Genomic DNA, 115,343 nt, shown 5'->3' with positions numbered 1-115,343 from the left:
GACCAACACTAATAAATGTAGTTTTTGCTGCTTTTAATTGTTCATATAAATTACCTTCATTTTTTAAATCTAAGGCACTGGTAGCTTCATCTAAAATTGTAAAGCTAGGTTGAGTAACTAACAGTCTGGCAAATGCTAGACGTTGTTGTTCTCCTAATGAGAGGATATTTTCCCAAGGAACTTCTTTATCAAAACCATCTATCCGACTTAATAAATTTTGGAGATTAACTTGTTTTAAAACTTCCTCAATTTGGCGATCGCTGATCTTGCGGTCTATGCTGGGATAGGTTAATTGTTCCCGTAAAGTTCCCAAAATGATATAAGGACGTTGGGGTAAAAATAAGACTTCTTCTAAAGGAGGCCGGACTATAAGACCAGTTCCTGAATTCCATAAACCAGCAATCGCTCGTAACAGAGAACTTTTTCCGCGACCACTCGGACCAACAATTAATAACCCTTCTCCTGGTTGTACAGATAATGACAAATTTTCGACAATTAGCTGTTCATAGTTAGGAGTTTGTAAAGTCACATTTTCAAAAGCCAAACGCTTTTCTTCGATTGTATTAATTCTACTTAAATTTTCCGACTGTTCATTGACTTTATCTAAAGCATTAGCCAATGCTACTACACGTTCAATATAACTCGAATAACGTCCTGAAGTGGCAAATTCTCTGATTAACGTCGCTAAAGCAACGGAAAACAAATTACAAGCCATACTAGCTTGACTAATTTCACCAAAATCTATTTGACCTTGAATTTGTAAAGGTGCAAATACTAGAAATGGGAAGATTTGCAATACAGCTTGATATGCTCTATTAAATAAATCCTGGGTTCGTTCCCAATTAATTTTGCTTTTAGTATTTTGAATAATTTTATTAAATCGCTTTTGAATAATATTTAACTCTTGTTCTTCTCCCTGGAAAAAAGCAATAGATTCAGCATGATTGCGAATATGAGTTAAACTATAACTATAGTCTGCTGTAGATTTTAATTCTTCTTGCTGAATATTATTCAACTCTCGACCTAAATAACCAGCCACTAAATTACCTAATATAGTGTAAATAATGACAGCAATTGCTACCCATTTAGCCATACTCCAAAGAATGATCAAAAACGTAATCATTTCTAGAATTTTTTCTAAAAAAGTAGAGAGAAAATTCAGAGAATTTGTAGTTAGTGGTTCTATTTCTTGAGCTATTTGTTGATCTGGATTCTCAATATCGGATTTAAAATTTATTTTATAGTAAGCACGATTACTTAAATATTTAGAGACTATATAGTTGTTTAACCATTCATACCAGTCTAAAGCAATTTGTTTTCTGACATATTTAGAAAGTCCAAGAAAAATGGTAGTTAAGAGTAGAGAACCTACAAACAACCAGAGAATATCAAAAAATTTCTGTAAATCTTTTTCTTGAGTAAGAGTATCAAGTAAATTGCGGGTGATAAAACTATCTACAGCACTGACTCCCACAAGTCCTATGACTAGGATGATAAAGATAAATAGCATTACCCAAGAGCGAAGTACATCTGAAAATGCCCTAGTATTTGCTTCAGTAGGATACCAGTAGGGGCCCGTGATAGCTTTGAGACTTTGCCAAAGTTGATTATTAGATGAAGACTTTTCTTTTTTTGATTTTGGATCTTGAACAGTAGTAGCTTGCATTTGTTGAAAAAATGTTGATAATTTTTGTACTGATAAACTGTCAAAGTTGAATACCCAGGATTAAAAAGTTGAACGATGATTCACCCATAGTTTAACTCTGAGGCTGTAAATATTTTAAATTTCGATCTGTGGATTTCCACAGCAACTACTCAAAGATACCATCTTTCCAGAATTCTAAAACTTCGTTAGCTGTAAAATATCGCTCTTGTTCAGTTGCTAGTGATTTGATAATAGTCCGCATTTTCTCGTACTTGGTTCTGGGTTGAGGATTGTGTAATTGCTTTTCAAAGAGATATTGAAAGTTACTAACTCCACTCCATTTACCAAAGACGATATTTATATCGTTATGAGGGAATATAGCGTAACTCTGAGGATCACGAAACAAAGAATTAACATGAATACCTGATTGATGACTTTGTGCTGTTTGAGAATAAGGAGGTGCGGGACGAACTCCTAATTTTTCAATATAATTTGTCACATCAGCAAGAGCATCATAATTTATTCCTTCAACTTCAATACCAAAACGGATTTTTAAACCATTTAAAACCTGCTCAATAGCAACATTTCCCGCTCTTTCCCCAATTCCACAAAAAGTTCCTGATACTAAATTTGCTCCGGCTATGAGAGACTGGAGAGTATTTTCCAATGCCAATCCCATATCATTGTGATAATGTAACCCAAACTCTACTCCTGTAGTAGATTGAAGCAAATCATTAATCCAGATATAACTCTTTTCTGGATTTAGAATCCCCACAGTATCACATAGTAGAAAATGTTCAATATAAGGACTAAATGAACGAATACATTCTACTAAAAAATCAAAATCTGCTCTAGAAGCATCTTCAGCGGCAAAACCAACTTTTAATCCAGCGACTTTTGTTGCATAATGCAAATTTTCCACAATCAAATTAATAGCATCTTGACGAACTTTATTAATGATCTGCGGTGGAATATCATCATCAATGGTTTTACCTTCATATTCACTCATCAAGCGGACTTGAGGATTTCGCAAAAACAGCAAACGATCAGAAACAGCATGGAAGAGAACAATCCGCTTAACTCCGCATTCCTTAGCGTGATCAATGTAATTTTTGCCCATCATTGTATCAGCAGTAACTATACTATCCAATCCTGCTGATACTAAGGATTTGACTAACTCTGCTTCTTGTTCACACACACAAGGCATGATACACAATTCATGGACACCGGTTTGAGCAATTAAATGAGCTAATTTGTGTTTAGTTGGATAGGAGAAAAAAAGGCCTACTTGTTGTTCTCCATCCCGTAGAGTTGTATCAGAAATTTTAATTGGTAGAGTTTGCATTGTTTGATCCCATTTGCAGGTTTAAAGAAAGTTCAAAAAAATCAAAATTCAAGATTCAAGATTCAAGATTTTAAATTCAAGTGCGGAATGTAGGTTTTAATAGATTAAGAAATCATCATCATTAATTGTGTGGATAAAATTTTGATATTTGGTTCATAAAGCATTCGTCCGTGGTTTCCTGGTACTGATATCACCTGGATCGGTTTTTGAGTATAGGCTTGCCATCCCCAATCCGGTAAATCATAATTGGAAATAGCTCGGAGTTCTTGTAAAACAATTTCATGATTTTCCTCAGCACGAAATAACACTATTGGCGCAGAAATTTGATACTTAGGTTGATAATTGGCGTAATTTTGGGTTAAATTTTTCATGACTTGCATATTAATTTTCAGCAAAGAAAGACTAGAATGTTCTGGTAAAACTTGATGTTTATATAAAAATTCAGCGGCTAAATCCCAACGAGATTGATCATCAATTTGAGCAGCTAAATCAGCATATTTTAAACCTAAATTAACACCTTTTAAGGCTTCAATTCTTTGGAGTAATTGCCAAATCCAATCAATTTCTTGCCTATCAATTAAATATTGTGGATGAGAAACTAAACCAGCATCTAAAATAGCAAGTAAACCGACTTTTTCCCCTTGCTGTTCTAATTGGTAAGCCATTTCCAAAGCAACCGCACAACCGGAAGAATATCCGACAAGTATGTATGGACTCTTCGTTTGCTGTTGATGTAATACTTCAATTAATTGACTGGCATGATTTTCTACTGAATTGGGAATTGCACTCATTCCATCTCTTCCAGGAGTTTCTAAGCTATAAACTGGATGTTCTCCTAAATTAAAAGCTAAGTCTTGAAAATAGAAACCATGTGCATTTGCACCAGGAAGACAAAATATAGGGGTTGCATTTCCTTGGGGTTGAAGTGTTAGTAAATCAGGATGAGAATTTTCAGATATAGTAGATTCATTATTATTAATTTGTTCTGCTAATTGAGAAATAGTAGGATTTTGAAATAAACTACCCAAAGAAAGTTTTTTGCTAAACTCCTGTTGAATCAGATTAATTAATTTTACCGCTAATAAAGAATGACCACCTAAATCAAAGAAATTATCATAAATTCCTATTCTTTCCTGTTCTAGAACCGCAGACCATAATTGCGCTAATTTTTGTTCTATTTCGTTACCTGGTGCTGTATATAAACTTGCCAATCTAATATTAGGAGTCGGTAAATTTTTCCGATCAATTTTCCCATTTGGTGTTAAAGGTAACTGTTTTAAGAGAATAATTTGCGCCGGAATCATGTAATCTGGTAAGCGAGATTTGAGATAATTTTTGAGGTTATTTTTAAAGTCTGTAGATAAATTATGATTATTTCCTATTACATAAGCAATTAAACTCTGATTGTTATCAGTTTTATGTAAAGTAACAATTACTTCTTGAACTAAATGATGTTGCAATAAAACTGCTTCAATTTCTCCTATTTCAATCCTAAAACCTCTTAATTTTATCAGATCGTCAATACGTCCTAAATATTCTAAATTACCCTCATGATTCCATTTTGCTAAATCACCAGTTTTATAAATTCTCTCAGTTTTACCAAATAATTCAACTGTAATAAATTTCTCTGCTGTAATTTCAGGACGATTGAGATAACCTCTAGCTAAACCTGCACCAGCAATACATAATTCTCCTGGTATTCCTGGGGGTAAAAGTTGATTATTGGCATCTAAAATATAGATATGAGTATTGGAAATTGGTTTACCAATGGCAGGTTTTTTATCATTAGGTTGACAAAGGTATAATGCAGCAATAACTGTAGATTCTGTTGGTCCATAGCAGTTATATAAACTTTGTTCTGTTCCCCATTTGCTAACTAATTCATTACTACAAACTTCACCACCTACAGTAATACACTTTAAATCAGGAAAACTGACCTTTGGTAAAACAGATAAAGCTGAAGGAGATAAAAAACTATGGGTAATTTTATGTGTAGTTAAAAACTCAACTAAACTGTGACCTGGTAATAAAGTTTCTTTAGTTCCTAAATATAAACAAGCACCAGAAACTAAAGCCGTACTAATTTCACCAATAGATAAATCAAAACTAAAAGAACCAAACTGAAGTAAACGACTGTGATTTTGTATTTTAAATGTTTCAGTCCAAGCTAAAGCTAAATTAACAATTGCTTGATGCTCAATCATTACCCCTTTAGGTTTTCCTGTCGAACCAGAAGTATAAATAACATAAGCTAAATTATTAAGTTTAACTTGATTTTTCCTTGTTTCCCTTTGCGTCTTTGCGTCTTTGCGTGAGCTATCATCCAAACAAAAAACCTCAATAGAATTATCTAATAACGGTAATTTATCTAATAAAAAACTTTGAGTTAATAATACCGATATCCCCGAATCTGCTAACATAAAATTAATCCGTTCTTGGGGATAATTAGGGTCAATTGGTACATAAGCAGCACCAGCTTTAAGAATACCAAGGACACCAATAATCATTTCTAAAGAACGTTCAACAGAAATACCAATTAATGTATCTGCTTGAATTTGATAATTATCAATTAAATAATTAGCTAATTGATTTGATTTTTCATTTAATTGTTGATAAGTTAAACTTTGGGATTCAAAAACTACAGCTAAATTATTAGGATGTTTTTCTACTTGTTGTGCAAATAAATCAACTAAAGTTTTGTTTTGAGGATATTCGGTTTGAGTTTGATTCCAGCGTTGTAACTGTAATAGTTGAGTTGCTGTCATCAAAGGAAAAGTATAAATTGGTTGATTAGAATTATCAAGAATTCCTTGGAGTAGAACTGCAAATTGTTCAGCTATATTTTGAATTGTCACCCTGGCAAATAAGTCTGTGGCATATTCCCAAGAACAGGTTAATTGGTTATTTTCTTCCATTACCAAGAGTGATAAATCAAACTTGGATATTGCACCCTTAACTCCCAATATTTCCATCTTTAATCCTGGTAAATTTACCTCTGGACTTTCGTTATTTTCCAGTGCAAACATGACCTGAAATAAAGGGTTATAACTCATACTCCTTTCTGGTTGTAACTTTTCTACCAAAACTTCAAAAGGAATATCTTGATGGGCATAAGCATCTAAACAAGTTTGACGAGTTTGTTGTAATAAATCAATAAAACTTTGTTGCCAATTGATTTGATTTCGCATTACCAAAGTATTAACAAAAAAGCCAATTAATCCTTCAGTTTGAGCATGGGTGCGGTTAGCAATGGGAGAACCAATACACAAATCATTTTGACGACTATAACGAGCCAGTAAAATACTTAAAGTTGCCAACAAAGTCATATAGAGACTGACACCTTGTTGTTGACTAAAAGTTTTTACAGATGTGCTTAATTCTGATGAGAGAGAAAATGTATAGCGATCGCCATGATAACTTTGTTCTGCGGGACGAGGATAATCTGTAGGTAATTCTAATAAAGGAGGAGCATCATTAAGTTGATTTTGCCAATAATTAATTTGTCGGTCTAAAACTTCTCCTTGTAACCAGTTACGCTGCCAAGCTGCATAGTCACTATATTGAATAGGTAAAGGAGGCAAATTTGGGGTTTGACCTTGGTTAAAAGCGGTGTAAGCTTGCCATAATTCCCGCATAAAAACACCCATTGACCAACCATCACTGATAATGTGGTGCATATTCATCAGTAATGTAAATTGGCGATCGCTAATTTGCAATAATTTGGCTGTAAACAATGGGCCAGTATTTAAATCAAATAATTCTTGTCCATGAGTATCAATTAAATTTTGAATATTGATTTGAATATGAACATTTTTGATATTTAAAACTTCAATTTCTGTTAACTTATAAATAGCAATTTTGGGATCCCCATCAACTGTAGGAAAATACATCCTCAAACATTCATGACGATTTAATAAATAGGCAAAACTAGAATGTAGAGCATCAATATTTAAGTCTCCATCTAATTGTAAAGCCATCGGCATATTATAAGTAGTTGATGCTCCCTGGAGTTGTGATAATATCCACAGCCGTTGTTGAGCAAAAGAAAGTGGTTTAGGAGCATCAGCACTTAAAACCGGAATTTCTTCTGTAGTAAGAGCTTGAGTTTTAGCAGTTTTTAAAAAAGCCAGAATCTCTGCTTTATTGTTTTGAAGTTCCTGTTTTAGTTCAGCAGACAGAGCGTTTTTGCTAGTACGAATTCGTAATTTATCATCTTCTGCCCAAATGCGACAACCTAGATTTTGTAAACGCTGTATTAAAGAAATTACTTGTTGATTTTGAGTCATAAGCTGTTGTGCATTTAATTTGTATAAGTCTGGCGGGCAAGATGCCCACCCCACAGGATTTAACCATTTTAGGATTATCCAATTTAGGTGCGTAACAGCTTAGTCATAGTTCAATTTCCTCCTCATCTGAACTTAAAGGTTCTATTTCTGATGTATTGGAATTAACCCAAATACAACTATCTATATAATTCGCCAATTCACTGAGAATTGGAAACTCAAATACTTGACGAAGTGGGATATCTATTTTGAATTGATCACGGATACGATAACATAATTGGGTTGCTAATAAAGAATGTCCTCCCAAATTAAAAAAGTTATCTGTTCGAGATATAATTTCATATTTGAGCAGTTTTATCCAAAGTTGAGCTAGTGATTTTTCTGTTTCCGTGACAGGTAATTCAATATTTTTTATATCAACAATTTGATCTGGTGCAGGTAAAGCTTGACGATCTATTTTTCCATTTGGTGTCAGTGGTAGTTTTTCTATCACCATAAAATGGCTAGGAATCATATAATCAGGTAGAGTTTTACCTATAAAATCTCGCCATTCTGTTAACAAAGCTGGATCAACTTGATTAGTACGATATTGTAATGGTTGATTAGCGTAATCTTGCCAAGGTTTAAATCGCCAATTTTCCCTTTGATTAAATCTGGGTATTTGCTTTCTTCCAGGAATATTCCTTTGGAAAATCACATCATAATTAGCCAAATTTAGTGAACTATATTGAATAAACACTTTATAGGGTAAATCTCCCATTAAGGTGCAGAATGTTTCTGGTTCTATTCCTAATTCAAGTTGAAAAATTGCTGTTTTTAAATCTGCAATAGTTCCATCGCTTTGAGAAATTTTATCTAACAGCGCCATTTCCAAACTTAACCGCGCATTGGGAATATTTTTAATGTTTAATAAATCCGGTTTTTGAGTAGTTAAAATTTCCTCAATGGTTTCTAGATTTAACTGTTGTTCTTGCCAGTTTAAACATTCAGGTTCTATAAAATTAGCTTCTGCTTGATCTAAATATAAGACCACATCATAACGAAAACGACTCATTTCTGTATGATTGTTACCCCGTTTCAGTTGAATTTCTACATGAGTGATACGTGGAAACTTTTGTTGGATAGCGAAAAAGAAATCAGGATCAATGAGTAGTTCTTCTTCGGTGCGAATGCTTGTTTGAACGTTTTGGCGTAATTCCTGAATTGATAATTCATCAGCAGAGCGATAAAATTCAGAAGCTGTATGAAAAGCCTCTAATAAATGCAAATTTCGCACATCACCAAGAAATATTTTTCCTTGATGACTGACTGTTTTAATTGTCCCTTCTATTACCTCTATTAAGTAATCTAAAGATGGGAAATATTGAATTACAGAATTGATAATTACCAAATCATAAACATTGGTTTCAATATCTGTAAACTGGTTAGCTGCGCCAACTTTTAAACTAACTTTATTTTTGAGAGCTTGTGGTTCTAGATATTGTTCAATGTACTGTAATGCTTCCGGTGAAAAATCTGTACCTAAATAATGTTGACAATGGGGAGCAACCTTAAACAATAACATTCCTGAACCACAACCAATTTCCCAAACTTTTTTGGGTGTAAGTTCCAGAATTTTAGCAATTGTTGTATCCCGCCATTCTTGCATTGCTGTCGGAGAAATAGGTTCTCCGGTGTAGCTATCATTCCAACCAACTATATTTAAAGTTGGATCATCGGTGGGATTTGTTTGCTGAGAATAGTTAGTATTAAAAAGGTCTGACCACAATTCTACCAATTCATTTGAGTTTGTATTTTCTTCTTTGGTAGTAGGGACAATATAAGCTACTAAACGTTGATCAAAATCACTATCTTTGCTAACAACAACAACCGCTTCCTGAATTTTTGGATGTTTGAGTAGTGATGCTTCAATTTCACTTAATTCAATTCTAAAACCACGCAGTTTAACTTGATGATCAATACGTCCTAGATATTCCAAATCACCATCATGATTCCATTTTGCTAAATCACCAGTTTTATAAATTCTCTCAGTTTTACCAAATAATTCAATATCAATAAATTTCTCTGCCGTAATTTCAGGACGATTGAGATAACCTCTAGCTAAACCTGCACCAGCAATACATAATTCTCCTGGTATTCCTGGAGGTAAAAGTTGATTATTAGCATCTAAAATGTAGATATGAAGATTAGATATTGGTTTACCAATGGGTGGTTTTTTATCATTAGGTTGACAAAGAAATATACTTGCACAAACTGTAGATTCTGTTGGTCCATAGGCATTAAAAAAATGCCTTCCCTTTGCCCACTGATTTACTAATTCTGTTGGACAAGTTTCACCAGCAGTAACTAAAACTTGCAAATCAGGTAAATTTGCTGGGGGTAATAGAGATAAAACCGAGGGAGGTAAGGTAAGGTGTGAAATTTTGTGTTCAGTTAAAAAGTTAATTAAATCTTGACTGGGTAACAAGGTTTCCTTTTGTGCTAGATATAAACAAGCACCAGCCACAAGAGTAGTAGCAATTTCCCAAATTGAGGCATCAAAACTAAAAGAAGCAAACTGAAGTAAACGGCTTTGATGTTGAATTTGCAGGACTTGATTAACTGCCAAAGTTAAATTTACTATTCCTCTATGCTCAATCATTACTCCTTTAGGTTTTCCTGTCGAACCAGAAGTATAAATAACATAAGCTAAATTATTAGGTTTAATTTCATTTTTCCTGATTTCCGTTTGCTTCTTCCTTTGCGTCTTTGCGTCTTGGCGTGAGCTATCATCCAAACAAAAAACTTCAATAGAATTATCTAAATCATTTAATGGTAATTTATCTAATAAAAAACTTTGAGTTAATAATACCGATATCCCCGCATCTTCCAACATAAACTTAATCCGTTCTTGGGGATAATTGGGGTCAATTGGCACATAAGCACCACCAGCTTTAAGAATACCAAGAACACCAATAATCATTTCTAAAGAACGTTCAACGGAAATACCAATTAATGTATCTGGTTGAATTTGATAATTCTCTATTAAATAATCAGCTAATTGATTGGATTTTTCATTTAATTGTTGATAAGTTAAACTTTGGGATTCAAAAACCACAGCTAAATTATTAGTTTTTTGTGTGACTTGTTGTGCAAATAAATCTACCAGTGTTTGATTTTGAAGGTAATTGTTATAGGTTTGATTCCAAGTTTGTAGTTGTTTTATTTCCGTGGTAGTAATTAGAGGTAGTTGATAAATTAGCTGTTGGGGATTTTGAATAATTGCTGTGAGCAAAACTTCAAAATGTGCCGCCATACGTTTAATTGTTGAGTCTGCAAATAAATCCGTGGCGTATTCCCACATACAATATAATTGTTCATTTTTTTCAAAGAGATACAATGTTAAATCAAACTTGGCGAAGGGATAATTTTGTTCTAATTGTTGAATTTCCAAACCTGTTAAACTCACATTTTTCCCTGCTCCTTCCATGTTTTGCACAACTATCATTACTTGACATAAAGGGTTATAGCTTAAACTACGTTCTGGTTGCAGTTTTTCCACTAAATACTCAAAGGGAATATCCTGATGAGCATAAGCATCTAAACAAGTTTGGCGAGTTTGTTGGAGTAAATCAATAAATGTTTTTTCTGACTGAATTTTGCTTCTTAATACTAAGGTATTGACAAAAAAACCAATTAACTTTTCTGTGTAACTATGGGTGCGGTTAGCAATACCAGAACCAACACACAAATCCTCTTGACGACTGTAACGCGAGAGTAAAATGCTAAAAGCCGTAAACAAGGTCATAAACAAACTGACACCCTGTTCTTGACTCAGGTGTTTAAGTTGCTGAGTTAGTTCTTGACTCAAAAAATATTCTTCCCTTTTACCTTGGTAACTTTGTTGCGCTGGACGGGGATAATCTGTAGGTAATTCCAGCAAGCGGGGTGCATCACCTAACTGTTTTTGCCAGTAATCTTCGTGGGTTTTGAGGATTTCACCTTGTAACCAATTACGCTGCCAGTCCGCAAAATCACTGTATTGAATCGGTAACGGTGCTAAATTGGGAGTAGCTCCCGCAGCATAAGCAGCATAAGCCTGTTCCCATTCTCGTTTAAACACACCCATTGACCAACCATCACTAATAATGTGGTGCATATTCATCAACAGGATATTTTTAGTTTGACTAAGTTGCAGTAATTTAGCTCTAAACAAACAATCAATATTTAAATCAAAGGGTGTTTGAGCATGAATATCAGCTAACTTTTGTACAGTTTCTGCTTGAGTTTGAGGATCAAATTTTTGCAAATCTACAATTTCTAATACTTCTATTTCTTCTATATTTCTCACAACTACTTGGGGTTCTCCCTCCAAAGCTGGGAAATAAGTACGTAAACTACTATGACGTTGTAATAAATAAGTTAAACTTTGCTTTAAAACCTCTACATTGAGATTTCCATCCAGATGAAATGCCACTGGCATATTATAAGTAGATGAAGTTCCTTGACCTTCCAATTGAGCTAAAAACCATAATCTTGACTGAGCAAAAGATAATGCTTTAGGTTCATTTTCTGGCTGTGGTAAAAGAGGTAGTAAATTCACACTTTGAGTAGCTTTTTCAATTTCTCGCGCTAACTCAGATAAAATACTTTGTTCAAATACTTTACGAACAGGTAAATCTACACTCAAACTATCACGAATTCGCGTTACTAATTGAGTTGCTAAAAGAGAATTTCCACCTAATTCAAAGAAGTTATCAGAACGACCAACAGATTTTATTTTTAATAACCCTTGCCATAAACTAGCTAGTATTTCTTCTGTGGGAGTAACGGGTATTTCCAAATTATCAGCAATATCTATATTTGGTGTTGGTAATGCTCGCCGATCTAGTTTACCATTAGCAGTTAGCGGTAATGTTTCCAAAACCATAATTTGGCTAGGAATCATATAATTTGGTAGGCGATTTTTCAGATATTCCTTAACTTCAGTTGCTAAATTAGCAGATTTTTCTAATTCTGTAATATAAGCTAATAATTTAGAATTACCATTATTTGTAGATAACACTACAACAGCTTCTTTAACTAAATGATGTTGTAATAAAAGTGATTCAATTTCTCCTATTTCAATTCTAAAACCTCTTAATTTTATCAGATCGTCAATACGTCCTAAATATTCTAAATTGCCATCATAATTCCATTTTGCTAAATCACCAGTTTTATAAATTCTCTCAGTTTTACCAAATAATTCAATATCAATAAATTTCTCTGCTGTAATTTGAGGACGGTTTAAATAACCCCTAGCTAAACCTGCACCAGCAATACATAATTCTCCTGGTATTCCTGGAGGTAAAAGTTGATTATTGGCATCTAAAATATAGATATGAGTATTGGAAATTGGTTTACCAATGGCAGGTTTTTTATCATTAGGTTGACAAAGGTATAATGCAGCAATCACAGTAGATTCTGTGGGACCATAGCAGTTATAAAAATTTCTTCCTTTTCCCCATTGACTAACTAATTCATCACTACAAACTTCACCACCTACAGTAATACACTTTAAATCAGGAAAACTGACCTTTGGTAAAACAGATAAAGCTGAAGGAGATAAAAAACTATGGGTAATTTTGTGTTTAGTTAAAAAATCAACTAAACTGTGACCTGGTAATAAAGTTTCTTTATTTCCTAAATATAAACAAGCACCAGAAACTAAAGCCGTACTAATTTCACCAATAGATAAATCAAAACTAAAAGAACCAAACTGAAGTAAACGACTGTGATTTTGTATTTTAAATGTTTCAGTCCAAGCTAAGGCTAAATTAACAATTGCTTGATGTTCAATCATTACCCCTTTAGGTTTTCCTGTCGAACCAGAAGTATAAATAACATAAGCTAAATTATTAGGTTTAATTTCATTTTTCCTGATTTCACTTTGTGTCTTTCTTTGCGTCTTTGCGTCTTTGCGTGAGCTATCATCTAAACAAAAAACCTCAATAGAATTATCTAATAACGGTAATTTATCTAATAAAAAACTTTGAGTTAATAATACCGATATCCCCGAATCTGCTAACATAAACTTAATTCGTTCTTGGGGATAATTAGGGTCAATTGGTACATAAGCAGCACCAGCTTTAAGAATACCAAGGACACCAATAATCATTTCTAAAGAACGTTCAACAGAAATACCAATTAATGTATCTGCTTGAATTTGATAATTCTCTATTAAATAATTAGCTAATTGATTTGATTTTTCATTTAATTGTTGATAAGTTAAACTTTGGGATTCAAAAACTACAGCTAAATTATTAGGATTTTTGTTAACTTGCTCTGTAAATAAATCAACTAGAGTTTTATTTTGAGGATATTTAGTTTGAGTTTGATTCCAGATTTGTAGTTGCTGAATTTCCTTTTCTATAAGTAAGGATATATTATTAATTTTTTGATTTGGTTGATCAATAATTGTCTTAATCAGAACTTCAAAATGTCCGAGCATTCTTTGGATAGTTTCTTGATCAAATAGATCTGTTGCATATTCCCATTCTCCGATTAAACCTTGGGGAGTTTCTCGAAAAATTAAGGATAAATCAAATAATGTGGTGGTGTTTTCCCACTCAAAACGGGTGAGAGTTAAACCAGGAATTTCTAATTTTTCTTGAGTTCCAGTTTGCAAACCAAAAGCAACTTGAAATAGGGGATGATAAGCAAGCGATCGCTCTAAACCTAATTCATCAACTAATTTTTCAAAGGGTAAATCTTGATGGTCATAAGCATCTAAGGTTACTTGTTTTACCCGTTGTAATAATTCTTTAAAGGTGGGATTTCCTTGTAAGTTGGTACGCAAAGCTAAGGTATTGACAAAAAAGCCAATTAAGGGTTCTATTTCCCGACGGTTTCGATTGGCGATCGCAGAACCAATGACAATATCTTCTTTACCACTATAACGGGACAATAACAGCGCAAATACTGTCAGTAAAGTCATAAACATCGTCGTTCCTGACTCTTGACTTAAATGCTTTAATTTCTGCGTTAAATCCCGATCAATTTGTAAAAATTCACTACGTCCTCTAAAACTTTGAACTGATGGACGTGGATGATCTGTGGGTAATTCTAGCAGGGGGGAAACTTCAGCTAATTGTTGTTGCCAATAATTGATTTGTTTTTGTAGTATATCACCTTGTAAATATTGTCTTTGCCAATGTGCAAAATCAGCATATTGTAAAGATAATTCCGGTAAGGAAGAAGATTTTTCTGCACAAAAATCTGTGTACAAATTGAACAATTCCCGGCGGAAAATATCCATTGACCAACCATCAGCAATTATATGATAGATGACTAAAAATAGTAGCTGAGATTGTTCCGTTAATTGCAACAATTTTACCCTAATTAAGGGCGATTTTGATAAATTAAATGGCTGTTGTAATTCTTCTTTTGCTAACTTTTGAGCTTGATTTAACTGTTCAGATGCTGTTAATTGTTTCCAGTCTAAAACCTGTATTTTCAATTGTGATTGAAGATGAATTATTTGTGTTGGTGATTCATTAATAACAGAAAAGCTAGTCCGTAATATTTCATGACGTTGGATAATTTCTTTAATGGCTTTTTCTAGGGAGTTAATATTTAGATATCCGTCAATTTTCCAGAAGAAAGGGATGTTATAAACGTAGTTATCACCTTCTAGTTGATCAAGAAACCATAGTCTTTGTTGTGCAAAGGATAGGGGTATTGGTTGTTCCCGTGATATTGGTTTTAGTGCTGGTGATTTTTGTTGTTGTTTGAGTTTTTGGAGGACTAATTCCCGTTTTTCTGGGGAGAGGTTTTCCAGACGTTTTAATATATCGCTCATGATGTTTTGTTGAAAATTATTTTTTATCGAACCACAGAGACATAGAGGTTAAGAAATTAATGTTTATGAAAACAATTGTTGTGTTACCTCTTCTTCTGATAATTGATCTACTTCTGCTAAGATTTTGGCTAGTTCATCATTTTCTGTTTGTTCTAGTTGTTGTTCTGTGACTTTTTTGGCAAGTTCGGCAATGGTGGGATTTTCAAATAAATAACGTAAATAAAAATCTAAGTTAAATACTTCTTTTAACCGCGAAATAACTTGTGTCGCTAGTAAAGAATGTCCTCCTAATTCAAAGAAGTTATCGTTAATTCCTATTTGTTTCAAATTCAAAACTTCACTCCAAATAGTCGTTAATTCTTGTTCTATTTGTGTGCGAGGTGCAACAAAATCAATTTCTAAATTTCTTTGGGTATGATCGGGAACAGGTAAGACACGACGATTGATTTTGCCATTAGGAGTTAAAGGTAATGCTTCTAAAATTACGAAAGCATTAGGAATCATGTAATCTGGTAATGTCTGTTTAAGGAAGTTTCTCAAATTGCTAGGCGTTAATGAATTATTATTTGTTACCAAATATGCTACTAATAATTTCTTTCTTGGTTCATCTTCTCTTGCTATCACTACAACTTGTTTAATGTCAGGATGTTGAATTAGAACGGCTTCAATTTCTGATAGTTCAATTCTAAAACCACGAACTTTTACTTGTGTATCAATCCGTCCTATAAATTCCAAGTTTCCATCAGGTAAACGACGAACTAAATCCCCTGTTTTATAAAGTATATCTCCTTGAATAAAAGGATTAGCAATAAATTTTTCACTGGTTAATTTTGGTTGGTTTAAGTACCCTCTAGCAACACTTGCACCACCTACATATAATTCACCGGGAACACCAATCGGAACTCTATGTAAATGAGTATCTAATAAATAAACATTTCTATCTCCAATGGGTTTACCAATAGGAATAGATTTGATATTTTCAGGAATTTGTTTAGGAATGAGATAACAACAGGTAAATACTGTACATTCTGAAGGTCCGTAAGCATGAATTATTTGCGTTTCTGGTAAAATTGCTAATGCACGATGAAGATGATTTACAGAAATAGATTCACCACCAAACATCAATTGTTTAATTTCTGATAAACCCTGTGGTATTTGATCAATTAATAAATTAAATAATGCTGTAGTTAAAAATAGGGTATTAACTTTGTATTTTTGAATAATTTCTACTAAACCTTCTGGTGTGGGTATTCTATCTGGATACAATACACAACTTCCACCATACAGTAAAGGTGGCCATAGTTCTAATGTGAGTGCATCCCAAGAAATTGATGAGTGTTGTAACCAGATTTGTTTTTCATCAAGTTGAATATAATCAACCCCAAACATAAAACCTATGAAACTACGATGGGGAACTTCTGTTCCTTTTGGTGTTCCTGTTGAACCGGAGGTATAAATGATATAAGCTAAATTTTCTGGACTAACTTCATTGGGTAAATTTTCTTCTGGATATTGAGAAATAATTTCCCAATTTTGATCAATATTTACTACAGTTTGATTATTTATTGGTAGTTTATTTTCCAGAGAAGTTTGTGTTAATAATATTGATGTTTGTACATCTTCTAGCATCAAGGCTAATCTTTCACTAGGATAAGCTGGATCTAGGGGAACATAAGCACCACCAGCTTTGAGAATTGCGAGTATTCCTATTACCATTTCCAAGGAACGCTCAATACAAATTCCTACTTTAGTTTCTGGTTTAACTCCTAATGATTTTAAATAATGAGCTAATTGATTAGCACGTTTATTTAATTCTTGATATGTTAACTGTTCTTGTTTATAAATAACTGCTATAGCATCGGGAGTTTTTTCTACTTGTTCAGCAAATAAAACATGAACACATTGATAATTAATAGCTTTTGATGGTTGATGATTTTCTAAAACAATTAATTCTTGTTCTTCTTCTGCACTAAGTAAAGATAATTGCGAAATATTTTGTTGTAAATTCTCGGAGATTTTGGTTAGTAATGTTTGGAAATGTCCAATCATTCTGTTAATTGTCTGTTCATCAAAAATGCTGCTGTTATAAACAATTCTCCCTCCTAGTTTTGAACCAGGATTAATTACTATTGTTAACGGATAATTTGTTCTTTCAAAACAACTCAGATTACTAATTTCTAAGGTTTTTTGATTTTCTTGTTTTTGAGAATCTACGGGATAATTTTCAAATACTAAAATGCTTTCAAATAAGGGCATTCCGGGAAGAATATCGCTCATTTGTTGAATTTCTGCCAGGGAAAAATAACTATATTGTTCTTGTTCTAATGCTTGATTTTGTATTTCTTTAAACCAGGTTAATAATTCTGTTTGATTATCAATTTTTACGCGGTTGGGAATGGTATTAATTAATAATCCCACCATTGAGTCTATTTGTTCAAGTACCGGCGGACGACCAGATACAGTTGCACCAAAGACTACATCCTTTTCTCCACTGTAGCGGGAAATTAATAAACTCCATGCTCCCTGCACTAAATTATTTAAGGTTAAATGATGCTGTCGCGCCGCAGATTGTAATTTTTCTGTTACTTTTGTAGATAGTTGAAACCGTTTTTCCTGATATATTTCTTTGATTCTGTTTCCTGTTCCCTGTTCCCTATTCCCTATCAGGGTAGGAGTTTCAAAATCTTGAAGTGTTTGTTGCCAAAATTCTTGTGCTTTTTTAATATCCTGCTGCTGTAACCATTCAATATATTCTCGATAGGGACGAACTGGTGCAAGTCTTAAATCTTCTCCCTTTTGCTTTGCTTCATACAAAGCTAACACTTCTTTGAGGATAATTTGCATTGACCAACCATCAAAGAGAATATGATGATGACTCCAAATAAATTGATAGGTTTGCTGTGTTAATTGAATGATTGCAAATCGCATTAAGGGAGCTTGATTTAGTGCAAATCCTTTTTGGCGATCGCATACTAAAAATTCCTCTAATTGCTGTTTTTGTTCTTCAGATTTTAAATGTCGCCAATCTATTTTTTCCCAAGGAAGATCCACTTGCTTACTCACCATTTGCAAGGGTTTTTCTATTTCTTCCCAATAAAAGGAACTACGTAAAACTGAATGTCTAGCTACAACCTGTTCCCAAGCTGTTTGGAAAGCCAAAACATTCAATTCCCCAGAGATAACACACAGTAATTGCTCAAAATAAACTTCTGATTCTGGTGCATAAAGGGTATGAAATAACATCCCTTGCTGCATTGGTGAAAGTTCATAAAGGTCTTCGATGTTTTCCATGATTGGTAATTGGTAATTGGTAACTATTTTTTCTTTATTTTGGCTAGGAATTTATCTAGTTGTTTTTGATTTATTTTCGCTGCTGAAAAGTCAGAAGGTGTATAACTTTGAGAGTCTTTTGCTTGACAATGAATAATTAAATTTGTTAATGCTTCCATAAATCCTGAAGCTAACTTTTCAATAGTTTCTCTGTTGTGAATTTTATCACTATAAGCCCAAGTCATTTCTAATTTTCCAGCCCGAATCAAACCACTAATTCCTAATAGGTGACTGCGTTGATTTAATAAACTCTGTTCAGATGTAAATTCTGTAGCTACACCTAAAGCTGAGGATGCTGTTAAAACTTGATCAAATTGTCCCAGGTAATTAAAACTAATTTGTGCTGATGGTAGAGATTGTAATTTTTCGCGGATGGTTTTTTCTTGATGCAAATATCGCAAAATTCCATAACCAATTCCTCGTTTGGGAATCAGCCGCAGTTGTTCTTTAATTGACTTTAAAGCCTCCCCTAGATTGTCATTTTCTTTTAATTCCAAACCCACAGGAAATAATGTTGTAAACCATCCGACAGTACGGGATAAGTCTACATCCTCAAATAAGTCTTCTCTTCCATGTCCTTCTAAATCAATTAATAAAGAATTTTCTCCTGTCCATTTACTAAAACTCTGTATAAGAGCAGTTAATAGTACATCATTAATTTGCGTATTATAGGCAGATGGTACATCTTTTAATAAGGCGTTTGTCTGTTCTGTATTTAAAGTTAATGTCACAGATGCAGTTGTCGAGACAGTATTATTTTTTTGATCCGCAGAATAATCTACTGGCAAGGTTTTAACTGCTATATTCGATTGATTTAACCAGTAATCTAACTCTTTGATCGCCTCTGTTTGAGCATATTCTATCAAGCGATCGCTCCAATATTTCCAGGATGTTGTTTTCGCTGGTAATTTAATCTCTTCACCCCGACACATTTGTTGATAAGCTATCGCTAAATCTTCTAACAAAATCCGCCATGACACACCATCAACGGCTAAATGATGGACAATGAAAAGTAAATAACTGGATTGATTTTTACCAAGTTGAAATAATGCTAATTTGGCAATTTCTCCCTGCGCTAAATCTAAACTAGCTTGCAGTTCGGCATCCTTTGTTTTAATTGCTGTTTGCTGTGCTGCTGCTGTTAGCTGCGATAAATCAAAAATGCTTAATGGAATAGATTTTGGTATTTCTGTATGTATCTGTTGCCAGTTTTCCCCTTCCTGCACAAACTGCAACCTTAAAGCATCATGATGAATTAACAATTGTTGAAAAACTTGTGGCAATAACTCTACTTGCAAATCTGAAGAAACTTCTAATAATGTTGATTGATTAAAATAATCAGGTTGGGGTAATTTCTGCTCAAAAAACCATTTTTGAATCGGTGTTAAACCAACTTTACCAGTTACTAAATCTTGTTCGGCGTTGATTTGGCGAGTCATACCCGCTACAGTTGCTAACTCAGCAATGGTTTGATACTTAAATAACTGTTTAGCGGCAATTTGCACACCCGCTTGATTAGCTTTAGAAATTAACTGAATGCTGAGAATTGAGTCTCCACCCAGTTCAAAAAAGTTATCATGAATGCCAATGTTTTCTATTCTTAAAACTTCTGACCAAATCGTTACTAATTTCTCTTCTATGAGTGTACGAGGTACTGCAAATTTATCTTCAGAACTGCGAGAAAAATCAGGTGTTGGTAAAGCCCGATAATCTACCTTGCGGTTAGCAGTCATTGGTAATGTTGCCAAAACCATAAATGCCGCCGGAATCATATAATGTGGTAGTTTCTGCTTGAGAAAATTTCTTAACTCGTCAGTTTTTGGTGGAGAATTTTCAGGGATAATATAAGCTACAAGTCGCTTTTGTCCGGGAATTTCTTCATAGGCAATCACAACAGCTTGTAATACTTGCGGATGTTGTCTTAATACGGTTTCAATTTCTCCCAACTCAATCCGAAAACCGCGAATTTTGACTTGACTATCAACTCTACCTAAATATTCTAATTTTCCATCTTTTTTAAATCTGACTAAATCCCCTGTTTTATACAAGCAATTGCCATTTTGATCCTGAATAAATTTCTCCGCTGTTAATTCTGGACGTTGCCAATATCCTCTTGCTAATCCTCTCCCCCCAATATGTAATTCTCCAGCAACTCCTATCGGTGCAGGTTGCAAATATTGATCTAAAATATAAACCTGAACATTACTAATTGGTTTACCAATACTAACAGAATTTTCTGTTGTTGTTAATTGTTCTAAGGTAGTTACAACTGTTGCTTCTGTTGGTCCGTAACTATTAAATAATTGCGGTGTTGGGGAAAAATGATCCACGCAACTATGCCAATGTTTGACTTTTTCTATTTGGACTGCTTCACCACCAATAATCACAGTTTTTAAACTTGCTGGTAGTCGAGAATCTTCAGGTTTTAAATCTACTACTAATTGATGCCAATATGCTGTAGGTAAATCTAAAACTGTTAACTGCCATTGTTGACAACACTGCCAAAATTCATCACTAGAATTGAGCATTTCTGCGGTGCGTAAAACTAAGGTTGCACCGACACATAAACAGGGAAAAATTTCTTCAATGGATGTATCAAAACAAACGGATGCAAATTGCAGAATTTTATCTTTTCCACTAATTCCATATTTATCAATAGCGGTGGTAACAAAATTCTGCATTGACTGATGTTCAATCATTACACCTTTGGGTTTACCCGTAGACCCGGAAGTATAGATAATGTAAGCCAGGTGATGAAGTTGAACATCACTAATTGGATTTGTTTTACTGTATGTTGAAATTACTGACCAATCAGTATCTAAACAAATTGCTTTCCCAGTAAAATCTGGTAGTTTGTCTCTAAATCTGCCTTGGATGATTAAAACGCCTAGTTGGGTATCTGCAATGATATCATCTATTCTTTCTTGGGGATAAGCCGGATCAAGGGGAACATAAGCACCACCAGCTTTCAGAATTCCCAGTAAACCAACAATCATTTCTAAGGAACGATCAACGCAGATACCCACCAAGGTTTCTGGTTTGACTCCTAAACTTTCTAAATAGTTAGCAACTTGGTTAGCGCGATCATTCAATTCTCGGTAAGTTAATTTTTGCCCATTCTGTTCTACAGCGATCGCATCCGGTGTTAACTCTACCTGAGTTTCAAACAACTTATGAATACACTGTCTTTGTGTATTTTCCCTGTAAGTTTGATTCCATTCCCCTAGTAATTTTTGTTGAGATGGCGTGAGCAGAGGTATTTGACCAATTTGTTGGTCTGGGTGAGCAATCATCGCCACTAAGACCTGTTGATACTGCTCCAACATGGCTTGGATCGTCTCAGCATCAAACAAATCGCTGTTATATTCCAAAACCAGAGTAATTCCTTTTGCTCCTGTTTTCGCCCCATACTGTACGCTTTGTTCAAACCGTGGAATTACGAGGAAATCAATATCAAACTTTGCCGATTTATTACTTACTGGTTCATGCAAAGTCATGTCCACACCAGGGAAATGCAAGTGTGGTTTAGCGGAATTATGGAAGCTAAACATGACTTGAAACAGTGGATTGTGACTCAAATTGCGAACCGGTCTGATCGCTTCTACAACTTTATCAAATGGTATATCTTCATTAGCGTAAGCTTCTATTGTTACTTGGCGTACACGGTCTAGCAATTCCCGGACTGTAGGATTACCGGAAACATCGGTACGTAAAACCAAATTGTTAACAACCATACCTATGATCTTTTCGATTTGCTGCATCCGCCGATTAGCAACCGCAGACCCGATAAAAATATCATCCTGGCCAATGTATCGGTGCAAGAGAATGATAAACGCTTCCAGCATCGTCATAAATAAGGTTGCACCTTGTTGATGACTGAAAACTCTCAGGGATTCGCACAAATCAACAGGCAATTCCATCCGCAGATGCTCACCATTATAAGTTTGTTCTTGGGGACGGGGGCGATCGTAAGGTAATTCCAACAGAGGCGGAATCCCTGCTAATTTTTGTTGCCAATAGGCTAATTGGGCTTGAGCTTCTGGGGTTTTAGCCCATTCACGCTGCCAAGTAGCAAAGTCAGCAAACTGGAAACTAAGTTCAGGTAAGGGGGAGGGTTTACCAGCAGAGAAGGCTTGATACAGTGTTACCAACTCACTTAAAAAGACATTAAATGACCAACCATCATGGGCAATATGATGTTCAACATGGGTCAGTATATATTCTTGGTCGCTCAACCTAAATAAAACCCACTTGACTATCGGTAGTCGAGTCATATCTAAGTGTGTTTGCACTTCTGCCTGCACCACCTTTTCTGCCTCAATTTCTCGCTCAGATTCAGGAATTGCCCGCAGATCAACTACTTCAAAACTGACTCTTTCATGGGGGTTAATCACCTGATATAACCGACCATTCACATCTTCATAGGTTGTGCGAAAGATTTCATGACGCTTGACAATCTCATCTAAAGAGCGTTCTAAAGCTTCAACATTGAGATTTCCTCTTAATTCCATCGTCGCTTGGAATTGGTAGGCGCTATTTTCTGGTGCTAATTTATAGACAAAGTAAATCCGCTCTTGAGAAAAGGAAACTGGTACAAGTCCTTGATGGGAAATGGCTTGGATGGGGGGACGTTGCCATTCTGATTCTTCCCCGCCTTGGGTAATGAGTTGAGCTACAGCCGCAATGACAGGGTTGGCAAATACTTGATTAAAAGATATATTCACCGAGAAAACTTCCCGCACGCGAGAAAGCATCTGCGTGATAATCAGGGAATGACCACCCAAGCAGAAAAAGTTATCATTGACTCCCACTACATCCAGTCCCAACAACTGAGTCCAAATACCAGCTAACTTTTCCTCAATGGGGTTACGAGGTGCAACAAAGACTTCTGCTAAATCGGGACGAATGCGATCCGGTACGGGTAAATTTTGCCGATCTACCTTACCATTAGGTGTGAGTGGTAAGGATGCCAAAATCACAAAAGCTGCTGGCATCATATAATTAGGCAACTTTTCTACTAGGAACTGTTTTAAGGTGATGTTATTTAATGTTGATTTTTGATGGGGAACAACATAAGCCACCAGTCGTTTATCCCCAGGAATATCTTCCCGGACAATGACCACAGCCTGATATACATCCGGGTGTTGAATTAAACCGGCTTCAATTTCTCCTAATTCAATGCGGAAACCGCGAATCTTAACTTGATGATCAATTCGTCCCAAATATTCAATATTACCGTCTGGTAAATAACGGGCTAAATCCCCAGTTTTATATAATTTTTCATCGTTAAACGGATTAGGAATAAATCTTTCTGACGTAATTTCAGGGCGGTTCAAATAACCTCTAGCTAAACCATCACCACCAATATATAGTTCTCCTGGTGTACCCACGGGAACTGGTTTTAATTCCGAGTTTAATATATAGATTTGTGTGTTGGATATGGGGCGACCAATTGGTAAATTTGTTGCATCTTCTGGTACATTCTCAACTAAATACCAACCAGCAAAGGTTGTACTTTCAGTTGGCCCATAACCATTAATTAATCGTTGCGGCGCACCATGTTCTAGAACTGCTTTCACCGATTTAGCGTTTAAAGCTTCACCGCCAATCACCAAGGTTTGTAAATCTTTAAATGCTTGAGGAACAATATTTGCTAATTGATGAAATAAGGAAGTAGTTAAAAATAAAATACTGATTTTTTGTGCTTGAATATGGGCGGCAAAATCTTGAGGTGAAAGTACAATATTTTGATTAATTCCTATTAAGGTAGATCCGTTAAGCAGAGAACCCCAGATTTCAAATGTCGCTGCATCAAATGAGGTATTGGAAGCTTGAGCTACGATATCACTAGCTGTAAACTCGACATAGTTGGTATTACAAACTAGACGATTTACCGCCCGATGGGGTACAGCAACACCTTTAGGTTGACCTGTAGAACCAGAAGTATAAATAACATAAGCAAGATTTTCTGAGGTGACACTCCTAGGAGGATTTTCTGAACTCTGGCTATTAATTAATTCTGCATCTCTATCTAACAAAATTGTTTTTAATCCGCTGCCAGAAAATTCATTCACAAACTTTTGCTGAGTTAACAAAACTTGTATTTGTGAATCTGAAACCATGAAAGATAGACGTTCTTGAGGATAGTTTGGATCTAGTGGTACATAGGCTGCACCTGCTTTGATTATTCCCAATAATCCAATGATCATTTCTAGGGAACGTTCCACACAAATCCCCACTAAAAATTCTGTTTCTACTCGTAAAGATTGTAAATAATGAGCTACTTTATTAGATTGGTAATTTAATTCTTGATAAGTAATTTTTTGTTCATCAAAGACAACAGCAATATGATCTGGATTCTTTTCTACTTGGGCGGTAAATAATTCATGAATACACAAATTTTTTGGATAATCTGTTTTGGTATCATTCCATTGTATTAATATTTTTTGTAGATCCTGTTCAGTTAAAGCAGAATCAACGTCAACAGAATCATGAGAGTTAATTACTATTTCTTGCATAATTTTTACGGAGTGCTTCTAAATGCTTCTATTTGACAGTAGTCAAAGTTTTATTGAAAATTCATAACACAATTAAACTATTAAAAACAATAATGTCAATGGTAATAAGTAGTCGTGCAAAATAAATTTCATATTTATGAAAAGTGACAGGTGACAGGTGACAGGTGACAGACAAGAGATACAGCGATTTCTATTGTTTTCCCAAATGTGCAATTAATTTTGCCCAGGTACTTAATAGTTATTTGTCGGATTAATGATTCTCATGTTTGAGAAATAATGGCCTGTAAGAGTTAAATTTATAAAAACCAAACTCTAAAGGCCATTTTTATTTTTTACTACAATTTACAGTGGGTAAATTCAATTATTGACCAGTAATTATTACTGACTTGAACTAACAGTCTTGAACTAACAGTGAAATTATTCTACAACTACTGTTGCTTCTTCGTGTTCATCAACGATTTCTACTGTTTTAGGTTTTTCCACTACTTCTGCTTCAGTAGTAGTTTCTGAATTCAGATGATCTGTTAGTTTGATTTTTAGGTCATCGGAAATTGGTAAGTCTTGAATTTCTTTGAGGATTCCTCTCAAAGGTTCGGTTTTTTTCCGTTCTGAATAGATGGCTTTAACAATTGCTTCTAGTCCGAAGCTGGAAACAGCATCTCCGATAATTGTTGTCAGTCCTAGTAAACCTATGCCACCAACAATCCCAAAAGGTCCACCTATTGCGGTGAGTGTAGCAACGACAGCAGCATTACTACCTGCTGATGTCACGGTTAAAATTACGAGAATTACGCCAGGAAGACCAAGTCCACCTAGTTTTTTAGCCAGTTCGTCAAAGTTCATAATTTCTATTCCTCCAATTTTTTGGTTAACACTTTCTCAGTAGTATGGTATGTGATTCTTTGAAGACAAAGAAAACAATTTGCAAGTCTATGGTAATCCTAACTATCAAATCAACCTAAATTTTTAACATTTTCCTCCTGATTAACCTAAATTTGTGTATTATCTTGACTTTTAATCAAGAACGTGGCTGATTTTGCCTTTTATAGCTGAGATCGCCACTGTTCTTGGAGATGCCAGATAGTTTTTGCCTGTTGGATCGCCACTGCGTCCTTTAAAATTACGATTGGTTGCATAAACCCCCGTTTCTTCTTTGTTCAAAACTCCAATTCCTGAATTGATACAAGCTCCACAACCTGATTTGAGAACCTGTGCGCCGGCTTGAGTAAATATATCTAGATAACCTAATGCTTGAGCTTTTTCCCGAATTTCTACGGAAGCTGGGACTATAAATAAATTTACACCATCTGCTATTTGCCGACCCTGTAAAACTGCTGCGGCCTGAGCTAAATCGTATAGTTTTCCCCCTGTGCATGAACCGATAAAGGCTTTGGTGATCGGAGTTGTTTCTAATTCACTAATAGGTACTACCTGGTCTGGTTTAGGAGGACGAGCAATTTGTGGTTCTAGATTGCTGAGGTCAAATTGATAGACTTTTTCATACTCGGCATCTGTATCACCAATAATTTCTGTAAATTCTTGGGTGGTGCGATTATTTACGTAATTTCTGGTGGTTTCATCAGGAACAATTAAACCACAGATTGCTCCACACTCTATGGCCATATTTGCTAGAGTCAAACGCTCGTCAAAGGGAAGTTGTGCGAGTATTGATCCTCTAAATTCCATTACTTTACTGGTTGCACCAGCACAGCCAATTTTTCCCAGAATAAATAAGATAATATCTTTGGCACTGATGTGGGGTGGTAAAGTTCCAGACAGTTCAAATACTAATGTTGGGGGGACACGCATCCACATATCACCCATAGCATAGATATTTGCCATGTCTGTAGTTCCTACTCCGGTAGAAAATGCTCCTAATGCTCCGTAGGTGCAGGTATGGGAATCTGTCCCAGCAATGATCATTCCTGGTCTAACAAATCCTTTTTCTGGGAGTAATACATGACAGATACCGGCGGCTTCCCCTGGTGAAACTATATCAAATAGATGGCATCCTTGGTCTTTAGCAAACTCGACCATCTGTTCATACATGACATTGGCTTTTTGGTCGCTACGGATGTCATTGACTTGAATAAAATGGTCTGCTACTAAAACTACTTTTTGGGCATCCCATAGTTTTGCTTCTAGTCCATAGTGTTGATAAAATATTCGGGCTACGGGACTGGATACGGCATCATGGGATAGTGCTAAATCAACTTTGGCAAATACGACTTCTCCAGGGCGGACATAGGCATTACCGGAGGCTTTGGCGAGGAGTTTTTCCACTAATGTCATCGAGCGTGGAGATGTGACACTGGGGGGAATGGTAATTTTTCCCTGACGACGCATCTGGTTGAAGGGTATGAGTCCACCGACTTTGGCGATCGCCTCAATTACTGGATTATCCTGATTTTCACCCATAATTTCTAAGGGCAATCCTATATTGATACTATTTCGATAAAAAATTTCTGCAAATGATTTAGCTTGCACTTTTTCAATACCAGCAGCTTTGATGGCTATGGGGGCAATTTCTCGACTAGAACCACAACCAAAATTTTCTCCGGCGGCAATAACGTTATATTTTTTTAACTCTCCTACTCCGATCAAATGTTCTAGAGCATATTCTTTTAAAATCTCTGGATCATCGGCTGTGGCTCGCTTGGCAGGAATTATATCATCTGTATTAATATCATCACCTAAATTTAAAATTTTATTGATTTGACTCATGAATTTCTCCTTATTAAAAATGTTAATCTTTGGTAATTTCGGCTAATAAAAGTTTAATTAATGTTTCAGTATTAACTAATTTTTCTACTCCTTGGGGAGACAAATCCGCTGTCCGATATCCTTGGGCTAAAACTCGCTCTTGTGCTGTCGTAATTCTTTGGGCTGCCCCCATTTCTCCCCACTGTTCTAGCATTAAAACACAAGCTCCCAGTGTTCCCAAGGGGTTAGCTATGCCTTGACCGGCAATATCTGGGGCTGTACCATGAATGGCTTCGTATAATCCAAATCCATCGGCATTCAAACTGGCTGATCCTAGTAAACCCAAAGATCCCACTAAAGCTCCACCAATATCACTAAGAATATCCCCAAATAGATTACCTGCCAAAATTACATCAAATCTTTGGGGATTGATTACCATTTGCATAGCTAAGTTATCTACTAACATTGGTTCTACAATCACACCTGGAAATTCTCTGGCTTCTTCTTGGACTAGACGAGTCCAGGGTAAATGAGGTAGGGCGTTTTCTTTATGGGCTATGGTGAGTAATCCCCGCCGCTGTTGAGCTTTTTGCAATGCCTGACGCGCGATTCGCCTAATCTCTTGATCGTAATAGATCATGGTATGGTAGCCATACTCTCCTGTTTCATCCTGAGAACGTCCAGCATGACCAAAATATATCCCACTGACCAATTCTCGAATGATGAGGATATCTAAACCTTGAACTTTTTCTGGTCGGAGGCTGGATTTATGCAACAGGCTATCTATAATCCGAATCGGCCGCAGATTGCAAAAAAAGTCGTAATGTTTTCTTAGTTCTAGCAGGCCGCCCTGAGTAACTGCACCAAATAAAATTCCATCCGCTCCATTGCATAGCTCTATTGTGGCTTGAGGAAAGTAACTACCAAATTTTTCTAAGGCTGTTACACCCAGCCAAGCATAATTTACTTGGATGGTAAATCCTTCCAGTTTGGCTACTTGTTGCAGAATTCTCACAGCAGCTTCTACAACTTCTGGGCCAATTCCTTCACCGGGGATGGCAACTATGCGATAGATTGGGTTGTCTATAGACCTCATATTTTTTAGTCTTGGTTAATTAATTAGGTTTAATCCCTCTGAATTTTATTTTTAGCACCAGACATCAGACATAATTAATAAGATTTTAATTTTTTCCTATAAATAGTCTCATCTTGATTGAAAAAAAGCAACAACATTTAGGATATTTAAGGTCGGAATGCGTGCTAAAAAAGTTTTTTGTGTCCACACTGTGGTTTAATCCCAAGTCTGTGTCAAAATGAGCGAAATTTGAGCATGAAATAACCGCCAAAAAAGGGATATAGTCATACAAATCAGGAAATCTAAGATTCAGAAATTCTGACTTTGGCAGTTTGTAATCTCTGATTTATGGTATGTTATATAATTTGAATCGGCAAAAATTTACTTATTTTTTACGGGTTCTCTGTTTACTTAGCAAAGTTTATTTCATAAAAATTAAGATAATTTTAAGAAATAATTATTTGGACAGTTAAGATATTTAATATCTAGTTCTCTTAATTAAATTGAACAACAGGATTTACTATTTTTGGAAATTAAACTGAACTTTTTGGTCAAATCTTCTGACTTCTGAATTATGATATCTTTAAGTTCAATTTAAAGCTTGATTAAATAATACTTATTATGCTCTGAATGTTTTTATTTTGGGGCATCAACAGATAAGGTTTTTTATCAAGGGCGGCGAGAAACCCACACCTAAAAGGAGTGGGATCAGCTTCATTATTTCGCAAACTCTACTTAAATCAGGACTTTGCCCCGTAGAGGTTTTAGTGGTGTGTGATCGCGGCTAACTAAGAATTCTGGTCTGGGTTTTCCCTTAAAACTTGGTATGTTGTTGATGCTGTTATAGGTAATTATCAGTAGTCTCCGAGGGTAAGGAGAAATATTAGGTGCTGATCCGTGTACTAAATTACTGTGAAAAAATAAGACAGAACCAGCGGGTCCTTTTGGTGCAACTATACCTTTTTTATGAGTGAGCTTGGCTATAGTATTGTTATCCAGGGAGTATTTGAGAGCAGCACTAACATTTGATTCCCAGTTATTTGGTATTTCTGAGGAGTCTTTTTGTCCTAAATGAATCAGGCTCTGTTGATGAGAACCAGGAATAAAATACATTGGACCATTAAACTCGTTACATTCATCTAAAAATACAGCAACATTCAAGGCTTTGGGGGATGGCATCCCATCTTCCTCATCCCAAAATACATAGTCTTGATGCCATGGCCATACATCGCCACTAAAAGCTGCTTTCAGGTTGACTTTAAATTGGTAAATATAAACATCGCTATTGAGCATCTCACAAGCAGATGCCAAGAGGCTAGGATGTCGAATCAAGGAATCAAAAATTTCTGAGTTGTTATGACATCCATGTAGGGCGCGTACTGTTTTTTTATCTTTTTCTAAAATGCGCCCTGGTATATCTTGTTTACTCAAATCTTCAACAGCAGCTTGCATTTCCGCAACTTCTTTTGTCGAGAATAGTTCTGGGATAAATAGTAGTCCAGTTTCTCTGTAATCTTCTATTTGCTCTTTTGTTATTTCCACGTTTTTCTCCATGTAAGTTAACCTGTGAAATGAATATTACTTTTATACTTTTATCTGAGAAAGCAGCTTATTTCGGATTGCAAAAAAAATTGTTTGCCATTAGTACCATTGCCATATTGTGATGTTGGATTTTGGTAGCACTATAGCATTAAGTCTGGCAATAATATAAATTTATCAGACATTCTCAATTATGACTATTCATAAGACTCTGTAAATAGGGATTCTCAGGAAAAATCTCCCCAGGCTGGATATAAATGAATCATAAAGTCTTCAAAAGCAAGAGGTTTTTTCAAAAAAAATAGGATTCCTCATTCTTGAGGAGATTTAAAACATTTAAAACATTTAAGTGAATAATTAAGAAATTTGCATAAATACTGGAGTTTAACTATTTAGATTAAATAATCTAAACATTGGTGTAAAAATGGTAAAAATAATTAATTATTCTAATTTTTTGGCTACAGTAGCTTACAATGGCTTATGCTTACGATACTATTAGCTTAAAAATGGGTTAATTTTATCAACACTCAAACCAAAACTATTCTCTAAACCAAAACTATTCTCTAATATTTTAGCCTGTGAATGGGTAATGATAGGAATTTATGGCATAGTGTGAGAACATAATAGTTACAGATGATTGTTAATTTAAGCAAAGAGTCGGCTATGTCAATCGTCAGAGGATGTTTGAAGTTGAAACGAGAAACGATCGCAGTAAGTTGATTATCTCTAACCTTGTGATATTCAAGAACAAACTTCTTCACCAAAACGTATTTACAGATATACATTTATTTTCGTGCATTAACTTAATAATTTGGAGATATAAATTTCGTGGCAAATAAAGTAATTGAGCAATTCGTTGTGACATTTGATGGCCAAGATGATTATATAGATTTTGGCAGAAATGATGTTAGTGGTGCTTTATCTCATGGTAGTAAAACTTTTACAGTTTCAGGATGGATAAATCCCCATGAACTGACAAGCAATGCCACTACTTATGGAACACGTAATGTATTCTTTGCTCGTTCTTCTGATAGATACAGTGATAATTTTGAATTTGGTATTAATGAAGTAGGAAATTTAGATATTTACATTGATGAAAAATTAATAAAGTATATTAAAACTCTTGGTAATAGAGAGTTAATTGCTAATCAATGGCACTTTTTCGCTATTATTTTTAATGAGGGTGAGTTGACTGTATATCTAGATGGGAATGAATATCTGGAGTTTTTCCAAGGTTCTTCCTTAAATAAAGCCACAAGTCCTATAACTTTGGGAGCGACTCTACATAATAATATTTATTTTAAAGGACAATTAGCTCATATTAGTATTTGGGATTGTGCCTGTACTCCAGCACAAATTCATAGTCTTCATTCTGGACTAATTATTGGAGATGAAGAAGGACTAGTCGCTTATTGGAAATTAGATGAAGGTGAAGGCAAAACTGTGAAAAACTTGGTGGGAAGTTCCTATCAAGGCAGTTTACATGGTGATCCTAGTTGGGATTTAGCGGGAATACCATTTATCAATGAATCATCGGATCAAAGTGATACAGAAACGGAAGTTATAGACAATATAAATACAAGCATTTCTGGCAGCATAGAGGAGGAAACACCACAGTCAGAAACAGATCATGAAAAATCGGGGATTACAGAAACTCTGATATCTCCCCAATCACAAGCAGAAGCAAAAAAAGATCAAACTCAAGTCGCTGTCAATATTCAAGTCAAACAAACATTAATTGAGGAATCCCAGGAAACTATGAATACAACAGCTAAATCTAAATGTAAAATCCTTGCCATTGATGGCGGTGGTATTCGCGGTATTATTCCTGCAATGTTATTAGCAGAAATTGAAAAACGTACACAAAAACCAATATTTAGTTTGTTTGATTTAATTTCTGGTACTTCCAGTGGTGGAATTTTAGCACTGGGTTTAACAAAACCTAAGTCAATTTCTGGTGATCATTTATCTCTGGCAGAATATAGTGCGGAGGATCTTGTCCATCTATTTGTTGAGTATGGAGTGGAGATATTTTATGAACCATTATTTGAAAAATTATTAGGTCCCCTGGAGGATATTTTCTTCCAACCTAAGTATGCTTCTACAAGCAGAGAAGATATTTTAAAGCAATATTTTGGTAAATCTCTGTTGGAGAATAATCTTAAAGAGGTGTTTGTTACTAGTTATGATATTGAGCAGCGAATTCCCATATTTTTTACTAATAAACAGGAAAAACAACAAATAGAATCTAAAAAGTTTCGGAATTTATCTGGGGGTTTTTCACTTCTAGATGCAGCATTGGCAACGAGTGCTACTCCTACTTATTTTCCTCCCCATCGTATTGTTACTTCCCATAATACTAATGGTTTCTATACTTTAGTTGATGGTGGCGTTTTTGCTAATAATCCTGCCCATTTAGCTATTTTGGAAGCACAACTTAGTAGTAAAAAAGCGGGAAATAGGGTTCTGAATACGGAGGATATTGTAGTAGTTTCTTTGGGTACAGGTTCGTTAACAACTGTTTATCCTTATAACGAAGTTAAAAATTGGGGGCTTTTACAATGGGGAAGACCTCTTTTAAATATTATGTTTGATGGTGGTAGTGAAGTGGTATCCGGGGAGTTAGAAAGGTTATTTGAACCTAGTGATAACACAGCTAAAAGTTCTTATTATCGGTTCCAAACATTTTTGGATGGGAAATTAGAAGAAATAGACAATACAAAATTACAAAATACTCGTCAGCTACAAACTATAGCCCAGCAAATGATTTCTAAAAACAGCCGACAAATAGATGATTTGTGTAGTCTTTTGTTGGAGTAAATTCTGGCAGGTTTAGGAATAATTAGGGCTTGCTAAATATATCCAAAACCTTGTTCAATATTTTTCCTGTGTGCTACTTTTCAAAGATAGTAATTCCTTAACTTCTACAAGTTTTAGAATTGCTTGGAAAAATAAGCACGATAGAGTTGGCAACGGGGTAAGACGCGATCACCTCTAAAGGTAATTAATCCTAAATTCTCCAATTTATAAGCATGAATAGGATCAATAAAAACACTCTCTTTAGTGGCAACAACCTCAGCATAAGTTTTGATTAAATCAGGATGTGATTGTAGTTTTACCCAATGTTGTTGTAAGTGATGACGATAAATACCACCATGAGCGATCGCTTCTTCGATCAATTTTGGTAAAGTAATGGTTTCGTAACTAAGATGATATAATGCTATTTGTATCATGGCTGGATGACCGCCAATCAAAGACATTAACAAAACTGATTCTTTACCAGTATCCCACTGTAGCTGATATCGTCTAGCTAATTCTTCTACTTGTTCCTGAGTAAAGTCTTTTAGTTGAATAGGTAGACCAATATTCAGTGGAGAGTGGTTGATATTTAAAGAAACAAATTGTTCCGTGGAATAAGCTACTACCAACCTCAATTTTTGCCATAAATAGTTTTGTCTAGCCTCCTCACACCATGAATATAACAAGGCAAAAAATTCCTGGGCAATATGGGGATACTCAAAAAAATGGTCTACTTCACTTAATACTAAAACTATGGGTCTATTGACCTGTTTGAGAATATACTCTTGTAAGTAAAAGCTACAGGTTAACTTATAACCAATTTCTTCACGCCAATAATCATCAATATTCGGCTCAATTCCCAGTTTTGTGGCAATTTGACAGCAAATACAACGCAATAGCTTATTTAAGTTAGTTAAACAATGATAATCAATGTAGGTGAAACTTAAATTTACAGTGCGATACCCTTGTGTACTGGCAAAGGCTAACAGACGTAGTATCAAAGAAGTCTTTCCCATCTGTCTAGGCGACTGGATGCGAACTATACAGCCCGGTTGCATAACTTCTCGATAAATTAATTCTTCTATCGGTAGACGCTCAATATATAAAGGCGAATCTAAGGGTACTGGACCATCTGGATATAACCATGGAGAGTTAATTTTCGTTTGTATATCTAAATTCTTGGAGATAGTTGAGATAGTATTTAATATTTCCTCCTCATTTTCTTCCTTGAGGAAGATATAATCTTCACGATTAAGTTCTAAATTAAAGGCGTTAAAGCATAATTTAAGAGTTTTTTGGTCTACACCTTTGTTTGCTGACCATAGTCTACTGATAGTTTTAGCAGAAACATTTGTGTGTTGGGATAGCTGTTCTAAAGTTAAGTGATGGCCTTGGTTTTCTTTTTCTTCCCACAATGAAATTGCTTTTTGTAAGCGCTGTAGTCCTCTGGTAGAAAGAAGTACACCCCGTTTCCTCGTAGTCTTATTTTGCTTGATAGCCATAATCCCGATTTTTCACCAAAATTATTGATTACATTTTCCTAAAATTTTCTACGTGTAGTATATATTCAGTTTTAATTGGTATCTAAAATTACACTTAGTAAGGGAATAAGTGTGCATTTTGCTTGTTGTTGCATTTTTAATTGTATTAAAATTACAGATTACAGACAAAAAATATTGCTACTAATAAAAATTTAGCAGTCAGGATATTTGATATATCAGTAGACTATCAAACAATGATTTTTTATGTAACCGTAAAATATAATTTACCGTTCAAGTACATAAATACCAAGTTTATACCTTTAGCGATTAAACTTATTAAATTTAGCTAACTTAACTATATATGAAAAATTGTCTTGATGGTAAGGTGAGAGGATTTTGGATTATAGCAACAGATGATGAAGCTTAGACACAAAAAGACTTTCGAATCTGTCACCTGTCACCTGTTACCTGTCACCTGTCACCTGTCACCTGTCACCACGACAAGACTTTATTGATTAATAATTTGGTTTTGCTAAATTTTTAAATTTTGTGAATTGTGGTTCAAATAAAAGTTTTATAGTTCCTGTTGGTCCGTTACGATGTTTAGCTATGATTACTTCTGCGATTCCCCGATCTGGTGTGTCTGGTGAGTAGTATTCATCGCGGTAGAGCATAATTACTAAATCTGCGTCTTGTTCAATGGAATTGTGAACAATGATGTTATTCGCTACAAAATTGTGTAAATTCGGCACTGTTAGGTCAAATACTTCTTCTTCTCCATCTGGTATGATTGACATAATCTCATCCCAATATACATCACTGTTGGCAAGGGCAAGTGACTCATGAGTATTAGCAACTTTTAATGCTCTTTCTCGACTTCTGAAATTTCCGAGTAATGCAACCTCAGCATAATTCATGGTTTGTTGACCCGAAACAGGTAGATATCCAGGTAAACATATATGTTGTTTAGAACTTAACTTATCAAGTCTGTTCCAACCATGAATTGTCAGGAATTGGTGATTAGCTGTTGCCCTAATTTTTCTTCCTAGTCGAGTTTTTAAGGTAAATACGGGTTTAATACCTGTAGAGAAAGCATTACTCACAATTGCTTTTTCTAGTTTCATGGTGTTTTCATTTAGTGACGACACTTCAAAACCAGATTTACCTATTAATTCTCTAATTGGCACTTGTAATCCCGTATCTGCTAATGTGATTAAGCTATCACCTGTTAAACAACCAGATTCTCTTAAATCTGATAACATTGGTCGTTTATTGGTGCGTGCTTCTACACCACGACTTAACTGTGATAGGGCAATTACTGGTACTGATAATTCACGGGCTAGACCTTTTAAAGAACGAGTAATTCTTGATAATTCTTGTACGCGATTATCACCCCCGCCTTCCATTAATTGCAGGTAATCTATAACTATTAATCCTAGTTCTGTATTTTGTTCTGCTTGCAGTCTTCGCGCTTGACTCCGCATTTGGGTGACGGTAATGTTGGGAGTGTCTTCAATGAAAATTGGCATTTCTGAAAGCATTCCAATGGCGCGACTTAATGGTTCCCATTGGGTTTGACTGATGCGTCCGCTTCTTAAATAACCGCTTTCGATTTGTGCTTCACTGGCTAGTAGCCTCTGCACTAGCTGTTCTTTGGACATTTCTAGACTGAACATGGCAACTGGTAGTTTATAACCAGCAGCAATATTATGGGCTAGGTTTAAGCAAAATGCTGTTTTTCCCATTGATGGTCTGCCAGCGACGATAATTAGGTCAGATCGCTGAAAACCGCTGGTCATGGCATCTAAATCATAAAAACCGCAGGGAATACCAGGTAAAGCTATGCCTTGGTTACGAGTTTCTATTTCTTGAAAGGCATTGATTAATGTATCTGCAATATGAATTAGACCTGATTGGGGTTTTTCTTGGGTAACTCCAAATACTTTTTGTTCTGCTTGATCTAGGACTATTGGTAGTTCGGTTTGTGTTTCATAACCGAGTTGTACGATTTCGTTTCCAGCTTTGATTAATTGCCGTCGCAGGTATTTTTCCATGACTAACCCTGCTAGGGCATCTATATTAACTGCTGATACTGTGCGATCTACTAATGTAGCTAGTTTGTTTCTGCCACCAATGCGGGTAAGTTTATCGTTATCGGTTAGCCAATTTGTAATAGAGAGTAAGTCTGTAGGTTTATTTTGGGCATGAAGAGTTAAGGCCGCTTGATATATGTCTTTATGGGGGTTAATATAAAATGCTTCCGGTGTGAGGCGATCGCGGATTCTACCTATGGCTTCTGGATCTAGGAGTATACCCCCCAAAATCGCTTCTTCTGCTTCGATATTTTGGGGTGGTAGGTGGTCACTTCCATCACCTTGGAAACTCAGTTCTTCAGCCATAAACAATTTTGGATTGATCAGCAGAGTTTTAATGGTAGCTTGACATACTCCCCACCCTAGAAGGGTGAGGATTCTGGGATCAAACAGCAATTGCTGGCATGGCCAGTCTCACATCGCCTAACCCAATGGTTGATGCCTCAACCATTTGAATATTTTTAGCCGCATTTTCATCACGTCCATGAAAAGAATTGCATGATGGACAACGCCACTGTCTAATCGCCAAATCTAGACTTTCTAAAATATGTCCACAAACAGAACAAGTTTTACTGGATGGATACCACTGGTTTATATAAACTACCTGTTTATTTTTCTTCTGGGCTACCCACTCTAGTATTTGCAAAAACTCACCAAAAGCCAAGTCTGATATTTTTCTACCCCAAAGACGTTGCATACCTTTGAGGTTTAAAGTTTCAAAACATAAAACATCAAACTTATCAGTTAATGTGTGAGCTAGTTTCCAAAACCAATCACGTCTTTTGTTACAAACATCTTCATGTTTACGAACTAAGTTCTTTCTAGCTCGTTCACGATTATGTGATCCTTTTAGTTTTTTGGAATGATATCTACTAGCTTTCTTGATAGCATTTAGAGATTGTTTTAGAAATTCTGGAGAATCAATTTTAGTCCCATCAGAACAAGTTAGGAAAACTTTTAAACCGAAATCAAACCCCGCTATCTTACCAGTCGTTGATTTGATTTCTGGTTCTAACTCATTATCAACTACAATAACCATAAACATTTCACCTAATGCAGTACGCTTTATGGTTATTGTTTTAATCTTTCCTTCTATTTCTCTAGATTTCCAAAATTGATATACTCTTTTTCCAATCTTTACCCTGTTCCTACCTAAGAATTTATAGCCAGCTTGTTTAAGAGTTAAAGATTTATATTTCTTAACTTTCTTAAACTCTGGTGGTCTTACTCCTTTCTTGTTGTGTTTGAAGAATAATTGGTATGCCTTATCTATTCTCTGGCAGATATCTTGTACTGCTTGAGAGCCTACTAATTGCCAGAACGAATTACGTTTTCTTAACTTAGCAATATGTGACTGAAGTTTTGCACAGTTTAAGTGTTTGCCCCATATTCGGTAGTACCGTTTATGTAGAGCAATACAATGGTTATAAATCACCCCTGCGGCGTTAATCATCCGTTTGAGGTGTTTACTCCTTTTGTGTTCATATAACTTAAACTTCAGTGTTTTCATGACCATAACTATATCAAGGTCGCCCTAGAAGGGCAAGGCTTTCGACCCATTTTTTTGGTAATTGGAAAGTTAGAAGGTAAAAGGTAAAGGGCAAAAGGTAAAGGGTAAAAGGCAATACATTATTTATTTTTATCTCTATTACTCTCACCCAATTTTCTTCTTTTCTGTCACCTGTTACCTGTAACCTGTCACCTTCTACTGAACTTAGCTGGCAACAACTTCTACTTCTATTTGGGCTGTTACTTCGGAATGCAGTTTGATTTCTGCTTTGTATGTACCCAAGTGATTAATGTCAGGGATGGTAATACCACGTTTATCAATTTCTTGATTGGTAGCTGCTTGAATTGCATCTACTACATCCTGGGTGGTTACTGTACCGAAGATAGCTTCGTTTTCACCTACTTGTTTAGCAATTGTCAATTTAGCAACTTTTTCTATGGCTGCTTTTTGTTCTTGTGCTTGTTGTTGGAGTTCTAGTTGGCGTTGACGTTCTAGTTCACGACGGCGCTCTACTTGTCTTAAAATACCGGGAGTAACGTGAGTAGCTAAACTCTGGGGGATTAGATAGTTACGAGCATAGCCGGGAGCTACATCCACTAAGTCGCCGGATTGCCCTAGCTTGCTCACATCTTTTGTTAATACTAACTGCACTCGTTTGGCCATTGTTTTTCGTTTTTTCCTGTAAAATCTCGTTGAATTGGGTGTCAGCAGGATAGCTTACAAAAGTGTAGCTTGACCTTGAGCGACTTTCATTATTATCCCAAAGACTATATATTTTAACTAATTTTAGGGGGCGATCGCAATACTAATTCTTAAAAATCAAGATTCTATTTTGCTAAGTTTCCTAGTCATGTAGTTACTTGATGGTAAGTACAATAGCGATCGCGTCCCTGTTGTTTGGCTTTGTATAAAGCTTTATCAGCATTACCTATAAGTGTGTTCGGTCTAATTTCCAAGCTTGGTATAACGGAAGCAATGCCTAAAATGCCTCAACTGATGGTAACAATATCTCAGACATTAGAATCTGTATACAGTCACCCATCTTGAGTTGCTTGACAAAATCTAAAAAATCTGTTAACAATGGATATTTGTGGAAACTTTACCCTTTAATATAATCTCTTGGCTAACGTCATTGTCATAGGCTCTCAATGGGGCGACGAAGGAAAAGGTAAAATAACTGACTTACTCAGCCGCTCCGCAGATGTGGTGGTACGTTACCAGGGGGGTGTTAACGCTGGACACACAATAGTAGTCCAAGGTCAGACATTTAAACTGCACTTAATCCCCTCTGGTATACTATATCCAGATACTGAATGTATCATCGGCTGTGGGACAGTTATTGATCCACAGGTTTTGATACAAGAACTCGAACAACTTGAACAATTAAATATTTCTACTGCTAATCTGCTCATATCTGAAACGGCTCATGTTACCATGCCTTATCATCGTTTAATTGATAAGGCATCAGAAGAACGTCGGGGAAGTCATAAAATCGGTACAACTGGTAGAGGTATTGGTCCTACCTACGCTGACAAATCCGAACGGACAGGCATCAGGATGTTAGACTTGATGGATCCAGATGGATTACGAGAACAGTTAGAATGGACCATTAATTATAAAAACACAATTTTAGAAAAGTTGTATAACATACCTCCCCTTGACCCCAAAAAGGTAATTGAGGAGTATTTAGGTTATGCAGAAAGATTACGTCCTTTTGTGGTGGACACATCAATTAAAATATATGATGCGGTACAAAAACGACGTAACATTTTGTTTGAAGGCGCACAGGGAACTCTGCTGGATCTAGATCATGGGACTTATCCTTATGTGACTTCTTCCAATCCTGTCGCTGGTGGTGCTTGCGTGGGTACTGGTGTAGGGCCAACAATGATAGACCGGGTAATTGGCGTATCCAAGGCATACACTACTAGAGTAGGAGAAGGCCCATTTCCTACAGAGCTAGATGGGGAAATTGGCGATTTATTAGGCGATCGCGGTGCAGAATTTGGCACAACTACAGGGAGAAAACGCCGTTGTGGTTGGTTTGATGCTGTGATTGGACGTTATGCAGTCCGCATTAATGGCATGGATTGTATGGCTCTGACTAAACTAGATGTCCTCGATGAATTAGAGGAAATTAAAGTTTGTGTAGCTTATGAAATAGACGGTGAACGTTGTGAGCATTTCCCCACTAGCTCCCGTCAATTTGCTCGCTGTCGTCCCATTTATAAAACTTTACCAGGTTGGCAAGTATCAACTACTGAATGCCGTAACTTGGAAGATTTACCAAAGCAAGCATTAGACTATCTAAAATTCCTGGCAGAATTGATGGAAGTCCCGATTGCGATCGTTTCTTTGGGAGCAAGTCGTGATCAAACTATCATTGTGGAAGATCCCATCCACGGGCCAAAACGCGCTCTATTGCAGGCAGACGGTACACCAGTTTCTGTTTAGTTATTAGTCATTAGTCATTGGTTATTAGTCATTAGCAACTGATAACTGATAACTGATAACTGACAACTGAAAAATATAACCACTAACCAACAAAAAACTAATAATAGTATGGCGATCGCAGTTGAATCTCAAAAACGTCCAGAAGGTAGCAAACCTAAAGCCCTACGTCGTTCTGGTTTAATCCCCGCTAATTTGTACGGACACAATGGTACAGAGTCAATTTCTTTAGTAATTGAAGCTAAAACCGTTGAGCGTTTACTTAAACAAGCAGCACCTAATAAAACTGAAGTTGTACTTAATATCCCTGAACTTGAGTGGAGTGGTTCAACTGTTATTAGAGAGGTGCAAGTACACCCAGCTAAAGGTACACCTTATCACCTTAGCTTCTTTGCAACTAAAGCATAAGAACTGGGTTCTTTTTTTTCTTTCTTCACAGTTACATTTTTTGATAATTTTTGATTTAACCAGGGTAAATCCCTGGTTTTTTGTTAAGCTATCAACGTCACATAACAGGTGACAGGTTACAGATAATAGGTGACAGCGAGCTGATATGATATCAAACCTTCCAGTCCTAATTCAACAGATGTTACAACCAGGATTTTATCCCCATGCTGTAGCAGAACCCATAGAACTAATTCAAACTCATGCTTCTTATGTCCTACTAACTGGAGATTATGTTTATAAAATTAAAAAACCTGTGAATTTTGGATTTTTAGACTACTCCACCTTAGAAAAAAGGCAGTATTGTACTAATGAAGAATTACGCCTAAATCAAAAAGGTGCAGGGGAATTATATTTAGAAGTTCTACCCATCACCCTCGCAGAAGAAAAATATTATTTAGGGGGAACAGGGGAAATCGTCGAATATGCTGTCAAAATGCGACAATTTCCCCAAAATTTTCTGTTTAGTGAACTCTTTGCTCACGATAAACTAAAGGAAATGCACTTAGAAGAATTGGGTCGTATCGTAGCTGAATATCATAAAAAAACAGAAACAAATGATTATATTCGTAGTTTTGGAGAAGTCTCACAAATCAAATTAAGTTTTGAAGAGAATTATCAGCAAAGCATTAAATATATTGGTGATACCCAAACTGAACAACAGTTTAGAGAAACAAAAGAATATACAGATAAATTTTTCGCTGAAAATTCCCAATTATTTACGAGCAGAATTACCAACAACTATATTCGTCAATGTCATGGAGATTTGCACCTGAGAAATATTGCTTATTGGCATGACAAAATCATGCTTTTTGACTGTATAGAATTTAATGAATTCTTTCGGTTTGTAGATGTAATGTACGATGTAGCATTTACAGTCATGGATATAGAAGCCAGAGGTAGAAATGACCTAGCCAACGCCTTCTTAAATACATACATAGAGCAAACCGGAGATTGGGAAGGTTTACAGGTATTACCATTATATTTAAGTAGACAGGCTTATGTCAGAGCAAAAGTTACATCCTTTTTATTAGATGATGTAAATATCTCTGCTAACGCCAAAGAAGCAGCAAAAAAAACAGCAGCTGCATATTATCGCCAAGCGTGGGAATATACTAAAGCTAAACCAGGACAAATAATTTTAATGTCAGGGTTATCAGGTTCTGGTAAAAGTACAACAGCTAAATATTTAGCTCGTCAGATAGGAGCAATTCACCTGCGCTCAGATGCAGTGCGAAAACACCTAGCGGGAATTCCCCTATTACAACGAGGTGGAAATGAAATATATACACCAGAAATGACACAAAAAACTTATAGTAAATTATTGACATTAGGAATTACACTAGCTAATCAAGGCTGGAAAGTAATTTTAGATGCTAAGTATGATCGTCAACATTTACGCCAGGAGGCAATTAATCAAGCTAATCAACATCAATTACCTATAAAAATTATTTACTGTACAGCACCAGTAGAAGTATTGCAAGAACGGCTTGTAAATCGTACAGGTGATATTGCAGATGCAACATCTGATTTATTATTTTCCCAACTTAATCAAGCAGAAGCTTTTACAGAGACAGAAAAAACCTATCTAAAAATATTGGATACAACTAAATCGAAAGAGGAGCAATTACAAGAGTTAATTTTGGCGACAAAATAACAATTAATGGCAACTTTTAAAGTTAAATTATTCAAAATCAATCATCCAATTTTGAGGTTATAAAATTATGGCATCTAACAAAAACATTCTGAGTGAAATATTATCAGCATCACCAAACTTTTTTTCTCAATTAGTTCTTGGGTTTATTTTATTTCTGATTGCTAATTTTGTGGGAGCTTCATTTGTAATCAGTTTATTTATAGGAATTATCAGTGGTATTTGTTTAGGAGTTTTTACCTCAGCTAACGAAACTAACCCCCAAATACCAGACGTAGCATCTAACGACGGTATTGATGCAGCACTAAAATACTGGTTAGCGTTTATGTTTGGGTTTATATTTCTAGGTTATTCCGCACCAATGAGTATTTTATTGGGAGGAATGGCCGCGATTGGTGGAGGTTGGATTATAGCTTGGTGGAGAAGTAAAGAAGAAACTAAAACCCAGCTACCAAATGATATTCTAGTAGAAGAAGATCCAGAATTGATCAGTCCAAGAACCCCCAGAAGAAAACAGAGAATAACCACAAATCGTTTCCGTCGTCCTTCGGGAAGTTTCAACTTTCGGTTTTGGCGAAAGTAGTTGTTTAATAGACATAATTTATTTTTACTCTTTACTAAATCATTGAAAAACATGATTATAAATAGCTACACAAAAAACTGATGAAAATATTTTTCTGTGAATGATTACACTAATTCACCTTACTCAGTTTTCGATATTCCCAAGGGTCAACAAATTTTTTATCACTCCAAACTCCCACTTTTTGCTGTTTGGCTTGGGTTTCTGCTTGTTGGAGTATATCTTTACTGGGACATTTATTTAAATAAGTACGATAAACTTTTACTAAACCTTCTTTTAACAAAACTTGTTGAATAAAAGTGCCATCTTTTAATCTTACTTCTGCTACTTTTCTACCATATTGATCATTTTCAATAATATCTAAGTTAACTCTATCTCCTCCCTGTTTCACCAGTTCTGTTAACCTTTTTTGTGCTTTTAACCCCCAGCTAAATTGGTTTTTATCTCTTACTCTTCTACTATTCTTTTCTTTATTGGTGTGGGGTATTTCCGGTGCGTCTACACAAGCAAACCGGACTGTAAATTTCTGATTATCCGTATCTCTAACTGAAATTGTATCACCATCGCTAACTCTTTCCACAATATTACTAGGTGAAGAAAAAAAGTTATCACATCCTATCAAACTAATAACAATCAGAACTATACCTGTTTTAGTGAGGAATTTAACAATATGTTGATTCATATTCACTTTTGACTATTTCTTGTGTTTCCTAAACAAATATCTTACCAATTTTGGCTTCCTAGCAATATTACTGAATTTGCCATTTAGCCAGGTTAATGTGTAAAATTGATACTAAGTTAAGTAGTGGTTAACAAACATATCTAATAATAGGTTTAGAGTGTTTGACTTAACAGAATCAGTCAATACAATCCTCTCTTTATCCATTTAATCAAACTACCAGAGCCAGATTATGAAACGCATTTACCACCATCAGCGTTGCGCTGCTGCTCAAGAGTTTCAGCAATCTTTGACTCAGCTAGAAGATATCTTACAGGTACATTCTACTGATAGTCAAATAATCACGGAAGTTGATAATAGTAAAACTTCTAATCAAAAAGATAGTGAAAATACTGAAGATATTGATTTAGCTGCTTTAGAAGATGCTTTTGCTGACATTGAGCAATATTTCGCAGAAAAGCAGAAAAAACAGCAAAATTGAAGATTAATAATTAATTAGCCATTGAGCCTAGCTATAAATATTTTGTCTTTGAGCTTCGTATAACATTAAAGCTGCGGCGATCGCCACATTCAAGGACTCAACCCCTGGACTCAGGGGAATTTTCACTTGAGTATCTGCCATTGCTGCTAAATCATCTGACAAACCAGCCCCCTCATTTCCCAGTAAAATCAGGCTAGGTTTACGCCAGTCTACCTGCCAATAGGTGAAACTAGCCGTTGGTAAAGTAGCAATTACCTGTATTCCTGCCTGTTGACATTGTTCCACTGTCGCTTTTAAATCTTGACTGACAGCCTTATTTAAACGAAACCATTGTCCAGCGGAAGCGCGTAAGACCTTGGGGTGATCCAAATCCACGCTATCATCACTTAACCATAAACCCGAAGCACCAGCAGCGGCAGCCGTTCTAATAATCGTTCCTAAATTACCGGGATCTTGGAGAGTTTCCACTGCTAAAAGTAAGCCAGTTAGAGGTACTTGGTTTTCTTCGCTGCGTCTAGCAGTTGCGACTACACCATCAGGTTGGACAGTTGTGGCGATCGCCGCTAAAACTTCTTCACTAACTAACTCTACGCGATCGCAACAACTACAAGCTAAATCCCACAACTGCGGATGTGTACTTTGCCATTGAGGAGTAAAACATACAGTTTCTAAAGGATAAGCAACCGCACAGGCTGCTTCTAACAAATGCGTTCCTTCTAATAAAAATAAATTCTGTTTGTTTCGCTCTTTAGTCGAGTGTAGCTTACGTATCTGTTTGACTAGAGAATTTTGTAAACTGGTCAGCACGATTTTAAATTAATTTGCAATTTAAGTTTTGTAAACAAAATTCAGCCCCCCAGTCAAAGATTCTAGTTTTTTGCCAATAAGTGGCTGGAAAAACTGAGAATCATTGCAGTCTCGATCCTATGAGATTTTGGGCTGATCTAAAACCCAGATGAGATCAGTTAAGTATGCGGAACCCGGGACTTGAACCCGGAAGCCTTGCGGCACTAGAACCTGAATCTAGCGCGTCTGCCAATTCCGCCAGTTCCGCTGGCATTTGTGAATCATAACCGACTTTGTATTATTACCTAAATGTTGAAAATTGTCAACATCATAGGGAATGGGTTAAAACTAACCAATGGCTAATGACCAAACAAAATTTAGGGAAGCCTACTCTTTAATGTAGAATCAAAACCAACTTCAAACCCTTATTATTACTTATTTTTTGGAGGTAGGCTTATTAATTCTTCTAGCGGCTTACCAGATGCCAAGTTGCCACCACCAGTAGACTCCTCAGTCTTGCAGATTTGCGGTGGACATACTTTGCACGGTCACGTCAGAATTAGCGGAGCAAAAAATTCAGCATTAGTGATCATGGCTGGTGTTTTACTTTGCTCAGGAGATTGTCGCATTCGTAACGTTCCTCTTTTAGCGGACGTAGAAAGAATGGGGCAAGTTTTATCTGCTTTAGGTTTGTCATTAAGTAGAGAAGGCGACATTTTAGATGTTAACGCCAGAGAGATCAGCACATCCAAAGCGCCCTATGAACTTGTTACCCAACTGCGAGCCAGTTTTTTTGCCATTGGTCCGATTTTGGCAAGACTGGGAGTAGCGCAAATGCCATTACCGGGAGGTTGTGCCATTGGTGCAAGGCCTGTTGATTTGCACGTCAGAGGACTGCAAGCCATGGGTGCAGAAGTGCAAATAGAACATGGTATTTGTAATGCCTATGTCCCCGGTAACAATAACAGACTCAAGGGAGCGAAAATTTACTTAGATACTCCTAGTGTTGGCGCGACCGAAACCTTAATGATGGCAGCTACCTTAGCCGATGGAGAAACCATCCTAGAAAATGCTGCCAGAGAACCAGAAGTAGTTGATTTAGCTAACTTCTGTAATTCTATGGGGGCAAAAATTCAAGGTGCAGGAACAAGTACCATCACCATAACTGGTGTGGAAAAACTACATTCCACCGACTACACAATTATTCCTGATCGGATTGAAACCGGGACTTTTTTACTCGCCGGTGCAATTACCCGTTCAGAACTGTTATTGTCGCCAGTAGCACCAGAACATTTAATTCCCGTGATTGCCAAACTGCGAGAAATTGGTATACCCATTGTTGAGGAAGGTAAAGACTGTTTGCGGGTTTTGCCAGCTGAAAAACTCAAAGCCACAGACATTGATACCTTACCCCATCCAGGTTTTCCCACGGATATGCAAGCGCCGTTTATGTCATTGTTAACCTTGGCAGAAGGTGACAGCATCATTAATGAATCTGTGTTTGAGAATCGTCTGCGTCATGCTTCGGAGTTAAATCGTTTGGGTGCAGATATTCGCGTTAAAGGTAATACTGCCTTTGTCCGTGGTGTACCAATGTTATCAGGCGCACCAGTTATAGGCACGGATTTGCGGGCATCTGCGGCCTTAGTCATAGCCGGACTAGCAGCAGAAGGGCAAACTAGCATCCAGGGACTAAATCATTTAGATCGTGGCTATGATCGATTAGACATGAAGTTGCAACAATTAGGCGCGAAAATTATCCGTGTCAATGAAGTATTAACTGATGCAGAATCATAGATAAATAACAGTAGTTCCTCGGCTTCTGCATCTATTTAGGTTGTGAGGATGTTGTATTTGATGACTTGATGGCGAATTTTACCAGTTGATAAAATATCAAGTTGGTAATTTTCGTCATTGATTTATTTTTTAATTGATTGATTGGCTAAAAGTCTATAAACTCTCTCAAAATTTACTCCAAAATATTAATTGATGTAGTTATACAATAAAAGTATTCCATCAATAACTTTTGCTTTATTCAGCTTAGAAATATTTTTTATGCTCCAAAGACTATATGTACACAACTTCATCTGATCAATGCCTTGATTGGTGGCGATATAGAATTATGAGTATCAATAAATAAGTAGTCGTGCAAAATAAATTTTATATTTGGGAGAGGGAACAGGGAACTCTTAACAGGGAACAGCTAAGGAATACAGACGTTTTTGTTTTCACTCAATATGTTAAATTAATTTTGCTTGGGTACTTATGACCAGCACATTTTTGTATTGCCAGAGGATGATGCTAATCGCCAGATTGCCAACGGATTTATTCAGGATTTAAACCTAAATCAACGTGCTATTCAAGTTCGACCAATTGCCAATGGTTGGAAAAAAGCTGTGGAACAATTAACAAATGATTATGCCCCTGCAATGCGACAGTTTCCCAAAAGAATGATTGTTTTACTTATTGATTTTGATGAACGTGAAGATAGATTAAGTTATGTACAAAGTCACATTCCAGAGGATTTGAGAAATAGAGTATTCGTGCTTGGTGTACAATCTAATCCAGAGAGTCTTCAAAGAGATATGAAACAGAGCTTGGAAGCTATTGGAGAAACTCTTGCTACGGATTGCTCTGAAAACAAAAATGAATTATGGGGGCATAATCTTCTCATACACAATAAACCTGAGTTAGAAGGGGTGATTGAATTTGTTAAACCATTTCTGTTTGATTAGCCAAAATCTAAGCTATCAGGATATCATTTCTAGCCCAAATATCCCAAATATGTGAGTTTTTGTGAAAAAATGGAATACTTCCACTTTACAAACTATTACCTACTAAAATAAATCCTGACCAGTAAAATGTATTCTGTGTAAGTTTTAAATAGTTATACTATCTATGGGAATTATATTTTTTATTGATTGTCTTGATTATGTCTTTAGTGAAAACTTCTCTAATTGGTTTAAAAGCTGACTCATTTCGTCATCCTCTAGACTTGGAAGCGACAAAAACTCTCAAGCAAATTCCAGGTATAGATATGATGGTAAGAAATTTGTTAGGCCCAATGGCTGAACAAGTTTTTTATGTAGAAAATATTGCTTCTAGTGTTTTGGTGGGGGAAAAACAATTACCTGATTTACACAAGTTATTGTTAGATGCTTGTAAAGTGTTGGATATTGAACCACCTCAGTTATATGTCCGTCAACATCCTGCTCCTAATGCTTATACTTTTGCGATGCGGGGAAAACAACCGTTTGTAGTTTTACACACTTCCTTGATTGATATGCTGACACCAGAGGAAGTGCAAGCGGTAATTGCCCATGAATTGGGACACCTTAAATGTGATCATAGTGTTTATTTAACACCTGTAAATTTATTAATTTTAGCCGCAGCAATTGTACCTAATGTGGGTGCGGTTTTGGCACAAACTTTACAGGCACAGTTATTAGAATGGGTACGTTGTGCGGAATTTACTTGCGATCGCGCGGCCTTATTAGCTACCCAAAACCCTAAAGTGGTAATGTCTGTACTAATGAAGTTAGCTGGCGGTTCTCCCACTTTAGCACCTCAATTAAATCTTGATGCTTTTGTTGCCCAAGCTCGTGCTTACGATGACATCAGTAAAACTGAATTGGGTGTAATGGTTAAAGAAGCCCGTACTGCCCAATTAAGTCACCCAGTCCCTGTATTACGTGCTAGGGAAATTGACCGTTGGGCAAGTAGTACCGAATACCACAAACTACTGCAAAATCACGGTTTTAAAGATAAAACTGAAACTGCACCCAAGGGAGGTTGGAGAAATTGGTAAATGAGGTTACAGGTGACAGAAAAAAGTTCAGCAATGACTAACGACCAATAACTAAATAACTATTAACATAATTAATCATGACCCTAGATTTCATTAGAATTTCTCCAAAAACAGAAACAACCCCATCAGCTTTAGTTGTGACTTTACATGGTTGGGGTGCAAATGCTCAGGATGTAGAATCTTTATCCTCTTATTTTCAATTACCTGATTGTGAATTTTTGTTTCCCAATGCACCTTATCCACATCCATCAGTTAACACAGGTAGAGCTTGGTATGATTTAGAAGATGAAAATTATCAAGGATTGTCAGAAAGTCGGCAAATGTTGATAGATTGGTTGCAATCTATAGAAAGTAATACCGGAGTTCCTTTATCACGAACTATTTTGAGCGGGTTTTCTCAAGGTGGAGCGATGACTTTGGATGTGGGATTAACTTTACCTTTGGCGGGTTTAGTCGTCATGAGTGGGTATCCACATCCCGATATTGCTAACTTAAAAAAAGACAATTTTCCACCGACATTAATTATGCACGGCAGACAAGATCAAGTTGTACCATTGTCGGCTGCAATCAAAGCCAGAGAAGTAACCCAGTCATTAGGAGTAGAGGTAGATTATCATGAATTCGACGCAGGACATGAAATTAATTTGCAAATGTTAGAGATATTGCGAACTTTTGTTATTAAGACAATTAACAAGAGTTAGGTTATGAATTTTTTACAAAATAAGACAAAAATCAGCAAAAAATTTACATTTTTAATGTCAATTAATGAGTAATATATATTTGGTGGAATAATTCAGCGCAACTCCACCCCAGGCTGAAAGCGGTGCTGCAAAAGGGAGGGGCAAGCATGATGACAACTCTAAGCATTTCCAAAAAAGATATTGCTGCTATGTCAGCAACAGATGTAGAAGATTTGGCCAACCGTCTGGAATTGGATAACTATAGTAATGCTTTTGAGGGTTTAAATGATTGGCATTTACTGCGAGCGATCGCGTTTCAGCGGCCAGAGTTGGTTGAGCCTTATATCTATCTTTTAGATTTAGAACCCTATGATGAAGGCTAGATTTTAAATTTTAGCTTTGAAATCAACATCTCAAACTATTGTAGGGTGCGTCATTATGTATAAATATGACGCACTTTATTAAATTTCTTGCTTGCTCAGGGTAGTAAATAGGGTTTGCTGATAAAGTCTTGTCGTGGAGACAGGTGACAGGTGACAGGTGACAGGTGACAGTTTCAAGAGTTGGATGGGAACTATTTTTCCTTGAAGCAGGAATTAAATGCAAGGTTTTTCAGTTCTCACCTCATCAAAGCTTGCATTTTTTGAAAGTCAAAATCGCTAAAATCGTTTACCTGTAATGTTTTGAGATTTATTCAGCAAGCCCTAAATAGCAAATAATCAAACGCAGATAAGCAACAGAAGATATCATCAAGATGATATCTTTTAATAAAATTGATTAATTTTTAAATAAAAATCCTATAAATCCTTAAATCCTAGACATCCTAATCTGGCTACGCTACGCTATCAGACAAAATGCTATCATCCATAAATCCTAAATCTAAAAAAGTTATTATTGCTATTTGCGGCGGTATTGCTGCCTATAAAGTCTGTGAATTAGTTTCTACTTTGTTTAAGTCTGGGGTAGAAGTAAGAGTTATTCTCACCAATTCTGCTCAAGAATTTATCACTCCTTTAACTTTAGCTACTTTATCCCGTCATCAAGCCTATACAGATAATGATTTTTGGCAACCTATTTATGAGCGTCCTTTACATATAGAATTAGGTGAATGGGCAGATTTAATAGTCATTGCGCCTTTAACTGCTAATACTTTAGCTAAGTTAAACTATGGGATGGCTGATAATTTATTAACAAATACCGTCCTTGCTTCTACCTGTCCTGTGTTATTAGCACCTGCCATGAATACGGATATGTGGGAACAGGTGGCAGTACAAAGAAATTGGCAGCAGTTATTGACAGATAACAGATTTTATGGTATGAAAACGGGTTCTGGGTTGTTAGCTTGCGATCGCATCGGTGCTGGAAGAATGGCCGAACCTGAAGAAATATTTGTTAACATTCAATCGTTATTACATACCCAAGGAAAGCAAGATTTAACGGGAAAGCGGGTTTTAATCAGTGCTGGGGGAACAAGAGAGTATTTAGATCCGGTGCGGTTTATAGGCAATCCTTCAACGGGTAAAATGGGATTAGCATTAGCACAAGCAGCATTACACAGAGGTGCAAAAGTTACATTAGTCCATTGTCCAGCAAGTTGGAATGTACCTTTAGGAGTAAAAGGGATTTCTGTAATTAGTGCAGCGGAAATGCAGCAAGTAATGTTAAAACAGTTAGGCAATGCAGATATAATAATTATGTCTGCGGCGGTTGCAGATGTGAAACCGAGGGATTATAGTGCAGAAAAATTGCCCAAATGCGCGCTTCCTGAAAATTTACCCCTAGCACCAGTACCGGATATAGTCGCTGAACTGGGGAAAATTAAACAACCCCAGCAATTATTAATAGGTTTTGCAGCACAAACCGGGGATATTATCACACCTGCAAAAGAGAAATTACAAAGAAAGAAATTAGATGCAATTGTAGCGAATCCTATTGATAAAGTTGATAGTGGTTTTGGGAGTGAAAATAATCAAGCAGTGTTGATAGATAAAGCAGGAAATGAAAGAGAAATTCCTCATTGTTCTAAGTTGGAAATGGCGCATTATTTGTTTGATTTTGTTGTTGGTAATTTGTGAAGATGTAAAACGTTGAAATTTTATTATAAAAACCCTTGAATAAAATCAATAATTTTTGTTGATTCTCCAGGATTTGATTCAAATGCGCTTTTAATTAAGTGACTTCCTACGACTTTTTCATCAAGACTTAGATGTTTTGCTGCTGTATATAATTCCTTATGTTTACCTGCCATGACAGCTATATCTAATAAATGGTCTACTTCTTCATTTGACATCTCTTTCTTCTTCTATTTGGATAAAAAAATCTGGAAAAGTATAGTAAGAATTTGTTCTTCCAGGAAGTTTAAAGCCCTTATCATTATTATGAAATGCACAGGCAGCTAAAGCTAGAACTGTGGTTTTACCAGAACCATTTCGGCCAGCTATTGCTGTAATTGGATAACGGAAGTCAACTGTTACATTTTCAAGACCCCGTATTTGACCTTTTGTAAGTTTTATTGAGAGCAGAGTTGCACGAGTGGTATCTTTAATAAACCACTTAGAATTTTTAGTATCTAAATCTGAATAAATATATGCCATTTCACAAATATCAATAAGTATTGTTTGAAGATAGTATAACAGTATAAACCAGTAAACAAATTTATACAAGTCGGTTTACTAAATATCTTAAACAATGAGTAATTGTAGGTTGGGTTAAGCAAAGCGCAACCCAACAAAAAATTAATCAATGTAAAAATTACGCGACTTTCAAGAAGTTTCCTAAAACTTGCGGTTCGGGAAGAGTTTCACCTTCTGCTAAACATGACTCAATCAGCATTTCTAACACTTCTTGACCATTTTTTAAAGCTTCTTCGTAAGTTTCGCCATGAGTACATGGCTGCATTACATTAGTAAAATCAGGTAATAAAACTACATAACATTTATCTTCTTCAGACCATTGAATAATTATTGTGTATTTCATTCTTTTGGTTTCTCCTGTTCATCTGCTTCAATTTTTTCTAGTTCTGTTATTGCTTCCATTACCTGTTTTTCTAAATAGAGTTTAGCATCACTGCCATCTTTACCTGAAATAATAATAGCTTGTGATAATTTTGGATGTATCCATTTACTATGACTTCCCTTAGCAGGTTTATAGAACTTCAAATTTTAATGTTTAAAATTAATTATTTTCATCAAATTTTTATAAACAAACTTTTACTCCGCACCTATAAGCATTAAAGACTGAATTGCAGCGTAAGCATCTAACCAAGCAGCTTCAAAATCAGCATTCCAATCTGTACCTAAATGAACTTTAAAAGCCTTAATAATTGTATTACCAACAATCGGATAATGTTCTGGTAAAACACCATACTTAACATGAATTGCACCTAAACCCTTTAAAAAAGAAGTAAAATTTCTAGGGTTATTCAGATTTTCCACAATAATTTCTAAACTGTGACATAATTTATCTTGCTGTTGTAGCATATCACTATTAGCAAAAAGTACTTGAATTTGAGGATAATCTGTAAATAGCACATCATAAAAAGTTTTACCAAAATCACCTTTGATTTTAGTCAACTCCAAGGAACGAGATAGAACATCAATCTTCACTCTAGCTTGTTTTTCTTGACAACGTTGAGAATAAATGTTAGCAACTTCATCAACAGGACAAATTTCCAAACATCGAACAAACAAATTCAATGCTTGAGTAAAATCACCTTGATGATATAAAAACACAGCTTCTTCAAATAAGGATTGACTATTTAACTTACCCTGTTTAACTGCTGGTACATCAGCATCAAACACCTCATAAACAGTAATTAACTCAGTTTTACCCTTAACTTGAACTTTATCCAAAATCCGAATATTATAATCATGAATATTCACCAACTTTTGATAAGTTTTTTCAGTAATTAACAAATAAACATGATAAATTTTAGTTAAACCTTCAATGCGGGAAGCTAAATTTACCGCATCACTAATTACAGTACCATCCATGCGATTTTGTCCACCGACAGTTCCCAACATCAAAGAACCTGTGTGAATACCAATCCCAATATTTATCGCCTCAAAACCATATCGTAAACCATCTTGATTATATAAATCCAAAGTTTTTAACATAGCAATTCCTGCTTTCACAGCATTATCAGCTTCCCCACTAAATAACGCCATAATTGCATCACCAATATACTTATCAATAAACCCTTGATTTTCCGTAATTATTGGTTCCATGCGACTCAAATAGGAATTAATAAACAGAAAAGCATCCTGGGGATTCATTTTTTCGCTTAAAGTTGTGAAATTGCGAATATCAGAAAATAAAACCGACATTTCCAACTGTACAGAATCACCTAATTTCACCTCAGATAAACTGTTATAACCCAAAAAAGATAAAAACTGATTAGGTACAAAACGACTAGCAGCACTGGTGATTTCTAATTCAGATTGTAGAGATTTTTCTAAATCTTGATTCAGTTGAGCTAAACGACTTTCATTTTCCCTCATTTCTTGATACAACTTAGCATTTTCCAAAGAAATAGCAGCAGAAGAAGTCACAAGTTTAATAACTTCTACACGTTGAGCATTAAAAGCACCAATAATCAGATTATTTTCCAGATAAACAATAGCAATTAATTTTCCCTGATTGATTAAAGGTAGACATAAAATAGACTTAGGTTGATGGTTTTGAATATAAATATCCTGAGTAAAACCCCCTTCCAAACTAGCATTATTTAAAACCACAGTTTCTTGAGTGCGTACCACATAATTAATAATTGCTGTAGAAACTTTACCACAAGTATCAACATCTAGAGATTGTAAAATCTTAACTTGATCTGAATCAACAGCACCTTTAGCTTCTATTAATAACTTGCCTTGATTTTCTAAAATTAAATACCCTTTCTGCGCTCCTGCATTTTCAATCACAATTTTCATTAAAGTAGCCAACAATTTATCAAGCATAATCTCCCTAGAAATAGCTTGAGAAGCCTTAATAAAAGTAGCTAAATCTAAGTTTGAACTATGACTATTGGATGTAACAGAGATAGTATTAGAAATATGAACTTTATTAATATTTTGTTCACCTCTGATTTTATCAATAAAAAATTGAGAAAATTTATTCTCTAAATCTTTGACTTTAGCATTAGCACCCCAGAGTTTATAGTAGTAGTGCGCTTCCTGGAGATAAGTTTTAGCGATTAAATCCTGTTTGTTTGCTAAAAAAAATCTACCTGCTAATTCATAGGCAATAGCACATTCATGAATATACTCATGTTCTTTAGCTAAATTAATAGCTTGGGAGTAATTTTCTATAGCTAAATCAGATTGATTGAAAATTCTGTATTTTTCTGCTTCGACTAAATAAAATTTATGTAAATAATTGGCAGGTGCATGATGCGCCCAAATCTGCATTTTCTTTTGATTAGCTTTAATTTGTGCTAAATATTTTTTTTGTAATTTAACATCAACTACACTATATAATTGACATCGTGCCAAAGAATCGTAAAAATAAAAATGGGGAATTAAACCAGTAGAAGTCATGCTATTAATATATTTTCTAGCTAACTCAGCATTTTCTAAAGATTCTCCATATTCTCCAAAAATATAACAAAGAATTTGTTGATAAAAATACAGATCAAAAACTGAACTATGATCTTGAGCCTTGATAATTTCTGGTAAAATAACATCTGCATCATAAACACTACCCATTAATTTACATGGATTTTCATTTTCACCCAGCAAATTAATGATAGCTTGATGAAAAGATTTAAGTTGATAAAGAGCTTCTGTTTGCTTTAATCTAGTAATTGTTTCGCTATAAAGTTCAATTTTTAACTTTAAATCTGATAGTTCATAGCCAGCTAAAAAAGAATAACAGCAATAAACTAAAACTCCATAAGCAGCAAATACTAAATCACCTGTTTCTAAACCAACTTTATATGTTTCTATCAAAGAAGGGATAATTTCCCGTAAAGGTTTTTTCCAATGATTAATAAAAACATTAACTGTATAAAAACTTTTAGCTGCAAACTCATGGGCATTAAATTTATCAATTAGATTAAGTGATAATTGCCCAAATTGATAACCCAATTCGATTTGATGAAAAATACCACATAAAATTAAACCGTAGGTAGCAAAGACTCTAGTTGAGTCAATGCTATAACCATATCGTGATGATATAGTTATCTGTTTAAAGACAATGATTGCTAGTAAATTAGGTGCAACAATATAGGCAGAAAAGCTGATATTTAACAAAATACTTAAAGCCGCTATTTTATATTTATCTGTAATTAAAGGTAAATTAGCTAAGTAGTCAAAATCTTTACTAAATAAAGATATTTTAGTTGCTAAAAAACCTGCAAATATATGAAAATAATTAGGATTTCTAGGCAGTTTAAATCCCAATTCATCAAGTATGTCTAAACCGATATTAATAGATTCATTTAATTTACTTTGAGAAATTAAAGCCAAGATTTTTACATTAGTAACTTTAATTTTCTCTAAGACAGTTTTTGCATATTGATGAACATTATTAACATGAACTGTCATTTTTTCAAAATCACCATTAAGATAAGCAACCTCCGCTGCTTCTTCATGTAAATATAAAGATAAATTATATTTTCTTTGCCAAGATATTGTACCTAATAAATCTATACCTATTTCTAGATAATTTAATGCTGGCTGATATGCGACAGAGGTTTTTGCTTTCTTACCAGCTATTAAATTTAATTGAGCTAACTCATCTTTTTCTGACTGTTCAGTAATTAAATGTACACCAAAATTTATTTGATTGATAATTGTAAAAATTAATTCTTCGTGTTGATAATTTTGAGTATTTTTGAGAAAAATTTTACCAATTCTATAGTGAATATCTGCCCTTTCTGACTCTGGGATTAGTAAATAAGCAGCTTGTTGAATTCTATCGTGAGTAAACTTATATTCAGCCACAGTAAATTCAGTATTAGTTACAAATTCATAGGCAAATTCTCGGTTAACATGAGCCAATTCTAAATTTTTATTATTACCAATATTTACTAAGAAACCAGAACTTACACATAAATATAAATCATGGGCTATTTTTTGCCAATCTTGATTAGCAATTAATGCTAATTGTTCTGTATCAAATTGATTTCCTATACATGAAGCTAGTTTTAAGACATCTTGACTATTTTCGGGTAAAGTTTTGATTTTATTAATCATCAATTCCACAACATTATCTGTAAAATCTCTCACTTGAATCTGCTCTAAATCCCACTCCCATTTCTGAGTTAATAGATTAAATCTTAATAGCTCTTCTGTATATAATGATTTAAAAAATTCATTCAAGAAAAAGGGATTGCCACCAGTTTTTAAATGTAATAAATTAGCTAAGGGTAAAACTTCTTCCCCCCAATATTTCAAAGTATCTTCAATGATTTTAACAACCGTGTTTAAGTCTAAAGGTGAGAGCAAGATACTATTAACAATAACTCCATTTTTTGTCATACTATCTAAAGCCAGCATCAATGGATGGGAAGCATCAACCTCATTTTCCCGATAAGCACAAATTAACAATAATCCAGATATATCAGTATTTAATAAAATTTGCATTAACTTTAAAGATGCACCATCAGCCCACTGTAAATCATCCAAAAATATGACGAGGGGATGGGATGGAGTAGTAAAAACCTTAATGAAGTTTTGAAATACTAAATTAAAGCGGTTAGCATTTTCTACTGCACCTAATTCTAAAACTGGTGGTTGTTCACCAATAATTAATTCTAATTCGGGAATAACATCAATAATTACCGCACTATTTACCCCCAATGCTGTTAATATTTTTTGTTTACACTGTTGTAATTCTGCTGCGGATTTAGTTAATAATTGTTTGATTAACTGTTTAAAAGCATTTACAATAGCACTATAAGGAATATTGCGTTGATATTGATCAAATTTACCTGAAATAAAATAACCACGTTTTTGGGTAATGGGTTTATATAGTTCTTGTACTAACGCTGATTTACCAATACCTGAATAGCCGATAACCAGCATCACTTCACTAGATTTCACACTAATTCTGGTAAAAGCATCGAGTAAAATCTTAATTTCCTTTTCTCTACCATAAAGTTTTTGCGGAATTTGAAATTTATCATAAATATCTTGACTACCAATTTGAAAATTAGCAATATAATTATGTGTAGATAATTGATTTAAACAGTTTTCTAAATCAGCCTTAATTCCTAAAGCACTTTGATAACGTTCTTCTGCTGTTTTTGCTATTAATTTCATCACAATTGCTGACAGCATTGGGGGAATATCAGGATTAATTTCTGAAGGGGTTAAAGGTTGTTTAGCAATGTGATAATGAACTAATTCTAGAGCATCTGTAGTTAAAAAAGGCAGTTGATTTGTTAATAATTCATAAAAGGTAACACCTAGAGAATAAAAATCAGTTCTGTAATCTAAACTGCGGTTCATTCTTCCTGTTTGTTCTGGGGAAATATAAGCAATAGTTCCTTCTAAAATATTGGGATCGGTAATTGTAGGGTTTTCTCTGGTTAACTGAGTAGAAATCCCAAAATCAATAATTTTTAATTCTTTTGTAACTGGATTAAAAACTATATTTGAGGGGTTAATATCTTTATGAATAATATTAACTGCATGAATTTGTGCTAAACTTTCAGTTATGGCGATCGCAATTTGTAAAAAATCTTGTAAGTTAAATCTCTGTTGTTGGTTTAAAAATTGTAATGAATCACCACCAAAATCTTCTAGTAACATGACTAGACTATTTTTATATTTTTGCAATTCATAAACCTTGACAACTCCAGATAAATTCAGAGATTTTGTAATTTGATATTCTGTCCGATATCTAGATAGTTCTTCTGGTGTAGGATATTCTTGTTTAAGTAATTTAATAATTATGGGTTGATGAGAATCTTCTCGTATAGCTCGATATACGAGAGATGCTGCACTTTCGCAAATTTGCGTCCTAACTACAATACCTGGTAGGGAAAACATATTGAGTGCAAGGGACTAAAAATAAAAGATCAAGTAACTTGAACATAAACAATCAGAAAATATCTGCTTTTCTAGTAGTTTTCCTAGAAATTACTATAACTTTAAATACTCAAATCCGCATCAGATCAGTTTTTTCAAAACTAATTGTCATACCTCACGTGTTACTTGATACAGCATAACCTATATATGAGCGAGTTTCTCATACTGAATTAAAAATTCCGTATTACAAAGCTTGTTCTATGTAATTTCACTAGGTAAATTTCATTGAGTAGTTGTGGGTTGCTTTTCGCTATCGCTTAACCCAAACGACTAATCAAACTTTGCGTTTTTGCGTGGGACAAACTCATCAACTCAAAAAAAATCCCCCCTTCCAGAAAAGGGGAGAAACAAAAAACTAAATATCAAACTCTCATGATTAGATAGCAGCGAAATTCAGACTAACAATCACATCATTAAAGTCCTGATCACCACCACCAGCTAAATCTTCAAAACCAAAGGTATGATCACCAAGTAAGCGAATATGATCAACACCATCACTATTTGCACTCAAGAACGAGAAATAGACTTCTGCATTATTATTCACAGCTTCCTCAAAAGTTCCATCTACAACCATAAATGGAGCTAAGATATTACCACCTGCAAAACTACCATCAAAAGTGCTACTTTGTTGATTACCAGTGCGGAGTAAATCTAACCCAGTTACCCGGTTTGCTAAAGCAGCTTGTGTATATCCAGCATCACCAGGATTGATGTCCGCAATATCATCACCAGAGGTATCAATACCACCATTTGCATCAGCAACCACATAGAAACCAATTAAATTATCAAAAGCAGCTTCTCGGTGTACTGTTGCACTCACATTAACCGGAGCAACAAGATCAGTTAAATCAATTAATTCCTGTTGAGTGGTAGCCTGTAAATTGGTGTAAAGTGCAGAACTTTCTTCAGTAATCTCTACTCTTAATCCCAGGTTTTGGAAACTACTAGCACCTGCTTGATCTGACCAATTCAAATTTAATCCTTCTGCACTGAAATTAGAGACTTGCAGATTAGTCGAATTAGATAAGAACACAGATAAATCTGTATTACCTGTTGATCTTAATTGAGTTAATGCAGTGTCAGTAGTTCCATTAGATATCAAATAGAAAGCTAACCGAGAACCACCATTAACTTCGATAATCCGTTGAATATCTGCTAATTCAAAACCATTAGGACGGTTAGAAATAGTTGAGAAAATGATTTGTGATCTTTCTAAAGCTGCTCTGAGATAACCATCCGAACCAGGAGCATTACCATCAACATTTCCATTTTCATCAACGACAAAGAAACCAACTTCATTCACATTTTCAGTTTCACTATTCACCAAAGTAAATTTGAGATTAGCAGCAGAATTTCCTTCCAAAGCAAAGAAACCATTTTGGCTTTGGGAAACATTAAACTGAGTAGAAGATACTTCACTAACATCAGTTAAGTTAATGGTGACATTAGCAGTATCGCTTTCATCACCTGGATCTGTAGCGGAAACCTGCAAGTTAAAACTAGGAGTATTTTCAAAATCTAAATCATCACTGTCATTAACAGTAATTACCCCACTTGAAGAATCAATTGCAAAAGCTAAATGACCATCATTATCTAAATCCAAATTACCCGCAACAATAGCAAAAGTTAAAGCTTGATTTTCTGGATCAGTAGCTGCAATTGTCCCTACTTCTGTTTCCTCTAAGCTATTTTCTGCAATAGTAAAGGTTTGATCATCAATGGTTGGTGCTAAATTCTCTAATGTAGTTACCGTTGTCGTCGCATCTGCAACCGTGGGAACTGCTTCCATATTACCCACATTATCCGTAGCTACAGTATAGAAACCATAGGTTTTATTCAGTTCACCTGTATAAGTTGCAGATGTAGCAGTGATATCATCTTGCCAGAGAGTGAAGTCTCCACCATCTACAGAAACATAGACATCATAGGAAGCAACACCACTACCAACATCTGTACCACTCCAAGAGACGGTGAATAATTGGGAAACATTAGCTGCTAAAGCTGTCACCGCACTGGTAGGATCACTAATATCTATGGTGTTAAAGATGGCAGGAGTATTAATTGCTTCATTGGTATCAAAAACAATCTCCGCTTGAGCATCTAAACGAGTACCAGTAGTAAGGTTGTCTTGGGGTTGAATAGTGTAACGGACAAAACCCTCACCATCACCATCAGTATTAGGAGGTAAGAAACCATCATCTACACCAACTGACCGATCTGACCACGATCATTCAGGAAGAATTGCGTAGTTGCACCATTGGCATTAGTAACAGTTACTTCACCATTTTCACCATAGCTATAAGTAGGGTTTGCTGATAAAGTCTTGTCGTGGAGACAGGTGACAGGTGACAGGTGACAGGTGACAGTTTCAAGAGTTGGATGGGAACTATTTTTCCTTGAAGCAGGAATTAAATGCAAGGTTTTTCAGTTCTCACCTCATCAAAGCTTGCATTTTTTGAAAGTCAAAATCGCTAAAATCGTTTACCTGTAATGTTTTGAGATTTATTCAGCAAGCCCTAAGTAACTTCCTCTGCACCCTCGTTAAAACTCTCTTTGATGTCTCCTCTAGGGTATTAAATAACTGGTAAATAATTTAACTCATATTTTTATACAAGTAAAGTATAGAGATAAAGTGTATAAACTAGAATTGCCTAAATGTAGAATATATTCTAACAACAAAGTACCCAGAGAGAATAAGTGAGTGCGGGCAATACGCCCGCTTATATTATTATTATTGTTCCCCAGTAATAGAAAGTTCACTGACCCAAATTCTGGGACAAACTCCCCCTGGTGTTAACTCAGCTTCTTTCTCTACATAAACAATAGATTTCAAGACTTCCAGAAAATCACCAGCTACCGTTGCTGACTCAATACTGGTTTTCTCACCTTTGTTAATTAACCAACCATCAAAAGGCAAAGAAAAAGAACCTTGTAAAGATTTAACCCCTGCATGGAGAGCGTGTAAATCATCAATTAAAATCACATTTTCCGCAGTTTCTAAACTTAACTCTTGTTCAGGTTTACCTGCTGCAAAAACATGATAAAAATTAGGCCCAACGCTTACCTTTGCACCAATACTGGCATTACCTGTAGGTTGAGAATTTAACCGTTTGGCAGTTCCTGCACTATGTAAAAAACTGCTGAGAACACCATTTTCAATTAACTTCACCTGACGGGTGGGAGTACCTTCACCATCAAAACTTTCTGCACCTATATTAGCCGGGTGTAAAGCATCATCATAAACTGAAAGTAAAGGTGAAGCAATTTCTTTACCAATATCATCAGCTTTGGATAAACTTTGATTATCAAGAATATTTTGAGCATTAAACAAATTGGAAAATGCCCCCAATAAACTCAAGAAAGCTTCAGCAGAAAAAACCACCTTGTATTTACCAGTTTTAATCTTTTCATAATTAAGATGGCTGATAGTTTTATCTGCGGTTTCTTTGATGCAACCAGCAATATCTAAATCTGCCAAACTTTCCTTAACTCGATAAGCTCCTGCACTGCGTGGTTTTTTCCCTTCTTCTTCAGTTTTACTGTATAAATAAACCGAAGCTAAAGAATGGGATTCCTTTCTAATCGCACCATCACTATTGAGATAAAAACGATCAATATCTCTCTGTGCTAAACCATTGTAAGGCACACCTATAATAGCAGGATGAATTGCTAAAAGTTCTTTTTCTGCTAATATCAACTTTTCAATTAATTCAGCAACAGGTGCTTGCGGTGCTTTGAGTTTATTAGGATATTCAATGGGTGTAGTTGCTTCTGGACTAAAATCAGGAACATTTTCTTTGACCCCAAAAAAACTAGCTTCGTAAGCTGTTTTTAAAGCTAATTCTAATCCTTTGGGATCTACATCTGTGGTGCTGGTGACACCCATGGTATTTTCTTCATTCCAAACCCTAACTGTCACACCAGAACGATTCGAAGCCTTGACCTGTTTGGGTTCACCTTGGTCAACTTGAGCGCTAGTGTCGTCTACAGTTGAGCCGTAAATGTCGAATTTTTGAATGCCTAATTTTTTGGCATTTTCTTGGGCGTAATTAGCGATTTCTTCGATAGTGGGCATGATTAAATTGGGGATTGTCAGATTATAGTTGCGTGCAAAAAAGAAAAGTCAAACTTTAGTCAAACTTTAATTTTCTAGTTAGTTGGGTTAGGCAACAGCACAACCCAACCAAAAATTTTACTTTTATCTTCCGCCAACGGTGATGGAATCAACTTTGATGTGAGGTTGTCCAACTGTGGTGTAAATGCTGCCACTCACAGAACCACAAAAACCAGGTGCTAGTTCTAAATCTTGAGAACACATAGAAATTTTGTTCATGATTTCTTTAGCTTCACCGATGAGTGTTGCACCTTTTAATGGTTTAGTAATTTTGCCATTTTCGATTAAATAAGCCTCATCTACACTAAAGTTAAATTGACCTGTAGCACCAACACTACCACCACCCATTTTTTTACAGTAAATGCCTTTATCAATGGAGGCAAATAAATCTTCGTTACTATATTCTCCAGCAGCAATATAGGTATTTCTCATCCGGCTTGCAGCTGCAAATTTGTAATCTTGGCGGCGGCCGCTGCCTGTTCTGGGATGTCCAGTCCGGGCTGAACCAGTTCTATCAGCCAGGAAGTTTTTGAGAACACCTTTCTCAATTAATAATGTTCTTTGGGCGGGCATTCCTTCATCATCCATATCAATTGTCCCAAAAGCATTATCAGCCCTGCCTTCATCCCAAGCTGTTAAACTTTCATGGGCAATTTTTTCACCTTTTTTATCAGCAAATGGTGTGGTTTTGCGTTCAATTTGGGTGGTTTCTAAAAGGTGTCCACAGGCTTCATGGAAAATTACCCCACCAAAATGATTGGCCATGATAATGGGATATGTACCAGATTCTACATAATCTGCATAGAGCATTTTACCGGCAGATTCGGCAATTTGTTCAGCACTTTGTTGATAATCCCAGGTTTTTAAGAAGTTGGGGTCACTGGTATTACCTGCACGTTCACCGATGGAGGTACGGTTAGTACCATCGGCACAGAGGATGTTAAAACCAACGGACTGAGTCAGGCGAATATCACGGGCAAATGTGCCATCACTGCCAGCAACTAAGACTTCTTGCCAGTCACGAAAATAGGAAGCGCGGCGAGATTGAAGGTGAGTGGCTTTTTTCTGAAGTTGGGCTGTACCATCAAGGAGAATTTCGCCCATTTCCCGAATGGAACTACACAGAGGTAGCCAGCCATCTTTGCCGCGTTTAGTGGCGTAGTCTCTCAAAAGTTCTAGGTTAATTTCGGGAATGAAAGCTGTAGGTCCGGGTAGTTGTAACCCCATGATGGAGAGACCTTTTTCTAATGCTGCTTTCAAACCTGCAAATGTGAGGTCGTTGGTGCTAACGTAACAGTCGGCTTGACCACGAAATACTCTCACTCCTGCACCAGTGGCTAAACTGGGGGAGATACTGCTGATAATGTCGTCTTCGGCTAAACAGCTAATGTAGTTACGACGTTCTAAAAAGAATTCGACAAAATCAGCCCCGGCAGCCCTTCCTAGTCCCAAGAGGGTCGCTAGAGGTGCTTCCCATGTGTTGTCAAAGCTTTCTGTTGTGGATGAATACTGTAGACTGGGAAGTTGATTAGAAAGAAGTAAGGTATTTGTAAGCATGAATAATCTCTTCTGCTGGGGTTGTGACGGAAAATATCCTGGTGTGTTCACTCTAGCAATTTTTTTGCTGAACTAGCAGCTTAAACAACGGCTTAAAGGCTTTAACTGCTACCCTCATTGTTACCAATTTGACTGGTTGAGCAGATAATTTTTCCTAATCAAAAAACTCACCTCAAGATTTTCATGTCGGGTTAGTTCTCCGATGTGAGGGCGGTTAACCGATGAAAATAGCCATTACCACAAAGCGCACAGGCAGATCGTTGATTCGCTACAATTACTAATTACCTACTACCTCAAAAAGTATCATAACCTACTTGACAAAGTATCTAGAATAGAATATGTTCGTTCGCAAATACTTCTGGCAAAGATTTTTTTATGCCTTGCTGAGAACAAACACACTCCCTTCGTTACCTCTGCCAATACGTAGATCATGATCTATGTAGGTAATGTCCAGCCATCCTTGCTGTTGCTCATTGTTAATTACAGAGTCAAAAGCTGTAAACTTCTTTCCTGATTCGATTTGTTGGATAAACGTTGCAGGTGATTGATAATCAATTAACTTTTGCAGGCCAACAACGAACCGTTTGAACTTGACCTGAACTCGACGTTCGGAGACTGGTTCAAATTTGGCGGCTACGCTAACTAATCCTTCTAAAGAGGGTATTCCATAAATTTCAGCAATGTTATAAACACTGTTAGTTTCCACTCTAATAGATTGGTAAATTTGACCAAGTTGACAGAAAGGGAAGCGATCTAGGTTCAACAAAGCCTTGCTGGTAGTGTAAAGTAGTCGCCAGTCGCCGTTTAGTAAGTGAGTTGCTTCTAAAGGGCGCGGTGTTGGGTTAAAGTCTTCTAAATTGGCGATCGCGGCTAGGATAGCCTTTTTTTGAGTTGCGGTTGCTAGTAAACCCCTATTTGTACCTGCAATTGTATCTAAGAGAGCAGTTTTTGCTACCATTGCTTTCTACCTCAAAATTGGACTACGAAATCAGAGTTAACAAGAAATTTATGTTTTATTTGCATGGCAATTTAATTTAGAATATGCCTTATTGATAGGGATAGGGCTATTGACTATTAAATAAATTTTTGTGTTTAATTCGGATTGATCCATCAAAGAGTTGAATCATGAATTAAAATATCCCGTATCAAATGATAGACTCTTAAATGTTCAATTACATAAACCAACTCCTGTCTTCGTTGATATGTTAAATTCTCCCCTAATTGAGTATCCCCGGAATAGACGAGCTACTATTATTCCCACTAGGCCAAATTCTTCTATTTTGGATTGGCTAGAGGGTAGTGGAAGGCTAATACCACGTAACTCAAGTGAATCAGATATTTCCCGACCAGAAGCAGAAATTTCCGATTTTTTAGGGGGAGAAGATGGAGTAACTGATCCCGACTATGATGATAATGATATCAGCTTAGATGAGGATTAGCATGGAAGACATTGGGACTAAAATTTATAAGTGGTCTCAGATGTCGTTTTTTTTTAGTGTGGAGTGAAGGAATAAATTTCTGTGGACGCTAAACTATCTCCTAATCAAGGATTGAACATTTCTGGTATTTGGTTAGCCTCTTTGTTAACCTTGTCGCTGACTACAGCTGCATTGATTTTAGATGGGATAGCATATAGGCCATCCTGGAATATGACCTCGCTCACTATGCCATTTTTATTATGTGCGGTGGGTGCTGGTGTTGCTGGTTACTGGGTTGTACCTTTGTTGCAAGCCTTGAAAGCAGGACAAATTATCCGGGAGGATGGACCCCAAGCACATCTGAGAAAAGCTGGTACTCCAACTATGGGTGGGATTTTCTTCATACCTGTAGGTGTAGCTGCTGCTTGTATTTTGTCTAATTTTGCTGAAGATGTAGTTGCTGTTTCTGTTTTAACACTCAGCTATGGTTTAATTGGCTGGATCGATGATTGGCAAATTTTGCGCCGCAAATCAAATAAAGGTATATCTCCTAAGATGAAACTGGCTTTGCAGATTCTTTTTGCGGCTGGTTTTTGTGTATGGATGGTTTTGAATAGAGACTTTAGTATAACAAATATAGCCTTGCCTTGGGTGGGGTTTTCTTTACCTCTAGGTTTGCTGTTCTGGCCTTTGGCTGGTTTTGTGCTAGTGGCAGAGAGTAATGCTACTAATTTAACAGATGGGATTGATGGGTTGGCTGGGGGTACTGTAGCGATCGCTATTTTTGCTTTAGGGGTCTTAATAGCACCTACTTCACCAGCTTTAATGATTTTCTGTGCAGCTATGAGTGGTAGCTGTATCGGATTTTTAGCCCACAACCGTAACCCAGCCCGTGTATTTATGGGTGATACCGGTTCTCTGGCTTTAGGTGGTGCGTTAGCTGCTGTAGCACTTTTAACCAATAGCTTGGCGGCGTTGTTTATTCTCAGTGGGATTTTCTTTGTGGAAACCCTGTCTGTAATGGCACAGGTTAGTTATTACAAAGCTACCAAAGGGCCAGATGGCAAAGGAAAACGGTTATTTAAAATGGCACCTTTACATCATCATTTAGAATTAACAGGCTGGTCAGAATTACAAGTAGTTGCTGTGTTTTATGTCATTGCTGCTATTTTGGCTACTATCTGTTTGACAAGCATGAGATTTTGAATCTTTAACAAATTAGCAATATTGCAATTTAGATCCCCTATTTCTTCTATGAAGTTGGGGATCTTGTTTTTGATTACTTTTGCATTTGAGTAACAAGATGAACAATTTCTGGTAGTATGAGTTTTTCCATTCCTAAACGGACGGCGTTACTAGAACCAGGTAGGGAAAAAATGAGTTTATTTCTATAAGTACCAGCCACAGCGCGAGAGGCGATCGCCCGTGAACCTATTTCTTGATAACTAAGAAACCTGAATATTTCCCCAAATCCTGGTAAAGTCTTTTCTAGTAACTGAGCGATCGCATCATAAGTTGTATCTCTGGGTGCAATTCCTGTCCCACCATTAAAAATAATCACATCTATATTTTGATTTTTATTTAAATTCTCTATATATGCTTGGATTTGTGCTGGTTCATCTTTAATAATTTGATAATCTGCAATCAGATGATTCGCAGTTACTAATAATTCCTGAATTAGTTTTCCACTTTTATCTGTTTCTGAGGTGCGAGTATCGCTGACAGTGACAATAGCACAGTTACAGTTTACTATTATCTGTTCTGAATCTGGATGTGGGTGTGATTTGATCATATATCTATTATCCCTGTAAAACCGCACTCACAGTTAACTGAATATCAGAAAATAAAGGCGAACCAATCACCATATCACCAGTAAAAACCTGCTCATCATAAAAACCTTCCACCCATTCCAAAACAGTTACCTTTTTCTGCATGGGATCAATAATCCAATATTCAGCAATACCCCGCGCTGCATACTCAGAACGCTTATAACGATAATCTCGATTTTCTTGATTAGGACTTACCACTTCAACTACTAACAAAGGAGGTGGCATATCCATTAAAATTAGAGAACGTTTAGCATCTGTCATCACTTGGGCTAATTCTTCAGAAAATATCACTAAATCTGGAACACGCACCCCCACCATCCGACTATTTACAGCTATTTCTGTTTTCATACTCAAGCGGTAATAGGGAATACCTAATTTAGAGAAATATATTAATAAAAAAGTAGCTATGCGCCGATTTAGTTCACTCTCAAAAGGCATAACAATTAATTCTCCATTTTCCAATTCATATAAATTATCTGTACCGTCATCAAATTCTATAAATTCCTCAAAAGTCATTTTTTTAGCAGTTGTAACTGTCATGACTATTACTCCTATAAACTGCTGATATTTAATATTTTAACAACCTCCCTTGATGGGGTGATGGGGAGGTGGGGAATTATCAAGTCAAAAGTCAATCTATGGCTAACGCCACGCTACGCGAATGACAAGCTCAGTAACCAGTCAAAAGTCAAAATTAAGCACTTCTGTACCAATGACTAATGACCAGTGACTAATGACTACTTAGGATTTACTTAATCCCAGACCGTTTTCTTCAGCGTACCGATTCATAAAACGCATAAAACGATCCCACTCTTCAACGCTTTTCATCAGGTGAAGTGCTTCGACAATCTCTGGTTTCCCATTTACAAATTTACCCTTGACTTCGCGGGTAACAATTTCACCTTCTTCGTCAATCATATACATCCCAGTAATTTCTTCTGTGCTATCTTCACTGAAGGCTTTGGGATTGGTAAAAGTAAATGTTGCTGTACCTTGGTCACCACTACGTGATCTTGTCAACTTTACATCTGGAACTACTGTTTCGTCCACGCCTCTAGAAAACTGGATTTTTGCCATGATTAATGTATTTTAAGTTTTGTGATCTTTAGTTTAATATTCTCTCATCATATAGCAGGCATTTAACGATGGTAGTTCGATCTATTTCTCAGTTGCGTTTAAATCGCTGGTTATTTACCGCACTAGCGATGTTGTCAATTTTGTTAGTTAACATCCTCAATTTGCATGATGTCACAGCTGCAACCGCAACTAAACCTAAAAATGTCATTCTGATGATTGGGGACGGTATGGGCTGGGAAATGGCACGTGCTGGAGCGATCGCCAAGGGATATAATTACACTACGGGTAAAGGCGAAGGACTCAGCTTTCAAAACCTGGAAAACTACGCTTTAGCTACAACCTACGGTACGACAATTGCTCCCGGTAATGGAGTTTTCAAAACCAGTAACTCTGCGTTGACTAACAGTATTTCCATCACTGGTGGTAGTCCCATGTTACCAGGTTTCCGTTTCCAACCAGAATTTAATCCCGGAATTAATGCTAGTGGTGGTGCAAAAAATCCCCAACCCAACGCTGTTGGTAATTTAGTCGGTTATGATCCCCAACGGGGAGGAATTAATCCTTGGACTCCTGGAAATGACCCAGAATATATTAAACATAGTTATCCTGACTCCGCAAGTACAGCGACAACTTTGTACACAGGAGTTAAAACCTATAACAATGCAATTTCCGTAGATATATTTGAAAAACCACTAGAAACCATTCTCAAAACTGCTGCGGATGCAGGAAAATCTACAGGTATTGTTACCTCTGTACCGATTGATCATGCTACACCTGGTGCTGCTGCTGCAAATGTCAATCGTCGTCAAAAATATGATGGTGACTACCCAAGTTTAGATAATATTTTACAGCAAGAACTTCGCATATATCAACCGACAGTAATTTTAGGTGGTGGACATCCTTTAACTGGTGCGAATAATCAATCTTTACCGATGGGTGTAGAACCAGCGACCAAGTTTCAATATATTACCCAATCAACTTACAACGAATTAAAAAATAATCCCAATCAAAACCGCTATGATTACACATTTTTAGAGAGGGGAAAAGACGCAGCAGATCAATTAAAAGAAACTGCGAGTAAATTAGATCCAAATCAAGGCGATCGCTTATTAGGATTATACGGTGCTAGGGGACAAGAAGGCAATTTACCTGTGAGTACAGCTAATGGAGATTATAGCAACACAGGTTTAAGTATCTTTTCTTTATTTAGTTCCCAAGGTCAAAAACCTGACAAAATTCGTCCTTTATTAAATGGAGAAACAGACCCATCATTTATTGCGAGAGAAATCAATGAAAATCCCACCCTTAAAGATTTAACATCTGCTGCTTTAGATGTTTTATCAAAAGATCAAGATGGATTTTGGTTAATGGTAGAAGGTGGTGATATTGATTGGTCTGCACATGATGATAATTTAGATAATTTGATTGGTACGGTTTTGGATTTTGACAAAGCTGTAAAAACTGTAATTAATTGGATTGAAAATAACGGTGGTTGGGAAAATAACTTATTAATTGTCACCGCAGATCATGATCATTATTTAACATTAAATCCTGATTTTTCAGAACTTTTAAAATCACAAGGTGCAGAAGCTTTAACTGCTGAATTTGATCCTCAGAAAGCGGGACATTTTTGGGGTTCTGATGCTGAAATTAAATATGGTTGGGGAAGTCATACAAATCGTCCAGTTCCTGTTTATTATCAAGGTCAAGGTGCGGAAGTATTAACTAAATCTGTAGGTAAAGGTTTTAAACTTTATGGTTTTGATATTCCGGGAATTGATGGTTTAGTAGATCAAATTCACATTTATCAAACTCAATTAGCTGCGGTGAAATGAGTAATACTAATTCTATATCTGAATTTACCTGAATTTACCTGAATTTACCTGAATTTTTGAAGTCCTGAATTTAACTGAATTCTTGAGTTGAGAAGATAGGTATGATTTGAATGTACATGAAACTGAGAAAAATCATGGCTCAAACTGTTAATCTTTCAACTTACGAGCTTTTAGTTAAACCTATAATTGACAGTCCAGCGCCACCAAATCGTACAGTTATTCAAGGTTATTTTTTGACAATTGCTAATCCCACTTTTAGTAATTTAGAAATACAGTTGTCTTTCACAGCTTTAACACCTTTCTTCAATTCCAGCACATTTGCTGCATTTTGGGATGTTGATGGTACCAACAATGAACTAGTACCAATAGTAGACTTCCCATGTTTGCGAACCTACAGATTTAAACTTCCGGCCTTGGATACAGGTTTATTCCTATTTTTACCAGATGTTCGAAATGGTAGAGTTGTTGCCAGCAGAAGCACTGAAATTCGTGGCTATGTCAGGCTATCAATTCCTTCAGCTTCTAGAATTCCTAGCGATAATAGCATGAGAACTTTGTTAATTTCTGCACAGCAGCGAGGCACATTCTTACCTCAAGGTAATATTAATGCGCCAGCCGTCGGTGATTTCGACCAGCTTTCCTACAGCTTGCCCCTAGCAAATGGTGGCTCTGAAGTAACTTTAGAGACTGACATTAATTCTAATTCTATAAGTTCACTTACTCTGATACCGCGACAGGAAATATTTGATGCAATTGAGAAAGAACCTAGCTTGCTTAGTAGCATCAGCAGCGATCAGTTTTCTCAACAAATAAGCAAACTTAATCCTGATGAACAGCGTCAAATGCTAAACATACTGTTAGAAAAATTCGATGTCAAACAAGCATGAGATTAGTTAGTTAAAAATTCCCAATGTTTGAGCGTCTTAACAATTTAGAATAGCCTCTAACAAATGTTTATCAGGTAAATGTAGCAACCTGCAATCAACGATGATTGCAGGTTTATAGATTTATATTTGCAAGTTGCTACATCTTATTAGCAAACCAGAAAAACCATGAAATCAAAAATGAAATTTAAACCTATTTCTCATAGCTGGGTAGCTCTACATCCAAAACCTGAAGGAGTAATTCAATTTGTTGGTGGAGCTTTCTTTGGCACATTTTGGCCAATGCTTTTCTACCGTTCTCTACTTCAGCGTTTATTTAATGATGGTTATACAATTGTTATTTTGCCATTCAATTTTACCTTTGACCATTATGCCGAGGCTGGCTTTTTAATCAGAGAACAATATGAAATAATGCCAGAGCTTGTTAGAAGATCAATATTTGCTGGCTATGACTATAAAACCTATCTTGATGACCAAAACTTTTCTTGGCTAGGTCATAGTATTGGCTGTAAATATATTGCCCTTTTGGAAGGATTTAGTGCCTTACCTGAAATTGGTAAACCTAGTGATCCTGATTATTGTCATAATATTGAAAAACTGAGGCATTTTATTGATTGTATAGTTAGATCAGCAAATACAACAGAGTCGGAAATAAAAATTAGAAGCAAAGTTGAAAGTATCTTGACAGACCTTTTAATTCTGATTAATAATCTAGAAATAAAGCGTCAAGAGGCTAAAAAATTAATTCAATATTACATCAGTGGAGAAGAAAATTTTAACCAATTGCAAGACAGCATTAAAATTAGCAGCATCTTTATTAAAAATCAACCCTCTTTACTATTAGCTCCTGTCAATACAGGTCTTGATAGTGCTATCCCTCAACCTTTAGCAAGTATAATTATTGGCTTAGGTTTTAATGTCAAACCAACTCCAAAAGAAACCTATGCCTTAATCAAAAAAGGTGATCTATTTAATATTATGGGGTTAACTTCATTCAAAACAGATAAACTTGCTCTATCAAGTGTTCAGTGGTTGGAAAATAAGTTTAAAAAACCACCTGAAGGTTTTAACGAAGATTTAAAAGGTGGACATTTAAGACCTTTGGGTATTCGATTGGGAAATTTTGCTATCAATTTTCCAATTCCCACTATTGAGTCCATACACAAACGAAATACAGAGTTTGAAACTCCTGTAAGTGAATTATTTGACCGTTTAGAAGATAAACAGGCTAATATTCAAAAATAGTAAATAACAGGATTCGTAATCAGGAGTTACACAACTGGCATATTTTAACCATTATTTACATTCACCTGATTCCTAATCACATCACCAAAATAACTCCGATACAATTGACAACTTGTTTCCACTTCATTACCTACAAGCTTCACCAAACCCATATTTTTCAACTGATAAGCTGACATTGTTTCCAATCGCACTGGTTGAGGAGAATTAATCACCGTTTGCAATGCTGTGAGCAATTCTGGTTCTTGTTGCAACCTCAACCAGAGTTCCCGCAAATAATGACGATAAATACCTGCATCGGTAGAAGCTTCTGCTAACAACTTGTTTAGGGTGATATTTGGATAATTTTTGAGGTGAGAAAATGCCAGTTCCAACAAATAAGGATGACCACCTACTAATTGCATTAAAGAATCTACTAAAAATGAATCTCCAACGAATCCATATTGTTGGGAAAATCTCTGAACTTCCTCTTTAGTTAATTCTGGTAATTCTATCGGTAATCCTATATTAAAAAGCGATTGATTAAGATTTGTGTGTATATAAATGTCCGGAGAATAAGCAATTGCTAACCGCAGTTTTTTCCAGTTTGGACGATTTCTGGTTTTCTCATACCAAGAACGCAACAAAGTAAAAAAATCTTTGTAAATTTGAGGATAAGGGAAAAGCACTTCTATATCATCTAAGTATAAAACTAGAGGGGTTTCTGCTGCTGCTAAGAGATATTCTAATAAATAAGTTGTACAACTTACCTTCGCACCCATACCTTCTTCATCCCAATATTTATCTAACTGGTTAGGTAACTTCAGTTCTCGGCTGAGATTGAAACAAAACCAGCGTAAAAATTTATTCAGGTCTATCAGATGAGTTTGCGTATCTACCATCTGTAAACTTAAACTGACTGTACGATAGCCTTGCTGTTTCAATTTAGCTAACACCCTTTCCATCAGGGAAGTTTTACCCATTAATTTAGGAGCTTTTAGCCAAATTAAAGAACCAGGTTGTAAGAGTTTTTCAGAGCAGAGAAATTCAAGAGCAAAACGCTCCACATATAATTCTGGAATCGGTAATTTATCTTTAGCTTGAGTTAAATATAAAGAACTAGTTGTTTCTTTGACCTTACTATTATCCCGGAAGTTATTAATAGTTATTGGTGCTGAAGTCGGTAATAAATCTTCATCTGTAAACTGCTTATCCCAACACTGCTTTTCCCAGTATCGTTTTAAAGCTGCTTTAAAATTACTTTTTTTGACCTTTTCTCCTAGAGCTTTGGTCAGTAATTTCCACAGCTTTGGGGCAATATCTTGACTAAGATAACTTTTTGCATACTGATTATTAGCCGCAATTGTATCGTATTCTTCTCGTTTCCACGCTCCTTTAATTACTATGATTTCAACATCAGTTAAGCCTCTATAACATTTTTTTAAAACCGCTTCATTAGCAATTTTAATTGCCTGATCTACATTTAAATCCATAGCCTTGATAAGTAAAAGGGCGTAATTAGTTAATTGCTTTGATTAATTTGCACGCTGGTCTTACTTTCAAGATAATGTCCTTGAGCAATGGCTAATCTCCATCACTGATTTGATAAGCTTGGCAGTTCCCCCGCTCTCAAGAATATCATGTATCTCACGAAACATAACTATTGTGATGCTAATAGTTAGGATAAAACATGGCTACGTTCAAGCTTCGCTATCAGACAATAAAAGGCTTTTAACTTTGTTACTTAACTCACCATCAATTTCTTGTACAGATTCTTACCAAGCTTTACCTGTATCTAAATCAGGAAATAACCGTAATTCTAAACACTTCTTAACTATCCAATCTAATATGAAACTGCATATACATACAGCATATTTCTTTCATGAAGGGTACAAAATTGAATAATGAAACTTTTATGGTGCGTATATCTTGCCCGCTAGATGTGTACCTCATAACATTGGGAAGTGCTGTACCTAAAATTGCCTAACAGGTCTATTCTAGATATCAGCATCATCAAAAAATGCTATGTATGAATATACCTGAACATAAAGTTAGTTATTGACTAATTGACTTCAGATACTCAGTTACTGAATAAATGACACATAAAAATTGAGTGGATAAACTTTACTGGCTTGACGAGATTAAATTATCAGACCGTGCTAAAGTTGGCGATAAAGCCTTTTACTTGAGCAGAATCGTACAGAGTGGATATCCTGTAGTATCTGGTTTTGTAATATCCGCAGATACTTGGAGGGAATTTCTGGAAACCCTCCACAGTTCTGAGTCATTAGTCGCTGACTTACCCCATTCTTCTTTACATTTAGATGTGGGTAACTGGCAGCAACTTCAGCACGTGGCTAGGTGCTTACGTCAAGAGGTTCTGGATGCTAGTCTACCAAGCCACTGGGTAAGTCAAATTTCCCAAGCTACAAAGACCTGGGACTGTCAATGTTTAATTTTGCGACCGAGCCTAAATATATCATCTGGCACTCAACAATTGGAGCATATTTCTGGCTTGTTAGAGTCAGTGTTTTGTCTCTGTGATCCTGAAGAAATAGCTCAAGGATTGAAACAAACTTGGAGTCAGTTATTTTGTGCCAGGAGTTTACTGTATTGGCAAAAAGTAGGGGTAAATTTACAACAAATTAATTTAGGCATATTGGTGCAGCCTGTAGAGAATGTAATTGCTTCCGGTGTATTCAAAGTTAATAATTATGGTGCAGAAATTGAAGCTACTTATGGATTAGGACTAGCCATTACCAAAGGTGAAGTTTTACCGGATATTTATTATATTGAAGATAAGACTAAAGTCATCAAAGAAAAACAATTAGGAAATAAAATTATTGCTTATTCTGTTGATCCTAATCCTGCTTTCTTAACTGATGAATCTCAACCCATACAATCAGTAAAAAAATATAATAATTGTTGTTTTGCTTATCTCCTAAATGAAGAGAAACAAAAACAGTATTCTTTGTCAGATGAACATATAAAAGAAATCATTATCCTGGGCAATCAATTAGTTGATGAAATTGGGAATAATTTAACCATCAAGTGGAATATTACCGACAAAAATCAAGCATCAAAAATCTATATTGATCAAATAAACATACCTCAAAATTTTAATTTTGATTGGCAATTGATTAAGGGCATAGGAGCATCTAAAGGACGTGTTATAGCTTCTGCTTTTGTGATCTTGAGCAATTCACAACCTAAAGTAAAACAAATACCCAAGGGAGTAATTGTCATAGCACCAGCAATTACCACAGATTGTTTGCCTCTACTACATGAAGTAGCCGGAATTGTTACAGAACGAGGTGGTTTAACTAGCCACGCAGCAATTTTATCCAGGGAATTAGCTATTCCATCTGTCGTTAGTGCCAAAAATATTACAAGCCAGATTAAAAGTGGAGAAAGAATATTAATGGATGGTAGTACAGGAGAAATTTATCGTCTTTCTGATAATGAAAGTTTGAATAATTATGAGATTAAAAAATGGGAAAAAGACCAAAAAATGTCATTACAAACAAACATAAAAGAAAGACAAATAAATAATTCTCAACATCAGACTAACTTACCTATGATTTCTACTCAACTATTGGTAAATATCAGTCAAGATAGTTTGATTGATAAAGTCCAAGATTTACTCATAGATGGTGTAGGTTTATTACGTTCAGAGTTAATGATATTAAATATTTTAAAAGGGGAGAATCCTTTAGTTTGGGTTTTGAATGGGAGAAAAATAGAATTATTAGAAGTTTTATCTGAGCAGATTGAAAAATTTGCCCGTGCTTTTGCTCCTAAACCAATTTTATATCGTTCTCTAGATTGGAGATCACAGGATTTATCTTTATCTAAAGATACAAAACAATCTTTACAAACATCAATACTTGATGAGCATGGTACTTTAAGTTATTTGAAAAATCCCGCAGTTTTTGAATTAGAATTAAAAGCCTTGGCTGCTTTACAAAAAAAAGGGTACAAAAATATTCATTTAATGTTACCTTTTGTCCGAACTGTGGAAGAGTTTGTATTTTGTCGTCGTAAAGTTGAGCAAGCTGGATTAACTCAGGATTCTTCTTTCCAATTGTGGATTATGGCAGAAGTACCAAGCATACTATTTTTATTGCCAGAATATATTAAAGCTGGAGCAAATGGAGTTTCTATAGGCACGAATGACCTCACTCAATTAATTTTAGGAGTTAACCGAGAATACGGAGAATTATCAAGTATGTTTAATGAATGTCATCCTGCGGTAATGGCTGCGATCGCTCAGTTAATTAAAATGGCTAAAGCTGGAGGTATTCCCTGCTCAATCTGTGGTCAAGCACCGGCTTTATATCCAGAAATTATTGATAAGTTGATAGAATGGGGGATAACTTCTATCTCTGTAGAGCCTGAAGCTATAGAAACCACTTATACCGCTATTGCTCGTGCCGAACAACGAATTATTCTAGCTGCTGCGAGAAAACAACTTGGTTATTTATGAATAAAATATAGCTGATCATTGGTATTTTTATATAAGAAGCTATGTTTTTCCACAATTTCTAGTTTTTGTCAATTTATCTAGCCGTCAAGCAACCAAAACTATGCCAAATCGTAAGTATTCTCAAGTGTATATGCGCTATCTTAGAGCCAGATTGTCGAATTTTTTGCGCCCTCGTTTTTGGGGGACAGGAATTTTTTTAGTGGTTTTAGGTCTAGTAACTAAGGAGTTATGGTTCGATTCCCAGTATTTAAGTCAAATTGAAAATCAGGAAGTTGGCAAAGAACTGGTAAATCCAAATAATTCTAATACTGACTCTGAGGCAAATACAGCTAATAAGCCACAAATTACTGAAGAAACTTTACTTTCTAATGAAGAAAAAGCTATTGCTGCCGATATTGATAATATGCCTAACTTATTAAGTGATGTTGCAGCAGCAAATATCCTACCTATAAATATTACTCCTTCTGATAGGAATAGAAGTAATAAGAAAGAATCTCTTGTAGATGATGTAATTAATCAGCCAAATACTGTTAACCAGAATAGTTATCAACTTATCCCAGAAGCTACAAACAATAATCAACAAATAGAAATAATCAAAAATCCTTTTCTAGAACAGGCGAATACTCTATTAAAGTCTCAGGATTATTATCCAAATAATCATTTTGTGGGTTTAAATGACTTTACATCATCTAAAAGCCAAGAAATAATAGATAAAAATAATTTAGCAATCAACTTAAACTACCAAAATGTAAATAATCCAAATCCGTTGGTTATCAGTCCTTTGGAAGCAGCTATGAACGCCTCAATTTATACTAAACAAAGTAATAATAATGGATTAAATACGAATGCACAGATGGGTTCTTTGCAATCCACAACTAATCTACCGCAAACTTATAACAGTAATTTTAATGGTGATCAGAAACCTCAAAATACAGGAATCAGAATACCAGTTAATACTTTAACTAACATACCCACTAATAATATACCTAATTATCCTAATTTGCCTCAGTCTACCAGCCAAGGAATTGTTAACTCGACTGCTCCGTTAGGATATGAAAACCCAGTCAGGTACAACAATAACATCTATGGTGTACAACAACCTAATCAATCTCAATTACCAAATTCTAATTTATATGTAAGCCCTGGACAGTAACCCTTTCAATATGTTGTGTAATCTGTGGATTTTTAGCCTACATTCCGCAGATTAAATTGATATATAATGAAAATGAATAATTTTTGATATCTTCTCATGACATTACAAGAATTGCAAAAACAAGTATTACAGTTACCAATGAGCGATCGCTGGCAATTAGTACAAACTGTATTAGAATCAATCCAACAAGAAACTATATCACCATCAAAGAAGGGTAATTTATCTAGACTGCGTGGTATTGCTAAAGGTGCAAATATCTCCAGTGATGAGAATATTAATGGAGATTATGTCACTTATCTAACTGAAAAATACCAATGATTCGAGTTTTTATTGATACGAATATCGTCCTAGATTTTTTACTGGAACGAGAACCTTTTGTAGAAGATGCTGTTAGGTTATTTGCAAAAATTGATGCAGGTGAGATTATAGGGTTTATTGCTGCTACTACAATTACTAATATTTATTATATTATTCGTAAAGCCGCAGGTGTAACAGTTGCTCAAGATGCAATTTATCAAATTCTCACAGATTTACATATTTGCACAGTTGATAAAAATATTTTAGAAACAGCAGTAGCTTTAAATTTTCAAGATTTTGAGGATGCTGTGCAGTATGCTTGTGCTATGAAATCAATGGTAGATGTGATTGTAACTCGTGATGTGTCTGGATTTTTAGGTTCAGAAATTCCAGTGATTTTACCTGGGGAGTTAAATCATATTTCTAAGGAGTAAAAGCGATCGCACGCTGTAGTAATTCTGTCATGGTTGAAGAATTTGAATGGCCTTTTACTATTTATGATATCCAGTCTTTGAGTTAATCACGCGATACCTTCGGTAAACTACGCTAACGCATTTATCACACTTTTCAATAAGAGCGATCGCATTCATTCCACAGTTAACTAAGAGCGATCGCCTTTGGTACTGAGTTCCGCACAATCGCACACCCTCCACCATCAGCTAACTCAGAGCGATCGCACTCATTCCACTATTAACTAACAAAGAGAGATCAGATTACCTCCATCATCAGCCACTATTTTTATTAAGCTAAATTACCAATCACAATCACGAAGTGATAGGTCATAGCGTGGATTAATGGGTTTATCTGTTTTTAGGCTTCTTTGTTTGTATTGTCCATTGTATCCAAGTCTCCACAAAATTATTTCATCTACCCATTGAGTTGCAGTCCACACTACTTCATGCTGCTTCATGATATCTAAGTTTAGATCGTCATTTTTTGCATGAGTAGCATTATTACGAATACGAACGAAATTCTTAATATTATCTTCTTCATTATTAATGCCTATTCTTTTAAGAAGAAGACGAAGACGATACCTAGCTAGGCCATCTTCTTTCCATTCGTTTTCTAAATTAAATCCGTACTTTTCTAACCCTAAATCTTTAATTTTTTTGAGATATTTCTTATCCCTCTCGAATTGTTTTTCTTTAATATCTCGTTTAACTTGATCTAATTCATCATCTACTAAAATAATCCGAGCTAAATTTTCTAATAATGTACCAAGTGCATTAACTACCACAGGAAGTAAAGGATTTCTTCTCCGTTCAGATATTCTGGGAATAGCCTGAAAATACCATTCCAGAATTAATATCCATTTTTCTTGCCAATGAGGAAGCTGACGCATTTTCTGAAAATTGGAAAAACAATTTATAAAATTTAATAAATCTTCTATTCCATAATTTCTTAAAAAGCTTTTTCCGACTTCTTCAATAGGAGATATTAATTGAGAGATAGCCAAAGATGAGCGTTGATGTCTCTCATTCAGACCTGCTTTATTTGCTGTCAAATATATTGGTTGAACGTATCCTCCATTTATGTAAGATAACATTAAACAAAGCTCATAAAAAATTTTACTAGCATCTAGGATACTTTTAACCCTTAAATTCTGAATTTTATCAATATTGTCTTTATCTGTATCAAATAATTGAATTTTTAAAGTTATCATTGATCCTTGATTGACTTGTCTAGGATCTAACCATTTTAAAGCGTGTTCATTTGTAAAAAGTTCTACTGTCCATCCATTTCCTAAGTTGGCCTTTAATGGTTGATTAAAGTTATTAATAAAGTCTTGGAAATTACCACCAGTAGCCTGTCTGATAAAATCTGTATTAGGAAGATAGAAATTAAAATAGTGAGCAAGTGTATCTATATTGCCATAAATGACTTTTTCTGCATATCCACTCATTTGACTACGACAGCCTACTGAAGAATGAGCTTTTGGAGCGAATACAACAAGACTAGGGCTAGTGTCTTCCCACGAAACTAATCTTTTAGGCTTTTCTATAAATCTATAATCACCTCTAGCCACTTCAAACTCCCAACGTATTCTAGGTGTTGGATTGATAGTAAGCCAAACAGTTAAACGTCCTTCAAAATCGTCTAAATAACCAATATTGTTAAATAGCTCTATATCTTGCTGCTGTGCAATTAAATTATCTTCATCATCAAGAAAAATCATAATTTTCAATTATCTCTATTTTGACTTCAAGAAATCACATTTACACATTAAATTAGGTCTCCTGTCTGTAATTATTGCCATTCTTTATCTTGCTGGTAATGCTCTAACATTAAATCAGATTGTGACGCTAAAATCTTTTTTCGTTCTTCTATAGGTAACTTTATAAGTTCACGTCGGCTGATAAATTGTTGTTTCAATTCATCAATATTTTCAGAAAACATGAGTTCCCCATTTTCTTCTTCTCGTGTCGCTGCTTGCAAATTTTGATAAATTTCTTCGCGGCGTTCTTCTCTTAAATATTGCTCCAACAACAATTGAATTTGTAACTTTTCTTCAATTGAAAACCCTTTTATAGCTTCCAGTACATCAGTAAAAATCATAACTAGCAATACCTCTTGTTATTTATTCATCTAACATTATCCTATACAAATTTATTCATTTCTATCAGAACAACACAGAATAAATAACTGCGTTTTTTGCTCATATGTAGGAATGACCCGTACTCCTCAATAAAACTCATTATAACGAATATATCACTTTCTCGCTCTTCTTTGCGCCTTTGCTCCCTAGCGTCTTTGCGCGAAACAAAAAATATACTAACTTACACTAATTCCCCAGCTAAAAGCCTACCTTCAACCGGTTCATATTCATCTTCCAATAACCATAACTGAGCAGCTTCATAACTATTACTAGAAAATATAACCTTATCACCCTGTTTAGGATCATAAATTTGACAATTTCCCTCACTATCACAAAATAATAACAGAATATAGGTGGGTGATAACATCGGATCTATCCATACTTCTGTCAATTCCCAATCATTCTTGATTTTCAAATAAACCTTTCCCATTACTAAGTTTAATTTAATCAATTCCTAAAAATTTCTTCAATGCAGTTTTATATTTATTCTTCAACTTCTTAGAAATTAATCCTCCCTGTTGAATTTGTGATACAATATCAGCAGATAAACAATCTTTGGGAATAGGACTACCAGAAGTTATACAAATAGCAAGATCATTTGCATCCATTTCACGAGCAAAATAGTAAGCTATAACAGATTCCTTTTTAATAAAACTTGGTACACTCGGATCTGGTGCTAAAACACAAACTCTTTCAGAGTTATTTTTCTTGTCTGTTAAATTAACAAATAAATATTTATTACCAGAAGTTTTTGCAATTACGACATAAAAATGTTGGCCATTAGGAGGTGTATCAATTAAAAATACATCTCCTATGTTAATAGAAAGACTAGACACGTAGCACCTCATCTAAATATGCTTCCCTCAGTGCTATTTGTCTAATTTCCTCAATTTCTTCCTCGCTTTTACCAACATTTTTCAGAATATCTTCTACTGAAATGGGAATAGCAGAACCATGAGGATCTTTCCACTCTGGTAAATCATGAGTCCATTCAGCAACATGAAATGGATCAAGATGTCCAAAGCTTTGATATACTTCTTGAAGAATCTCCTCTTCTTCTTCGCATAGTTCATCATTTCCTGGATCTTTGACTAAGTAAACAAAGTTCTTATCACCAGGGGAAATGTACTCAGACCAAAGAGGTAGAGCATCATCAATAGGTTTACCTTTAATTAGATCATAAACACCACTAAGAACAGGACCATATTTCATTGATACATAATGATCACCTGTTATGGGTTGTTCTATTCGTTCTAATGCAATTCTATCAGCTATATACAGCATTTTTAGCAAGCCTAAATACTTGATAGGCTTACCATGCAGCTTCATAAGTATAGCTGCTGCTTCTACAGCTTTTTCTGGGTGAAACCGAAACTGGATAGACATAATTATCCTTGAGAAACATTATCGTAGTACATATATATTATAGTTTAGTTTGGCAGTGTGAAAACTATGCTGAAAATTTACGGATGGATATTATTGTAGCAGAATCTTGTGTTTACTAAGCGTTGCAAAGTTGTAATTGACATTACAATTATCATCACTCTTCAATCAATTGTTTTAACTCATCAATATTTTCAAAAAACTTAATATTAACCCAGCGTCAATATTCTCTCTGAAAAATTAACAGATAAGGGCAATATTTTCAACCACTGCAACCCCAGTAAAGGTTCAGGAATACCTTCCGCAGCTAAAACAGGAATAATATACTCCTTTCCATCTAATTTCACCTTACCTTCATAGATGTCAAAAAAAGCCTCACCCCGCGCCATTCGCATCGTACTGTTACGTTCAATTAAAGGCCATTCTAGAATTTCAGCATCTTGTATATCTAGTGCTAACCAACCATTAGTAAAACCTGTATCTAACAAAACTTCAATCCCATAATTATCTCCATCAGCAGAAATAATTTCTATATCAAACATTAACTCCCCAACTTCACCGAAATTACCTAAAATCATATCCGTCCACAAGCACCCGTTTCATTAATTCTAAAAGTCACCAACCAACCTTGAGGATATTTTTCCCTTGCTTTTTTCTCTGCTTCACTTTCATCAACATCAATAAAATAATCACCACTATTTGGTTCAATTACCATAAACCAATTGTAATGATCATTGATTAATTCAGGACGAATTCGATTAAAAACAACCCGCGCTTTTTCTCCCCGTGCGTTTCTTTCAGCTTCCCTTTTTGCTAATTCTTCCGGTGGTATTGTAAACTCTGGAAAAATTCTACCTTGTTGACGACGACGCACAGATTTTATATTAGTCATAATTCACCCTATCTTATATACTAAATCACACTAATTCAGCAGCTAAAAGCCTACCTTCAACTGGTTCATATTCATCTTCCAATAACCATAACTGAGCAGCTTCATAACTATTACTAGAAAATATAACCTTATCACCCTGTTTAGGATCATAAACTTGACAATTTCCCTCACTATCACAAAGTAATAACAGAATGTATGGAGGCGATAACATTTGATCTATCCATACTTCTGTAAATTTCCAATTATTCTTCACTAGGTCGGGTACGTGGGATGATGTGGTATTGGTTGTCTGCATTAATTTTTATCTAGTAAACTTCATCATGACTACCAATATCTACAAATACAGCACTTCCATCATCAGTAAAGTAAAAAACTACTCTAATGTCATAATCTATGCTAAAACTCCAGGAATCTTTAAGAGTTCCTGATAATTTATGAGTTCTTAAACTTGGTTCAAAAGGATCTGCCGTAAACTGCTCTAACTTTTGCCAAAAGCGTGCTTCTAAATCTACATTACCTTTAATCCTTTTTTTGAAAGCACGTTTAAAGGAAGAACTAAAACTTACACTTATCATAATTCTTCCATCAATTGTTTCAAGTCATCAATATTTGCAGAAAAAGTAAGTTCACCATTTTCTTCTTCTCGCTTCGTTGCTTGCAAATTGTGATAAATTTCTTCGCGGCGTTCTTCCCTCAAATACTGCTGTAATAACAATTGAATTTCTAACTTTTCCTCAATTGAAAAACCTTTAATTGCTTGAACAACATCACTAAAAATCATAACTGAGAACACCTATTATTACTTATTACATCTATCTAATATTTTATTTTATCCTATACAAAAACCTCCTTCTCCTCTCCGCGCCTCTGCGTGAGAAAAAACCAAAAAAAACGGTAGAAGATCGAAATCCTCCACCGTTCAATTAACAATTACAAAAACCTAACTAAGACTCAACAACAGGGGTTAACAACTCCCGACGCTCTTGAGCAGTAACTTTAACAACACCATTTTCATCAACGTCAACAAAAGCAACATCACCGTCTTTGATCCGTCCAGATAGAATTTCTTCCGCTAAACTATCTTCCAACAAGCGCATAATTGCCCGACGTAATGGCCTTGCACCGTAGCTAGGACTATAACCTTCTTCAATCAACCTATCTTTAAAGCGATCGCTCACTTCTAAAGAAATACCCTTCTCAGTCAAGCGACCAAACACTTCCTTGAGCATAATTTCGGCGATTTCGGTAACTTCAGCCTTGTTCAACTGACGGAAGACGATAATCTCATCTAACCTGTTCAAGAACTCAGGACGGAAGTATTGCTTCAATTCCTCATTTACCAAAGAACGAATCCGGTTGTATTGAGACTCAGTTTGATCCTCAGCAAACTCGAAACCAATACCGCTACCACCTTTCTCAATTACCTTAGAACCAATGTTAGAGGTCAAAATTAACAAAGTGTTCTTAAAGTCTACTGTGCGGCCTTTAGCATCAGTCAAACGACCATCTTCTAAAATCTGCAACAGCATATTGAAAACATCGGGGTGTGCTTTTTCGATTTCGTCAAACAGCACCACAGTGTAAGGACGACGGCGTACAGCTTCAGTTAACTGACCACCTTCGTTGTAACCGACGTAACCTGGAGGAGAACCAATCAACTTACTGACGGTGTGACGCTCCATGTACTCGGACATATCCAAGCGGATCATTGCTTCTTCAGAACCGAAGAAGTAAGAAGCTAAGGACTTAGCCAACTCAGTTTTACCTACCCCAGTCGGACCAGAGAAGACAAAACTGGCAATGGGACGGTTAGGATTTTTCAGACCCACACGAGCGCGACGAATCGCACGGGAAACAGCCTTAACAGCATCATCTTGACCGATGAGACGCTGATGTAAGGTATCTTCCATGTGCAGCAACTTCTCAGATTCAGACTCAGTGAGTTTATTCACTGGGACACCAGTCCAAGAAGCAACAATGTGAGCGATGTCTTCCTCAGATACTACGGGTTCTAGACCATCACCACCTGCTGCATTAGCTTTAGTTTGAGCAATGGTGCGGATTTCCGCTTTGATTTCCATTTCTCGATCACGCAGTTCACCAGCGCGGTCAAAGTCCTGAGAACGGACAGCATCATCTTTTTCTTTTAAGATTTGCCGTAGTTCCTTATCTAATTCCTTAGCTGCTGGGGGTAGTTGGGAGTTGATCAAGCGGACGCGAGAACCGGCTTCATCAACCAAGTCAATGGCTTTATCTGGGAGGTAGCGATCGCTAATATATCGATCAGACAACTTCGCCGCCGCCACCAAAGCCTCATCAGAAATTTTTAACTTATGATGTGCTTCGTAGCGTTCGCGCAAACCATATAAAATTTCAATTGTTTCATCAACGGAAGGCTCACCCACCATTACAGGCTGGAAGCGTCTTTCCAACGCTGCATCCCGTTCAATGTGCTTGCGGTACTCATCCAAAGTTGTCGCACCAATACATTGCAATTCACCCCGTGCCAAAGCTGGCTTGAGGATATTTGCTGCATCAATCGCTCCTTCAGCCGCACCTGCACCAATGAGGGTATGAACCTCGTCAATTACCAGGATGACATTACCCGCCGAGCGGATTTCATCCATGATTTTCTTTAGGCGTTCTTCAAATTCACCCCGGTATTTAGTTCCTGCTACCAGTAAACCAATATCGAGAGTGACAACACGCTTATCTTCTAAGATGTCAGGAACATCCTTATTAGCGATACGGCTGGCTAAACCTTCCGCAATGGCTGTTTTACCAACCCCAGGTTCACCAATCAGCACTGGATTGTTTTTTGTCCGGCGACCCAAAATTTGAATCACACGCTCGATTTCCTTGGCGCGTCCCACCACAGGATCAAGCTTGTTATCAACGGCCATTTGGGTCAAATTAGAGCCAAATTCATCCAACGTTGGGGTTTTTGTGCGACCAGAGGGGCCACCCGGCGTTACTTCCGCCGTTTCTCCCAACATCCGAATCACTTGAGTTCTAACCTTAGACAAATCCACACCCAGGTTCTCTAGCACCCTGGCTGCTACGCCTTCCCCTTCACGGATGAGACCCAACAGGAGATGCTCAGTGCCAATGTAGTTATGCCCTAGTTGGCGTGCTTCTTCCAAGGATAGTTCTAAAACTCGCTTGGCTCGTGGCGTGAACGGAATTTCCACCGCCACAAAGCCGGAACCTCGACCTATAATTTTTTCAACTTCAATACGGGCATCTTTGAGATTGACACCCATTGACTTTAACACCTTGGCTGCCACCCCTGTGCCTTCCCCAATCAGACCCAGGAGGATCTGCTCAGTTCCAACAAAGTTGTGACCTAAACGGCGGGCCTCTTCTTGGGCCAGCATGATTACCTTAATGGCTTTTTCTGTGAAGCGTTCAAACATGGCATTTTTCCCATCACCTGCGTCGTGCCGGTACGCTGATTTTAGCACAGGCTAAAATTTTGGATATCTGTATCAAGAAAATAGATATCCTTTAGCCATCAGACTGGTTGATGGGTTAATTACTTAGTTTTTATTATTTTTTATGTAGCTAGTATGGTGAGGAGGTCGAATTTACCAGCTTTTTTGGGAATTTTGATCAACAATAGACTCATGTTGTTAAGATTTCTTTTATCTATTCCCAAATAAATTTTAATACCATAAATAGCTAAACACTGTCAATTTACAATACTTGACATAAGATATTCTCATCTGAAATAGATATTAGTTTTGAGAATTTAATAGTATGAAAATTGATCAAAAATAGGTTTTTGATGATCTGTAATTAGGTTATTTGCAATCTAATGTCTCATCCAAGGATAAAGTCCAAGCAGATTTAGCCAGGCGATCGCTAACCATTTTATACCAATCATTAACAGTTTGCTCAAAATTGGGATACTGCAAATCAGAAAGCCACAAAATCAAAGCATCTTCATGATTATCTTTGTAGTAGCGGGGGCGTTTACCAGCAGTTTTAAAGCCAAACTTTTGATATAGAGAAATTGCAGCCTGGTTAGAAACTCGAACTTCTAAAGTTGCTCGTTCCAAACCAAGATCACTAGCCGCCTTCAACAGAGAATACAACAAAGCCTGTCCCAAACCTTGATGTTGATATTGAGGATGAACCGCCAAAATAGTAATATGTGCTTCCTCTAAAATTGACCAAAAACAACCCATTCCCAATAATTCACTCGAAAAAGGCGGAAATATTCCCAAAAAATGGCTATTAGGACTTTCCAACTCCCGACGGTAGCCATCCATAGTCCATAAACCATCAAAACATACCTGATCAAGTTCTAGTAGACTACTTAAATGCTCTAAGTTGAGGGATTGAATTTGTAAAGCTGTTAATTTCACAATTTAGGGAACAGGTAATAGGTAACAAGTAACAGGGGAGGTAGGGGAAACAAAGAGAGAAAAGATTTTTTACTAATGCCCAATACCCATACCCAATGCCCCATGTGCAATTACCAATAAAGCAGTAAACTGAGAATCGGGAGCGTAAATCACGCTTGAAAATTTAACAAGGACAAATTTTATTAAATATGGTAACGACTCACCTGGTCGGGGTTCAACCTTCTGGCAATCAATATTTATCTACAAGCAGTGGTGATACAACTGTTTCTCCTAATCAAGAATTATTACCTTTGACTGCCAGAGTTAATCGCCAAGATTTTCTGGAAATTGGTGGGTGTGATGTCAAAACCCTAGTCCAGCAGTTTGGTTCACCCCTCTACATTTTAGATGAAGTAACCTTGCGGGCCGCTTGCCAACAGTACCGCGATACATTCAAACAATACTATAAAGGTGAATCTCAAGTATTGTACGCTTCCAAAGCCTGGAACTGTTTAGCAGTTTGTGCCATTGTTGCCTCAGAAGGTTTAGGAATAGATGTAGTATCTGGGGGAGAGCTTTATACCGCTATTCAAGCGGGGATGAATCCCGAAAAAATCTATCTACATGGAAACAATAAATCTCGTCATGAGCTAATTTTTGCGATCGAATCTGGTTGTACCATTGTTGTAGATAACTGGTATGAATTAAAAACTTTGGTGGAACTGGCAAGTACAGATTCATCAACCCGCATTATGCTGCGGTTAACTCCAGGTATTGAATGCCATACCCATGAATATATTCGGACTGGACACTTAGATAGTAAATTTGGTTTTGATCCCAATGATTTAGATGAAGTGTTTGCTTATGTGAGTAAACAACCAAGTTTAAACTGTGTGGGTGTACACGCTCATATTGGCTCACAAATTTTTGAGCGCCAACCCCATCGAGATTTGGGTGCTGTAATGGTACAGTGGTTGCGAGATGCGAAAAAGTATAACTTAGAATTGACAGAGTTAAATGTTGGTGGTGGATTAGGAATTAAATATACAGAATCAGATGATCCCCCAAGCATTGAAGAATGGTCAAAGGCGATTTGTGAAGTAGTACAAGCAGCTTGTGCAGCGGAAAACTTGCCCTTACCCAAACTTTTGTGTGAACCAGGGCGATCGCTAATTGCCACAGCTTGCGTTACCGCTTACACTATTGGTTCAGCTAAAACCATTCCTGATATTCGTACCTATGTCACAATTGACGGGGGAATGTCTGATAATCCTCGCCCCATTACTTATCAATCAGTTTATCGAGCGGTAGTTGCTAACAAAATGTCTGTTCCTTTGACACAAACAGTCACATTAGCAGGTAAACATTGTGAATCAGGAGATATTCTGATTAAAAATGCCCAACTGCCCAAAACTGAACCAGGGGATATTCTCGTAGTTATGGCAACTGGTGCATACAATTACAGTATGGCATCTAACTACAACCGTTTACCCCGACCAGCAGCTGTTTTAGTGGCCAATGGGGAAGCAAATTTAATTTTGCAGCGGGAAACTTATGAAGACATAATTCGACAAGATTGCCTACCAGAAAGACTAAAATAGTCATTTGTTCTTGGTTATTAGTCATTAGCTAAAAACCAATGACGAATGACTAATGATTAATGACTAATGATCAATGACTATTAGAATCCAGATGTCATGAGAGATTGGTGGAAGCAATGGCTGACGACAAACTTGGGATGGTCACAGTCCTTGCTGCTTGGGACTCTGGATATTCTGTTAGTGCTGGCGTTAACATACATGATTCTAGTGATTATTAGTGAACGCCGCACATTATGGATGGTACGGGGATTTATCATTTTAATGCTGGCTTCAGCATTCAGCGGTACTTTAGGACTACCTCTACTCAATTTTGTTTTAGAAAAGCTGGTAATTGGTTGTGCTGTGGCTATGGCCGTAGCTCTTCATTCTGAGTTTCGCCGTTTCCTCGAACAACTGGGAAGGGGCGAATTTCGGCAGTTATTTCAACCCCACCGCTTGGCAATTCCCAAATCTGATAGCGTCATTGATGAAATTGTTGATGCTGTTAAAGAACTATCAAAAAATCGGATTGGTGCTTTACTAATTTTGGAAACTTCAGGGCCAATTGATGAGCGTGATTTTTCTGTCCCTGGAGTTAAATTAAATGCGGAAGTTTCTAAAGAACTGATCCAGACAATTTTTCAACCTAAAACTTTATTACATGATGGAGCAACTTTAATCCGTGGTTCGCGGATTGTTTCATCGGGTATAATTTTACCACTTTCAGGGCGCACAGCTTCGCGGCAATTGGGTACACGCCACCGAGCAGCAATGGGAATTACTGAGCGAGTCGAAAATTGTATCTGTGTCGTTGTATCAGAAGAAACGGGTTCTATTTCCTTAGCCGAACGAGGAACTTTATATCGTCCATTGACTATTAGAAAGTTAAAGGAGTCTTTAGAAGCTCGATTTTCGCCAACTGTCGATCGGGAAGCTGTCGCACCGGGTCTTTTCAGTTTTATTAGTCAAGTTACTAGCAAAACACTAACTTTGATTTCACGTTTACTCAGATTACCATTGTCTGCTTCTCGCCAAAAAAATAAGACCGAAAAATGACTACACAAGATACTGAACTGCTATATTTACCTTCTGATTTACAAAAAGATTTACTTCCCCAGCACGTTGCGGTGATTATGGATGGCAATGGTAGATGGGCTAAACGTCAAGGTCTACCCAGAATTATGGGTCATAAGCGGGGTGTTGATGCTCTCAAGGATTTGTTACGCTGTTGTCAGGACTGGGGAATTAAGGCTCTAACTGCTTATGCTTTTTCGACTGAAAACTGGAAGAGGCCACAGGAAGAGGTAGAGTTTTTGATGAGTTTGTTCCAGCGGGTTTTACGTCAGGAATTGCGGGAAATGGTGGAGGAAAATGTGCAGATTCAGTTTGTGGGTAATTTAGAGGCTTTACCAACAGCACTGCAAGCAGAAATTTCCTACTCGATGGCAGAAACTAAGAATAATCAAAGTATTAAGTTTACAGTTGCTACTAATTATGGCGGTAGACAGGAAATTTTACAGGCTTGTCGAGCGATCGCTCACAAGGTACAGGATGGTATTTTAAAGCCAGAGGATATTTCGGAAGAATTATTTGCCAGTCATTTATATACAGCAGGTATAGCTGATCCAGATTTATTGATCCGTACCAGTGGAGAAATGAGACTTTCTAATTTCTTACTTTGGCAAATGGCCTATGGTGAAATTTATATTACTGATACTCTCTGGCCAGATTTTGATAGAAGGGAGTTTCACCGCGCTTTATGTGCTTATCAACAGCGAGAAAGACGGTTTGGTAAGGTTTAGAAATGTTGATTCGTGATTGGGTAAAATTAACTAATAACTAATAATTAAGGGCCTGCAAAAATTGCGGCTTGAATGTCTTCTCGACTGAGAGAATATTTGAAGGAGCGTTGAATATCTTGACCGTTTTCACTTGCTTGAATATATCTGACGGCAATTTGTTCAATATCTAACCAAATCTCGGCTTGCCAACTGCTTTTTTGTAAGCGCCAACAATGTAATTCTGTTTCATCTTGTTGACAACCTTGGTCTTTTAGCCATTGTTCAATTTGTGGTAGCGGGTGACTGTATAAAGGTTTGTTGGAGGGAAGCATAATTAATTCAAAAGTCAAAAGTAGTGTTTGCTGTTGTTTGGGAAAGTTGAGAAATATGTGTAATTTGCTGTTGTGTATTCAGGGTGGGAAGTTGTGTTTGTAAATTTGTGTCACCACGAATAACAGCAATGGCGATCGCCAATACTAAACAGCCTACAAAGGTTAAACCTAACACAAATAATACAAAGATTTCTCCGGATGATAGGGGGCGATCGCTTGCATCCAAATACATTGATTTAGAAAAGTTGTATGGTTGATGTGCAGGATGGTTCAAATCTGTTGGTGCTTGAATTATCCCAAAACGAGAATAACCAATTTTGACATCATAACTTAAACGTCGCTCTGGATGGCTTAAAGTGGCATAGGCTTCGTTAATTTGCTGAAATTTGTCAGTAGCAACTGTAGCAGGTAGTTCTGTTGTATCTGGGTGATACTGTTTACTCAATTCCCGATAAGCGCGACGGATATCAATTACGGACGCTGAGGGATGGAGTCCTAGTAAAGCGTAATATGTGCTTTCGTTGTTTTGTGCCTTTGTCTCGGTTTGACTCACGGCTGTTTAATTCACTTTGATCAAAAATGTTTTTTATATTTTAGCCCCATAACAGTATTCAGAAGTTCAAGGAGTCAGAAGTCAGGATTTTTGGGTTTTTAATGGCAGTTAGTGGAACTTAGGTAAAATTTCTCAACTCTTCTTCCTTCGTGTTATAAGCTGTTGTGCATTTAATTTGTATAAGTCTGGCGGGCAAGATGACCACCCCACAGGATTTAACCATTTTAGGATTATAAACTTTAGGTGCGGTGAATGCAGATTTTTGTCAAAATCATCCCTAACTGACTACAAACCAATTAACGAGAAACTGCTGGGTTTCATAGTTCCAAAAAACATAGACAAATATCTCATGCCTTTCATTTGTCGGGAATAACCCCGACGGGGCGGACTACAACGCCCCCTATCCCTAGACTAAAAGCTGTCGGGACTACTTTACGTAAAATATTCAAACTACCATTGACATCAGCATGAATGAATAAACCATTACCTGCTCTATAAAGTTTACTTTTGATTCTGCGACCACTAAATTTAACTTCTTTCGAGTCAACTTTGCCATAAGTAGGAATCACATCTTGGTCTAAAAAAGAAGCTACAGAAGTGTAGGACTCCTCAGAAACTAACACCTTCATCCCTACTAATTTCGCTTTATAACTCAACTGCTTTACAAATCGGCTATGAGGAATACAAACAAAGTTTTGATTATTTCTACTGCCCAAATTCACATTCTGTTTCCACAAGGAATTTTGACCTATTACTAAAGTTCCAATTCCACACTTGACTAAATGGTTAATAATTAAGCGACTGGCTTTATGCAGATAATCATCTACTCGAAAATTCCGTTTTTTAGTTAAACTTTGTAGTCGTTTAGAGGTCTTTTGATGTGCAGGTAGTAAAGATTGTAAATTGGCTTTTCTTTGATTGTAATAACGATTAATTGATTTGATAATCCGCCCGGAAACCAGAACTGGTATAAATCCCGGCTGGTTTGATGTTAAGGTTGCTAGATTATCTATGCCTAAATCAATCGCTGCAATAGCATTACTGTCTAAACCATAATCTGTTTCCTCTTTTTCATAGACAACTTCTACTACATAATGGTCAATCTTGGGGACAATTCTTACTTGATTTAGATAACAATAATCTACTTTTGTAGGAATGTGAATCTGTGTTTGTGACAGATGAATCAACCCAGATTTCATTTTGGGTTTACTCACTGCTTGGGCTGTGTAAACTAATAAATGTCTGCCTTTTTCTTTGTGTTTATATTTAGGTAATTTGGGTCTACCTAAAAATTTAGATTTATCTTCTGCATAAGCTTTAATTGCTGCAAAAAAACTTAACCAGTTGCGATGTAGTCCTAATAATACTTGTTGGGCAACTTTGGCTGGTAAGACTCGGTATGGTTCTGTCGCTTTTAACTGTTTTGCTAAACAATTGTAATCGAGGTATTTTTGAGCAAAGATGAAACTTTGGCGAATGTGAAAGTTAGCATAATTGTAGAGGTTTTTGGCAGCAAAACATAATTTATCAATCTCCTGATAATGGGGATGATTTCTTTGAATGATATGCCGCTCGACTACTTGCATACACTAGCTAGTTTCTATGAATATTCGCCCATATATACTAACATATCTTAGATCTGATAATGCACAAAATTCTTGCTCAGTTCCCTTTGCACAAGAAAGTCTATATGAGTTATTTTAGCTGACTTCTGTGTGATTAATGACTATATATGACTATATTTGTCTATAAATTCGGCGAAGTTTACCAATACTTCAACTCAATCTACAATATTGGCGATCGCGCTAAAATCTAATTACCCTTCAAAAGGTGCGTTACATTTCATTAACGCACCCTACAAAATAGGCGAATTGCTTGCAGCAGCGCGTCGCTATCGCTCACCTCCCAAAACAGCTATATTTTCCCTTGACAAAATATTTTCATACAATTAACATTAAATTATCAAATAATTTATTGAAATTATGACGTTTAGCTTGAGCGATATTCACCCCTTATCAGAATTTCAGCGAGGAGCAAAGATGTTTTTGGATAAGTTAAAAGAAACTCAATCTCCCATTGTGCTGACTGTGAATGGTAAAGCTGCTGCTGTGGTTCAGGATGCTGAAAGTTATCAAAAACTGATTGATAGACTGGAATTACTAGAATCTATTGCTAAGATACGTCAAAGTATAAATGAGTTTGAACAAGGTGAGGGTATGCCCTTAAATCAAGCATTTGCAGAATTTAAGGAAAAATATGGCATACCGGATTGAGATTTCACCCAGTGCTATTTTAGAGATGTGTTTAATTAAACACTAGCATTGTATTATTATTGTAAGGATGACAAAATTATGCAAGCAATTAGGTTACAAAAAACCATAGAGAAAAATGGTGAAATCTCTTTTCAAAATTTACCTGTGGTAGCAGGACAAAAGGTAGAGGTAATTGTTTTATTATCCATTCTTCCTGCCAAGAAAAAGGTATTAACTGCTCGTGAATTACTTGATTCGAGTTTGATCGGTTTATGGGAAGAAAGGGACGATATTACAGATAGTCTTACTTACGCTCGTCAGTTGCGTGAACAGTCCCAAAAGAGAGGTCATGATTCTCCTAGATACTGATATTGTTATTGACTTTCTGCGTAAATATCCACCTGCTATTAGTTGGTTAAGTTCTTTGCGAGATGAAGAAATTGCTTTACCTGGTTATGTAGCGATGGAATTGATGCAAGGATGTAAGAATAAGTTGGAATTGCAGGAAATTCGCAAATTTATAGCTAATGTTGAAGTAATTTGGCCAACACCTGAAACTTGTGATCAAGCATTAGAAACATTTGCAGATTATAATCTCAGTCATAATCTTGGATTAATTGATGCTTTGATAGGTCAAACATCAATCTCTTTGGGTTTACCATTACATACATTTAATGTTAAGCATTATGCTGTTATTCCAGATTTAATCATAGTTCAACCTTATAAAAGATAATTAGTGTATTGTAATTCCTAGGTCGTGCTTCGCTATCGCTCACAACCACCCTAATTTTAAACGAACTGCTTGCAGCAGCGCTTGCGCTATCGCACCCCAACATCCCCAAACAGTGATTACTAGCCGCGCTATCTCTATTCCTTCGGAACGCTATGCGAACGAGACGCTACCGCGAACGCTATCGCTATTCCAACTTATTCCTAAATTTTTATCACAACCAATTTTCTAATTTAAGTCCTTCAATTCTTAATAAATCAGAATCATTAGAAACGAGAATTAAATCGCGGACAATTGCTGTAGCTGCTATTAAAATGTCAGCATCTTGGATAGGCTTACCTTTGGCTTTTAATTTGGCATGAATTTCACAGGATTTTTCAATAATTTCTAAATCATCTAAAAATAATGTTTGATATTTTTGAAAAAAGATATGAAATTCCGACAATTGCTTTACAGCATTAATAGATAAAAGTCCTCTCTTGATTTCATAATAAGTAATGCAGCTAATAAATACCATTCCTCCCTGAATATTGACTTCTCGGAGTTTATTATCTACAATGGCATTCTTTTTTAAAATGTAACTAACGATATTTGAATCTAGTAAATAATTCACTGTTTTATTTTCCTGCTACTGCTGCATCAAAAATCGCTATTTCTTCAGGTGTTAAATCGTTTAATGTCCCAGCAACAGCTTCTAACACAAGAATTTTATCAATTCTTCTGGTTAAATCATGTTCTTTAATTGCTCTCATTTCTTCTGGTGAAAATCTGCTAAATAATTCTATTAATGTTGCGGTCATTTCATGTTGATCTAATTTCACCATGTAGAAACTACTACCTCGAAATAGTTTATCTACAACATGAGAAATGCGTTCTGTTAGTTCTTGTTGATAGTCTGTTAATTGTTCTTGCATGATATTTACTCTATTTATGGGTTGGAAAAATCTAATTATTATTTATATTATATCGTTCAATAAATTAATTTTTAATACTCATTCCCAAGCAGTGACTCGATCTATAATGCGAACTGACAAATCAGCGATTGTGCTATCGCACTCCCCCACATCCCCAAACAGCGATTCCTAGGTCGCGCTTCGCTATCGCACACAACCACCCTAATTTTAATGGAAAGCCTAAATAGCGATTTCTACGGAGTGCTATCTCTTCGATACGCTATCGCAGATGGAAATACAGATTTAATTGTTACTTTCTATCAACGATAACTTACGTTTATTTTCCATACATTCACGCAGATAAAGATTAATTAAATTCAAATAAGAAATACCTGTTTCTTGAGCTATTTCTTCAAAGTATTGAATTATATCTTTTTCTAAATCAATTGTAACTTGTTCTTTTAATTGTTGAGAATAGGGATTTTTAACGGATTGAGAAAAATCATAATTGTCTCTCATACTAAGAACTCCTGATATTGTTTCTGTTCTAGTTTATTTGCTTTTCTAGCGGAAATAATCCTAATTATTGTATCATTTTCTCGATAACAATGACAAACAACCAATAGATGATAATAACTACTCATTCCTAGCAAGATAAATCTATCTTCATCTTGAGAATGATCGGGATCATAAATTAAACGCGCATTATCATCAATAAAGGCAGATTTTGCTTCTTCAAAAGAAATTCCATGTTTTTGAATATTACTCTCGGCTTTTTGTGCATCCCAAGTAAATTGTAACTCATTCATTATTGTACTAAATTTTTAATTTGTATTCCTAAAATTTACATTATGATTATGCCACAAGTTACGGATTATTAAGGCGATTCCTACGGATCACTTCGCTATCGCACTACCTCAATTTTAGATGAACTGCTTGCAGCAGCGCTTGCGCTATCGCTATTCCAACTTATGCCTAAATAGCGAACTGCTTGCAGCAGCGCTTCGCAATTTTTCCCAATTCTAAATATCCCTAAAACAACGGTGCTTCCAAAATTTAAGTTTAATATCAAATTTAAAGACTAAAATCTAAGTAATATTAAAAAGGTGCGTTACATTTCATTAACGCACCCTACAAAATAGGCGAACTGCTTGCAGCAGGGCTTCGCTATCGCACTAATTTTATTTACTCAATTCAAAGGTGCTATCGGGGCATCCCAGCATAGTGGCTTTACCTGTAATCACTGTTTCATTAGAACTAATCTGAGGATTTTCGCCATCTAATGTTAGAAGATACTTACCACTATTACTACTGATGGATATATTAACTTTACCAGAGGCAGTGACAGTCCCCTGAATCCTCGAATTTCCATAAACATTTAGGAGTTGACTACTATTAAGTGTACCTCCAGAACCTTGATTTAAAATTACTGCTGCTGTCCCTGCTATATCACAGTCTTTGTTTTCTATTTTATAAACAGGATATTTGAGACTCCAGCGTACATTAGCAGATTGAACATCAATTGTTGGGGTAGTATTAGTTGGATTAAGTCCATCGCTAGGAGATGTAGGGGCAGATGAAGAGCCAGGTTTTTGGTTACTCGAAGAATTGTTTTCCGGTAATGGATTTGGATTTGGTTTAATAATTATGTCACCTGACTTTCCTCCCTGACTTTTATTGTTATTGCTAATATTGAATTGTGGATTGCTTTGGGTTTGATTCCTATTTATTAAATTTTGACTAAAAATTAAAGCTAAACTACCTCCACCCAAAACAAGTGTACCAATTAGAGCGAATTTAACCTTATTAACAAAACCGGATTTTTGATTGCTATTAGTCATATTTTATGCCTTGGGTTTTTGTAAAATACGGGCATGATTGACAACGTGACTGATGAATCAGATATTTTAAGCAATACTGCCCCTAAGTAATAATTACTACTTTTTATTACTTTTTTTGACAAGAATTATATCATATGCTGAATACCATAAGTCAATACCGTAATTGGAGAGAATTAATACTGTGCAACGCCGCAGATTAATGTCAAAAACTTGGATCATTCTTTTTGTAGAGTTCTATTCAACCTTACATTGTGTAGTAATTGTTTTCATCACTAGCACTAAATGCTGAAACAAGTATGTAAACAAAATTTAAACCCAGGTGAGAGAAGCTTCATTAATTGTTAAGATTTATCAATAATGATTACGTTTTTTATATCATTTTGTTTCAGTTCCGGGATAAAATCCCCACTGAATAGGAGTTTTCTGGTACAAAACTCTTAATTGCCGAAGAAAATGGAAGTTAAAAACTTCCAGTAGAGAACACGCCTCAAAGGAGCTTATCTGAATGTTCACCCAGGTCAAGTCCACAATTCGACATATTGCACCTGACGATTTACGGGGACGTAAGTTAATCAAGGTCGTTTACATTGTCCTTGAGTCCCAATATCAAAGTTCTTTATCCCAAGCAGTACGGGAAATAAACGCTAACCACCCCAGCGTAGCTATAGAAATTAGTGGTTACTTAATCGAAGAACTGCGCGACTCAGAAAACTATGAAGCTTTCAAACGCGATATAGCTAGTGCTAATATATTCATCGCTTCCCTGATATTTATTGAAGACTTAGCACAAAAACTCATAGCCGCAGTAGAACCACACCGGGATAAATTTGATGTAGCGGTTGTTTTCCCCTCCATGCCCGAAGTAATGCGCCTTAATAAAATGGGTAGCTTCTCCTTGGCACAGTTGGGACAATCCAAGAGCGTTATTGCCAACTTCATGAAAAAGCGCAAAGAGAAATCTGGCGCTGGTTTCCAAGATGGAATGTTGAAGTTGTTGCGGACACTTCCCCAAGTGCTGAAATTCCTACCAATGGAAAAAGCACAAGATGCTCGTAACTTCATGCTCAGTTTTCAGTATTGGTTAGGTGGTTCAGCGGAAAACCTGGAAAACTTCCTGCTGATGCTGGCTGATAAATACGTATTAAAAGGCGCAGAAAAAGAAAGCTTTGCTGCTGCTAAGTATGAAGCACCAGTTGTTTATCCTGACATGGGTATTTGGCATCCCTTAGCCACTACCATGTTTGAAGATGTACGCGAATATCTGAACTGGTATTCTGCTCGCAAAGATATTTCCTCAAACCTCAAAGACCCCCTCGCACCATGCGTAGGTTTGGTTTTACAAAGAACTCACCTAGTGACTGGGGATGATGCACATTATGTGGCAATTGTCCAGGAATTAGAATCTTTAGGTGCAAGAGTTCTCCCTGTATTTGCTGGTGGTTTGGATTTCTCTAAACCTGTAGAAGCTTATTTCTATGAACCAACAACCAATAAACAGTTAGTAGATGCGGTAGTTTCCTTAACTGGTTTTGCTTTAGTTGGTGGCCCAGCTAGACAAGATCATCCTAAAGCTATCGAAGCATTAAAACGCCTCAACCGTCCCTACATGGTAGCCTTGCCTTTGGTCTTCCAAACCACCGAAGAATGGCTAGAAAGTGATTTAGGTTTACATCCCATTCAAGTAGCTTTACAAATTGCTATTCCTGAACTTGACGGGGCGATTGAGCCAATCATATTATCAGGTAAAGATGGGGCAACCGGTCGAGCGATCGCACTCCAAGATAGAGTAGAAATCGTAGCTCAACGGGCCTTAAAATGGGCTAACCTGCGTCGTAAACCCAAACTAGATAAAAAAGTTGCCATCACCGTTTTCAGCTTCCCACCCGATAAAGGTAACGTGGGAACTGCGGCTTATTTAGATGTATTTGGTTCTATCCATGAAGTTCTCAAAGGACTGAGAAATAACGGCTACGACGTACAAGACATTCCTGAAACAGCGAAAGAGTTGATGGAACAAGTCATCCACGACGCACAAGCACAGTACGCAAGTCCCGAACTCAACATTGCTTACAAAATGTCAGTCCCTGAATATGAAGCACTGACACCATACTCCCAACGCTTAGAAGAAAACTGGGGACCACCACCAGGAAACCTAAACAGCGATGGACAAAATCTATTAGTTTATGGTAAGCAGTTCGGTAACGTCTTCATTGGTGTCCAACCCACCTTTGGTTATGAAGGCGACCCCATGCGCTTATTATTCTCTCGTTCCGCTAGTCCGCACCACGGTTTTGCCGCATATTACACCTATCTAGAACGGATTTGGGGCGCTGATGCTGTGTTACACTTTGGTACACACGGCTCATTGGAATTTATGCCTGGTAAGCAAATGGGGATGTCTGGAGATTGTTACCCAGACCAACTAATTGGCACAATTCCTAACCTGTATTATTACGCAGCTAACAACCCTAGTGAAGCCACAATTGCTAAACGTCGTAGTTATGCAGAAACAATTTCTTACCTGACACCACCTGCGGAAAATGCTGGTTTATACAAAGGTTTGAAAGAACTGGGTGAATTAATTGGTTCTTACCAAACTTTGAAAGACAGTGGACGCGGTATTTCCATTGTTAACGCGATTATAGACAAAGCCCGCATCGTCAATCTGGATCAAGACATTCAGTTACCAGACACCGATGCGAAGGATATGAAACCGGAAGAACGGGATAATATCGTTGGTAGCGTTTATCGTCGGTTGATGGAAATTGAATCCCGCTTGTTACCATGTGGACTGCATATTATTGGTAAACCACCCACAGCGGAAGAAGCGATCGCAACCTTAGTTAATATTGCTAGTCTAGATCGTGAAGAAGATGGTATTGTCGGCTTACCCTCCATTATTGCGAAAAGCTTAAACCGCAACATTGAAGATATCTACAGAAGTAACGATGCCGGCATTTTAGCCGATGTGCAGTTATTACAAAATATCACCCAAGCTACCCGTGCAGCGGTGACAGCTTTGGTACAAGAACAAATTGACGCAGAAGGTAGAGTTTCCCTAGTTTCCAAGTTGAACTTTTTCAACATGGGTAAAAAAGAACCTTGGGTTGAATCTCTGTATAAATCAGGTTTTACCAGCGTTGATGCGGATGCGTTAAAACCCCTGTTTGAATATTTGGAATTCTGCTTAAAACAAGTTTGTGCAGATAACGAACTCGGTGGTTTATTGCAAGGTTTGGAAGGTGAATATATTTTACCAGGCCCCGGTGGCGACCCCATCCGTAACCCTGATGTATTGCCTACAGGTAAAAATATACACGCCTTAGACCCCCAATCTATTCCTACATCTGCGGCGGTGCAATCAGCGAAAATCGTCGTTGATAGGTTGTTGGAACGGAATAAGGCAGAAAACGAGGGTAACTGGCCTGAGACAATTGCCTGTGTCCTTTGGGGTACAGATAATATCAAAACCTACGGGGAATCACTAGCCCAAATCATGTGGATGATTGGTGTGCGTCCAGTTCCCGATGCTTTGGGACGGGTGAACAAGTTGGAATTGATACCTTTGAAAGAGTTGGGTCGTCCTAGAATTGACGTTGTAATTAACTGTTCTGGTGTCTTCCGTGACCTGTTCATTAACCAAATGAACCTGCTTGACCAAGGTGTGAAGATGGCCGCAGAAGCTGATGAACCCTTGGAAATGAACTTTGTTCGCAAGCACGCTGTCAAGCAAGCAGAGGAAATGGGAATAAATCTGCGTCAAGCTGCAACTCGTGTTTTCTCTAATGCTTCTGGTTCTTATTCTTCTAACATCAACTTAGCAGTTGAGAATAGCACTTGGGATAGTGAAGCTGAGTTGCAAGAAATGTATTTGAAACGCAAATCTTTCTCTTTCAATTCTGATAATCCTGGTGTGATGGATGAGTCACGTCAGTTGTTTGAAAATTCTTTGCAGACTGCTGATGCAACGTTCCAAAATCTCGATTCTTCGGAAATCAGTTTAACTGATGTTTCTCATTATTTTGACTCTGACCCCACAAAGTTGGTAGCAAGTCTGCGTAAAGATGGAAAGAAACCTGCATCTTACATTGCAGATACAACTACTGCGAATGCACAGGTGAGAAGTTTATCGGAAACTGTGCGTTTGGATGCGCGGACTAAGTTGTTAAATCCCAAATGGTATGAGGGGATGTTGTCTCACGGTTATGAAGGTGTGCGGGAACTTTCTAAACGGTTGGTTAATACCACTGGTTGGAGTGCGACTGCTGGTGCTGTGGATAACTGGGTTTATGAGGACACGAATGAGACTTTCATCAAAGATGAGGAAATGCAGAAACGTCTGATGAATTTGAATCCTCATTCTTTCCGCAAGATTGTTTCTACTTTGTTGGAAGTCAATGGTCGCGGTTATTGGGAGACGAGTGAGGAGAATTTAGACCGGTTACGTGAGTTGTATCAGGAGGTGGAAAATCGGATTGAGGGTATAGAATAGAGTTAGATGGGCAGGTTTTTTACCTGCCTATTTTTAACCCCAGTGGTGGCTGGGTGTATGAATACTGCCATAATTGCTCATATTGTTTATACGAGTCTAGTTTGATTAGTCTGTTGATAGTGACAACAACTCATCATGTTTCATGATGGATTTATCAAGCTTATTGGTTATTTTTGATTATAATAATTTATGTAGTGAAAATAGCTAGTCAATTTATTTACACAGTAATAATATGGCAGACACATCAAACGTCCAGATTACCATTTCGTTTATTGACGAAGACTTGAGTAGCGAGGAAAAAAACGAGGAAGTTAAAAAGCTATTGGCGAAAATCAAGACATTGGATGACGTTGAAGAGGTTAACCGAATCCCCGACCCCAATCCACCAGAGGGTAACAAATCTTTAACAGGATGGGTAGCAGGGAAACTAGTAGCTGTTGTGAAGCCTGAAAACATCAAGCAAGTGTTTGGATTTTTGATAAATCGCCTAGCTAACAAATCTATTGAAGTAGAAGCAGAGGCAAACGGCAAGAAAATAAAAGTAAAAGCTAACAGTCTGTCAGAACTGGAAGCGGCAGTTAAAACAGTAGAAGCATTTGTCAATGGTGGGAAATAGATACAATGGCGAAATTTGCTTTGCTGATTGGGGTGAGTGAGTATAAAACTGGGTTAAATACCCTTAATGTTGCGGTTAAAGATGTAGATGCTATGCAGCGAGTGTTACAAGATCCAGAAATAGGTGATTTTGCTGCAAATGATATAAATGTGTTAAAAAATCCTCATCGGCAAGCTATGGAAGAGGCAATTGAAGAACTATTCTTTAATAAGCACAGAGATGACTTAGTTTTGCTATATTTTTCTGGACACGGGATTACAGATGATAATGACAAACTTTATCTAGCAACCAGCGAAACGCGCAAAAGTACCAATGGGGAACTCGTTAAAAGCAGTGCTACTGCTGCCAGCATAATACATGGATTTATGGAAAATAGCCGTTCTCGGCGACAAATAATTATACTAGATTGTTGTTTTAGTGGTGCTTTTGCTGAAGGCATGAAGGCTAAAAATGATAGCAGTATAGATATTAAAAATCAATTGGGAGGAGAAGGAAGGGTAATTCTGACTTCTTCTACTTCTACGCAGTATTCTTTTGAACAGGAAGGTGCAGAATTATCAGTTTATACTCGTTATTTAGTGGAAGGCATTGAAAACGGTGCGGCTGATACTGATAACGATGGCATCATTTCTATTGATGAACTTCATGAATATGCCCGGAAAAAAGTGCAGGAAGCAGCACCGGCAATGAAACCAGAAATTTATGCAGTGAGAGAAGGTTATAAGATTAACTTAGCGAAGGCTCCCATAGGTGATCCGAGATTGGAGTACCGAAAGGAAGTAGAACGATGTGTGCGTGATGGGAAAATTACAGTCATAGGTCGTCGCATTCTCAAACGTCGGCAAACTGAATTAAAATTATCAAAAGATGAGATAAATACGATAGAAAATGAAGTTCTAAAGCCTTTCTTTGAGTATCAAAGAAATCTTCAGGAATACAAAGAAGCATATATTGAAGCAGTGGAAGATGAAGGCACTTTAAGTCAACTTACACGTGACGACTTGAGACGCTTGCAGCAAATTTTGCAACTTAGAGATGAGGATGTTGAACCTATTGAGTTACAGATAGGTCACAAGGAAAAAATATTAAATCAACCTAACTTAGAATCTGACGAAAATAATGAGTCTGAAAAGTTAGTTGTAACAAAAATAGAAGAGAAACAAAAGAATACTTTAATAGGTATTCAATCCAAAGAAATAGAATTAGCTGAACAAACAACTTTCAATCAAGAAGGTCTGTTTGGCAGGTTTACAGAGCAAGCAATTAAGGTAATTATGTTAGCCCAGGAAGAATCACGCCGTCTGGGTCATAACTTTGTTGGTACAGAGCAAATACTCTTAGGTATTATTGGAGGAGGAACTAGTGTTGGTGCTGAGTTTCTAAGGTTGAAAGGTGTTAAATTAAAAGATGCTCGTATTGAAGTAGAAAAAATTATTGGACGTGGTAGTGGTTTTGTCCCTGAAGAAATTCCGTTTACACCAAGAGGAAAGCAGGCATTAGAGTTATCTCTACAGACAAGTATAGAACTGGGAAATCATTATATTAGCACTGGACACCTGTTGGTAGGTCTTGTTAAAGAAGGAAAAGGTATAGCAGCAAGAGTGCTAGAAATACTAGGTATTAATCTCCAGAGTTTAAAGAATGAAATGATAGACATAATTCAATCATATAACAAAGAGTAAATAACTGATTTATATGATTGATAAGACCTGAAAAGTAGTGATCGCGTTTGGGGGTGTGGAGTGCGATCGCTGTTTGGGGGTGTGGGAATGCGATCTCTCCTACAAACTACCAAACAATAGCAACTAAACCCGACGCAGTTATATTTTGGTCGCACGTTAATAACTGCACAACTTCACCTTTATTTGCTATAACTAGCGCAGTTGCTGCAATTTGTCTATCGTGCATTTCATTAATAGAATATAAGCTCATAGTCATTTCAATAACATCTTGATCAAGGGGATAAATTACCACACGAGGATCAGCTTCTACTGCTAAAATTATATCTTTAGGAGCAGGAATAGATGTTCTACCTCTTTCTACAATCCAAACAGCTTCAGCTAGAGTAGTTGCAGGAATAACTAACTGTGAATTAGGATCACAAAGGATAGTTTTAGCATTTGCACCTAGCTTTAAATTACCTTCAAGAAACCAGATTAAAGCATGAGTATCTAAGACATATTTCATAACTACTTATGACCAGTCTAAGCTGTCTTCACTATCCCCATGAAATTCAGCAATTTCAAAATCTGCTTCTGTTGATTGGTTATTACCAGAAAACATACCAAACCTCATCATTTGATTTTTCTGGTGATTTTTTTCGGACTTTAAAAAAGTGACAATAACCAGACTTTCTGAAATATCAGATGGTAATTCTTTAAGTTCTACTTTACCATCTTTGTAAATTCCTTCAATTGCTTGCAACATACTTTTACTATTAAAAAATTTAGCTGATGTTGTTACCTTAACTATACACTATTGCCATTCACCAAAATATAATTTGCTTGTTGCCTGATATCTTGAGTCGCACGGTTGCGAACAATTACCTCAAAAGCCATACTTACTACTGCCCCGTACCAAAAATTGATCGGCGCAAATTCTGCCAATATTCAGCAGTTACAGGTTCTGCTTCTGAGTCCAAACCTTCTTGCAACAAACTAGCTAATTTTGCTTGAGCATCCTTACGCAGTTTATCTTGTTGTAACAACATCAAAAAATAGTCCGCTACAGTATCATAATTGCCAGATTGAAGTTGAACCTCAAGATAAGACTCTAGTTCTTTTGGTATTGGAAAACTCACATTCATAAGTTTGTAATATGAATAAAATTATATTAGTATATTATCATTTTTTTGTGGTTTGGAAGTGCGTTAGCGGTAGCTTACCGAAGGTATCACCGAAATAGTTTATTATAGGGATTTGAACCAATAAAATCATAACTTGTGAGTCAACAAGACACCCAAACAAGAAAAAGCCAAAACATATCAAGTTAAACAAATCCGTGAAGTTCTACTGAAATATCAGTTAGGAGGCTAAGATGATTCTACGGTATGAAATAACTATTTATTGGAGTGAAGAAGACCAAGCATTTATCGCAGAAGTTCCAGATTTACCGGGATGCGCTGCTGATGGAGAAACTTATCAAGAAGCATTGCAAAATATAGAAATTATTATGCAGGAATGGATAGAAACTGCTCAAGATTTAGGTCGAAAAATTCCTGAACCTACACAGCGTTTAATGTCTGCTTAATTGATGCTTCTGGGATGTGGGGAGTGCGATAGCGTTCGCGCAGCGTGTCGAAGAAATAGGTATCACTGTATTTCAAAACACTGAACTTATCATATGACTTTTGGAATGTATGAATTGCAAGCACTATAAAACACAAAAAAAACAAAAAAATTAGAGGTCAAGTAAAAAACTCAACCTCTGCAAAATCCCGAATTATAAAAGGATGAATTAATTAATTAAGCTTCTTCAGAACGCTCAATTTTCTGACTAGGAGAAGATTCATACAAAGCATCTAATTGTTCCCTTGCATCATCCACACTAATAGAACGCATTACCAATAAAGGTTCTTTAATTAAATTACCTGTATGATCTAATAATTCTGGATGGGGTACAGATTTTCTCTTTCCTGCATAGTAACCAACAGAGGAATTTGTTGGATAAGGCCGTTCCCTATCGAAACTGAACATAATCAGGTTACGGATTAAATTGCTCACAGCCATAATTGCCAAAACTGTGAAGGCTAAAATGTAGAGTAAGTGTAGCATAAATATATCCTCCAGGGCTTACAGGTTCTAAAGTTTTATCTCTATAGTTTGAAAATTATACTCATCCGTGATTTACCGTGATGGCAAATTTTAAGCAAGTTTTAAATGGTCTATCTGCGACTTGATATCTTGTAATCTATTTTGATTACAGTAACATGGTATACATTATTTTTTTATGAAAACAATGTTAAGAATTTTATTCTTATGTTCCAATTTGTGTTTGTGAGACTTTAGGTCATTTTTGCTTAGACTGACGATGGCGCATACTCACACGCCAGCACTCACCTAATAAATGATGCCAAGGGATAAGAGTAGCCATATCAATACCCACCTGTTTACCAGTAGCAGTAAACAGCATCTTGGATGCGCTTAATTCTGATTGAGCTTGAGTAACTCGGCTAAGTAAATCAAGTTGTTCTTGATCACTCATAAATGAGATGTTCTCATTTTCCAAGAGTTGACGCGATCGCACAAACCAATATTCAAAGTCGTCCAGCAATGGATCTAAAACAGATTGGAGTAGTTCGGGACTTGGTGAATTTGAATCTCCCATAAATGAAAAGCGCATTTCCTAGTGTTTTCTTAATATTAACGCTTTTTACGAATCTTAACAATAATCTAATTTTCTGAATTACCATCCAAAATCTGCATTTTTATATACACAGCACAATCATATAGTCAAAACAAAGCATTTGTAACAACCCCTTTGATGTATATTAGAATCTGTCTAAAGAAGTAAAATCAGAAATTACCACCAAAATAAAAGCATCAATAGCTGATAAATATTTTTTTATTTACACAACTGATTTTCCTGTTCCCTCTCTCAACCAGTGAATTTGCCTCAGCAGCATCAGGCTAGGATAAATTAGGAGAAACCATAGCCAGTGGCTTATCATCTTGTAAAGATATTTTTGTCAACAATATTTTTAATCACTTCGCCCAAAGTTTAACAGCCGATGTCGCCAAATCAAGAAAACCAACCAGCAGAGAAAATCTATTTACCTCGTACCAGCGAATCAGAAACATTAAAAAAAATTCGCCATACTGCTTCCCACGTCATGGCCATGGCGGTGCAGAAGCTGTTTCCCAAAGCGCAAGTTACCATTGGTCCCTGGATTGAAAACGGCTTTTATTATGACTTCGATAACCCCGAACCCTTCAGTGATAAGGATTTAAAATCCATCAAAAAAGAGATGATTAAGATCATCAACCGGAAACTTCCAGTGATTCGGGAAGAAGTCAGCCGGGAGGAAGCCACAAAGCGAATTGAAGCAATTCAAGAACCATATAAATTAGAAATTCTTGCAGATATCAAAGAAGAACCGATCACTATTTATCATTTAGGGGAAGAATGGTGGGATTTGTGCGCTGGTCCCCACGTGGAAAGTACCAAAGATATCAACCCCAAGGCACTAGAATTAGAAAGCGTAGCGGGTGCATATTGGCGGGGAGATGAAACTAAAGCACAGTTACAACGTATCTATGCTACCGCTTGGGAAACTCCCGAACAACTAGCAGAATATAAACGCCGCAAAGAAGAAGCATTAAGACGTGACCACCGTAAACTGGGTAAAGAGTTAGGATTATTCATTTTCGCTGATCCTGTGGGGCCTGGTCTACCACTGTGGACTCCCAAGGGAACTTTACTGAGAACGATTCTAGAAGACTTTCTCAAAAAAGAACAACTCAAACGGGGTTATTTACCTGTAGTTACTCCCCACATTGCCAGAGTTGACTTATTTAAAACATCGGGACACTGGCAGAAATACAAGGAAGATATGTTTCCTTTAATGGCTGAAGATGAGGAAGCAAAAGCTTTAGAACAGGGTTTTGTCCTCAAGCCAATGAACTGCCCTTTCCATATTCAAATATACAAGAGTGAATTACGTTCCTATCGGGAATTACCGATGCGGTTGGCAGAATTTGGTACAGTTTATCGCTATGAACAATCGGGAGAATTAGGAGGTTTAACGAGGGTACGTGGTTTTACTGTTGATGATTCCCATTTATTTGTTACACCCGAACAACTGGATCAGGAATTTCTGAATGTTGTAGATTTGATTTTAACGGTGTTTAGAAGTCTGCAACTCAAGAATTTTAAAGCTAGGTTGAGTTTCCGAGATCCAGCCAGTGATAAATATATTGGTAGTGATGAAGCGTGGAATAAAGCTGAGGGTGCGATTCGTCGCGCTGTACAAGAATTAGGAATGGATTATTTTGAAGGAATTGGGGAAGCGGCTTTTTATGGACCCAAGCTTGATTTTATCTTCAGTGATGCGTTAGATAGAGAATGGCAATTAGGAACAGTACAGGTTGATTATAATTTACCGGAACGTTTTGATTTAGAATATGTTGCTGAGGATGGTTCCCGTCAACGTCCGGTAATGATTCACCGCGCACCTTTTGGATCTTTAGAAAGATTGATCGGGATATTAATTGAAGAGTATGCGGGTGATTTTCCTTTGTGGTTAGCACCGGTACAAATTAGATTGTTACCTGTGGGTGATTTGCAATTGGACTTTACCAAAGAAGTAGCCGCGAAAATGGTAGGTTTAGGAATTAGGGCAGAAGTTGATTTAAGTGGCGATCGCCTGGGTAAATTAATTCGCAACGCGGAAAAGGATAAAATACCTGTAATGGCGGTGGTAGGTGCTAAAGAAGTAGAAGGTAATTCTTTGAGTATTCGTACTCGTGCATCTGGGGAATTGGGAGTAATAACTGTAGATGAAGTTGTGAATAAAATACAGGAAGCGATCGCTAACTTTAGCAACTTCTAGTAATTAGGGCTTGCTGAATAAATCTCAAAACATTACAGGTAAACGATTTTAGCGATTTTGACTTTCAAAAAATGCAAGCTTTGATGAGGTGAGAACTGAAAAACCTTGCATTTAATTCCTGCTTCAAGGAAAAATAGTTCCCATCCAACTCTTGAAACTGTCACCTGTCACCTGTCACCTGTCACCTGTCTCCACGACAAGACTTTATCAGCAAACCCTAATTATTAAGTCCTAGTTTGAATACAACCAAAGATTAATTTATTATCAATACTCTTTGCATAATAATGTGAAATTAAAACCACAAAAATGCAAAGGGTATTTTATTAGATTTTATGAGATTAAGGACAGATACGCACACAAAATAGAGAAATTATGCTACCTGTCACCTGCTATAAAAATTACAAATTATTTTTCTTTTCACCAGATACCCGAATTAATTCACCGATTAAAGCAACAGCGCCGGTAATAGAAATTAACATCACACTAAGAGCATTTATATCTGGTTTAACTCCGCTTCTAATGCGGCTAAAGATTTCCATAGGTAGGGTATTATAACCACTACCAGCGGTAAAACTAGAGATGAGAAAATCATCTAAACTGAGAACAAAAGCTAGTAAACAACCAGATATAATACCAGGCATTAATTGAGGTAAAACCACTTTGATAAAAGCTTGAATATGATTTGCACCTAAGTCCAAAGCAGCTTCTTCCAAATGAGGATCTAAATTATTTAGTCTGGAAGATACAACTAAGGCAATATAAGCAAGACAAAAAACTATATGTGCAGCTACAATTGTCCAGATACTCAAAGGAATAGCAAAAGCTGCTAAACAGACTAAAGTAGAAACTGCGATCGCAATATCAGGAATTAATAATGGTAAATAAGATATTCCCTGATACAACTTTTTTCCAGGAAAATTATAACGTGCTAACCCCACAGCCATCAAAGTTCCTAAAACAGCAGCAACAGCAACAGCAGAAACAGCAACTAGCAGACTATTTTTCACAGCAGCAAGAATACGCTCATCACTAAACAGTTTTTGATACCATTCTAAAGTGAAACCTTGCCAAGTAGCGCTATAAGGTGACTGATTGAAACTATAAAAGCCTAATACAAAAATAGGCAGGTACATAAACACAAATACCAGGATAGAGAAAACTGATTGCCATGTAATTGGCTTTTTTTTGCTGTGTTGAGAGATATTCATATTGATACTTAATTTTATCTTGAATCTCTGAGATTAAGTATTAGTTTATACGACATTGAATATAATAGTCAAGGTTTTGATCATACTATTTCTTAATAAAATCATGCCTAGTTTCTAAATCCCTGATTTCTCTCTGATTTTGTGTACTCTGTGCTTTGTTATTAATTCCAACTTAGTACATCTATCAACATAATTATCTATTTTAGCTAAATCCTATCATTAATTGATGAATTCTGAGTAATTGAAGCCTCATTTTATTAATTCCAAACCCTAGAACTATTTTCTATTTATAATAATTTACCTCTCAAGGATATAGCATTTCCCTACTCCAGATAGACAAAAAATATTCAATCTAAGACATAAGATTGTGAGGCTAGTAATGACCACAACTCAATAATTATTAAGACAAAATACTGATTTTAATTAGGAGGTTATAATGAGAATTGCTCAGATTGCTCCACTATGGGAAAGAGTACCACCTCCAGCTTATGGTGGAATAGAGTTAGTAGTAGGTTTACTAACAGATGAATTAGTGAGAAGAGGACACGAAGTAACATTGTTTGCCTCTGGTGATTCTATCACCTTAGCTAAATTATCATCAGCCCATCCCCGTGCTTTAAGACTTGATCAAACCATCAAAGAATCCAGTATTTATGAATTACTCAACCTAGCGTTAGTATATGATCAAGCTGAAAATTTTGATATCATTCATTCCCATGCAGGACACACCCCCCTAGCATATACCAAGTTAGTCAAAACCCCAACTGTTCATACATTACATGGCATTTTCACCCCAGACAACGAAAAAATATTTAAATATGCCAATAAACAGCCCTATGTGAGTATTTCCAACGCCCAAAGAGAACCAAGACTAGGATTAAATTATGTAGGCACAATTTACAATGGTATTGATGTTAGTAGTTATGAATTTTATTCCCAACCAATCAACCCACCTTACCTAGCATTTGTAGGTAGGATATCCCCAGAAAAAGGAACACACTTAGCCATTGAAATTGCTAAAAAAGTAGATTTACCATTAAAAATAGCTGGCAAGGTAGATAAAGTAGATGTAGACTATTTTGAACAAGACATTAAACCCCAGATAGATGGTAAGCAAATTCAATATTTAGGTGAAGCTAATCATGCAGAAAAAAATGTGATCATGGGTGCAGCTTACGCCACCTTATTTCCCATTACTTGGCGAGAACCGTTTGGTTTAGTCATGGTAGAATCAATGGCCGCAGGTACACCAGTAATTGCCATGCGAATGGGTTCCACACCAGAAGTAATTGCCGATAGCGAAACGGGTTTTCTTTGTAATAACATCACAGAATGTACTCAAGCTATTGAAAAAGTAAACAGGTTAAACCGTTATGCTTGTCGGCAATATGTAGAAAGCAATTTTAGTGTCAAACAAATGACCGATGGTTACGAAGCAGTTTACAAACAGATTTTGGCGGAAAAACTATCTCAAGACAATGGATATATTCGCACTAATTCAGTTTATTAATGTCATCTAAATTGAGCGCGAATTGTTTCTATTCGTTGCCGATTTAGCCCTAAGTCGCCATAACCCAAACGAGAGGCAGAACGTACATGAATAGTATTTAAATCACGGTCAAGATAAAATTCTACATCATCTACAAATCCCATCAAAGCAGTTTTGAATTCTACATATAAATAGTCCTCAGCTTCCGTAATTATCTTAGTTCTAGGTAAAGATTGAATAATTCTTTTGAGTTGAGATAATGCTTGTGCTGGGGTAGATGTAAAATTCAACGGTGCGATTTGATGCAAAGAATCAGTATCCTGACTACAAACACAGTTAGGACTAGCAGGACAGGGTGTTAATCTACCATCTTTAATGCCTAAATTATTAGGTCTTTTACCTGAAAAAATCATTATTATTTAGTAATTGGTAATTGGTAATTGCTCAAAGAACACGAAAAAAATCTGAGTTTACTTAAACTCCTTGCTTTAATCCCATAATTTACCAGAAAATAGTTGTCATGACTGTTTAACTGTAAATAAATTATGACATCTACAATTGCCATCAACGACAATCAACGTTTACAACTTTCACCTTTAGAAGTTCCCAACCGTTTATTACTCGGTCCTGGACCATCTAATGCCCATCCTGCGGTATTGCAGGCCATGAACACCACTCCTTTAGGGCATTTAGATCCAGCATTTTTAGCGATGATGGATGAAATACAATCTTTATTGCGCTATGTATGGCAAACAGAAAACCCCCACACTATTGCCGTTAGTGGTACAGGTACAGCAGCAATGGAAGCAACTTTAGCTAACACCGTAGAACCAGGAGATGTAGTATTAATTGGTGTAGCTGGTTATTTTGGTAATCGTTTAGTGGATATGGCCGGAAGATACGGTGCAGATGTACGCACCATCACCAAACCTTGGGGACAAGTATTTTCTGTAGATGAAATTAAGACAGCTTTAGAAACCCACAAACCAGCAATTCTAGCTTTAGTTCATGCCGAAACTTCCACCGGCGCACGTCAACCCCTGGAAGATGTAGGAGAACTTTGCCGCCAACATGGAACTTTGCTGTTAGTAGATACCGTTACCAGCTTGGGTGGTGTTCCCATTTTTTTAGATGAGTGGGGTGTAGACTTAGCTTATAGTTGCAGTCAAAAGGGTTTAGGTTGTTCTCCTGGTGCTTCTCCCTTTACTATGAGTCCACGGGCAATGGAAAAATTGCAGCAGCGTGAGACTAAAGTTGCAAATTGGTATTTAGATATGTTGTTGTTAGGGAAATACTGGGGTACTGAACGCACATATCACCACACAGCACCGATTAATTTATATTATGGTTTACGGGAAGCTTTACGTTTAGTGGCAGAGGAAGGTTTAGGAAATTGTTGGCAGCGTCATCAAACAAATGTTGAGTATCTGTGGGCAAGTTTAGAAGAAATTGGTTTACAAATGCACGTTGCCCAGGAATACCGTTTACCAACTTTAACGACTGTGTGTATTCCTGAAGGGGTGGATGGAAAAGCAGTAGCAAAGCAGTTATTACTGGAACATGATATTGAAGTTGGCGGCGGTTTAGGAGAATTGGCGGGTAAAGTTTGGCGTGTAGGTTTGATGGGTTTTAATAGTCGTCCTGAAAATGTAGATCGTTTGGTGGCAGCTTTAAAACAAGTTTTAGCTAAATAGGGTTTTTGGATTTAGGGACTTCCAAGTAAAAAAATACCCAAAAACTTATTGTAGTGCGGGCATCTTGCCCGCTAATTATCAAGGACAGGATGCCCATCCCACAAAATTGGGTAATTTATTTTTTGGTTATCCCTTATGCAAAATCATTTTGATCCCTAACATCAGCAACGCCAAAAACTGTAACGAATAACTTACAAAAAGCTAATGCTTAAGAAACTGTTAAAATCTCTAGGCTGAAATTGTTACAAAGTTTAGTACAATGTCATCATTACACAAATAAGTATTTTTCTCTATTGACATGATGGCGGATCAATTTCCTTGGCTCACCGCAATTATCCTTTTTCCTCTCCTAGCATCTTTTTTAATTCCTGTACTACCTGATAAAGATGGCAAAATTGTCCGCTGGTATGCTTTAGGTGTGGGTATCGCTGACTTTGCGTTAATGTGTTGTGCATTTTGGCTACATTACAATCCTAGTGATACGAATTTTCAATTAGTTGAAAATTATGCCTGGATGCCCTTATTAGGACTAAACTGGTCTGTAGGAGTAGATGGTATTTCCGCGCCTTTGGTACTTTTAGCAGGGTTTGTCACTACCCTGGCAATTTTTTCTGCATGGCAAGTTGACCGCAGACCAAAGCTGTTTTACTTCCTGATGTTGGTGTTATATGCAGCACAAATTGGGGTGTTTGTTGCCAAAGACTTGATGTTATTTTTCATCATGTGGGAAGTAGAATTAGTTCCCGTATATCTATTAGTTTGTATTTGGGGTGGTCAAAAACGCCGCTACGCCGCGACAAAGTTTATACTATACACCGCCGCAGCTTCTATATTTATCTTAGTAGCTGCCCTAGCAATGGGTTTATATGGTGACGGTAACATTAGTTTTGATATCACCTCCTTAGCCAGTCAAGATTATCCCCTCACTTTACAGTTACTGCTGTATGCAGGTTTGTTTATGGCTTTTGGGGTCAAATTGGCTATTTTCCCCTTACATACCTGGTTGCCAGATGCCCACGGTGAGGCTTCTTCTCCTGTATCTATGATTTTGGCTGGTGTATTGCTGAAAATGGGCGGTTACGGTTTAATTCGCCTAAATATGGAACTTTTACCCGATGCCCATATTTACTTTGCACCGGTTCTAGCAGTTCTCGGTGTTGTCAATATTATCTATGGTGCGTTAAATTCCTTTGCCCAAACCAATATGAAAAGGCGTTTGGCCTTTTCCTCTATTTCTCACATGGGTTTTGTGTTACTAGGTTTAGCCTCTTTCACCGACTTGGGTATGAATGGGGCTATGTTGCAAATGATATCCCACGGCTTAATTGCCTCCGTGTTATTCTTCCTGGCTGGTGTTACCTATGACCGCACCCACACAATGGTGATGAAAGACATGGGTGGTATTGGTCAAGCTATGCCTGTAGTGTTTGCCCTATTTACTATCAGTGCAATGGCATCTTTAGCTTTACCAGGGATGAGTGGCTTTGTAGGTGAATTATCGGTGTT

At 36.4% G+C, this 115,343-nt stretch carries 92 protein-coding genes, 1 tRNA gene and 3 pseudogenes (2 of these 96 running past the window's edge); 37 read left to right on the top strand and 59 right to left on the bottom strand.

Going from position 1 to position 115,343, the window contains the following annotated elements; genetic code table 11:
* The 10 genes from WJM97_RS14250 to WJM97_RS14205 form a co-directional block, all read right to left on the bottom strand.
* Window positions 1-1,666, bottom strand: the 5' portion of a protein-coding gene (locus tag WJM97_RS14250; protein ID WP_353929458.1) for an ATP-binding cassette domain-containing protein. Its footprint begins 545 nt before the window's first position; only the first 1,666 of its 2,211 coding nucleotides appear in the window; its start codon is at window positions 1,664-1,666; the stop codon falls past the left edge of the window.
* A gap of 145 nt (window positions 1,667-1,811) precedes the next feature.
* The gene (locus tag WJM97_RS14245; protein ID WP_353929457.1) at window positions 1,812-2,990 is read right to left on the bottom strand and encodes a 2-isopropylmalate synthase; all 1,179 of its coding nucleotides are present in this window, start codon (window positions 2,988-2,990) and stop codon (window positions 1,812-1,814) included.
* 104 nt (window positions 2,991-3,094) lie between these two features.
* A complete protein-coding gene (locus WJM97_RS14240) occupies window positions 3,095-7,276 on the bottom strand; it encodes an amino acid adenylation domain-containing protein (RefSeq protein WP_353929456.1) in 4,182 nt (1,393 codons plus the stop codon).
* A 103-nt stretch (window positions 7,277-7,379) separates the two neighbouring features.
* Window positions 7,380-15,092 (bottom strand): amino acid adenylation domain-containing protein, encoded by a 7,713-nt coding sequence (locus tag WJM97_RS14235; RefSeq protein ID WP_353929455.1) that lies wholly within the window; start codon window positions 15,090-15,092, stop codon window positions 7,380-7,382.
* A 63-nt stretch (window positions 15,093-15,155) separates the two neighbouring features.
* Window positions 15,156-18,383, bottom strand: coding sequence for an amino acid adenylation domain-containing protein (locus WJM97_RS14230; protein ID WP_353929454.1), 3,228 nt, complete (start codon window positions 18,381-18,383; stop codon window positions 15,156-15,158).
* A gap of 23 nt (window positions 18,384-18,406) precedes the next feature.
* A complete protein-coding gene (locus WJM97_RS14225) occupies window positions 18,407-24,940 on the bottom strand; it encodes an amino acid adenylation domain-containing protein (RefSeq protein ID WP_353929453.1) in 6,534 nt (2,177 codons plus the stop codon).
* Between the two features lie 417 nt (window positions 24,941-25,357).
* A complete protein-coding gene (locus tag WJM97_RS14220; RefSeq protein ID WP_353929452.1) occupies window positions 25,358-25,783 on the bottom strand; it encodes a hypothetical protein in 426 nt (141 codons plus the stop codon).
* 171 nt (window positions 25,784-25,954) lie between these two features.
* Entirely contained in the window at window positions 25,955-27,664 is a 1,710-nt protein-coding gene (locus WJM97_RS14215) for an aconitase/3-isopropylmalate dehydratase large subunit family protein (RefSeq protein WP_353929451.1), read from the bottom strand.
* Between the two features lie 22 nt (window positions 27,665-27,686).
* Window positions 27,687-28,739: a 3-isopropylmalate dehydrogenase gene (gene leuB, locus WJM97_RS14210; protein WP_353929450.1), complete on the bottom strand. Its 1,053-nt coding sequence runs from the start codon at window positions 28,737-28,739 to the stop codon at window positions 27,687-27,689.
* 714 nt (window positions 28,740-29,453) lie between these two features.
* Window positions 29,454-30,260, bottom strand: coding sequence for a phytanoyl-CoA dioxygenase family protein (locus WJM97_RS14205; protein WP_353929449.1), 807 nt, complete (start codon window positions 30,258-30,260; stop codon window positions 29,454-29,456).
* A gap of 825 nt (window positions 30,261-31,085) precedes the next feature.
* Here WJM97_RS14205 and WJM97_RS14200 point away from each other — a divergent pair.
* Window positions 31,086-33,077, top strand: coding sequence for a patatin-like phospholipase family protein (locus WJM97_RS14200; protein ID WP_353929448.1), 1,992 nt, complete (start codon window positions 31,086-31,088; stop codon window positions 33,075-33,077).
* A gap of 113 nt (window positions 33,078-33,190) precedes the next feature.
* Here the strand turns inward: WJM97_RS14200 and WJM97_RS14195 are convergent, their stop codons facing one another.
* The 5 genes from WJM97_RS14195 to WJM97_RS14175 form a co-directional block, all read right to left on the bottom strand.
* Window positions 33,191-34,558, bottom strand: a complete 1,368-nt coding sequence (locus WJM97_RS14195) for an AAA-like domain-containing protein (protein WP_353929447.1) — start codon at window positions 34,556-34,558, stop codon at window positions 33,191-33,193.
* A gap of 494 nt (window positions 34,559-35,052) precedes the next feature.
* A complete protein-coding gene (gene dnaB, locus WJM97_RS14190; RefSeq protein WP_353929446.1) occupies window positions 35,053-36,936 on the bottom strand; it encodes a replicative DNA helicase in 1,884 nt (627 codons plus the stop codon).
* A gap of 79 nt (window positions 36,937-37,015) precedes the next feature.
* Window positions 37,016-38,140, bottom strand: a complete 1,125-nt coding sequence (locus WJM97_RS14185) for a transposase (protein ID WP_353929445.1) — start codon at window positions 38,138-38,140, stop codon at window positions 37,016-37,018.
* Between the two features lie 204 nt (window positions 38,141-38,344).
* Window positions 38,345-38,803: a 50S ribosomal protein L9 gene (gene rplI, locus WJM97_RS14180; RefSeq protein WP_353929444.1), complete on the bottom strand. Its 459-nt coding sequence runs from the start codon at window positions 38,801-38,803 to the stop codon at window positions 38,345-38,347.
* Between the two features lie 185 nt (window positions 38,804-38,988).
* The gene (locus WJM97_RS14175) at window positions 38,989-39,096 is read right to left on the bottom strand and encodes a hypothetical protein (RefSeq protein WP_353929443.1); all 108 of its coding nucleotides are present in this window, start codon (window positions 39,094-39,096) and stop codon (window positions 38,989-38,991) included.
* Between the two features lie 163 nt (window positions 39,097-39,259).
* On the opposite strand from WJM97_RS14175, the gene WJM97_RS14170 reads away from it, so the two are divergent.
* From WJM97_RS14170 to WJM97_RS14155, 4 genes are all read left to right on the top strand, one after another.
* Window positions 39,260-40,594: an adenylosuccinate synthase gene (locus WJM97_RS14170; protein ID WP_353929442.1), complete on the top strand. Its 1,335-nt coding sequence runs from the start codon at window positions 39,260-39,262 to the stop codon at window positions 40,592-40,594.
* Between the two features lie 108 nt (window positions 40,595-40,702).
* Complete coding sequence (gene rplY / locus WJM97_RS14165) at window positions 40,703-40,999, top strand: 50S ribosomal protein L25 (RefSeq protein ID WP_353929441.1); 297 nt, start codon at window positions 40,703-40,705, stop codon at window positions 40,997-40,999.
* Between the two features lie 145 nt (window positions 41,000-41,144).
* On the top strand, window positions 41,145-42,692 hold the full coding sequence (locus tag WJM97_RS14160) for an AAA family ATPase (protein ID WP_353929440.1): 1,548 nt from the start codon (window positions 41,145-41,147) through the stop codon (window positions 42,690-42,692).
* A 67-nt stretch (window positions 42,693-42,759) separates the two neighbouring features.
* On the top strand, window positions 42,760-43,272 hold the full coding sequence (locus tag WJM97_RS14155) for a hypothetical protein (RefSeq protein WP_353929439.1): 513 nt from the start codon (window positions 42,760-42,762) through the stop codon (window positions 43,270-43,272).
* Between the two features lie 109 nt (window positions 43,273-43,381).
* Here the strand turns inward: WJM97_RS14155 and WJM97_RS14150 are convergent, their stop codons facing one another.
* Window positions 43,382-43,951, bottom strand: a complete 570-nt coding sequence (locus tag WJM97_RS14150) for a thermonuclease family protein (RefSeq protein ID WP_353929438.1) — start codon at window positions 43,949-43,951, stop codon at window positions 43,382-43,384.
* 229 nt (window positions 43,952-44,180) lie between these two features.
* Between WJM97_RS14150 and WJM97_RS14145 the strand changes: the two genes are divergently transcribed.
* On the top strand, window positions 44,181-44,429 hold the full coding sequence (locus WJM97_RS14145) for a hypothetical protein (RefSeq protein WP_353929437.1): 249 nt from the start codon (window positions 44,181-44,183) through the stop codon (window positions 44,427-44,429).
* A gap of 27 nt (window positions 44,430-44,456) precedes the next feature.
* On the opposite strand, the gene WJM97_RS14140 is transcribed toward WJM97_RS14145, so the two are convergent.
* Both WJM97_RS14140 and WJM97_RS14135 read right to left on the bottom strand, forming a co-directional pair.
* The gene (locus tag WJM97_RS14140) at window positions 44,457-45,236 is read right to left on the bottom strand and encodes an RNA methyltransferase (RefSeq protein WP_353929436.1); all 780 of its coding nucleotides are present in this window, start codon (window positions 45,234-45,236) and stop codon (window positions 44,457-44,459) included.
* Between the two features lie 165 nt (window positions 45,237-45,401).
* Window positions 45,402-45,483: transfer RNA gene (locus WJM97_RS14135), tRNA-Leu, on the bottom strand.
* Window positions 45,484-45,704: 221 nt separating this feature from the next.
* On the opposite strand from WJM97_RS14135, the gene murA reads away from it, so the two are divergent.
* The 6 genes from murA (at window position 45,705) to coaBC (ending at window position 51,778) form a co-directional block, all read left to right on the top strand.
* A complete protein-coding gene (gene murA, locus WJM97_RS14130; protein WP_353929435.1) occupies window positions 45,705-47,012 on the top strand; it encodes a UDP-N-acetylglucosamine 1-carboxyvinyltransferase in 1,308 nt (435 codons plus the stop codon).
* A gap of 458 nt (window positions 47,013-47,470) precedes the next feature.
* Window positions 47,471-47,950 (top strand): hypothetical protein, encoded by a 480-nt coding sequence (locus tag WJM97_RS14125; RefSeq protein ID WP_353929434.1) that lies wholly within the window; start codon window positions 47,471-47,473, stop codon window positions 47,948-47,950.
* A gap of 197 nt (window positions 47,951-48,147) precedes the next feature.
* The gene (locus WJM97_RS14120) at window positions 48,148-49,023 is read left to right on the top strand and encodes a M48 family metallopeptidase (protein WP_353929433.1); all 876 of its coding nucleotides are present in this window, start codon (window positions 48,148-48,150) and stop codon (window positions 49,021-49,023) included.
* 77 nt (window positions 49,024-49,100) lie between these two features.
* Window positions 49,101-49,724, top strand: a complete 624-nt coding sequence (locus WJM97_RS14115; RefSeq protein ID WP_353929432.1) for an alpha/beta hydrolase — start codon at window positions 49,101-49,103, stop codon at window positions 49,722-49,724.
* 149 nt (window positions 49,725-49,873) lie between these two features.
* Window positions 49,874-50,086 (top strand): DUF2555 domain-containing protein, encoded by a 213-nt coding sequence (locus tag WJM97_RS14110; protein WP_353933174.1) that lies wholly within the window; start codon window positions 49,874-49,876, stop codon window positions 50,084-50,086.
* A gap of 471 nt (window positions 50,087-50,557) precedes the next feature.
* Window positions 50,558-51,778 (top strand): bifunctional phosphopantothenoylcysteine decarboxylase/phosphopantothenate--cysteine ligase CoaBC, encoded by a 1,221-nt coding sequence (gene coaBC / locus WJM97_RS14105; RefSeq protein WP_353929431.1) that lies wholly within the window; start codon window positions 50,558-50,560, stop codon window positions 51,776-51,778.
* Between the two features lie 23 nt (window positions 51,779-51,801).
* On the opposite strand, the gene WJM97_RS14100 is transcribed toward coaBC, so the two are convergent.
* The 9 genes from WJM97_RS14100 to WJM97_RS14060 form a co-directional block, all read right to left on the bottom strand.
* Window positions 51,802-51,993, bottom strand: a complete 192-nt coding sequence (locus tag WJM97_RS14100; protein ID WP_353929430.1) for a hypothetical protein — start codon at window positions 51,991-51,993, stop codon at window positions 51,802-51,804.
* Window positions 51,983-52,297, bottom strand: coding sequence for an ATP-binding protein (locus tag WJM97_RS14095; protein WP_353929429.1), 315 nt, complete (start codon window positions 52,295-52,297; stop codon window positions 51,983-51,985). The genes WJM97_RS14100 and WJM97_RS14095 overlap by 11 nt, the downstream gene beginning before the upstream one ends.
* A gap of 157 nt (window positions 52,298-52,454) precedes the next feature.
* Window positions 52,455-52,679 carry a type II toxin-antitoxin system HicB family antitoxin gene (locus tag WJM97_RS14090; protein WP_353929428.1) on the bottom strand — a complete coding sequence of 75 codons (225 nt, stop codon included), beginning with the start codon at window positions 52,677-52,679 and terminating at the stop codon, window positions 52,455-52,457.
* Window positions 52,676-52,861 (bottom strand): type II toxin-antitoxin system HicA family toxin, encoded by a 186-nt coding sequence (locus WJM97_RS14085; RefSeq protein WP_353929427.1) that lies wholly within the window; start codon window positions 52,859-52,861, stop codon window positions 52,676-52,678. The genes WJM97_RS14090 and WJM97_RS14085 overlap by 4 nt, the downstream gene beginning before the upstream one ends.
* Before the next feature lie 51 nt (window positions 52,862-52,912).
* On the bottom strand, window positions 52,913-58,696 hold the full coding sequence (locus tag WJM97_RS14080; protein WP_353929426.1) for an AAA family ATPase: 5,784 nt from the start codon (window positions 58,694-58,696) through the stop codon (window positions 52,913-52,915).
* A 415-nt stretch (window positions 58,697-59,111) separates the two neighbouring features.
* The gene (locus WJM97_RS14075) at window positions 59,112-60,743 is read right to left on the bottom strand and encodes a DUF4114 domain-containing protein (RefSeq protein WP_353929425.1); all 1,632 of its coding nucleotides are present in this window, start codon (window positions 60,741-60,743) and stop codon (window positions 59,112-59,114) included.
* Window positions 60,744-61,466: 723 nt separating this feature from the next.
* Entirely contained in the window at window positions 61,467-62,810 is a 1,344-nt protein-coding gene (locus WJM97_RS14070) for a TldD/PmbA family protein (protein WP_353929424.1), read from the bottom strand.
* 123 nt (window positions 62,811-62,933) lie between these two features.
* A complete protein-coding gene (locus WJM97_RS14065) occupies window positions 62,934-64,406 on the bottom strand; it encodes a TldD/PmbA family protein (RefSeq protein ID WP_353929423.1) in 1,473 nt (490 codons plus the stop codon).
* Between the two features lie 373 nt (window positions 64,407-64,779).
* Complete coding sequence (locus WJM97_RS14060; protein ID WP_353929422.1) at window positions 64,780-65,364, bottom strand: PAP/fibrillin family protein; 585 nt, start codon at window positions 65,362-65,364, stop codon at window positions 64,780-64,782.
* Window positions 65,365-65,608: 244 nt separating this feature from the next.
* On the opposite strand from WJM97_RS14060, the gene WJM97_RS14055 reads away from it, so the two are divergent.
* Both WJM97_RS14055 and mraY read left to right on the top strand, forming a co-directional pair.
* Window positions 65,609-65,845 carry a DUF3134 domain-containing protein gene (locus WJM97_RS14055; RefSeq protein ID WP_353933173.1) on the top strand — a complete coding sequence of 79 codons (237 nt, stop codon included), beginning with the start codon at window positions 65,609-65,611 and terminating at the stop codon, window positions 65,843-65,845.
* 81 nt (window positions 65,846-65,926) lie between these two features.
* Complete coding sequence (gene mraY / locus WJM97_RS14050) at window positions 65,927-67,030, top strand: phospho-N-acetylmuramoyl-pentapeptide-transferase (RefSeq protein WP_353929421.1); 1,104 nt, start codon at window positions 65,927-65,929, stop codon at window positions 67,028-67,030.
* Window positions 67,031-67,103: 73 nt separating this feature from the next.
* Here the strand turns inward: mraY and WJM97_RS14045 are convergent, their stop codons facing one another.
* The 3 genes from WJM97_RS14045 to psb28 form a co-directional block, all read right to left on the bottom strand.
* Window positions 67,104-67,616: a MogA/MoaB family molybdenum cofactor biosynthesis protein gene (locus WJM97_RS14045; protein ID WP_353929420.1), complete on the bottom strand. Its 513-nt coding sequence runs from the start codon at window positions 67,614-67,616 to the stop codon at window positions 67,104-67,106.
* Window positions 67,617-67,623: 7 nt separating this feature from the next.
* Window positions 67,624-68,193, bottom strand: a complete 570-nt coding sequence (locus WJM97_RS14040; RefSeq protein WP_353929419.1) for a Uma2 family endonuclease — start codon at window positions 68,191-68,193, stop codon at window positions 67,624-67,626.
* 201 nt (window positions 68,194-68,394) lie between these two features.
* The gene (gene psb28, locus WJM97_RS14035) at window positions 68,395-68,730 is read right to left on the bottom strand and encodes a photosystem II reaction center protein Psb28 (protein WP_353929418.1); all 336 of its coding nucleotides are present in this window, start codon (window positions 68,728-68,730) and stop codon (window positions 68,395-68,397) included.
* 68 nt (window positions 68,731-68,798) lie between these two features.
* Here psb28 and WJM97_RS14030 point away from each other — a divergent pair, with 68 nt between their 5' ends.
* The 3 genes from WJM97_RS14030 to WJM97_RS14020 all read left to right on the top strand — a co-directional run bounded on the left by WJM97_RS14030 (window position 68,799) and on the right by WJM97_RS14020 (window position 72,694).
* Window positions 68,799-70,565, top strand: coding sequence for an alkaline phosphatase (locus WJM97_RS14030; RefSeq protein ID WP_353929417.1), 1,767 nt, complete (start codon window positions 68,799-68,801; stop codon window positions 70,563-70,565).
* 134 nt (window positions 70,566-70,699) lie between these two features.
* On the top strand, window positions 70,700-71,452 hold the full coding sequence (locus tag WJM97_RS14025; protein WP_353929416.1) for a hypothetical protein: 753 nt from the start codon (window positions 70,700-70,702) through the stop codon (window positions 71,450-71,452).
* Between the two features lie 165 nt (window positions 71,453-71,617).
* Window positions 71,618-72,694: a DUF1350 family protein gene (locus tag WJM97_RS14020; protein ID WP_353929415.1), complete on the top strand. Its 1,077-nt coding sequence runs from the start codon at window positions 71,618-71,620 to the stop codon at window positions 72,692-72,694.
* Between the two features lie 44 nt (window positions 72,695-72,738).
* On the opposite strand, the gene WJM97_RS14015 is transcribed toward WJM97_RS14020, so the two are convergent.
* Both WJM97_RS14015 and WJM97_RS14010 read right to left on the bottom strand, forming a co-directional pair.
* Complete coding sequence (locus WJM97_RS14015; protein WP_353929414.1) at window positions 72,739-74,163, bottom strand: AAA-like domain-containing protein; 1,425 nt, start codon at window positions 74,161-74,163, stop codon at window positions 72,739-72,741.
* Window positions 74,164-74,448: 285 nt separating this feature from the next.
* A pseudogene (locus WJM97_RS14010) lies at window positions 74,449-74,517 on the bottom strand (D-tyrosyl-tRNA(Tyr) deacylase); the annotation flags it as partial.
* A gap of 266 nt (window positions 74,518-74,783) precedes the next feature.
* Here WJM97_RS14010 and WJM97_RS14005 point away from each other — a divergent pair.
* From WJM97_RS14005 to WJM97_RS13985, 5 genes are all read left to right on the top strand, one after another.
* Window positions 74,784-77,156 carry a putative PEP-binding protein gene (locus WJM97_RS14005; protein WP_353929413.1) on the top strand — a complete coding sequence of 791 codons (2,373 nt, stop codon included), beginning with the start codon at window positions 74,784-74,786 and terminating at the stop codon, window positions 77,154-77,156.
* 100 nt (window positions 77,157-77,256) lie between these two features.
* Window positions 77,257-78,309, top strand: a complete 1,053-nt coding sequence (locus tag WJM97_RS14000; protein WP_353929412.1) for a hypothetical protein — start codon at window positions 77,257-77,259, stop codon at window positions 78,307-78,309.
* Window positions 78,288-78,389, top strand: coding sequence for a PQ-loop domain-containing transporter (locus tag WJM97_RS13995; protein ID WP_353933172.1), 102 nt, complete (start codon window positions 78,288-78,290; stop codon window positions 78,387-78,389). Before WJM97_RS14000 ends, WJM97_RS13995 begins: the two co-directional genes overlap by 22 nt.
* Window positions 78,390-78,405: 16 nt before the next feature.
* Window positions 78,406-78,627 carry a hypothetical protein gene (locus WJM97_RS13990; protein ID WP_353929411.1) on the top strand — a complete coding sequence of 74 codons (222 nt, stop codon included), beginning with the start codon at window positions 78,406-78,408 and terminating at the stop codon, window positions 78,625-78,627.
* Window positions 78,624-79,040, top strand: a complete 417-nt coding sequence (locus tag WJM97_RS13985) for a PIN domain-containing protein (protein WP_353929410.1) — start codon at window positions 78,624-78,626, stop codon at window positions 79,038-79,040. Before WJM97_RS13990 ends, WJM97_RS13985 begins: the two co-directional genes overlap by 4 nt.
* Window positions 79,041-79,357: 317 nt before the next feature.
* Here the strand turns inward: WJM97_RS13985 and WJM97_RS13980 are convergent, their stop codons facing one another.
* From WJM97_RS13980 to rimI, 12 genes are all read right to left on the bottom strand, one after another.
* Window positions 79,358-80,782, bottom strand: a complete 1,425-nt coding sequence (locus WJM97_RS13980; RefSeq protein ID WP_353929409.1) for a hypothetical protein — start codon at window positions 80,780-80,782, stop codon at window positions 79,358-79,360.
* A 71-nt stretch (window positions 80,783-80,853) separates the two neighbouring features.
* Complete coding sequence (locus WJM97_RS13975; RefSeq protein WP_353929408.1) at window positions 80,854-81,162, bottom strand: hypothetical protein; 309 nt, start codon at window positions 81,160-81,162, stop codon at window positions 80,854-80,856.
* Window positions 81,163-81,383: 221 nt separating this feature from the next.
* Window positions 81,384-81,632 (bottom strand): hypothetical protein, encoded by a 249-nt coding sequence (locus WJM97_RS13970; RefSeq protein WP_353929407.1) that lies wholly within the window; start codon window positions 81,630-81,632, stop codon window positions 81,384-81,386.
* A 13-nt stretch (window positions 81,633-81,645) separates the two neighbouring features.
* Window positions 81,646-82,038 carry a hypothetical protein gene (locus WJM97_RS13965; protein WP_353929406.1) on the bottom strand — a complete coding sequence of 131 codons (393 nt, stop codon included), beginning with the start codon at window positions 82,036-82,038 and terminating at the stop codon, window positions 81,646-81,648.
* Window positions 82,031-82,588 (bottom strand): Panacea domain-containing protein, encoded by a 558-nt coding sequence (locus WJM97_RS13960; protein WP_353929405.1) that lies wholly within the window; start codon window positions 82,586-82,588, stop codon window positions 82,031-82,033. The genes WJM97_RS13965 and WJM97_RS13960 overlap by 8 nt, the downstream gene beginning before the upstream one ends.
* Before the next feature lie 206 nt (window positions 82,589-82,794).
* Window positions 82,795-83,163: an aspartyl protease gene (locus WJM97_RS13955; RefSeq protein WP_353929404.1), complete on the bottom strand. Its 369-nt coding sequence runs from the start codon at window positions 83,161-83,163 to the stop codon at window positions 82,795-82,797.
* On the bottom strand, window positions 83,160-83,477 hold the full coding sequence (locus WJM97_RS13950; RefSeq protein WP_353929403.1) for a hypothetical protein: 318 nt from the start codon (window positions 83,475-83,477) through the stop codon (window positions 83,160-83,162). Before WJM97_RS13950 ends, WJM97_RS13955 begins: the two co-directional genes overlap by 4 nt.
* A 25-nt stretch (window positions 83,478-83,502) precedes the next feature.
* Window positions 83,503-83,772 carry a hypothetical protein gene (locus WJM97_RS13945; RefSeq protein WP_353929402.1) on the bottom strand — a complete coding sequence of 90 codons (270 nt, stop codon included), beginning with the start codon at window positions 83,770-83,772 and terminating at the stop codon, window positions 83,503-83,505.
* Between the two features lie 10 nt (window positions 83,773-83,782).
* Window positions 83,783-84,052, bottom strand: coding sequence for a type II toxin-antitoxin system YafQ family toxin (locus tag WJM97_RS13940; RefSeq protein WP_353929401.1), 270 nt, complete (start codon window positions 84,050-84,052; stop codon window positions 83,783-83,785).
* Complete coding sequence (locus WJM97_RS13935; protein WP_353929400.1) at window positions 84,049-84,258, bottom strand: hypothetical protein; 210 nt, start codon at window positions 84,256-84,258, stop codon at window positions 84,049-84,051. The genes WJM97_RS13940 and WJM97_RS13935 overlap by 4 nt, the downstream gene beginning before the upstream one ends.
* 163 nt (window positions 84,259-84,421) lie before the next feature.
* On the bottom strand, window positions 84,422-86,893 hold the full coding sequence (locus WJM97_RS13930) for an ATP-dependent Clp protease ATP-binding subunit (protein ID WP_353933171.1): 2,472 nt from the start codon (window positions 86,891-86,893) through the stop codon (window positions 84,422-84,424).
* A gap of 387 nt (window positions 86,894-87,280) precedes the next feature.
* Window positions 87,281-87,850, bottom strand: a complete 570-nt coding sequence (gene rimI, locus WJM97_RS13925; protein WP_353933170.1) for a ribosomal protein S18-alanine N-acetyltransferase — start codon at window positions 87,848-87,850, stop codon at window positions 87,281-87,283.
* Between the two features lie 185 nt (window positions 87,851-88,035).
* Between rimI and lysA the strand changes: the two genes are divergently transcribed.
* The 3 genes from lysA (at window position 88,036) to WJM97_RS13910 (ending at window position 91,208) form a co-directional block, all read left to right on the top strand.
* Window positions 88,036-89,427, top strand: a complete 1,392-nt coding sequence (lysA, locus tag WJM97_RS13920; protein ID WP_353929399.1) for a diaminopimelate decarboxylase — start codon at window positions 88,036-88,038, stop codon at window positions 89,425-89,427.
* Window positions 89,428-89,523: 96 nt separating this feature from the next.
* The gene (gene cdaA / locus WJM97_RS13915; protein WP_353929398.1) at window positions 89,524-90,462 is read left to right on the top strand and encodes a diadenylate cyclase CdaA; all 939 of its coding nucleotides are present in this window, start codon (window positions 89,524-89,526) and stop codon (window positions 90,460-90,462) included.
* Entirely contained in the window at window positions 90,459-91,208 is a 750-nt protein-coding gene (locus tag WJM97_RS13910; RefSeq protein ID WP_353929397.1) for an isoprenyl transferase, read from the top strand. Before cdaA ends, WJM97_RS13910 begins: the two co-directional genes overlap by 4 nt.
* A gap of 44 nt (window positions 91,209-91,252) precedes the next feature.
* Here WJM97_RS13910 and WJM97_RS13905 read toward each other — a convergent pair whose 3' ends face one another.
* The 3 genes from WJM97_RS13905 to WJM97_RS13895 all read right to left on the bottom strand — a co-directional run bounded on the left by WJM97_RS13905 (window position 91,253) and on the right by WJM97_RS13895 (window position 93,658).
* The gene (locus WJM97_RS13905) at window positions 91,253-91,519 is read right to left on the bottom strand and encodes a DUF3143 domain-containing protein (RefSeq protein ID WP_353929396.1); all 267 of its coding nucleotides are present in this window, start codon (window positions 91,517-91,519) and stop codon (window positions 91,253-91,255) included.
* Between the two features lie 7 nt (window positions 91,520-91,526).
* Window positions 91,527-92,072 carry a J domain-containing protein gene (locus tag WJM97_RS13900; protein WP_353929395.1) on the bottom strand — a complete coding sequence of 182 codons (546 nt, stop codon included), beginning with the start codon at window positions 92,070-92,072 and terminating at the stop codon, window positions 91,527-91,529.
* A gap of 356 nt (window positions 92,073-92,428) precedes the next feature.
* Window positions 92,429-93,658, bottom strand: a complete 1,230-nt coding sequence (locus WJM97_RS13895) for a transposase (protein WP_353929394.1) — start codon at window positions 93,656-93,658, stop codon at window positions 92,429-92,431.
* 396 nt (window positions 93,659-94,054) lie between these two features.
* Here WJM97_RS13895 and WJM97_RS13890 point away from each other — a divergent pair, with 396 nt between their 5' ends.
* The 3 genes from WJM97_RS13890 (at window position 94,055) to WJM97_RS13880 (ending at window position 95,057) form a co-directional block, all read left to right on the top strand.
* On the top strand, window positions 94,055-94,345 hold the full coding sequence (locus WJM97_RS13890; RefSeq protein ID WP_353929393.1) for a type II toxin-antitoxin system Phd/YefM family antitoxin: 291 nt from the start codon (window positions 94,055-94,057) through the stop codon (window positions 94,343-94,345).
* Window positions 94,346-94,423: 78 nt separating this feature from the next.
* A complete protein-coding gene (locus tag WJM97_RS13885; protein ID WP_353929392.1) occupies window positions 94,424-94,693 on the top strand; it encodes a hypothetical protein in 270 nt (89 codons plus the stop codon).
* The gene (locus WJM97_RS13880) at window positions 94,674-95,057 is read left to right on the top strand and encodes a type II toxin-antitoxin system VapC family toxin (protein WP_353929391.1); all 384 of its coding nucleotides are present in this window, start codon (window positions 94,674-94,676) and stop codon (window positions 95,055-95,057) included. Before WJM97_RS13885 ends, WJM97_RS13880 begins: the two co-directional genes overlap by 20 nt.
* A 211-nt stretch (window positions 95,058-95,268) precedes the next feature.
* Here WJM97_RS13880 and WJM97_RS13875 read toward each other — a convergent pair whose 3' ends face one another.
* The 5 genes from WJM97_RS13875 to WJM97_RS13855 all read right to left on the bottom strand — a co-directional run bounded on the left by WJM97_RS13875 (window position 95,269) and on the right by WJM97_RS13855 (window position 97,788).
* Window positions 95,269-95,667, bottom strand: coding sequence for a type II toxin-antitoxin system VapC family toxin (locus WJM97_RS13875; RefSeq protein WP_353929390.1), 399 nt, complete (start codon window positions 95,665-95,667; stop codon window positions 95,269-95,271).
* Window positions 95,668-95,671: 4 nt separating this feature from the next.
* Window positions 95,672-95,968 carry a hypothetical protein gene (locus WJM97_RS13870; protein WP_353929389.1) on the bottom strand — a complete coding sequence of 99 codons (297 nt, stop codon included), beginning with the start codon at window positions 95,966-95,968 and terminating at the stop codon, window positions 95,672-95,674.
* Window positions 95,969-96,250: 282 nt separating this feature from the next.
* Window positions 96,251-96,466: an antitoxin gene (locus WJM97_RS13865; protein WP_353929388.1), complete on the bottom strand. Its 216-nt coding sequence runs from the start codon at window positions 96,464-96,466 to the stop codon at window positions 96,251-96,253.
* Window positions 96,463-96,756: a BrnT family toxin gene (locus tag WJM97_RS13860; RefSeq protein ID WP_353929387.1), complete on the bottom strand. Its 294-nt coding sequence runs from the start codon at window positions 96,754-96,756 to the stop codon at window positions 96,463-96,465. The genes WJM97_RS13865 and WJM97_RS13860 overlap by 4 nt, the downstream gene beginning before the upstream one ends.
* Window positions 96,757-97,128: 372 nt before the next feature.
* Window positions 97,129-97,788: a hypothetical protein gene (locus WJM97_RS13855; RefSeq protein ID WP_353929386.1), complete on the bottom strand. Its 660-nt coding sequence runs from the start codon at window positions 97,786-97,788 to the stop codon at window positions 97,129-97,131.
* Between the two features lie 505 nt (window positions 97,789-98,293).
* On the opposite strand from WJM97_RS13855, the gene WJM97_RS13850 reads away from it, so the two are divergent.
* The 4 genes and pseudogenes from WJM97_RS13850 to WJM97_RS13835 form a co-directional block, all read left to right on the top strand.
* On the top strand, window positions 98,294-102,280 hold the full coding sequence (locus tag WJM97_RS13850; protein ID WP_353929385.1) for a magnesium chelatase subunit H: 3,987 nt from the start codon (window positions 98,294-98,296) through the stop codon (window positions 102,278-102,280).
* 232 nt (window positions 102,281-102,512) lie between these two features.
* A complete protein-coding gene (locus tag WJM97_RS13845; RefSeq protein WP_353929384.1) occupies window positions 102,513-102,896 on the top strand; it encodes a hypothetical protein in 384 nt (127 codons plus the stop codon).
* 5 nt (window positions 102,897-102,901) lie between these two features.
* Window positions 102,902-103,537: pseudogene (locus WJM97_RS13840) on the top strand (caspase family protein); the annotation flags it as partial.
* A 594-nt stretch (window positions 103,538-104,131) separates the two neighbouring features.
* Window positions 104,132-104,557 (top strand): annotated as a pseudogene (locus tag WJM97_RS13835) (Clp protease N-terminal domain-containing protein); the annotation flags it as partial.
* Between the two features lie 127 nt (window positions 104,558-104,684).
* On the opposite strand, the gene WJM97_RS13830 reads toward WJM97_RS13835, so the two are convergent.
* The 3 genes from WJM97_RS13830 to WJM97_RS13820 all read right to left on the bottom strand — a co-directional run bounded on the left by WJM97_RS13830 (window position 104,685) and on the right by WJM97_RS13820 (window position 105,702).
* The gene (locus WJM97_RS13830; protein ID WP_353929383.1) at window positions 104,685-105,083 is read right to left on the bottom strand and encodes a PIN domain-containing protein; all 399 of its coding nucleotides are present in this window, start codon (window positions 105,081-105,083) and stop codon (window positions 104,685-104,687) included.
* A gap of 6 nt (window positions 105,084-105,089) precedes the next feature.
* Window positions 105,090-105,323, bottom strand: a complete 234-nt coding sequence (locus tag WJM97_RS13825; protein WP_353929382.1) for a hypothetical protein — start codon at window positions 105,321-105,323, stop codon at window positions 105,090-105,092.
* A 136-nt stretch (window positions 105,324-105,459) separates the two neighbouring features.
* Complete coding sequence (locus WJM97_RS13820; protein WP_353929381.1) at window positions 105,460-105,702, bottom strand: type II toxin-antitoxin system ParD family antitoxin; 243 nt, start codon at window positions 105,700-105,702, stop codon at window positions 105,460-105,462.
* Between the two features lie 230 nt (window positions 105,703-105,932).
* Here WJM97_RS13820 and WJM97_RS13815 point away from each other — a divergent pair, with 230 nt between their 5' ends.
* Window positions 105,933-106,145, top strand: coding sequence for a type II toxin-antitoxin system HicB family antitoxin (locus tag WJM97_RS13815; RefSeq protein ID WP_353929380.1), 213 nt, complete (start codon window positions 105,933-105,935; stop codon window positions 106,143-106,145).
* Window positions 106,146-106,360: 215 nt separating this feature from the next.
* Here the strand turns inward: WJM97_RS13815 and WJM97_RS13810 are convergent, their stop codons facing one another.
* Both WJM97_RS13810 and WJM97_RS13805 read right to left on the bottom strand, forming a co-directional pair.
* Window positions 106,361-106,669: a DUF2973 domain-containing protein gene (locus tag WJM97_RS13810; RefSeq protein WP_353929379.1), complete on the bottom strand. Its 309-nt coding sequence runs from the start codon at window positions 106,667-106,669 to the stop codon at window positions 106,361-106,363.
* Between the two features lie 235 nt (window positions 106,670-106,904).
* Window positions 106,905-107,222 carry a DUF2605 domain-containing protein gene (locus WJM97_RS13805; RefSeq protein ID WP_353929378.1) on the bottom strand — a complete coding sequence of 106 codons (318 nt, stop codon included), beginning with the start codon at window positions 107,220-107,222 and terminating at the stop codon, window positions 106,905-106,907.
* A 403-nt stretch (window positions 107,223-107,625) separates the two neighbouring features.
* Between WJM97_RS13805 and thrS the strand changes: the two genes are divergently transcribed.
* A complete protein-coding gene (thrS, locus tag WJM97_RS13800) occupies window positions 107,626-109,446 on the top strand; it encodes a threonine--tRNA ligase (RefSeq protein ID WP_353929377.1) in 1,821 nt (606 codons plus the stop codon).
* Between the two features lie 398 nt (window positions 109,447-109,844).
* Here the strand turns inward: thrS and WJM97_RS13795 are convergent, their stop codons facing one another.
* Window positions 109,845-110,654, bottom strand: coding sequence for an ABC transporter permease (locus tag WJM97_RS13795; RefSeq protein ID WP_353929376.1), 810 nt, complete (start codon window positions 110,652-110,654; stop codon window positions 109,845-109,847).
* A 436-nt stretch (window positions 110,655-111,090) separates the two neighbouring features.
* On the opposite strand from WJM97_RS13795, the gene WJM97_RS13790 reads away from it, so the two are divergent.
* Window positions 111,091-112,164: a glycosyltransferase family 4 protein gene (locus tag WJM97_RS13790; RefSeq protein WP_353929375.1), complete on the top strand. Its 1,074-nt coding sequence runs from the start codon at window positions 111,091-111,093 to the stop codon at window positions 112,162-112,164.
* A 2-nt stretch (window positions 112,165-112,166) separates the two neighbouring features.
* Here WJM97_RS13790 and WJM97_RS13785 read toward each other — a convergent pair whose 3' ends face one another.
* Window positions 112,167-112,556 (bottom strand): DUF1499 domain-containing protein, encoded by a 390-nt coding sequence (locus tag WJM97_RS13785; protein WP_353929374.1) that lies wholly within the window; start codon window positions 112,554-112,556, stop codon window positions 112,167-112,169.
* A 132-nt stretch (window positions 112,557-112,688) separates the two neighbouring features.
* Here WJM97_RS13785 and WJM97_RS13780 point away from each other — a divergent pair, with 132 nt between their 5' ends.
* Entirely contained in the window at window positions 112,689-113,837 is a 1,149-nt protein-coding gene (locus WJM97_RS13780) for an alanine--glyoxylate aminotransferase family protein (RefSeq protein WP_353929373.1), read from the top strand.
* A 298-nt stretch (window positions 113,838-114,135) separates the two neighbouring features.
* Window positions 114,136-115,343, top strand: partial view of an NAD(P)H-quinone oxidoreductase subunit 4 gene (locus tag WJM97_RS13775; protein WP_353929372.1) — the 5' portion only. 481 nt of this gene lie beyond the right edge of the window; 1,208 of the gene's 1,689 nt are visible here — the first part of the coding sequence; the start codon lies at window positions 114,136-114,138; the stop codon falls past the right edge of the window.

It is taken from the genome of Okeanomitos corallinicola TIOX110, assembly GCF_038050375.1.
Taxonomy (GTDB): domain Bacteria; phylum Cyanobacteriota; class Cyanobacteriia; order Cyanobacteriales; family Nostocaceae; genus Okeanomitos; species Okeanomitos corallinicola.
This window is presented reverse-complemented; position numbering and strand designations above follow the sequence as displayed.

Bases quoted from the DNA above. Each gene is read 5' to 3' on its own strand.
- WJM97_RS14155 (WP_353929439.1), top strand. From the start codon at position 42,760: ATGGCATCTAACAAAAACATTCTGAGTGAAATATTATCAGCATCACCA.
- WJM97_RS13870 (WP_353929389.1), bottom strand. From the start codon at position 95,968: ATGCAAGAACAATTAACAGACTATCAACAAGAACTAACAGAACGCATT.
- WJM97_RS14230 (WP_353929454.1), bottom strand. From the start codon at position 18,383: ATGGAAAACATCGAAGACCTTTATGAACTTTCACCAATGCAGCAAGGG.
- WJM97_RS13830 (WP_353929383.1), bottom strand. From the start codon at position 105,083: ATGAAATATGTCTTAGATACTCATGCTTTAATCTGGTTTCTTGAAGGT.
- WJM97_RS13845 (WP_353929384.1), top strand. From the start codon at position 102,513: ATGGCAGACACATCAAACGTCCAGATTACCATTTCGTTTATTGACGAA.
- WJM97_RS14055 (WP_353933173.1), top strand. From the start codon at position 65,609: ATGTTAAATTCTCCCCTAATTGAGTATCCCCGGAATAGACGAGCTACT.
- WJM97_RS13795 (WP_353929376.1), bottom strand. From the start codon at position 110,654: ATGAATATCTCTCAACACAGCAAAAAAAAGCCAATTACATGGCAATCA.
- WJM97_RS13855 (WP_353929386.1), bottom strand. From the start codon at position 97,788: ATGACTAATAGCAATCAAAAATCCGGTTTTGTTAATAAGGTTAAATTC.
- WJM97_RS13950 (WP_353929403.1), bottom strand. From the start codon at position 83,477: ATGACTAATATAAAATCTGTGCGTCGTCGTCAACAAGGTAGAATTTTT.
- WJM97_RS13885 (WP_353929392.1), top strand. From the start codon at position 94,424: ATGCAAGCAATTAGGTTACAAAAAACCATAGAGAAAAATGGTGAAATC.
- WJM97_RS13790 (WP_353929375.1), top strand. From the start codon at position 111,091: ATGAGAATTGCTCAGATTGCTCCACTATGGGAAAGAGTACCACCTCCA.
- WJM97_RS13815 (WP_353929380.1), top strand. From the start codon at position 105,933: ATGATTCTACGGTATGAAATAACTATTTATTGGAGTGAAGAAGACCAA.
- WJM97_RS14095 (WP_353929429.1), bottom strand. From the start codon at position 52,297: ATGGCATATATTTATTCAGATTTAGATACTAAAAATTCTAAGTGGTTT.
- WJM97_RS13880 (WP_353929391.1), top strand. From the start codon at position 94,674: ATGATTCTCCTAGATACTGATATTGTTATTGACTTTCTGCGTAAATAT.
- WJM97_RS14030 (WP_353929417.1), top strand. From the start codon at position 68,799: ATGGTAGTTCGATCTATTTCTCAGTTGCGTTTAAATCGCTGGTTATTT.
- WJM97_RS13940 (WP_353929401.1), bottom strand. From the start codon at position 84,052: ATGATAAGTGTAAGTTTTAGTTCTTCCTTTAAACGTGCTTTCAAAAAA.
- WJM97_RS13970 (WP_353929407.1), bottom strand. From the start codon at position 81,632: ATGGGAAAGGTTTATTTGAAAATCAAGAATGATTGGGAATTGACAGAA.
- WJM97_RS14070 (WP_353929424.1), bottom strand. From the start codon at position 62,810: ATGCCCACTATCGAAGAAATCGCTAATTACGCCCAAGAAAATGCCAAA.
- WJM97_RS13825 (WP_353929382.1), bottom strand. From the start codon at position 105,323: ATGTTGCAAGCAATTGAAGGAATTTACAAAGATGGTAAAGTAGAACTT.
- WJM97_RS14225 (WP_353929453.1), bottom strand. From the start codon at position 24,940: ATGCAAGAAATAGTAATTAACTCTCATGATTCTGTTGACGTTGATTCT.
- WJM97_RS14090 (WP_353929428.1), bottom strand. From the start codon at position 52,679: ATGAAATACACAATAATTATTCAATGGTCTGAAGAAGATAAATGTTAT.
- WJM97_RS13990 (WP_353929411.1), top strand. From the start codon at position 78,406: ATGACATTACAAGAATTGCAAAAACAAGTATTACAGTTACCAATGAGC.
- WJM97_RS13785 (WP_353929374.1), bottom strand. From the start codon at position 112,556: ATGATTTTTTCAGGTAAAAGACCTAATAATTTAGGCATTAAAGATGGT.
- WJM97_RS14120 (WP_353929433.1), top strand. From the start codon at position 48,148: ATGTCTTTAGTGAAAACTTCTCTAATTGGTTTAAAAGCTGACTCATTT.
- WJM97_RS13980 (WP_353929409.1), bottom strand. From the start codon at position 80,782: ATGATTTTTCTTGATGATGAAGATAATTTAATTGCACAGCAGCAAGAT.
- WJM97_RS13860 (WP_353929387.1), bottom strand. From the start codon at position 96,756: ATGAATGAGTTACAATTTACTTGGGATGCACAAAAAGCCGAGAGTAAT.
- WJM97_RS14220 (WP_353929452.1), bottom strand. From the start codon at position 25,783: ATGAACTTTGACGAACTGGCTAAAAAACTAGGTGGACTTGGTCTTCCT.
- psb28 (WP_353929418.1), bottom strand. From the start codon at position 68,730: ATGGCAAAAATCCAGTTTTCTAGAGGCGTGGACGAAACAGTAGTTCCA.
- lysA (WP_353929399.1), top strand. From the start codon at position 88,036: ATGGTAACGACTCACCTGGTCGGGGTTCAACCTTCTGGCAATCAATAT.
- WJM97_RS13930 (WP_353933171.1), bottom strand. From the start codon at position 86,893: ATGTTTGAACGCTTCACAGAAAAAGCCATTAAGGTAATCATGCTGGCC.
- WJM97_RS13805 (WP_353929378.1), bottom strand. From the start codon at position 107,222: ATGGGAGATTCAAATTCACCAAGTCCCGAACTACTCCAATCTGTTTTA.
- WJM97_RS13810 (WP_353929379.1), bottom strand. From the start codon at position 106,669: ATGCTACACTTACTCTACATTTTAGCCTTCACAGTTTTGGCAATTATG.
- WJM97_RS14145 (WP_353929437.1), top strand. From the start codon at position 44,181: ATGAAACGCATTTACCACCATCAGCGTTGCGCTGCTGCTCAAGAGTTT.
- WJM97_RS14215 (WP_353929451.1), bottom strand. From the start codon at position 27,664: ATGAGTCAAATCAATAAAATTTTAAATTTAGGTGATGATATTAATACA.
- WJM97_RS13985 (WP_353929410.1), top strand. From the start codon at position 78,624: ATGATTCGAGTTTTTATTGATACGAATATCGTCCTAGATTTTTTACTG.
- WJM97_RS14115 (WP_353929432.1), top strand. From the start codon at position 49,101: ATGACCCTAGATTTCATTAGAATTTCTCCAAAAACAGAAACAACCCCA.
- WJM97_RS13890 (WP_353929393.1), top strand. From the start codon at position 94,055: ATGACGTTTAGCTTGAGCGATATTCACCCCTTATCAGAATTTCAGCGA.
- WJM97_RS14100 (WP_353929430.1), bottom strand. From the start codon at position 51,993: ATGTCAAATGAAGAAGTAGACCATTTATTAGATATAGCTGTCATGGCA.
- WJM97_RS13850 (WP_353929385.1), top strand. From the start codon at position 98,294: ATGTTCACCCAGGTCAAGTCCACAATTCGACATATTGCACCTGACGAT.
- WJM97_RS13960 (WP_353929405.1), bottom strand. From the start codon at position 82,588: ATGTCTATCCAGTTTCGGTTTCACCCAGAAAAAGCTGTAGAAGCAGCA.
- WJM97_RS14060 (WP_353929422.1), bottom strand. From the start codon at position 65,364: ATGGTAGCAAAAACTGCTCTCTTAGATACAATTGCAGGTACAAATAGG.
- WJM97_RS14000 (WP_353929412.1), top strand. From the start codon at position 77,257: ATGCCAAATCGTAAGTATTCTCAAGTGTATATGCGCTATCTTAGAGCC.
- dnaB (WP_353929446.1), bottom strand. From the start codon at position 36,936: ATGGCTGAAGAACTGAGTTTCCAAGGTGATGGAAGTGACCACCTACCA.
- rplY (WP_353929441.1), top strand. From the start codon at position 40,703: ATGGCGATCGCAGTTGAATCTCAAAAACGTCCAGAAGGTAGCAAACCT.
- WJM97_RS14185 (WP_353929445.1), bottom strand. From the start codon at position 38,140: ATGAAAACACTGAAGTTTAAGTTATATGAACACAAAAGGAGTAAACAC.
- WJM97_RS14065 (WP_353929423.1), bottom strand. From the start codon at position 64,406: ATGCTTACAAATACCTTACTTCTTTCTAATCAACTTCCCAGTCTACAG.
- WJM97_RS14025 (WP_353929416.1), top strand. From the start codon at position 70,700: ATGGCTCAAACTGTTAATCTTTCAACTTACGAGCTTTTAGTTAAACCT.
- WJM97_RS13820 (WP_353929381.1), bottom strand. From the start codon at position 105,702: ATGAATGTGAGTTTTCCAATACCAAAAGAACTAGAGTCTTATCTTGAG.
- WJM97_RS14045 (WP_353929420.1), bottom strand. From the start codon at position 67,616: ATGATCAAATCACACCCACATCCAGATTCAGAACAGATAATAGTAAAC.
- WJM97_RS13955 (WP_353929404.1), bottom strand. From the start codon at position 83,163: ATGATTTTAGGTAATTTCGGTGAAGTTGGGGAGTTAATGTTTGATATA.
- WJM97_RS13895 (WP_353929394.1), bottom strand. From the start codon at position 93,658: ATGCAAGTAGTCGAGCGGCATATCATTCAAAGAAATCATCCCCATTAT.
- WJM97_RS13910 (WP_353929397.1), top strand. From the start codon at position 90,459: ATGACTACACAAGATACTGAACTGCTATATTTACCTTCTGATTTACAA.
- WJM97_RS14240 (WP_353929456.1), bottom strand. From the start codon at position 7,276: ATGACTCAAAATCAACAAGTAATTTCTTTAATACAGCGTTTACAAAAT.
- WJM97_RS14015 (WP_353929414.1), bottom strand. From the start codon at position 74,163: ATGGATTTAAATGTAGATCAGGCAATTAAAATTGCTAATGAAGCGGTT.
- rplI (WP_353929444.1), bottom strand. From the start codon at position 38,803: ATGGCCAAACGAGTGCAGTTAGTATTAACAAAAGATGTGAGCAAGCTA.
- WJM97_RS14020 (WP_353929415.1), top strand. From the start codon at position 71,618: ATGAAATCAAAAATGAAATTTAAACCTATTTCTCATAGCTGGGTAGCT.
- leuB (WP_353929450.1), bottom strand. From the start codon at position 28,739: ATGAGGTCTATAGACAACCCAATCTATCGCATAGTTGCCATCCCCGGT.
- WJM97_RS14245 (WP_353929457.1), bottom strand. From the start codon at position 2,990: ATGCAAACTCTACCAATTAAAATTTCTGATACAACTCTACGGGATGGA.
- WJM97_RS14040 (WP_353929419.1), bottom strand. From the start codon at position 68,193: ATGACAGTTACAACTGCTAAAAAAATGACTTTTGAGGAATTTATAGAA.
- WJM97_RS13780 (WP_353929373.1), top strand. From the start codon at position 112,689: ATGACATCTACAATTGCCATCAACGACAATCAACGTTTACAACTTTCA.
- WJM97_RS14080 (WP_353929426.1), bottom strand. From the start codon at position 58,696: ATGTTTTCCCTACCAGGTATTGTAGTTAGGACGCAAATTTGCGAAAGT.
- WJM97_RS14150 (WP_353929438.1), bottom strand. From the start codon at position 43,951: ATGAATCAACATATTGTTAAATTCCTCACTAAAACAGGTATAGTTCTG.
- coaBC (WP_353929431.1), top strand. From the start codon at position 50,558: ATGCTATCATCCATAAATCCTAAATCTAAAAAAGTTATTATTGCTATT.
- WJM97_RS14160 (WP_353929440.1), top strand. From the start codon at position 41,145: ATGATATCAAACCTTCCAGTCCTAATTCAACAGATGTTACAACCAGGA.
- WJM97_RS14195 (WP_353929447.1), bottom strand. From the start codon at position 34,558: ATGGCTATCAAGCAAAATAAGACTACGAGGAAACGGGGTGTACTTCTT.
- WJM97_RS14235 (WP_353929455.1), bottom strand. From the start codon at position 15,092: ATGAGCGATATATTAAAACGTCTGGAAAACCTCTCCCCAGAAAAACGG.
- cdaA (WP_353929398.1), top strand. From the start codon at position 89,524: ATGAGAGATTGGTGGAAGCAATGGCTGACGACAAACTTGGGATGGTCA.
- WJM97_RS13945 (WP_353929402.1), bottom strand. From the start codon at position 83,772: ATGCAGACAACCAATACCACATCATCCCACGTACCCGACCTAGTGAAG.
- WJM97_RS13865 (WP_353929388.1), bottom strand. From the start codon at position 96,466: ATGAGAGACAATTATGATTTTTCTCAATCCGTTAAAAATCCCTATTCT.
- WJM97_RS13935 (WP_353929400.1), bottom strand. From the start codon at position 84,258: ATGATTTTTAGTGATGTTGTTCAAGCAATTAAAGGTTTTTCAATTGAG.
- WJM97_RS13905 (WP_353929396.1), bottom strand. From the start codon at position 91,519: ATGCTTCCCTCCAACAAACCTTTATACAGTCACCCGCTACCACAAATT.
- WJM97_RS13975 (WP_353929408.1), bottom strand. From the start codon at position 81,162: ATGATTTTTACTGATGTACTGGAAGCTATAAAAGGGTTTTCAATTGAA.
- WJM97_RS14110 (WP_353933174.1), top strand. From the start codon at position 49,874: ATGACAACTCTAAGCATTTCCAAAAAAGATATTGCTGCTATGTCAGCA.
- thrS (WP_353929377.1), top strand. From the start codon at position 107,626: ATGTCGCCAAATCAAGAAAACCAACCAGCAGAGAAAATCTATTTACCT.